This is a genomic window from Rhodoferax sp. (genome assembly GCF_018780565.1).
Lineage (GTDB): Bacteria > Pseudomonadota > Gammaproteobacteria > Burkholderiales > Burkholderiaceae_C > Rhodoferax.
On the sequence record NZ_JADMJN010000002.1, the window covers coordinates 343364 to 454520 of the forward strand.

The window sequence follows — 111157 nt, forward strand, 5'->3', positions numbered from 1 at the left end:
ACTCTTCAATCTGCAGCGCGATTTGCTTCTTCTTCTCGATCGCCGCCAGGGCCTGGGCGATGATGTCGGCCGGGGCTTTGCGAAAGCGCCCCTTGCCGGCACGGCGGAAATAGTGCGGCGCCTCGAACAGGCGCACCAGCGTACCGGCTTGCTGCTCCAGGGTGGCTTTGTCGCTGAAATACTCGCGCGCCAGATCGGCAAAACCGAACTCTTCTTCAGGCGCAAATTCCCAAGCCAGCTCCAGCTCGATCGTCTGGCTGACGGCTTGCGCCGCTGCCAGCAATTGCGCCGGCGCCGGTTTTTCGAACTTCAACAGGATATTGGCGGCCTTGACCTTGACCCGCTTGCCGCTGTCCAACTCCACCTGCGCAGAGGATTCCGCCTCTGACAGAACCCGACCGGCCATGAATTTTCCGGCTTCTTCAAACAATAAAAACATGGGGTGGATTGTCCCCGCAAACGGGCCAGAGGAAAAAAGCCGGTCAGAGAAGTCCCAAAAACGCCAGCACCGCCGCAAGATGGGCGTCAAAGTCGCTGATGGCGTGGTCGCTACCTTCAATCAGCCGGAGCTGAGCGCCCTGGTACCGTGCCTGCATTTCGCGCCAGTCCAGCACCTCATCGCCTTTGGCAATCACGGCCAGGCAGCGCTCGGGCTGAGTCAGGTCAGTCAGGGTCAGGTCACGCAACTCCTGCACAAACCCGGTCTGGAAGAAAAAGCGCTCCTGTGGGTCATGCCAGCTGGATTGTTCGCCAATGTACTTTGCCAGGTCCCGCGCCGGGTTGACCGCCGGGTTCAGCAGCACAGCCCTGCAGCCGGTATGCGCTGCCACCCAGCTGGCATAGAACCCGCCCAGCGAGGAGCCCACCACCGCCATGCTCTCGCGCGGCCAGTTTGCGATGCCTTGCATGATCTGCTGCATCGCTTGACGCGGCGACGGCGGCAACTGCGGGCACCACCAGTACACCTCGGGATGGTGTTGCGCCATGTATGCGCCCATGGTGCGGGCTTTCACAGACTGGGGCGACGAGCGAAAACCATGCAGATAAAGCAAGTGGGTGATGGGGTGATGCGTGGAAGTGCTTGGCATGCGCACGATGATAGAGGCGAAAAAAGCCCCGCGCTTGCGGGGCCTGGATTGCCAGCTACTGAATGTAGCGTGGATTACAAAGAGTACATTGCATAGAAGCTGGCAAATTCCAGCCCCTGCGGGTCGCGAGCCCAGAGGTGCAGGCCATTGAGCGCTGCACTGGCCGCGTAGGCCCCGCCGGAGCAATGGGTGTCACCACCGCCGGTGGAGGTGCACAGCACACTGCCTGTGCGCACAGCGGAGCCGACTGTTGCGGAATCGGTGAAGTTGGCCGGGGTGCCCGCATTGGAGTAGCCCCCCCAAATAGTCAGACTGGTAGGTGGCAATGCACCCGCTGCCACCAGGTAGTTGATGGGTACGGAAGTTGCGTTGCCGATCGGCAGCTGGCCCGCAGGCGGCACGCCCGCGCCATTGGCATTGGTCTGGATGGTCGCAATGTCGGCGCTGGCCAGTGTGGCCATCCCCTTGGTCTTCAGTTCCGGAATGGTCAGCGCACGGGCGCGGGTCTTGTAATACTGGGTTGCCGCAACGACGCCAGGTGCGCCCGCGAGGTAGTACTCGAACTTCCAGACGCTTTGGGCAGGAATGGTGGCAATGTAGGTATTGGTAAATACCGTGCGGTCCGCGAAAAAGAGTGCGGCGGTGTCCTTGATGGCGGGGTCGGCGGCATTGCCGGCGTCAATGTATTCGCTGCGCAGCCGCACGAAGCTGGTGCCCGAGCCCAAAGGATAGGCCCCCGTCACCAGCGTCAGGTAGGAGTAGCCGGTCTTGGGTACCAGGGTCAATGTGTTGCCCCTGGGGGTGGTCACCGTGACGTGGTCGAAAATCGAACCGCCAACGCCGGCACCGCCTGTGACATCGTCAACACCTAGGTTATAGCCCGTGCTGTAGTAGTTGAAGGCAGATTGACCCAGCGTGATGAACTGCCGGTTTTGGTGGTAGGCCGACACGCCGCCCGGGTAGTCGTACTGGTTGCCTATCTGTTTGAGCTTGCCGTCCACATCTTTGCGCAGGGCGAAGGTCTCGAAAGACTCGTTGCCGGCAGTTGTTTTGCTCTTGTAGCTCACCACGATGTCACCGTTGCCGCGGGTAAATTCGTAGGCTCCCTGGCTGAACACGACGCCTGTTCCGCCGTCAAAGAAGATGCCACGAAATGGTTTTCCGGATTTCGCGCTGATGACATTGCCGCTGGTTTTGAACAGGATGGCGCCGCCTCCATCCTGAATGAAGGCATCGCGGCACGCCGTGGCCGTGATGTTGGTCGACGAGGCGGTTGCAACGGCGCCTCCGGATGGATTTGGATTGTTCACGCGCGTAGCGGTCGGCAGCGCAAAGCATGTGTTCAATTGCGTCAGGTGCTGTGCGATCAAGGCCGAGGTGCCTGATGCAATCAGCGTTGCAGAGTTGACCGCCGGGATGGCCGGTACGCTGGCGGCAGCGGTCGCACTGGTGAACTGGATGGCGGTGGGGGCGGTGCCCTCGGTCAGTTGCTGTTTGATGGCGACTTCAATATTGCTGGCGCTGGCACTGGCGGGCGTGATGGTGACCTTGATGGAGTCCAGCAGTCGGTCATAGCCGGTACCGTCGGCTGCGAAACTGCCGGTGAGCGGGTCGCTGCCCGTGGTGCCGGTTGCCGTCAGGATGGGCCCCAAAATGGTTTGCACTTCCGCCACTTTGGCGGCGACTGTCGTGGCATTGATGGTGCTGGTGCCCGCCACCATTTCTGATGCCAGTTTGAGTGGATCGCCCGAGCTGCTCAGACGTGACGCGATCAGGCTGGTGACCGGGGTGATATTCACGGTGGCGGCGCCTGTCAAGGCGGTAGGAACGACGCTGACCAGGGACTGAACTGCGCCGTCTGCACTGGTCCGCGTTGCGGTCAGGACAAAGGGCGCGACGGCGCCGCTTGTCAGTGTGATGCTGTAGGTGCCGTCGGTACCCACCGTACCCGTGCCGACCGTTGTGCCGCGGCTATCGGTTACGGTCACGGTTGCATCTGTGAAGGCCGCGCCTGTGGCGGCCATGCCTGACAGGCTGATTGAAGATGAGCCGCTGGCGCTGCTTGCGCCACCGCCACCGCAGCCATAAATGGTTAACAGTCCAGCGCTGGCGATGCCTAATGCGAGTCGTCTAAGTGTGGTGTTCATGAATATTTCCTGGGATTGGGGTGAAATAGGCTAGGCAGGCGCAGCGATGTGCGATCCTTGCCCTGTCTCAAGGATGTTAGGAGCCGGGGGCGAATGGCGCCATCCCATAGACATGGGGTGCCGGCTTGTAGTCAGGGCATGGGGCAGCGGATATGCTCCAGTCTTTTTCCAAACAGCAGGGCAAAGCTTGTGTGGCGTGTATTGATTGTTGAAGATGATTCGCAGATGCGGGAGTTTTTCGCGGGCAGCGTCTCGCGCTGTGATGACCTGCAGGTGGCGGCGAGCGTCGGTACCGTCGCCGAGGCGAAGGCCTGGCTGGACAAGGATGACAATCTGGTCGACGTGCTGCTAACGGACCTGGGGCTGCCCGACGGCAGTGGTCTGGACGTGATCCGGTATGCCATTCGGCTGCACCCCGCTTGCGAGCCGCTGGTCATTTCGATGTTTGGCGACGAGGACAACGTGCTGGCCAGCATCGAGGCTGGCGCGCTCGGCTATATCCACAAAGACTCCACGCCGGACGATATTGCCCAGACGATTCTCGACATGCGGGAGGGAGCCTCGCCGATTTCTCCCATGATTGCGCGGCGCGTGCTCTCCAAATACCAGGCGGAGCGCCGGCAGCGAAGCAGGAGCGCAGAGGGGGAGCCCGTTGACCTGATCGTGTCAAAAAACGAAGCCCCGGAGGACGTCAGCACCGTAGGACAACGCGGCATGTTGTCACCGCGAGAGCAGGAAGTCCTGGCCTTGATCTCTCGTGGATTTTCCTATGTGGAAATCGCTCGTCTGCAAGGTCTCAGTGTGCATACTGTTCAAAGTCATATCAAGAATCTCTACGGCAAGCTGTCGGTCCATTCCAAAAGCGAGGCCGTGTTCGAGGCGACGCGAATGGGCTTGCTGTCGCAGCACAGGTGAAGCAAGCTTGATGCGGCGATCCATGGTGTTTGAATTCCCGGCTGCCAGCTTGTCTCTGCGACGGGTGATGCTGTGCATGTTGGGGCTGTGGCTTACCGGTCTGGCCCTGCAGGTGCAGGCCTTGACGCTGGAGTTGCGCCAGGCGCAAGCCACGGTGATGGTTCAGGGACATACAACACGCCAAACAGTCAGCTTGCCTTACCACTGGGACCGCCACCACGTAGGTCAGCAGGGGGAGGCGATTTTTGAGCTTCCATTTGAATTGAAGGAGCCGCCGGGCGAGCTCATGGGTCTTTATGTACCCCGCCTGGGCAATGCCTATGAAGTCTGGCTCAATGGCACCCTGCTTCAGCAAAACGGCGACTTGCAGAACTACAACGGTGCCGATTTTGCCAAGGCACCCCGCTACATTGAAATTTCACCGGGCCTGTTGAGTAACCGCAATCTGTTTCGCATCCATATTCGCTCTGACATTGGTCGCCGTGGTGGCCTTGCCCCGATGACTCTGGGGCCACACGACGAGGTCTATCGGCTCTATCTGCGTGATTACCGCTGGCGCAGCACCGGGTCCCTGGTGGTGGTCATCGGGAGCCTGTTCATCTGTCTGGTGGCCATGGCCCTGTGGGCCACCCAGGTCGATGTGGCTGCGAATGGTCGTTTCAAGCGCGACTCCTTGTATTTCACGGCCGGGATGGCCGAGCTGTGCTGGGCCGTCAGTGTCAGCAACGCCATCATCGAAAATCCGCCTCTCCCCTGGCCTCTGTGGGGCGTCGTGATTTTGCTGGCATCGACCGCATGGATTCTCAGCATGATCCTGTTTTGTGTCGAGGTGGCCGGTTGGAGCAGGCATGCCGCTACACCCTGGCTGCGCCGCTGGTTGGCCGTGTTGCTGGTGTCCAGCGCGGCCGCTGCTGCGGGCTCCTTGGTGTACGGCTACCCGGTCGCGATGACGCTTTTGTACGCCGCCGCGGGCCTCACATCCGTGGTTTTTGTGGTTCTGTTCTTTCGCAAGGCCGTGCGCGGTGGTTCGCCGCCACACACAATTGTGGCGGTCGCCTTGCTGTTGAATACTGTGGTTGGTTTTCGTGACCTGTATGAATTCAGGTTCAGCGAGAGCTATGGCGGCAATACCCTGTTGCGCTACAGTTCGGTGCTGTTCGGGCTGACGCTGGGCTACATCGTGATCACGCGCTTTCGCACTGCCAGCAGCCAGGCCCGCGACCTCATGGCCAACATGGCTGCGCGCATCGCACAAAAGCAGGAAGAGCTCGCACAGACCTACCAGCGGCTGGAGGGCCTCGCCCGCGAACAGGAACGTGCCGCCGAGCGCACCCGCATCCTGCGAGACATGCACGACGGCGTGGGCTCTCACATCAGCTCGGCCATCCGGCAGCTCGAATCGGGGCGGGCCACGCAGGACGAGGTGCTGAACACCCTGCGCGATTCGCTCGACCAGTTGAAGCTCTCCATAGACGCCATGAACTTGCCTGCGGGCGACATCACGGCCCTGATAGCCAATCTGCGTTATCGGCTGGAGCCGCGTTTCAAAGCCTCAGACATCGAGCTTCAGTGGGACGTGGACCTGGTTCCGATCTTGCCGCGAATTGATCACAAGGCCATGCGACAGCTTCAGTTCATGGTCTACGAGGCGCTGTCCAATGTGCTGCAACATGCGCATGCAAGCGTCCTGCGTATCGAATTGCGCGGCACCCCGGAAGGCGGGGCGCAATTGCAGGTCATTGACAATGGTTGTGGCTTTGATCCAGACCGGGTGAAGCGAAGCGGACTGAGTTCCTTGCAGGAGCGGGCTGCTGCTATTGGCGTGGGCTTGGTAATCCTTGGCACCCCTGGTCATACTGTTGTGAAAATCGTCCTGGGTTGAGCTGTGGCGGGATAATCCCCCGATGGTGCAAAAATTCGGAAAAATTCATCTTTGGCAGCGCATTGCGCCCTGGTTTCACGGCTTTGACGGTCCGCTGGCCCTGGCCGTGTTCATCCTGGCGTGCGCGGGCATGCTGACCATGTATTCATCGGGCTTTGACCATGGCACCCGGTTCGCGGACCACGGCCGCAACATGCTGATTGCCGGCTTCGTCATGTTCATGGTGGCGCAGGTTCCGCCGCAGCGCCTGATGTCGGTGGCCGTTCCCTTGTATGTGGTGGGCGTCAGTTTGCTGATCGCAGTGGCCATTTTTGGCATCACCAAGAAGGGGGCGAGGCGCTGGCTCAACGTGGGCATCATCATTCAGCCCAGCGAAATCCTCAAGATTGCCATGCCCTTGATGCTGGCCTGGTGGTTTCAGAAGCGTGAAGGCCAGTTGCGACCGCTCGATTTTGCGGTGGCGGGCCTGTTGCTGGCCTTGCCGATTGGCTTGATCGTTCGCCAGCCTGACCTAGGCACCGCCATATTGGTCTTGTCGGCCGGGGTGTCGGTCATTTTTTTCGCAGGGTTGCCCTGGAAGTGGATTCTGCCGCCCGTGCTGGTTGGGGTGGTTGGCATGGCATTTGTGGTGGGTTTTGAACCGCAGTTGTGTGCCGACGGCGTGCGCTGGCCGGTGTTGCACGACTATCAACAACAGCGAATCTGTACGCTGTTGGACCCTTCGCGTGATCCGCTGGGCAAGGGATTTCACATCATTCAGGGCATGATTGCCATTGGTTCCGGTGGCCTGTGGGGCAAGGGATTCATGCAGGGCACCCAGACGCATCTGGAGTTCATTCCCGAGCGCACCACCGACTTTATTTTTGCGTCTTTCTCCGAGGAGTTCGGCTTGCTTGGCAATTTGTTGCTGATTGCCGGTTTCATATTTCTGGTTTTGCGTGGCATGGCCATTGCCCTGGAAGCTCCCACGCTGTTTTCACGACTATTGGCTGGTAGTGTCACGCTGATCTTTTTTACCTATGCCTTTGTCAACATGGGCATGGTCAGCGGCATTTTGCCGGTGGTGGGCGTGCCTCTGCCGTTTATCAGTTATGGCGGTACCGCCATGGTCACGCTGGGCATGGGCTTGGGGATTCTGATGTCCATCGCCAAGGCGAAGCGCCTGGTGCAGTCGTGATGGGATCCGGGGCTGGACAGCCTGTGAAGGCTGCGCTGGATGTGACGGTCGTCGGTGTGGGCAACATGGGAGGCGCCATGGCGGCGCATCTGCTGGAGCAGGGCTGGCCGGTTCAGGTGTGTGATCTGGATCACGCCAAAACCCAAAGTCTTGAGTCTCTTGGCGCTGTGGCCCTTGTCCTGCCTTCGCAGGCTGCTATGAATTGTGAATTGCTCATTGTTTGTGTGGTGGATGCGCAGCAAACGGAAGAGGTCTTGTTTGGTGCCGGTGGCGTCACCGAAACCCTTCAGCCCGGGCGGGCTGTGATGTTGTGCCCAACCATGGCACCCGAGGACACGGAGAATTTCGCCCGGCGGTTGAGCGCAAGAGGCATCCACACCATCGATGCGCCCATGTCCGGTGGCCCGGCGCGGGCCCGCGACGGCTCCATGAGTTTGATGGTGGCTTGTCCGGATGCCGTGTTTGCGCGCTATGGCGCGCTTATCTCGGCACTGTCGAGCAAAGTGTTTCGCATCAGCGAGCGTGTGGGTGATGGAGCCCGCACCAAGCTCGTGAACAACCTCCTGGCGGGCATCAACCTGGTGGGTGCGGCCGAGGCCCTGGCGATGGCGGACCACATGGGCCTTGACCTGACGCGCACGATGGACGTGATCGAGCAGTCCAGTGGACAAAGCTGGATCGGATCGGACCGCATGCGTCGCGCCATTGAACATGACTATGCGCCCCGTGCTCACATGACACTGCTGGAGAAGGACACACGACTGGCTGTGCAAGCCGCCCGGGCGGCCGGTTTCACCGGGCCTTTGGGGGCTGCGGCGCGCGATGTCTTTGCGCAGGCCAGTGCGGCCGGTCTGGCCGGGCTGGATGATGCAGCCTTACTCCAGTGGCTGGAAGGTGATAAAGCCTAGAATCTGCCTATGATCTCACGCGAACCCACCATTGAACGCCTGGCTGTTGCCAAGTCCCTGCTGCTCGAACCCTTTGGCCTGGACGAATCCCATTTGGCCCACGCCCTGGCGGAAATCAAGGCCCACCGGGTTGATGAGGCGGACCTGTATTTCCAGTACACCCGCAGCGAAGGCTGGAGCCTGGAAGAAGGCATCGTCAAGACCGGTTCATTCAGCATTGACCAAGGCGTCGGCGTGCGCGCCGTGAGTGGCGAGAAAACCGCATTTGCCTACTCGGACGATATTTCCGAAGCGTCGCTGCTGGACGCCGCCCGTACGGTGCGCACGATTTCTGCCGCTTCCAAGGCGGCCCGCGTGAAGGCCCCGACAAAAAAAATAGCGTCCGCGCGTTCCTTGTACCAAGGCCTGGACCCGATTGCCACGCTGGACAGCACGGCCAAGGTCAAGCTGCTGGAGAAGGTGGAGCAATTGGCCCGGGCCAAAGACCCCCGCGTGGCGCAGGTCATGGCGGGTCTGGCCAGTGAATACGACGTGGTGATGGTGGCACGCGCCGACGGCACGCTGGCCGCCGATGTTCGCCCGCTGGTTCGCCTCTCTGTGACAGTCATTGCCGAGCAGAAGGGGCGCCGTGAAATGGGTTCGGCGGGCGGCGGTGGCCGTTTTGGCCTGGCTTATTTTGACGATGCCCTGATTGCGCAGTACGTGGATGAGGCGGTCAAGGCTGCATTGACCAACCTGGAGGCGCGTCCGGCGCCCGCAGGCGAGATGACTGTGGTGCTCGGCCCCGGTTGGCCCGGCATCCTGTTGCACGAAGCCATTGGTCACGGTCTGGAGGGTGATTTCAACCGCAAGGGCTCCAGTGCCTTCAGTGGGCGTATTGGGCAGCGGGTGGCCGCCAAAGGCGTCACCGTGCTGGACGACGGCACGATCACGGATCGGCGTGGCTCGCTCAATGTGGACGATGAAGGCAATGCCACACAGCGCAATGTACTGATCGAAGACGGTATTCTGAAGGGCTACATCCAGGACGCCATGAATGCGCGCCTGATGGGCGTCAAGCCCACGGGCAATGGCCGGCGCGAAAGCTATGCCCATATCCCGATGCCACGCATGACCAACACCTATATGCTGGCTGGCGACAAGTCACCTGCTGAAATCGTGGCCAGCATCAAAAAAGGCCTCTACGCTACCAACTTTGGCGGCGGACAGGTGGACATCACGTCGGGCAAGTTTGTGTTTTCCGCCAGCGAAGCCTTCTGGGTCGAAAATGGCAAGATCCTGTATCCGGTGAAGGGCGCCACTATTGTCGGCAATGGCCCCGATGCCCTGACCCGCGTCAGCATGATCGGCAACGACATGAAACTCGACAGTGGCGTGGGCACCTGCGGCAAGGAAGGCCAGAGCGTGCCGGTCGGCGTGGGGCAGCCCACCTTGCGGATCGATGGCCTGACGGTGGGCGGAACCGCCTGAGCACGGCCACCGTATTTGACTGTGCTACAGTTGGAGCCATGAAGTCGGTCCGTTTTTACTTTAGCTACTTTTGGTTCTCAAGCGCCTGCGGCGGTAGAGAGTTCTGAACGTACCCGAAAAAAACGTCCTGATCTTCCAAAAACCGCCGGCACCCCCGGCGGTTTTTTTATGCTTTTTTGACTTTATCAGACTGACTTAGGAGCCTCAACATGAATGCCAAATCCACTGCTACCGGTACCGAAGCCTGGTATCCGAACGCCGTCGCCCATCCCGCAGACCGCACCAGTCAAACCGACGACGCACGTATCAAGGACATCACCGTGTTGCCACCTCCCGAGCATTTGATCCGTTTCTTCCCCATTCGCGGCACCGCCATGGAGAAGCTCATCAGCGCCACGCGGCGCAAGATTCACGACATCATGGCGGGAAAAAACGATCGCCTGCTGGTCATCATCGGACCCTGCTCCATCCACGACCCTGCTGCCGCGCTGGATTACGCGCGCCAGCTCAAGGCGCAGCGCGAGAAATACGCTGACACGCTCGAAATCGTGATGCGCGTTTATTTCGAAAAGCCGCGCACCACGGTGGGCTGGAAAGGTCTCATCAACGACCCCTACCTGGATGAAACCTTCCGCATCGACGAAGGCCTGCGCATTGCGCGCCAGCTGCTGATTGAGATCAACCGCATGGGTCTGCCCGCCGGCAGCGAATTCCTGGACGTGATTTCCCCCCAGTACCTGGGTGATTTGATTTCCTGGGGCGCTATCGGCGCACGCACCACCGAGAGCCAGGTCCATCGCGAACTAGCCTCTGGCCTGTCCGCTCCCATCGGTTTCAAAAACGGAACCGATGGCAACATCAAGATCGCCACTGACGCCATCCAGGCAGCAGCCGGGGGCCATCATTTCCTGTCCGTTCACAAAAATGGCCAGGTCGCGATCGTGCAGACCAACGGCAACCCTGACTGCCATGTGATCCTGCGCGGTGGCAAGGCGCCCAATTACGACGCGCAAAGTGTGGCCGAAGCCTGCAAAGACCTGGAGAAGGCCAAGTTGCCCGCCACGTTGATGGTGGATTGCAGCCATGCCAACAGCAGCAAACAGCACGAAAAACAGCTGGATGTGGCGCGTGACATCGCGGCCCAGATTGCCGGCGGCTCCACCAGCGTGTTTGGTGTGATGGTGGAAAGCCATTTGAACGCCGGTGCCCAGAAGTTCACGCCCGGCAAGGACGATGCGGCCAAGCTCGAATACGGCAAGAGCATCACCGATGCCTGCCTGGGTTGGGATGACTCGCTGGAGTCCCTGGCGGTGCTGTCAGAGGCGGTCAAGGCCCGCCGCGCACGGTAAGCACAGATTGCCAGGTGTTTTCGGCACCTGGCCCTTGTGTCTATTGACTGATTTGCTACTTATTTTGTAGCAATTGAAGTAGTTTGAGGTGGATGCCACCGAAGCCGCCGTTGCTCATGCACAGGATGTGATCACCAGCGCGGACCTGGCGCAGCACTTGCGCCACCAGTTCATCAATGCTGCCGGCGACCTGCGCTTTGGCGCCCATGGGCGCCAAAGCTTCCCGGGCATCCCAGCCCAAACCACCGCTATGGCAAAACGCCAGATCGGCTTCTTCCAGACTCCAGGGTAACAAGGCTTTCATGGCGCCCAGTTTCATGGTGTTGCTGCGCGGCTCAAACACCGCCAGGATGCGTTGATTGGGCCCCAGGCGCCTTCTGAGCCCGTCGATGGTGGTTCGGATCGCCGTGGGGTGGTGGGCAAAATCGTCATAGACCGTGATGATCCCGTTGCTGCGCGTCACGCTGCCGCGCACTTCCATGCGTCGCTTCACGTTCTCAAAGCTGCCCAGAGCCTTGGCGGCCACATCGGCAGACACCCCGACATGTTGCACCGCCGCGATGGCCGCCAGCGCGTTCAGCTGGTTGTGCACGCCGGTAATTGCCCACTTCACGTGGCCAGCTTTTTGACCTTGATGCATGACATCGAATTCATGGGGCTCGCCAGTCGCAGTGAAGTCGCTGACTGCGGCGCCAAAGCTGCGCACCTCGCTCCAGCAGCCCTGGTGCAGCACGCGAGTCAGGCTCTCCTCCAGGCCGTTGACCACCACGCGTCCTGTCGACGGTACCGTGCGCACCAAATGATGAAACTGCCGCTCAATCGCCGCCAGGTTGTCAAAAATGTCGGCGTGATCGAATTCGAGGTTGTTCAGCACGGCCGTGCGGGGCCGATAGTGCACAAACTTGCTGCGTTTGTCGAAAAATGCGGTGTCGTATTCGTCGGCTTCAATGACGAACAGAGGGCGTGCAAAGGATTCCGTTGCCGGGCCTCCCAGCCGGGCCGAGACATCAAAATTCATCGGCACGCCACCAACCAGAAAGCCGGGTTTCAGGCCGGCGCATTCCAGTATCCACGCAGTCATGGCGGTGGTGGTGGTTTTGCCATGGGTGCCGGCAATGGCAATGACATGCCGACCCTGCAGCACATGCTCTGCCAGCCATTGAGGACCGCTGGTGTAGGGCAGTCCGGCATCCAGAATGGCTTCCATCAGCGGAAATTTGGGCATCCCATCGGGCAGATGCGCGCGGCTGACGACGTTGCCGACCACAAACATGTCCGGTTTCAGCGCCAGCTGGTCTGCACCAAAGCCTTCAATCAGTTCAATGCCGAGTGCTCGCAACTGGTCGCTCATGGGAGGGTAGACGCCGGTGTCGCAACCGGTCACCTTATGGCCCGCTTCGCGCGCCAGTGCCGCCAGACCACCCATGAAAGTTCCACAAATACCGAGAATATGAATGTGCATGGGGGGATTTTAGGCTGGCCTCCAATGACAAAATAGACGGGCAAAATAGAGGCTTATGGATACCCTGAAATCAGAGATCGCGGCAGTTGCGGCACGCATGGTGGTGGAGGAGGGGCTTGAGTACGGGGCCGCCAAGCGCCGGGCGGTGAAGCAGATGGGTTTGCCGGTACGCACTGCCTTGCCCGGCAATGACGAGGTCGAAGATGCAGTGATCGACTACATCGCGGTGTTCTGCGCAGAGACGCAGCCCGGCGAACTGCTGGCCTTGCGTCGTCTGGCCCTGGTCTGGATGGAGCGCATGATCGTGTTCCGACCGCATCTGGGAGGTGCCGTGTGGCATGGCACTGCGACACGGTTGTCGGATATTTACATTCAGTTGTTTTGTGATGACAGCAAATCGGCCGAGATTGCGCTCATTGATCACCATGTGGCCTATGTGCCGCGCACCGTCACTGGTTTCACTGGCGGCTCGGTGGAGGCCTTGAGCCTGCATGCACGATGCCCGGAGTTGGGGGAAGAAGTGGGCGTTCATTTGTTGATTTACGACCATGATGACTTGCGTGGTGCCTTGCGCCCCGACGCGAAAGGGCGCACGCCGCGTGGCGATGTGTCGGCGGTTCGCGCTTTGCTGCATGATTCAGGACCATGACTGAAAAACACCGTTTCCTCAATGATCCGCAAAGCCTCCATATCAGGCGACGGCGCTGGTTGACCGCTGCTTTGGGAGGTGCCGCCGCTTTGGCCGGTGCTGGCTTGGCTTGGCGCACTTACCAGCCCCAATCTACCGCACCCGGGGCGGAAGCCGCCCTGTGGGGGCAGGCGTTTGCGCGTCCCGATGGCACAATGCTGAATATGGCCTCCATGCGGGGTCGTCCGGTGTTGTTGAACTTCTGGGCGACCTGGTGTCCGCCGTGTGTGGAGGAACTTCCGTTATTGAGCGATTTTTATCAATTAAATTCGCCTAAAGGATGGCAAGTTCTGGGTTTCGCGGTAGACCAAGTGGAGCCAGTCAAGCGGTTTTTGTTGAAAACACCGGTAACTTTCCCCGTGTTGATGGCGGGCACTGCCGGAATAGAGCTGAGCAAATCCCTTGGCAATCTGGTGGGTGGGCTGCCATTCACGGTTGTGTTCGGATCGGATGGTCTGGTCGCGCATCGTAAAATGGGTAAAGTCACCCCCGAGGATTTGCTTGCGTGGGGTGCACTGACATAGCCGCTACATCGCCGGCAAATGCTCGTTGCCAGCCCGTTGCAGGCGTTGGCAACAAGATTTTGATGAGATTAGCATCGTCAATGTCTTGTAAAATAAAAGAAGAAGACCGCGTTTTTAGTGAATTTAAGGTAAATTCGCCGGTCGTTGTTTTAAATTCGTTGGAGACCTCATGGATCTAAGAAAACTGAAGACGCTGATTGACCTCGTGTCGGAATCAAATGTCTCGGAGTTGGAAATCACGGAGGCAGAAGGCAAGGTTCGCATCGTCAAGGGTGGTGGTGCGGTCGTTCATCAGTATGCGCCAGCTCCTGTCATGGTCGCAGCCCCCGTTGCCGGCCCTGCCCCCACAGCGGCGCCGGTTGTTGCGGCCGTTCCGGTCGAAACCGGCCATGTCGTCAAATCGCCTATGGTGGGTACGTTCTACCGATCATCGTCTCCGGGGGCCAAGGCGTATGTTGAAGTTGGCGATTCGGTCAAGGCGGGTGAAACGATCTGCATTATTGAGGCCATGAAAATCCTCAATGAGATCGAAGCGGACAAATCGGGAACTGTGACCCAGATCCTCAGCGAAAACGGGCAGGCCGTGGAATACGGACAGCCACTGTTCGTGATCGAGTGACGCAAACCAGCAATTCCCATGTTCAAGAAAATCCTGGTTGCCAATCGGGGCGAAATTGCCCTCAGAATTCAGCGAGCTTGTCGCGAGCTCGGTATCAAGGCCGTCATGGTCTATTCCGAGGCCGACCGCGAGGCCAAGTACGTCAAGTTGGCTGAGGAAGCCGTGTGCATCGGTCCGGCGCCATCAGCACTGAGCTATCTGAATATGCCTGCCATCATTTCGGCGGCCGAAGTGACGGATGCCGAGGCGATCCATCCCGGTTATGGCTTTTTGAGCGAAAACGCCGACTTTGCCGAGCGAGTGGAAAAAAGCGGTTTCCAGTTTATCGGCCCCACACCCGAGTCCATCCGCATCATGGGCGACAAGGTGTCGGCCAAGCAGGCCATGATCAAAGCCGGGGTTCCCTGTGTACCCGGTTCGGAAGGCGAGTTGCCCGATGATCCAGTACAAATCCGTCGCATTGCCAAGGCCGTCGGTTACCCGGTCATCATCAAGGCGGCGGGCGGTGGTGGCGGACGCGGCATGCGCGTAGTGCACACCGAGGCGGCGCTGGTCAATGCCGTGGCGATGACCAAGGCCGAAGCCGGCGCTGCGTTCGGCAATCCGGCGGTCTATATGGAGAAATTTCTCCAGAATCCCCGGCACATCGAGATCCAGATTCTGGCGGACAAGCACAAGAATGCGGTTTACTTGGGCGAGCGCGATTGCTCCATGCAGCGGCGCCATCAAAAGATTCTTGAAGAGGCGCCCGCACCGGGCATCCCGCGCAAGTTGATTGAACGGGTGGGCGAGCGCTGTGTCGCGGCCTGCAAGAAGATCGGTTACCGGGGGGCTGGAACCTTTGAGTTTCTGTACGAGGATGGCGAGTTTTATTTCATCGAGATGAATACTCGCGTGCAGGTGGAGCATCCGGTAACGGAAATGATCACTGGGGTGGATATCGTCAAGACCCAGATCATGGTGGCGGCGGGCGAGCGTTTGCCCTTTACCCAGCGCCAGATTGAAATTCGGGGCCACGCCATTGAATGCCGTGTGAATGCCGAGGACCCCTACAAGTTCATTCCTTCTCCAGGTCGTGTCACCATGTGGCATGCACCGGGCGGACCGGGGGTGCGAGTGGATTCCCACGTGTACACCAATTACTTTGTCCCTCCGAATTACGATTCGATGGTGGGCAAGATCATTGTGCATGGCGACACCCGCGAGCAGGCCATGGCCCGCATGCGCACCGCTCTGGGGGAAACTGTGGTGGAAGGCATTAACACCAACATTCCCCTGCATCGGGAGTTGATGGTGGATGCCAAATTCATGGCGGGCGGCACCAACATCCACTATCTTGAAGAGTGGCTTGACCAGCACAAGCGCTGAGTCGGGTATTGCATGTTTGAACTAAGCCTGATGTGCCCGGAGAACCGGGTCGAGACCTTGAGCGATGCCCTGGATGCGCTGGACGCTTTGAGCGTCAGCGTCGAGGATGCCGATGCCCAGACCGATGCCGAGCAGGCCCTGTTTGGTGAACCCGGCATGCCGGCACCCAAAGAGGGCTGGCAGCGCTCGCGTGTCATCGCCCTCTATGAAACCGAGGCCAAGGCCCAAGAGTCCCTCGCGTTGCTGCAAGCACAGGACTTTTTTGCCGACTGCAAAATGCTGGGTATTCACGAATTGCCTGAGCAGGACTGGGTTCGCTTGACCCAGTCGCAGTTCACCCCAGTCGACATCACCCCTGACTTCTGGATTGTGCCGACCTGGCACGAGCCGCCGGCCCAGGCTCGCATCACCATTCGACTGGACCCGGGCCTGGCTTTTGGCACGGGTACCCACCCCACTACCCGTATGTGCCTGCGCTGGATTGCGGGACAAGGTCGTTCGGACGAATCTCAAGGAGCCCGCGAACTGGGCCGGGTGCTGGACTACGGCTGTGGTTCGGGCATTCTCGCCATCGGGGCTGCCAAGCACGGGGCCGTTGATATCGATGCGGTCGACATCGACGATGCGGCGGTGAGGGCAACGATTTTGAACGCCGAGGCCAACGATGTCCGTTTGAGGGCCGGTCTGCCTGATGCCGTCAGCGGTGTTTACCAGACGGTGCTGGCCAATATTCTGGCAACACCCCTGAAGGTACTGGCGCCCCTTTTGTGGTCGCGCGTGGCGCCCGGTGGCTCACTGGTACTGGCGGGTATTTTGGAGCGACAGGCGGACGAGTTGAAAGCGGCCTACGCACCCTACTGTCAACTGACGGTCACTGACCAGGAAGACGGCTGGATACTGATGACCGCAAGGCACTGAGTCTCCCGGGGACGGCTCTACAATTCGCTACTCATGAGCCTGATCACACGTTGCCCGGCATGCGAAACCATGTTCAAGGTCGTACCCGACCAGCTTCGGATTTCCGAGGGTTGGGTTAGATGCGGCCAATGTGATGAAGTGTTCGACGCATCGCTTCATCTCGTACCGGCTGTGCCAGAAATTGTCGGGAGCGCGACTGACTACCAGGATGAGACGCCGTCCGATGTAACCGAGTCCCTGCAGCCTGAACTGCAGCCGGTCGATATTCCTTTGGATATGGATCAGGTCGACGGCGTCGATGAACAGCCTGCGGAAGATGCACTGATTGGGCCCCGTGCTTCCGACGAAGGGATCGCAGAGTCATCGCCGGACTTGATGGTTCAGGAGTCTGAGCTTGAGGCTGCCGAGGATGAGCGCGATCCGGAGCCACAAGACAGCATCCCGGCCAGCGAGGTTTCTTTTTTGCGTGACAACCACGCAGATGCTGTACCGCGTAGACCGTTGGTGCGCGCAGGCTGGGCTCTTTTGATCGGTCTGCTGTTGCTGGGACTGGTGGGGCAACTGGTGATACATGAGCGGGACCGCATTGCTGCATCGGAACCTGCTCTGCGACCATGGTTGATGGCTCTTTGCGAGCCGCTGCATTGCACACTTTCGCCGCTACGCCGCATCGAGTCCATCGTGATTGAAAGCTCTTCTTTCACCAGGATCCGCGGTACGGCCTACCGGTTGAACCTGACGGTCAAAAATACGGCCTCCATGGCGCTGGCGGTACCCGCCATTGAATTGACCTTGACGGATTCACGTGATCAGCCGCTTGTGCGACGCGTGTTTTCCCCTGTGGAGCTTGGCGCCAAATCGGATACCCTTGCAATGGGCACTGAATGGTCTATGTCCATGGCCATGGCTGTGTCTGCCGCAGGTGCCGCAGACCGGGTGGCCGGTTATCGCTTGCTTGCTTTTTATCCCTGAACCTCCTTACTTAAACACTTATGGCTTCTATCATCTGCGGCTCTCTGGCTTTCGACACCATCATGAATTTCGAGGGGCGCTTTGGAGAGCAAATTTTGCCCGACCAGTTGCACATTCTGAATGTCTCGTTTCTGGTGCCTGCGCTGCGGCGCGACTTTGGTGGCTGTGCGGGCAATATTGCCTATGGCCTCAAGCTGCTGGGCGGAACGCCCCTGCCCATGGCCACAGTGGGTCTTGATGGTGGTGGTTATCTGGATCGCTTGAAAGGACAGGGCATCTCGACCGAGTTTGTTCGTACGATGGACGACTCTTATACGGCGCAGGCCATGATCATTACCGATCGTGACAACAACCAGATCAATGGTTTTCACCCTGGCGCCATGGACTACGCCCATCTGACAAAGATTGCCGCGCGCGGTGACATCAAACTGGGCATCATCGCGCCGGATGGACGTGATGCCATGCTGCAACATGGCGAACAATTCGCAGCCGCCAAGATTCCCTTTGTCTTCGATCCCGGCCAACAACTGCCCAGATTTGACGGCACTGAGCTGAAGAAGTTTATTGATCAAGCGAGCTGGGTAGCTGTCAACGACTATGAAGGCAAGATGCTGTGTGATCGGACTGGCTGGAGCAGCGCAGAAATTTCACGGCACGTCAAGGGTCTGATTGTGACGCTGGGTGCTGAGGGCAGTGAGGTGTGGGTAGACGGTGAGAAGACGCTGGTTCCTCCCGTCAAGGCGACCGCCGTGGTTGACCCCACGGGTTGTGGCGACGCGTATCGCAGCGCTTTATTGTTTGGTCTTGAGCAGGGCTGGCCTTTGGCGCGATGTGCAGCGCTTGGAAGTCAGCTCGGCGCACTGAAAATTGCCCAGCGTGGACCGCAGAACTACACCATCGACTTGAAGTCGGTCGGTTTGTAACACCCATGAAAAAGCCCGATGTCTCGCGACACCGGGCTTCAAGTTGAATCGCTTTTGACGACTCAGGGCTTGCTGGCCGTAGGAAAAGGCCATGCCGCCTGCGGGTTCAGAGTAGTCTGAGCGGCAGGGGCTGCTGGAGCAGGCGCTGCCTTGGCAGCGGGTGCTTTCGCGGCTTTCTTCGCAGCCGGCTTTTTGGCTGCTTTCTTGGCGGCTGGCTTTTTGGCAGCGGGTTTTTTGGCAGCAGCAGCTTTCTTGGCCGGCGCTTTTTTGGCGGCAGCTTTTTTGGCTGGTGCGGCTTTCTTGGCCGCTGGTTTCTTGGCTGCTACAGCTTTCTTGGCTGGTGCTTTTTTAGCAGCGGCCTTTTTGGCTGGTGCAGCTTTCTTCGCTGGCGCAGCTTTTTTAGCGGCTACTTTTTTAGCTGGTGCAGCTTTCTTGGCTGGTGCAGCTTTTTTAGCGGCTACTTTTTTGGCTGGCGCAGCTTTTTTGGCTGGCGCAGCTTTTTTAGCAGCTACTTTTTTAGCTGGTGCAGCTTTCTTCGCGGGAGCGGCCTTTTTTGCGACCGGTTTTTTTGCAGTTGCCATCATTTTCTCCTTGATCAATTTACAAAGAGCACTTCATGCGAGTTGGAGTGCATGAAGCGATTCATGGAGTTGGGCTTGGTCCCAGCACCATGAACTCGGGTACACAAACTACTTCTGCCCTCTATGGGGCAGTCAATAGTTTGTGGAATTCTTGTTGTCATTTTTTGAATTTCAATCCCAGGACAGCGCCCCGCCAGACTGGTACTCAATGACGCGGGTCTCAAAAAAGTTTCTTTCCTTTTTGAGGTCAATCATCTCGCTCATCCATGGGAATGGATTCTCTTCGTTCGGGAACAGTGGCTCCAGGCCAATTTGCGTTGCACGACGGTTGGCGATATAGCGCAGGTAGCCCTTGAACATGGAAGCATTCATGCCCAGCACGCCGCGTGGCATGGTGTCTTCGGCATATTTGTATTCAAGTTCGACGGCTCGTTCGAACAAAGCCCGAATCTCAGCCTTGAACTCGGACGTCCATAACTGTGGATTTTCGAGTTTGAGCTGATTGATCAGGTCGATACCAAAATTGCAGTGCATGGACTCGTCGCGCAAGATGTACTGGTACTGCTCTGCCGCACCTGTCATTTTGTTCTGACGGCCCAAGGCCAGAATTTGAGTGAACCCAACGTAGAAAAATAGGCCTTCCATCAGGCAGGCAAAAACGATCAAAGATTTCAACAGGGTCTGATCGTTCTCCGGTGTACCGGTCTTGAACTCTGGGTTCATGATCGCTTCAATGAAGGGGATCAGGAACTCGTCTTTGTCGCGAATCGATTTGACCTCGTTGTAAGCGTTGAAGATTTCGCTTTCATCCAGGCCCAATGATTCCACGATGTACTGGTAGGCATGGGTATGGATAGCTTCTTCGAAAGCTTGACGCAGCAAGAATTGACGGCATTCCGGTGCCGTGATGTGACGGTAGGTTCCCAGCACAATGTTATTGGCTGCCAGAGAATCAGCGGTGACAAAAAAGCCGAGATTGCGCTTGATGATGCGGCGTTCGTCTTCTGTCAGACCATTGGGGTCTTTCCACAACGCGATATCGCGCGTCATGTTGACTTCCTGGGGCATCCAGTGATTAGCGCAGCTGGAGAGGTACTTCTCCCACGCCCATTTGTATTTGAAGGGAACGAGCTGGTTGACGTCGGTTTTGCCGTTGATGATGCGTTTGTCAGCAGCGTTGACGCGATGTGGCGCAGTCACTGTTGGTGCACTGCTTGTGTGCGTCGGCAAAGGTGCAGCGGAGAGGTTGGCGCCATCGTGAAAGGTTGGCGTTGCAGCGAACGGCAGAGGCGACTCTGTCGTACGGCTGCTGGATGAGCCGCGTGCTTGAGGCATTTGCGGTGTGGGCTTGACTTCTTCGTCCCAGGTCAACATAAATAATTCCAATCAGCGGATTATGAGAGCAGCGAAATGAAATGAAAAGTATTCATTCACATCGCTGGCATATTGTGTCGTCAAGTGTTGTGCTGCAACATCGCAGCACATGACATGCGACATCGGTTCAAACATTACTGGCACGACTCGCAGGTCGGATCGTCAACGCCGCAGAACTTGATGTCGGTTGCAGGGCCCGATGCCATTTGCATTTTTGCCGCGGCGGCCGCTGCATCGAGCGCGCTCATGCCGACGTTGCCATTGTGTGATTCCTGACCGGAGGACACCGCATTCATCCGCCCTGCGGTCACGGTAGATTTCTCAGCGTGGGTGGCTGACATGGTGCGCAGGTAGTAGGTGGTCTTCAAGCCGCGAATCCATGCCAGCTTGTAGGTGTCGTCCAGCTTTTTGCCAGAGGCGCCTGCCATGTAAATGTTCAGGGACTGGGCCTGATCGATCCACTTCTGGCGACGTGCTGCCGCTTCTACCAGCCAGCGTGTTTCAACTTCGAAGGCCGTAGCGTACAAGGCCTTGATCTCGGCGGGAACCCGGTCAATCGGATTCAGGGAACCGTCGAAGTGCTTCAAGTCCATCACCATGACGTCATCCCAAAGACCAAGGCGCTTGAGGTCGCGCACCAGGTAACCGTTGATGATGGTGAATTCGCCAGAGAGGTTGGACTTGACCGACAGGTTGCCAAAGCAGGGCTCAATGGATGCGTCCACGCCAATGATGTTGGAGATGGTGGCAGTTGGTGCGATGGCAGTGCAGTTGGAATTGCGCATGCCGTCCGTGGCAATCTTCTTGCGCAGGGCGTCCCAGTCCAGCGTGGATGAGCGATCCACTTCTACATAGCCGCCGCGCTCGCGCGCCAGCATGTCCAAGGTGTCGATGGGCAAAATGCCTTTGTCCCAGAGGGAGCCCTTGTAGCTGGAGTACTGACCGCGTTCGCGGGCCAGTTCGGTGGAGGCCCAGTAGGCGTAGTAGCAGATGGCTTCCATCGACTTGTCGGCAAATTCCACCGCAGCATCACTGGCGTAGGGTATGCGCAGCTCATACAGGCTGTCCTGGAACGCCATGACCCCCAGACCCACTGGCCGGTGGCGCATATTGGAGTCACGTGCCTTCTTGACGGCGTAGTAATTGATATCGATGACGTTATCGAGCATCCGCATGGCGGTGGTGATGGTTTTTTGCAGCTTGGCGTGATCTACAGCGCCATCCTTGATGTGCTGCAGCAGGTTGACCGAGCCGAGGTTGCATACGGCTGTCTCTGTGTCGCTGGTGTTGAGTGTGATCTCGGTACACAGGTTGCTGGAGTGAACCACGCCGGCATGTTGTTGCGGTGAGCGCACATTACAGGCGTCTTTGAACGTGATCCAGGGGTGACCGGTTTCAAACAGCATCGTGAGCATCTTGCGCCACAGGTCGGCTGCCGGCAAGGTGCGGGCTGGTTTGATTTCGCCACGTGCCGCTTTTTCTTCATAGGCCACATAGGCTTTTTCGAAGTCAGCCCCGAATTTGTCATGCAAGTCCGGCACATTGTTGGGCGAGAACAGGGTCCACTGGCCTTTTTCCATGACGCGGCGCATGAACAGATCGGGAATCCAGTTGGCGGTGTTCATGTCATGGGTGCGGCGGCGGTCATCGCCGGTGTTTTTGCGCAACTCCAGGAATTCCTCGATGTCCAGGTGCCAGGTTTCCAGGTAGGTGCAAACAGCGCCTTTGCGCTTGCCGCCCTGGTTCACCGCCACGGCAGTGTCATTGACGACTTTCAGGAATGGCACCACGCCTTGCGATTCGCCGTTGGTTCCCTTGATATGGGAGCCCAGGGCGCGTACACGGGTCCAGTCGTTGCCCAGGCCGCCGGCAAACTTGGACAGCAAGGCGTTTTCCTTGATCGACTCGTAAATGCCATCCAGATCGTCGGGGACGGTCGTCAGGTAGCAGCTGGAGAGTTGCGAGCGCAGGGTGCCGCTGTTGAACAGCGTCGGCGTGCTGGACATGAAGTCGAATGAGGAAAGAACCTCGTAGAACTCGATGGCGCGGGCTTCGCGGTCGATTTCATTGAGCGCCAGGCCCATGGCCACGCGCATGAAAAATGCCTGGGGCAGTTCAATGCGTGTCTTGCCCACGTGCAGGAAGTAGCGGTCATACAGCGTCTGCAGGCCGAGGTAATCGAACTTGAGATCCCGCTCCGCTTTGAGCGCGGCGCCCAGCCGATTCAGATCGAACTGCTGCAACTTTTCGTCCAGCAGATCATTGGCAACGCCCTTGCGGATGAATTGCGGAAAGTAATCAACATAAGCCTGCGCCATGTCGGCCTGCACCACATCGCGTCCCAGAACCTCCTTGGCAATGGTGTGGAACAGCAGGCGCGCTGTGGCATAGGTGTAATCAGGATCTTTTTCGATCAGCGTGCGCGCGGCCAGTACGGAGGCCTTGTAGACCTCGTCCATCGGCACGCCGTCGTACAGGTTGCGCATGGTTTCGGCCATGATGGGATCAGGCTTGATGTCTGCACCCAATCCGGCGCAGGCAGACTGGATCAGGTTTTTCAGCCGGTTCAGGTCCAGAACGATGCGTTCACCGTTGTCCAATGCATGCAGCAGCGGGGCTTCGGGCGTATCCTGCGTCACTTTCTTGGCGCGTTCCTGGGTGCGCTTTTCGCGATACAGGACGTAAGCGCGTGCAATTTCGTGATGACCACCGCGCATCAAGCCCAGTTCGACCTGGTCCTGCACGTCTTCAATATGAAACGTGCCGCCACCCGGGCGTGAGCGCATCAGTGCGCGAATGACGGCCTGCGTCAAGCCGTCCACCATTTCACGAACGCTGGCTGATGCCGCGCCCTGTGTGCCGTGTACCGCCAGGAAAGCCTTCATCATGGCAACCGCGATTTTGTTGGGCTCGAAAGGAACGACGGCACCGTTGCGACGGATGATTTGATAATGGTTCAGTGAGTGGGCTGCCGTGTTGCTTGTGCCATCGTTGCTTTGATGGTGTGACAGTGCGTCGGTGTGTGACGCGCTTGGGGAATTCAGTGTGGCTTGCATTTATTTCCTCGTCCGGAGCTTTGTTTTATTGAGATTCAGGGCTTCTGTGATTGGCACTTGATCCACGTGTGGATGGGCTATCTGTCAGAGCAGGACACACTATATATGGGGTCCTGATCGATTGCAAGCCACTACCGGTAGTGTTTCTTTCCTGAGCGGGCGATTCTACGGACTTCCTGCGATTCGCATCAAACGGCGGGATAAAAGTTTTCGTCATCACCGGAGGCCGCAGATGTTCTCAATCGGTCTTCTTGCCTTGATGCATCAACGAAATATATTTCTGAGCAAGCAAATACAAGGCTTGCCAAGGCTTTTGCCTGCTCATGCCGCATGCCAGCTTCTGCTCACATTTTTGATTGATTCGCAAGGCCGCAATTGCCTGGGCGAAATTTGGAGAAATAATTATTTTTGAAAAGTGTTTTTTTCAAAAATACCATCGGGAAAGTACTGAGACGTACAACCGAGGGCCTGTTGCAAAAGTGGCCAATCAAAGCCGGTTCCCGGGTCGGCTTTGCGGCCAGGCGCGATGTGCTCGTGGCCGGCAATATGAGCGATGGGGTAGTGTTGCAGGATGGCGGTGCAAAGGCTGGTGAGGGTCTCGTATTGAGATTCTTCGAACAGCCCTCCTTCGACGCCTTCAAGTTCAATGCCGATTGAATTGTCGTTGCAATTGTTCCGTCCGCGGTAGCTTGAGGCTCCGGCGTGCCAGGCGCGGTCATCGCAGCTCACGAACTGCACGAGGTCCCCGTTGCGGCGGATAAAAAAGTGCGCAGACACCTCCATGCCCTGGATGGTTTTGAAGTACGGGTGCGCATTCCAGTCGAGCTGGTTGGTAAACAGGCGGTCTACGTCATCTCCGCCGTACTGCCCGGGGGGCAGGCTGATGGAGTGCAGCACGACAAGGTCAATTTTCGTACTGCCGGGCCGGGGGCCAAAGTTGGGCGAGGCCAGCCACCCGGAAAACTGGTACCGGCCATCCCGCCAAAGTGGCGTGGGACGGGGCGGATCAGACCGGTTCATCAGAAGACTCGCTGTTGTGAGGTGTGTCGATATTGAGTCGGGCAATTCGATAGCGCATTTGACGCAGGCTCAAACCCAGGCGGGCTGCGGCGGCGGTGCGGTTGAACCCGGTTTCGCGCAGTGCCTGAATCAGGATTTCCCGCTCCTGAGTGTCGAGATGGCTTTGCAAGTCGCTGGGAATGGTTACCTGATCATCAGTCAGTGGCGCGGCGCCGGTGCTAGCTGCTGGCGGGGAGTCTGCCGCGAGCGGCTGAAAGCCCGACGGTTCAATCTGCAGGTCATCCTGCTCGCTCAGGGCCACGGCGCGATGCAGCATATTCTCAAGCTCCCTGACATTGCCAGGAAGCGGATCACGCGCGAGCTGGTCCAATACAGTGGACGACAGGGCGGGAACAGGTATGCCCGACTCCCTGGCGATCCGGTGCAGCAGCACGGTGCACAGCGCCGGAAGGTCTTCGCGTCGCTCCCGCAGGGGCGGGATCAGAATTTCAATGACGTTCAGGCGGTAGTACAGGTCTTGCCGAAAACGTCCCGCCTGGACCTCCGCAGCGAGATCCTTGTGCGTCGCGCTGATGATCCGGACATCCACCGGCTCCTCCTGAGGAGATCCGACCGGGCGGATACAGCGTTCCTGAATGGCCCGCAGCAGTTTGGATTGCATGGCGAGTGGCAAATCACCAATCTCGTCCAGAAAAAGCGTACCGCCACCGGCGGCCTGAAAAAACCCACCGCGGTCCTGGGTAGAGCCTGTGTAGGCGCCCTTCTTGGCGCCGAAAAATTCGGCTTCCAGCAAACTCTCGGGTATTGCGCTGCAGTTCACGGCAATGAATGCGTTGGCGGACCGGTGACTGCTGGCATGGATGGCGTTGGCCACGAGTTCCTTGCCGGTGCCGGACTCTCCCCGCACCAGAACGGGCGCCATGCTGCGAGCCACTTTGACGATGCGTTCCTTGACCAGCCGCATGCATTGGGATTCGCCCACGATGCGCCGCAGGGCCGCGTTTCCGCTGGACGGTGGCTTGGTTGCGTCCTCCGCCCGTCGCTGCAGTGCATTTGCCCGGCCAGCTACAGCCATGCGCGGGAGGGGATCCTGGACGGCAGATGCGATGACGGCCCGAAATTGTTTGAGATCGACCGGCTTGGTCAAGTAATCAAAAGCGCCCGCCTTGAGCGATTCCACAGCGTTTTCTGCCGAACCGTAGGCCGTGATGACGACGCAGCGCTCTGCGCGCTGCTGGGCCTTGACCTGTCGAATGAGTTCCATGCCAAGGCCATCGGGTAATCGCATGTCAGTGATGATCACATCGAAGCGCCGTTCACTGAGATGCTGCATTGCCTGCGCCAGGCTCTCTGCTGTCTCCACGCGGTAGCCTTCGCGCAGCAGCGTCAACTCATACAGCGTTCTCAGGTCTGGTTCGTCGTCGACAACCAGGATCTGTACGGTGTTGGGAAGGGTGTTCGAAGTCATGTTGTTACGGGTGTGCTCCGGCCAGCCGGGACGCTTTGATGTTGTCCATGCCGGAGCGGAAAGTCACAATGAATTCGTTTCCTTCCATGGAAACTCCCCTGACGTTTCGCTGCGTTCGGAAATAGGCAATTGATGCGCCATGTCCTTCACACAATTCACGACAGATATAGAGCCCCAGTCCGCTGGAGCGACTCTCTGAAGAAAAGAAGGGTTCAAAAAGGTGTCTCTCAACAGTTTGATCCATCGGTTGGCCGTCGCTCCAGACGCTCAAGCTGCTTTGCCCCATGGAAGAGACTTCGGCCGAGACCTGAATGGCATCAAGTTGGCGGCTTGCATAGCGGCGTGCGTTATCAAGCAGGTTGACCAGAATACGGCGCAAGTGCTCTGCTTCGAACCTTACTTCGGCCGCCTGAGGCGTCAGCTTGATGCGCAAATGGTGTGCCATTCCTGTCTGCTCCTGCCAGTCGTGACAGATTCTCTCCAGGGCATCGTTCAAATCCAGCGTACTTGACATCATGATGCTGTCGCCGTGCTGAACGCGGGAGATGTTGAGTACATCGTCCACAATTTTTTCCAACCGTTTGGCATTTTGCTTGACCATCTGGGTAAGTTGCTTGTGCCTGGGGTCGGAAAGGTCTTCGTCCAGCAGGGCGTTGGCTTGGGCAATCGCGGCCAGCGGGTTTCGAATTTCGTGGGCGACGGCAGCAGACATCCGGCCCATGCTCGCCAGCTTGTCGGTTCGCATTCGAGCCTCCATTTCGCGCTGATCCTGAAGGAACATGACGCAAAGACTTTCCGATCCCGTGCCCTGTGCGGCGGTGAGCTGGGTCCGAACCCGCACGCGCCTGGGGCCCTGTCCTGCATGGTGAATCGTGACGTCCGCCTGCTTGGCGGCATTTTCCGCAAAACTGAGTTTCATCAGGTCGATCAGACCTTGCCATCCCACCTGAGAAGCAAGGTCAAAAGAGCTGGCACGAACGCTGCGCTCCGCACCTAACAGCATGCGCGCCGCAGGATTTGCTGCGCGCACGGTGTTGTCGTGATCCACCACCAGAATCCCGTCGGTCAGCGACTCAATCACGAGTTCGTTAACCAGGCGTTGTACCCTTACGGCCAACTGGTTGCGTTCCGCCCGCAACTCTTCGTTTGCCAGTCGGGTCGCAATCTGGTTGGCCAGAAATGAGATGACGAAGCAACCGGCGCCCGTGAGTGCCGCCTGCAAAAAATACGCTGTCGTATCGCCGGGTACTTGAATCGACATCCATGCGGCGTACATGAACAGCAGCAGGGTAACGCCCGCGGCTGCACCCATGGCCAGCAGCAGTGAGCCCAGAACCGAGGCCATCAGGACCGGCAGGGCGAACAAGGGGGCGTAATTGATGCTGTTGCCTTGCGCTACCTGGAGGGCTGCAAAAGCCAGGATATCGACGCCGAGGGTGTTCAACCATTGAGAGTCAAAAGCCTTGCCCAGTTGGCGCGGTTTGGCCATCAAGCGCACAGACAGTGCCGCTGCAAAGTAGCCACTGCAAATCAGGATCAGGGTGGCATTGGGTGAAGAGCCAAGCGCAAAAATGACACTCTGCAGCAGAAGCAGAACCAGCCCGAGGGTGACCCGCGCGGTCATGAAGCCACGCCATAGACGCTCGAATTCCTGGGGGTTGTCTGTCTGCTCGATGCCGGGTTCAAGCAAGGACGGGGCAAACCAGGTCTGGGGGTCTGGTTGCTGGCTCATTCAGTGCTCCGCGCGCTGGAGATGTTCGGCGCTGCAGTAGACGCCGCGTTGGCCTTGAATGGCATCCACAGATGGAACATGAACCGAACACAAGGTGCAACTCACAATCTCCAGCGGCCCTGGCTTGCCCTTGGCTTGCTGCTTGTTGTGTTGGGGCACATCCCGCCGGTTGGAGCGCCAGAGCCAGATGCCCGCCACCACCACAGTCAATATCAGAAGAAACTTCATGCGGCCCGTCCGAGAATGATTTCCATCACGAAGCGCGAACCGACGTAGGCCAGCAGCAGCAAACCGGACCCTATGTACAGGACCCGTACCGCCCGTCTTCCGCGCCATCCGAACCGCGCGCGCCCGATCAGCAGGACGGCAAATGCCAGCCAGGATAGGACGGAAAACACCGTTTTGTGATCCCATTTCAAGGGCGTTGTAGCGCCGTAGAGGTGATTGCCGAACAGGAAGCCGATGAGCAGCGTGGCCGATAGCAGCAGGAAACCGGCGCCTACAAAGCGGAAGGTCAGGCGTTCCATGGTCAGAAGGGGCATGCCGCTGTGTGGATCATTGGCCAGACGGATACGTCCCTCCGCCCGGGTCATGAACCAGGCATGCACCACGGCAATGCCAAACAGGCCATAGGAAGCGATGCCCAATGCCCAGTGCAGCGGCAGCCACGGCGAGGCATTGGCATGAAGGGGGCTTCCGGGAAATGCCACGGCCAGCAGCACGGCGGCAGCACCCAGTGACGACAGGGTCCAGCGTGTTTGCAACAGCGGAAACACATGGGTTTCAACCGCGTAGACAGCCGCAACCAGCCAAGCCGTTACCGATAGTGCTGGCGCAAAGCCAAAGCGGGGTGCTTCGCCAAAGAGACTCCAAGCCAGCAAGACGCCATGCACCAGCCATGCCAGCCATAGGGCGATCCGTGCATTCCGTGCACCCAGACGGGCGGCACCGGCAGCCGATACCAGATAGGCCACAGCCGCGCCAATTGCCAAAGTCAGACTGGGGGTGGAAGCACTGGCTAAAATCATGGCTACAGTTTAGCGTTTTGCATCTTGCCAATCCCGTTTGGCACCCAACTTTGGTTCCGTTGACCGGAATACCCCCTATGGCCTCCGCACTTACCGACAAACTCTCCCGCCTCGTCAAGGAAATGCGAGGCCAGGCCCGCATTTCAGAATCCAACGTGGCGGACATGCTGCGTGAGGTGCGCATGGCCTTGCTGGAGGCCGATGTGGCCTTGCCCGTGGTGCGCGACTTTATTGCCCGGGTCAAGGAAAAGGCGCTGGGTCAGGATGTGCTGGGTTCCTTGTCTCCGGGGCAAGCCCTGGTAGGGATTGTCAGCAAGGAGCTGGCCGCAACCATGGGCGAGGGCGTCAGCGACATCAATCTGGCAGCCCAGCCCCCGGCCGTGATCCTGATGGCTGGTTTGCAAGGCGCGGGCAAAACCACCACCACCGCCAAACTAGCCAAACACCTGATTGAAAAGCGCAAGAAGAAAGTGCTGACCGTATCGGGTGACGTGTACCGCCCGGCGGCGATTGAACAGCTGAAAACAGTGACGGCGCAGGCGGGTGCCGAGTGGTTTCCCAGCACGCCGGACCAGAAGCCGGTGGATATTGCGCTGGCGGCGCTGGACTATGCCCGCAAGCATTTCTTCGACGTACTGCTGGTAGACACTGCGGGCCGACTGGCGATTGACGAAGCGCTGATGCGCGAGATCAAGGACCTGCATGCCATTTTGAACCCGGTGGAAACCCTGTTTGTGGTCGATGCCATGCAGGGCCAGGACGCCGTGAACACGGCCAAGGCTTTCAAGGAAGCGCTGCCCCTGACCGGCATCATCCTGACCAAGACCGATGGCGATTCACGCGGCGGTGCGGCACTGTCGGTGCGACAGGTTACCGGTGCGCCCATCAAGTTCGCTGGCACCAGTGAAAAAATTGACGGCCTTGAAGTGTTTGATGCGGAGCGCCATGCCGGACGCATTCTTGGCATGGGTGACATCCTGGCGCTGGTGGAGCAGGTGACTTCCGGCGTGGACATGGCGGCGGCACAAAAGCTGGCAGCCAAGGTCAAAAGTGGCGCTGGTTTTGATCTGAATGATTTCCTGGCCCAGATTCAGCAAATGAAGCAGATGGGCGGACTGTCCAGCCTGATGGACAAGCTGCCAGCCGCGATGAGTGCCAAAGCGGGCCAGGTCGACATGGACAAGGCCGAAAAAGACATTAAGCGCAAGGAAGGCATCATTCAGAGCATGACGCCGCTGGAGCGCCGCAAGCCCGACATCATCAAGGCCACGCGCAAGCGGCGCATTGCCGCAGGCGCCGGGGTGCAGGTTCAGGAGGTGAATCGCATGCTCAAGGAGTTTGAGCAGATGCAGGACATGATGAAAAAGATGAAGGGCGGCGGCATGATGAAAATGATGAAGCGCATGGGGGGCATGAAGGGCATGCCCAAGATGCCGTTTTAAACCTGATCAGACCCTGTCGTGCACCAGAACTTCGCCTCGAAGCGAATAGGTCCGCGTTTCGGTGATGCGTGTATCAACCAGTTGCCCAATCAGGCGTGCTGGACCTACAAAGTTCACCACCCGGTTGCACTCGGTGCGACCCATCAGCTCGGCACCATCGCGCTTGGATGGACCTTCCACCAAGATGCGCTGCACCGTATTCAGGCGGCTCTCGCTGATGCGTTTGATGCTGTCGTTGATGACGGACTGCAGATGCTGAAGGCGACGTAACTTGACCTCGTGTGGCGTGTCGTCACGCAGGTTGGCGGCCGGGGTGCCTGGACGGGGGCTGAAAATGAAGCTGAAGGAGTTGTCAAAACCTACGTCGTCAATCAGCTTCATCATCTTGTTGAAATCGTCCTCGGTCTCGCCGGGAAAGCCAACGATGAAGTCGCTGCTCATGGCCATGTCGGGGCGTATCGCCCGCAGCTTGCGCACGGTGGATTTGTATTCCATGGCGGTGTAGCCGCGCTTCATGGCCATCAGGATGCGGTCTGAACCGTGTTGCACCGGCAAATGCAGGTGGCTGACCAGCTTGGGGATTTTTTCGTAAGCCGCAATCAGCGAAGGCGTGAACTCATTGGGGTGGCTGGTGGTGTAGCGAATGCGCTCAATGCCAGGGATATCGGCCACATATTCCAGCAAGGTGGCAAAGTCAGCCATCTCGGTTGAGACTGCGTCTGGGGTGCTGATCATTCGGGCACGGTAGGCGTTCACATTCTGTCCGAGCAGGGTGACTTCTTTGACGCCCTGGTCGGCCAGACCCGCCACTTCCACCAGCACATCCTCAAACGGCCGCGATACTTCTTCGCCGCGGGTGTAGGGCACCACGCAGTAGCTGCAGTATTTGGAACAGCCTTCCATGATGCTGACAAAGGCCGTTGCACCCTCTACGCGGGCGGGTGGCAGGTGGTCGAATTTTTCAATTTCGGGGAAACTGATGTCCACTTGCGAGCGGTTCTGCAGATCGCGTGCGGCCAGCATTTGCGGCAGGCGGTGCAGGGTCTGCGGGCCGAACACCACATCCACGTAGGGAGCGCGTTCAATGATGGCGGCCCCTTCCTGGCTGGCCACACAGCCCCCCACGCCAATCAGCACTCCTTTTTTCTTGAGATGCTTGACCCGTCCGAGATCGGAGAAGACCTTTTCCTGGGCTTTCTCCCGCACCGAACAAGTGTTGAAAAGAATCAGATCGGCTTCGTCCACGTTGTCAGTGGGCTCGTAGCCCTGTGCGGCATTCAGCACGTCGGCCATCTTGTCCGAGTCGTACTCGTTCATCTGGCAGCCAAAGGTTTTGATAAAGACTTTTTTGGTCATGCTGACCCCTTCAATGGATTGCTATATTTTAAATAGCAAAATAACTATATCTGACGAGGGAGAAGGCCCTGTTGGCCACTAAAATTCAGGCGGGCGCCTTATTGCTTGGGGTACTTGGGCAGCTGATTGAACGGAGTTTTTCCGTCGTCTGTTTTGGGCTTGTCCGCATCGAAGCCCGATGTGTAGTTGGTCACAGGCTCCATGCCGGAGCGTTTCTCCTGTGCTTCTTCCGCGCTGAGAATCCACACCTCATGAATCATGCCCTGGCCATCGCGCACATAGTTGACCAGCACACTGGTGCCCACCAGCGATGCCGACATCACCAGCAGATTGTTGGGTCCCTTGATGCGGGCGCCTGGTGACAGCCGTTCATTGACGCCATTGATCTGAATGACGGGCGGTGCAGTCACCACCAGCATGCCACGCTTGGCAGTCAGTGGAAACTGGCGCGTGTTCTGGGCCTGTGCGGTGTTGGGGCCGTAGACGGCTGTCCAGAGCAAGGCAAGCACAAACAGTGCGAAATAGCGGGCGATGGGCAATGGCAGGCAGCGGTTCATGGTATTTGTCCAGAGGCTGTAAGTTGTAGGTGGTTCGGGATTCTCGTCAGATCCGACGATTTCCGGGCAGAACCTGACGCTGTGGCGCAGCGCTGGTACCGGTAGATTGTGCCAGAAGCGATCATCCTGGCAGGTGAACAAGGGCTAAGGGTGGGCATTCCAAGGCGCAATGGCCGCTACACCAAGTAACAAAAAACCAGGATTGATTACCCCTTTCCAGCCTTGTTGCGCCCTAAGTCGCTTCGGATGCTGGTGTCGGACGCCCATGCATCCCTGCGCAGAATCGAAGCCTCCCTGAGCGACTACCTGGTTGCATTCAGCCCGGGTCTTGACGGCGATCGTCGGCGTCTGGGCTTGCCTTTGGCATCTGTTGCCAACAGGGGCTTCAAAGTGGCGTATGACCTTTCTGGGAAAGGCGTGATGGCGCAATGGACCTATTCACAGGTCAGCGCGAAAGGCAACAGCTGGAATTTCCACACCTACCTGGGGCAATCTGGCGGACTCAGCTTCGTCCTGCGTGCAGATTTTTGAGACATAAAAAAACCTGCTATCAGTTAGGTAGCAGGTTTTTCATACCCGGTAAGGGGTGTTTGGTGGTGATAGGTGGATTTGAACCACCGACATCAGCATTATGAATGCTGCGCTCTAACCAACTGAGCTATATCACCAGTAGGGCAAGATTATAGCAACTTGAAACGCGATCCCATCAGGTGTTCGTGAAATTTGCTTTTCGCTTGCTCACAAACGCGTCCATGCCTTCTTTTTGATCGGCGGTGGCAAACAGCGCATGGAACAGGCGGCGTTCAAAAATAATGCCGTCGCTCAGCGTGCCCTCATAGGCCCGGTTCACGGATTCCTTGGCCGCCATCGTGGCGATTTGTGAGTATTCGCTGATGATCAGTGCCGCACCCAGGGCTTCTTCCATCAATTTGTCCAGTGCCACGACGCGGCTGACCAAGCCGGCGCGCTCAGCTTCGGTGGCGTCCATCATGCGACCGGTCAGGGCCATGTCCATGGCCTTGGCTTTGCCAACCGCTCGGGGCAGGCGTTGCGTGCCGCCGGCGCCGGGAATCACGCCCAATTTGATTTCGGGTTGGCCGAACCGGGCGTTGTCAGCTGCGATGATGAAGTCGCACATCATGGCCAATTCACAGCCGCCACCGAGCGCAAAACCACTCACGGCGGCAATCACAGGCTTGCGGATGCTGCGAATGGTTTCCCAATTGCGGGTGATGTAGTCGCCCTTGTAGACATCGGCGAAGGTGTAGCTGGCCATGGCGCCAATGTCGGCCCCGGCAGCAAATGCTTTTTCACTGCCGGTGATGATCATGCAGCCAATGGCCGGGTCTGCATCAAAGGCTTTGAGAGCAGCACCCAGTTCGTCCATCAGCTGGTTGTTCAGGGCATTGAGTTGCTTGGGGCGGTTCAGGGTGATAACCCCCACCTTGTCGGCTTCGGTACGGACGTTGATCAGTTCAAAATTCATGGGAGTCTCCGGATTGCTATCGGTCGTTGACTATACCCAAGGCCAGTGTGCCATCGAGGGTGTGGCATGGAAATGGTAAATTCAATGACTTATTGAGGGCTCCCCCATGTCTGAACTTGCAGTTTTGTACGCCGAGCAAGGCGGTGTTGCGACGGTTACCTTGAACCGTCCGCAGGCCTTGAACAGTTTCACGCGCCAGATGCACCGCGACTTGTGGCTTGCACTGGATCAGGCGGAAGCCAATCCAGCCATCCGGGCGATGGTCATCACGGGTGCCGGGCGCGGTTTCTGCGCTGGCGCGGACCTGGCCGAGTTTGATTTCACTCCCGGCCCGGATATGATGGCCCGCGCTGACCCTGGCCCCGTGATCGAGCAGGCTTTCAACCCGACGGTGCGGCGCCTTCAAAATCTGCGCATGCCCACCATTGCAGCCGTCAATGGCGTGGCGGCAGGTGCGGGTGCTTCATTGGCCATGACCTGCGACATTGCCATTGCGGCACCTGCTGCCAGTTTCATTCAGGCGTTCAGCAAAATTGGCTTGATTCCAGATGCTGGCGGCACTTGGTTTCTGACAGAGCGGCTGGGCCTGGCACGTGCCATGGCGCTGGCCATGACCGGTGACAAGCTCGGGGCGGTGCAAGCCAAGGAGTGGGGGATGATTTGGGATGTGGCGGACGACTGCTTGGCCGCAGCGATGACCCTTGCCGAGCGCTTGGCGGGCATGCCCACCAAGGCGCTGGTCGCCACGCGCCACATTTTGCGGGACAGTGGCAGCCGAACCCTGACCCAGCAACTGGATGTGGAGCGCGATACGCAATCCGCCATGGGCAAGACCGCGGACTACATCGAAGGCGTCATGGCGTTTCGTGAAAAGCGCCCTGCCCAGTTCAAGGGGCAGTGAGCCATTGATCGACCAGCTTGCTGTCACGGGCAGCCAGGCGCCATGTCGTGACAGTTTTGGGCAGGGTCAGTGTCAGCCGCAGCAGCCGCTTGTCGCGTGCAACCAGTACGCCAATCCTGCTGGCGGTTCCCGCGTAGAGCGCGATCTCATCCAGTTTGGTCAAACGCCAACTGCTGGCCGATTTGCCTGAGCCAGTTTCAATCCCTATCCATTCGTCTCCAGCGGCCAGGCCGGCCCGCTCTGCGGCGCCGCCTCGCAAGACCGCTTTGACATGAATCCCGCCACTCTCCGAGACGCGCAGACCCAGGCGTTGCGCCACTTGGGCGGGGTCCTCCAGGATGGCGACGCCCCGGTTCTCCAGCAGGGTCTTGAGCGGCAGGTCTGCGGTCGAGTGCACCCACCGCGCTATCTCCCTGGCGAAAGACCGTCCCGACAAGTCAGCCAGTACGCTGGCCAGGTCAGCCTCCGACATGGGCCCACCCTTGCAACGCAGCCACAGGGCGCGCATGACCGCGTCGAGTGTGGTCTTGCCTTCCTGGCGCAGAGTCAGGTCAAGGCACAGGGCGACCAATGCGCCTTTGGTGTAGTAGCTGACGGTGGCGTTGGGGGTGTTCTCGTCCTGCCGGTAGTACTTGACCCAGGCGTCAAAGCTGGCCTGTGCAACGCTTTGCACCTCACGCCCCGGGGTCTGATGCACCTGATTGATCGTTTTGTTGAGCAGCTTCAGGTAGACGGTATCGTCTATCAGACCTGCGCGGCGCAGAATCAGATCGTCGTAGTAACTGGTAAAGCCCTCGAAAAACCACAGCAGCTGCGTGTAGTTTTCGTTGGCATAGTCGTAGCTGGTGAACTCGACCGGTCGCAGTTGCTTCACATTCCAGGTATGGAAATACTCATGGCTGATGAGGCCCAGCAACGTTGTATAGCCCTCCGAGAGTTTCACCCGCTTGTCAGTTGACTTGGCTGGCGCAGGCGCTCCCCGCGTATGGTCCAGTCGTGGCAGGTCTTTGCGGGTGCAGATCAGCGCGGTGGAGTTGCGGTGTTCCAGTCCGCCGTAGCCATCATCAACAGCGTTGAGCATGAAGAGGTAACTCTGGCAGGGGGCTTTGGCACCCACGCGTGCGCCGGCCTTGGTGCCATGCCAAAAATGGATTTCCGCTTCGCAGATCCGCTTTGTGTCGTCGATCAGCCTGCTGCCGTCAAAGCTGGGGGGCGCACCTGCGACAACAAATCGGTGCGGTATGCCACATGCGACAAATGAGCCGCTCCAGAAGGGGCCCATCTCCACCGGGCAGTCCACCAGTTCGTCGTAGTTGGCGGCCAGATACCTGCCGAAACCGTTTGCCGTGACTTTATCGGGGCCAAGACCGGTGGCAAGTTGCCAGCCGGGCATGGCCTTGGGGGCGGCCACTTCGAGACTGACGGGCAGCGAGGTCTGACCCTCGACCCGCAGAAACATGCTGGTGCCGTTGAAAAAGCCCCGGCAGGTGTCCAGCCAGGCGGTTCGCACCGAATTGTCAAACGCATAGATTTCGTAGCTCAGAATCAAGGGCTTGCCCGCTGCGCAATGCACTTGCCAACTGCATTTGTCGGTTTGCGTCAGCGCTACGTTTTTACTGCCTTGTTGAGCGGCAAGATTCTGCAGGTTTTTTGAAAACTCGCGCACGAGATAGCTGCCCGGAATCCACACGGGCAGACTCACCTTCTGAGATGCCTCGGGCTTGGCAATGGTTAGCGTGACCTGAAAAAGGTGCGCGTGCAGGTCCTTGATCCGGACCTCGTAATTCAGGGGCGCCGATGCCATCAGTTTTTGGCGTCGTTCAGGTGTTTTTCAATTTGTGCCGTGCCAATCGCACCGGGCACCCGGGAGCCGTCGGCAAACAGCAGGGTGGGCGTACCGGTGATCTTGTACTTATGGCCAATTTCCACGTTGCGTGCAATGGCCGCGGTGTCGCAATTTGCGGTGGCCGGCGCCTGATCGCGCACCATCCAGTCCTGCCAGGCTTTGACCCGATCCTTGGCGCACCAGATATTCTTTGATTTTTCGTTGGAATCGGGACTGAGGATGGGGTAGAGGAACATGTGAATCGTCACGTTGTCCACTTTCTGAAGATCCCGCTCAAAGCGTTTGCAATAACCGCAGTTCGGGTCCTCGAAGACTGCCAGTTTGCGTTTCCCGTTACCCCGCACGATGGTGAAGGCGTCCTTGAGTGGCAAGGTGTCAAAACTGATGGCTGTCAATTTTTCAATACGTTCTTCTGTCAGATTGCGCCGCTGCCGGGTATCGATCAGGTTACCTTGCACCAGAAAATTTCCTTCGGCATCGGTGTAGAAGATTTCGGTGCCGTTGACGCGGAGTTCAAAAAGCCCCGGCATGGGGCTTTTGGTGACCTCATCGATTTTTGGCAGTTGGGGAAGCCGCTCGCCGAGGTTTTTGCGGATGACAGCTTCCTGAGCCGACGCGCCCAGGCAGGCCAGTAGCGTGGCGGCGATCAACGTGGTTTTCATCAATTTCATCATCATCCGTTCAGTCAAAAATTAAAATCCCATGGCCTGACGAGCAACCCATTGCTTGATCAGGCCGCTGCGCTCAAAACTGTTCATGCCCCAGTTGCGCATGTTTTGCCAAGGTGTGGCTGTCTGTGCAAACAACTGCTGCAAACCATCCATTGCAGCACTCATGGCCGCTACTTCTGCTTTACGCGATCTTTCGTAGCGGCGCAGCAGCTTTTCATCGCTCACGCTGCGCCAGTATTCACGATCGCGCAGTGTCGTTGCCAGAACTGCCACGTCGGCCAGCCCCAGATTCAGGCCTTGCCCGGCAAGCGGGTGCACGTTATGTGCTGCGTCGCCTGCCAAAACCCATGCCTTGCCCTCCCATGTGCCTGCCCAGTGCTCTGTGCGCGCCATTTGCAGGGGCCAGGCGCTGCGTTCACTGATCAGACTCAGTTTGCCCAGTCTGCCTTCGCTGACTTTCTCCAGCTTTTCACAGAAATCGGCGGGGCTTTCGTCCAGCAATGCCTGCGTATGATCTTCATTGACTGACCAGACAATCGCGACAGAGTTCCCCTGCTCGCCCCCCATGGGCAAAAAAGCCAGGATCTCGCCCTGAGAAAACCATTGGTAAGCGGTTTGCTCATGGGGAAGCTCGCAGCTCAAGCGGGCCGCGATGGCTTTCTGGGCATAGGGGGTTACATCAAAGTCAATGCCGAACTCGGCGCGCGTGCTGCTGGTTTTGCCCTCGCAGATGACCGTCAACTGGGCTGGCTGGGGGGTATCCAGAATTTCAATCAGCGGCTGAAACCGCACAGCATCCGCCAACAGGGCTTCCAGCACCGGTACGTCCACAATCCAGGTCAGGCCCGGAACCTTGAGCTCGGCAGCGCTGAAGTTCACCTCTCCACCGGCATCACCCTTGACCTGCATGGCGAGCACTTCCGTTGCGTCCCGCGCATCAGGCCAGCACCGCAGGGATTCCAGCAGCGCTCTGGATTTCGCATTCAAGGCGTAGGACCGAATGTCGCCCTTTGGCGGTGAACCCGCCTTGGCTGCCGACGGGTTGGCGGACACCAGGCCCACACGCAGACGCTCGCGTGCCAGCATCAGGGCCAGCGTGCGACCCACAATGCCGTTGCCGCGGATGCAAATATCAAAGGGTTGAGTCATAGCCGGGATTGTAGAAGGCAGGGCAGAATCGAGGATTGCCCCTCATTCTGTCTGGAGAACTCTCTGTGAACACAAGGATGCAGCCCTGCGGTGACGCAAGCGCCCGGCTTGCTCGCCTCTTCATCTACCCCGTCAAGTCGTGTGCGGGCGTTGAGTTGCAGGAGGCTGTCTTGACCGAAACCGGTCTGGACCTGGACCGCGCCTGGATGGTGGTCGATGCGCAGGGTGTATTTGTGACACAGCGCGAGCAACCTCAGCTTGCCTTGGTACGCCCCCAGTTCATAGGCGGTGAACTGGTGCTGAGGGCGCCCGGCATGTTGGCTCTGCATGTTTCTCTGAACTCGGTGGAGCAGTCGGCCACCGTCACGGTTTGGGATGATGCCGTGCCCGCTTACGACATGGGGCCGCTGGCAGCTCAGTGGTTCACGGATTTCCTGTCGCTTTCCGCCAGCGGCGCCCCTGTGGCGGGTGCTGCGAATTATCGATTGGTCCGGTTCGATCCGGCGCACAAGCGTTTGTCGAGCCTGAAGTGGACCGGCGGCCTTGAGGCGCTGAACCAGTTCAATGATGGTTTTCCGTTGCTGGTTTTGAGTGAGGCTTCATTGCTTGATCTGAATGAGCGCCTGGTTGCAGCCGGCCACAGCCCGGTTGGCATTGAGCGCTTCCGTCCCAACATCGTCTTGTCCGGCTTGCAGGCGCATGACGAAGATCGTCTTGGCTTGATGCAGATCGACGCAGGGCGCATCCAGGTTGTACTCAAACCCGTCAAGCCCTGTCCGCGTTGTCCTATTCCCAATATCGACCCTGCAACGGCTGCCAGCAGTCCCGAGGTGGGCGACACCTTGCAGGCCTACCGGCAGGATGCGCGTCTGAATGGGGCGGTGACCTTCGGCATGGATGTTATTGTGATGCAGGGTGTGGGTGCTGTTTTGCAGCTTGGTCAAACACTTTTTGCGGATATTGATTTTGGGTAAATTGATGGCACCACGCGCAACCTAAAATGCGTTCATTGAAAGTGGATTCCGGGGGACGCTTGGCGTTTCGAACCTGAAAGATGAAGTGGAAGTTCAACTTATGCAATATGAAGAGCGATATACCGATGCTGAACTGGCGCAGATCATTGAGCAGGGCTTGATCTACATGTGCGCCTGTCCGGCTCAGGTGGCTGATGCCATGCGAAAACTGCGGGAGTTGTATCGGTACCAGCAGAATTGCCTCGCGGGTCTGGACAACAATCCGATGGTTCACGCTGCCATCCTGCAAAGCACGGTCCAGTCGCACGCCATCATGCAGGACTGCCTGGACACCGTGATTGAGCTTGAAAAGTGGGACCGGGCCACACTCGAAATGCCGGCGAACTTGCGTCAGAGGCAACTGCAGGAGTTGCTGTCCAAAGACGATTGACGGCATGAGGGGCGGTGGCATTTTTACAAAATGCGGCCTGGTCTGGTGCGTGTGTGATAGGTCCGATGTGTTGATCCTGTGTAGCGGGAATTCGCCAATCATTACAATCTGTACCAGTTTCCCAGGATAAAACGAGGACAAAACCAGCGAACTTGCTGGTTTCTCGCTGGATCGCTTCACCCCACCCGACCACTGGATGCTGGCGTGTAGCGAGCACTTCCACGATGCCCCCACGGGGTGTGATGTGCGGTTGATCTTTTGATTTTTAAGGATATTTCCATGAGTTTGAAATGCGGCATCGTTGGCCTGCCCAATGTCGGTAAATCCACCCTGTTCAATGCCCTGACCAAGGCGGGCATTGCGGCTGAGAACTACCCCTTTTGCACCATTGAGCCCAATGTAGGCATCGTGGAAGTGCCCGATCCGCGACTCGATGCACTGTCGGCCATCGTCAATCCGCAAAAGGTTCAGCGGGCCATCGTTGAGTTTGTGGACATCGCCGGCCTCGTGGCTGGCGCCAGCACCGGTGAAGGTTTGGGCAACAAGTTCCTGGCGCACATCCGCGAAACCGACGCCACCATCAATGTGGTGCGCTGTTTTGAAGACGACAACGTCATCCACGTGGCTGGCAAGGTGGACCCGATCTCCGATATCGAAGTGATCCAGACCGAGTTGTGCCTGGCCGATCTGGCCGCAGTCGAGAAGGCCCTGCACCGGGTTACCAAGACCGCGCGCTCCGGCGACAAAGAGTCGATCAAGCTGGTAGCAATCCTGGAGAAGTGCCAAGCCGCGCTCAACGAAGCCAAGCCGGTGCGAACCCTGGACTTCAGCAAGGAAGAGCTACCCCTGTTGAAGCAGTTTTTCCTGATCACGGCCAAGCCGGCCATGTTCGTGGCCAACGTGTCCGAAGATGGTTTCGAGAACAACCCCTTCCTCGATCGCCTGAAGGCTTATGCTGCCTTGCAGAATGCGCCGGTGGTGGCCATCTGCGCCAAGATGGAGGCCGAAATGGCCGACATGGAAGAAGAAGACAAAAAGATGTTTCTCGCCGAAATTGGTCAGGACGAGCCGGGACTGAACCGCCTGATCGTCGCTGCCTACAAGCTGCTGGGTCTGCAAACCTACTTCACTGCGGGTGTGAAGGAAGTGCGCGCCTGGACCATCCATGTGGGTGATACCGGCCCGCAGGCGGCAGGGGTAATCCACACCGATTTCGAGAAGGGCTATATCCGGGCCCAGACCATCGCCTATGAAGATTTCATTGCCTACAAGGGCGAGCAGGGCGCGAAAGACGCTGGCAAGATGCGCAGCGAAGGCAAGGAGTATGTCGTCAAGGACGGCGATGTGATGAATTTCCTGTTCAGTCCTTGATATTTGGAGGCTGAAGTACTTTTAGCCAGCGTAGGATATGTTGATATTGCTATTAATAATATAGCAATAAGTGGACTGACAGCTGGGCGGATTCAGTTCCCGAAGACGCCAATGAGGGCCGCAGTCATCGTCAGATAGCGCCCAAACTTGCCGATTGCCATGTAGAACACGCATGGCCAGAAGGGAAGTTTGAGCCAGCCCGCCACCGCACACAAGGGGTCGCCGATACCCGGCAGCCAGGACAACAGGCAGGCTTTGGGGCCGATGCGCTGCAGCCAGTCCAATGCCCGGATGTGATTTTTGCTTTGCTGGTAGCGGTCAATGACCTTATGCGAGGCCAGCCCCATGCCCCAAGTCACCGCACCGCCCAGCGTATTGCCGGCCGTGGCGACGAAGATGGCTGGCCAGAACATTTCGGGGTTGAGCTTCACCAGCCCAAAAACGGCAGGCTCGGATCCCAGCGGCACCAGCGTGGCCGAAATAAAAGACACGACAAAAACAGTGCTCAACCCGTATTGGGGTAGTGCCAGTATTGCGAGCAAAGGTTCAAGCCAGGTTTCCATCAGTCGGCGAGTATGGCAGACCCGGGGTTGTGCCGGCAGGGGCATTTCAATTGCTGAAATTTTGAGCAGGTAGAATCCTGTTGCAGCGAGCAAGCTTCGCCAATCCCCAATTTCCCGACATCACGTTTCATCCATTCCTTTCGATTCGTTCGCATGAACATCGGCCCGTTCAATCTGGAAAACCCATTCTTTGTTGCCCCCATGGCGGGGGTGACCGATCGGCCTTTCCGTCAGCTGTGCAAAAAGCTGGGGGCGGGTTATGCGGTCAGCGAGATGGTGACCTCGCGCCCCGATTTGTGGAACACCCTCAAGACGTCCCGCCGTGCCAACCATGAGGGTGAGCCGGGTCCGATTGCAGTGCAGATTGCCGGAACGGATGCGCACATGATGGGCGAGGCTGCCGCCTACAACATCGACCGGGGTGCGCAGATCATCGATATCAACATGGGTTGCCCGGCAAAAAAGGTCTGCAACAAGTGGGCGGGTTCGGCACTCATGCAGGATGAGGCGCTGGCCCTGTCCATCATTGAAGCGGTGGTGGCGGTGAGCGCGCCGCGGGGCGTGCCGGTCACGCTCAAAATGCGCACGGGCTGGTGTCAGTCGGAAAAAAATGCGGTGGTGCTGGCACGGGCGGCCGTGCAAGCCGGTGTCCAGATGATTGCGGTGCATGGGCGCACCCGCGAGCAGGGTTACGGCGGGCAGGCCGAGTACGACACCATTGCCGCCGTCAAGGCGGCGGTGGGTGTACCGGTGGTGGCCAATGGCGATATTGATACGCCCGAAAAAGCCCGTCATGTGCTGGCGGTGACGCGCGCCGATGCGGTCATGATTGGTCGCGCGGCGCAGGGTCGCCCCTGGATCTTTCGTGAGATGGCGCACTACTTGGCGACGGGCACGCACCTGGCGCCGCCTTTGGTCGCCGAGGTCAAGCACTTGCTGCTGGACCATCTGCAAGACCATTACGGGCTGTACGGCGAGTTCTCGGGGGTCAGGACCGCGCGCAAGCACATTGGCTGGTACGTCAAGGCATTGCCCGGTGGCCCGGAATTTCGTGCCCGCATGAATTCGCTGGAAGACTGTGGTCAACAGGCCGGGGCCGTGGCAGAATTTTTTGATGAACTGAACGATCGCATGGACAGGATTCCCGACGTCGTTCCGAATTGCGTTGGAAGCGAGAAAGAGAAATATATGGAGACACAGGCATGAGCAAGAAGCATATTGAGGAGTGTGTGCGCACCAGTCTGGAGGGTTACCTCCGGGATTTGAGGGGTACCGAGCCTGACGGCATGTACAACATGATGGTCAATGTGGTGGAAAAGCCCCTGCTTGAGGTCGTCATGCACCACGCCGACAACAATCAGTCCAAAGCGGCCCAGTGGCTGGGGCTGAACCGCAACACGCTGCGAAAAAAGCTGCTGGAACACAAGCTGATCAAGTAGCCAGAACCGGGCCGCTCAAGGCCCTCACGACATTCACTGAACCTTTAGATTAAATCCATGAACGCACTCTTATCTGTCTCCGACAAAACCGGCATCGTCGAATTGGCGCAAGCCCTGCACGCCCAGGGCATCAAGCTTCTTTCCACCGGCGGCACCGCCAAGCTGCTTTCGGAAGCAGGCCTGCCAGTGACCGAAGTAGCCGAGATGACCGGTTTCCCCGAAATGCTGGATGGCCGCGTCAAGACCCTGCACCCCCGCGTGCACGGCGGCTTGCTGGCCCGCCGCGATGTGCCGGCGCACATGGCCGCGCTGGCCGAGCACCAGATCGACACTATCGACGTGCTGGTGGTCAATCTCTACCCGTTTGAAGCCACCGTGGCCAAGCCCGGTTGCACGCTGGAAGACGCCATCGAGAACATCGACATTGGCGGCCCGGCCATGGTGCGTAGCGCCGCCAAGAACTGGAAAGATGTGGCGGTGCTGACCGACGCCTCCCAATACGCCACCGTGATTGCCGAACTGAAAGCCGCAGGCAAGGTCAGTGACAAAACCAAGCTGGGCCTGTCGATTGCCGCGTTCAACCGCATCAGCCAGTACGACGGCGCGATCAGCGATTACCTGTCGGCCATCCAGATTGGCGAAGCGGTTCCCGCTGGTGACAAGGCCCCCACGCTGGACCTGTTCCCCGGCCAGAGCAATGGCCGCTTTGTCAAAGTGCAAGACCTGCGCTACGGCGAGAACTCGCACCAGAGCGCCGCGCTGTACCGGGACCTGTACCCCGCGCCCGGCTCCTTGGTCACCGCCAAGCAACTGCAAGGCAAAGAATTGAGCTACAACAACATCGCCGATGCCGATGCCGCGTGGGAATGTGTCAAAAGCTTCAACACCCCCGCGTGTGTCATCGTCAAGCACGCCAACCCCTGCGGCGTGGCCGTGGGCGCCAACGCGCTGGAGGCCTACAGCAAGGCCTTCCAGACCGACCCTACGTCGGCTTTCGGCGGCATCATCGCCCTGAACACCGAACTGGACGAGGCCGGTGCGCAGCAAATCTCCAAACAGTTTGTCGAAGTGCTGATGGCCCCCAGCTTCACCCCGGCCGCGCTGGAGGTGTTCAAGAGCAAGGTGAATGTGCGCATTCTGCAAATTGACCTGCCCAAGGGCGGCAAGACCGATTGGGAGCAGGGCCGCAACGCCGTCGACATGAAGCGCATCGGCTCCGGCATCCTGCTGCAAACCGCCGACAACCACGAACTCACCTTAGCGGACCTTAAAGTGGTCACCCAAAAGCAACCAACACCCGAGCAACTGCAAGATCTGCTGTTCGCCTGGACCGTGGCCAAGTACGTCAAGAGCAACGCCATCGTATTCTGCAAAGGCGGCATGACCATGGGCGTGGGTGCCGGCCAGATGAGTCGCCTGGACTCGGCCCGCATTGCCAGCATCAAGGCCCAGCACGCCAGCCTGTCATTGGCGGGCACGGCGGTCGCAAGCGATGCCTTTTTCCCGTTCCGCGATGGTCTGGATGTGGTGGTGGATGCAGGTGCTACCTGCGTCATCCAGCCCGGCGGCTCCATGCGCGATCAGGAAGTGATTGATGCGGCCGACGAGCGTGGCGTCGCCATGGTGTTCAGCGGAGTGCGTCATTTCCGCCACTAGGCCCTGGTTTGTGTAGATGACAGAAAGGCCACCGGAAGGTGGCCTTTTTTCTTGGAAAATAGCCTCCTGGCCCTCGTCCAGTAAGGATAAAAGGCTCTTATTTTTATATCATTTTGAATACTTCGGCCGCTGCAGCCACCGTCTCGGCAATGTCCGCATCGGTATGTGCCGCGCTCATGAAGCCTGCCTCGTACAACGCCGGTGCGATGTACACACCGCGGTCCAGCAGACCGTGGAACAGGATGTTGAAGCGCTTGTTGTCGGTGGTCATGACGGTGGCATAGTTTTGCGGCAGTTCCTTGAACAGGAAGAAGCCGAACATGCCACCTTCGCTGTCAGTGCAGAACGGTACGCCTGCCTTGTCAGCCGCGGTTTGCAGACCGCCCATCAGCAACTGGGCCTTGCGGCTCAGCTCCTCATAGAAGCCGGGTTTCGCAATTTCGCGCAGGGTGGCCAGGCCGCAGGCGGTGGCGACCGGGTTGCCGGACAGGGTGCCCGCCTGATACACCGAGCCCAGTGGCGCCAAGTGCTCCATCACAGCGCGCCTGGCGCCAAAAGCCGCCAGAGGCATGCCGCCGCCAATCACCTTGCCCATGACGGTGATGTCGGGTTCAAAGCCAGGGAGGTGACGGGCATAAACGCTTTGTGCGCTGCCCAGCGCCACCCTGAAGCCGGTCATGACTTCATCAAAGACCAGCAAGGCGCCGTGCTGCGTGCACAGTTCGCGGCAGCGCTTCATGAAGGGCACCGACGCGCGCACAAAATTCATGTTGCCGGCAATCGGTTCAATCATCAGGCAGGCCAGTTCGGGGCCGTGCAAGGCAAAAGCCTCTTCCAGTTGTTCGATGTTGTTGTATTCCAGCACCAGCGTGTGCTGCACCACTTCAGGCGGTACACCGGCACTGGTGGGGTTGCCAAAGGTCGCCAGCCCCGAGCCCGCCTTGACCAGCAGCGCATCCGCATGGCCGTGGTAGCAGCCTTCGAACTTGATCAGTTTGCTGCGCCCGGTGGCGCCGCGTGCCAGACGGATGGCGCTCATGGCCGCTTCGGTGCCTGAGCTGACCAGGCGCACCATGTCCATGGAGGGGACGAGCCGCAGAATCTCTTCGGCCAATTCCACCTCGCGCTCGGTTGGCGCCCCGTAAGAAAACCCTTCGAGCACCGCTTGCTGCACCGCTTGCACGACCGCCGGGTGGCCATGACCCAGAATCATCGGGCCCCAGGAGCCGATGTAGTCTATGTAGCGCTGGTCATTGGCATCCCAGAAGTACGCCCCCTGAGCGCGCTTCACAAAGCGGGGTGTGCCGCCGACAGCCTTGAAAGCCCGGACCGGCGAATTGACGCCTCCAGGAATCACGCGCTTGGCGCGCTCAAAGAGTGCGATGTTGAGATCAGTGTTGTGTGTCATGGGGAGGGATTTTTATATCGGGAATGGTTGGGTCCGGGGCGCTCTCGGCATCGGGGTCAGCGTCGGGTTGCGCCCAGAACAGGCGGTCGGGCACAACATGCCCCATGCCTGGACGAAAGCCACCATCCAGACAGCGGTCAAGGTAGCTCAGTGCCTCGGAAAATGCTTCAGACAAATCACTGCCGCTGGCCAGCAAGGCGGCCAGTGCGGCCGAAAGGGTGTCGCCTGCGCCTGAGAAGACGGCTTCAAAGCGTTCGAACTTCTCGCTTGCGAGCACGGCTTGAGGTGATGCGAGCACGTTGTCAATAAACTGGTCCGGCAACGCAAGACCGGTGACCAGCACATAGGACACGCCCAGTTCCTGGGCAGCGCGGGCAATGTCCCGGGCGCCGGGGCTGCGTGCTGTGCTCCAGTCAGGAAGCAGCCAGCGCCATAACGTACTGTGGTTTCCAACCAACACGGTAGCCTGGGGCAGTATGAGTTCTTTGTAAGCGTCCAGATACAAATCGATCTGCACTTCATCCCACCACGACAGGTCGGGCATGTAGGCCACCAGCGGCACGTCTGCGTAGTCAGAGGCGATGCCGGCCACAGCGCTCAGGTTCTCCGGCGAGCCGGCAAATCCCACTTTGATGACTTGCACCGGAATGTCCTCCAGCGTGGCCCGGGCCTGCTCGGTGATGGCCTCTTCGCCAAGTGGGAAAAAGTCAAAAATCTCGGCGGTGTCACGGGCATAGGCACCTGTGATGATCGGCAATGCATGAGCCCCAACCGAAGCAATGGTTGTGATGTCTGCCGCCAGGCCTGCAGCACCGCTGGGATCGCTGGCGTTAAACACCATGACACACGCGGGACGCGCCGTGGCATGCAGGTCGTGCTGTATTAGGGAAACCGTGGGGGGAAGCATGATCAGGCCGTGGTCTTGTTCAGGCAGAATAGCGCACGTTGTGGCGAGCGACGCGGAAATCGCGGATGACGTCCTTAATCAATGATTGCATTCTATTCGAAGGCCCTTTAAGCTGTGAATCAGACTAATACGTGGATGTGTTTAATTTGTGGCTGGATCTACGACGAAGCGACAGGCGATCCTGAGCATTGCATTGCGCCTGGGACAGTGTGGGATGCAGTTCCCATGAACTGGACCTGTCCTGAATGTGGCGCCCGCAAGGAAGACTTCGAAATGGTGCAAATTTGAACACCATCCGTTCAATCTGATGAAGATGCGTACTATCGTTATGACTAACCGTCAGTTCAGGAGCAGTTTCTTGTGAATACGACTGGATCGACTTTTAAAGTGCTGGTGATCGACGACAGCAATACCATCAGGCGCAGTGCCGAAATTTTCCTGAAGCAAGGCGGGCATGAAGTCATGCTTGCCGAAGACGGATTTGATGCTCTGGCCAAGGTCAACGACTATCAACCGCATCTCATCTTTTGCGACATCCTGATGCCCAGGCTGGACGGCTACCAGACTTGCGCCATCATCAAACGCAACGCCAAGTTCTCAGGTGTCCCGGTTGTCATGCTGTCGTCGAAAGACGGTGTGTTTGACAAGGCTCGCGGGCGAATGGTTGGCGCGCAGGACTATTTGACAAAACCGTTTACCAAAGACCAACTGCTGCAGGCTGTGCAGCAATTTGGCGCAGTGATCCAAGGAGTTAATTGATGGCTATCCAAAAAGTATTGATCGTGGACGACTCGAAGACCGAGTTGATGTTCATGACGAATCTGTTGCAGAAAAACGGTATGTCGGTTCGCACGGCGGAAGGCGCGGATGAGGCGTTCAAACGTTTGACAGAAGAAAAGCCTGACTTGATTCTCATGGATGTGGTGATGCCCGGACAGAACGGCTTTCAGTTGACGCGGGCCATTAACCGCACCCCTGAATATTCGGACATCCCGATCATCATGTGCACCAGCAAGAACCTCGAAACCGATCGCGTGTGGGGTATGCGCCAAGGTGCACGCGACTACATCACCAAGCCGGTCGATGCGGCCGAGTTGATGGTCAAGATCAAGGCTTTGGGCTGAAATCCCCGGTACAGCATGGCAAACCGCGAAGCTCTCAGAGAACTCCAGATCCGTCTTGCAAGCCGACTCAAGGCTGCCAGCTCCGAGGGCGTGGCAATTTCGTGGCTGGCGGTTACCGTTGGGGACGAAAACTACCTGTTCCCGCTCGCACAATCTGGTGAAATCTTTCCTTTGGCCAACCTTCAGGTTGTGCCCTATTCCCGGCCGTGGTTCATGGGTGTGGTCAATCTTCGCGGCGGACTGTTTGGCGTGGTTGACCTGGCAAGCTTCATGGGTGACGGAGCGCTGCGGGTCAGAACCGAGCAATCGCTTGCCGAGTCCAGTGTCATCACTTTCAATTCTGCGCTGGAACTCAACTGCGCCTTGATGGTGGATGGATTGGCTGGCCTTCGCAAGCACGATGCCTTCACCAGTGCAGTGGCCCCACCAGAAGGCTCGCCAGCTTATTTTGGTAGCCGATTCACCGATTTCAATGGTGTGAGCTGGCAGGAAGTCAACCTGCGTGCCTTGTCCCAATTTCCCGAATTTTTGAGCATAAGTGCTTAAGTTTCAACTGAAGGTTTCACAATGTCCGTCGTTACCCAACTGAAAAATCTGTTTGCGAAAAAAGTGCCGGAATCCCAGCTGGAGTCCGGTTTGAGTCTTGGCATGCCCGATGGCACCGTGGACCCGATGGTGACCGAGCAAGCCATTGCCGAAGTTGACAATGAGGTTGCGGCCCCGGTCATGCAGGCCAAGTCCGAGCCAGACACAGTCGAAGTGATAGAGCACGATTCTGCGGATCTGATTACGCTTCCCATTCTCGGAAGAAAAACGGTTGCGCAGCATCAGCGTGTGCTTTCCATCGCGTTGGGCGCGGCTTTGCTTTTGCTCGCGGTTGTAACGGTCGTTGCGCTCAGGCAGGCGGACCGCGTGGCGCAACAGCTGGGTGCAACCGGTCAGTCCTTGATGCAGTCGCAGCGCCTTGCCAAATCGGTTTCACAGGCGCTTGTGGGTGGTGCCCAGGCCTTTCCAGACGTGGCAGAGAGCTCCGGCGTGCTGGCCAAATCGGTGCGTGGTCTGAAGAGCGGCGACGATCAACTGGGTTTGTCGGCACTGAGCGATGATTACCAGGCGGAACTGGACAAGATCCGGCCGTTGGTGGATCGGGCGGAAAAAAATACCGCAGCGGTGATGTCCCAGCAAAAAATCCTGACTCAAGTGAGTGCGGCGTTGCGGCTTATCAACCGGCAGTCATCCGATCTGCTGGAAATTGCCGAGACGGTGTCCTCCCTCAAATTGCAGCAAAATGCGCCAGCCTCTGAAATTTCAGCAGCAGGCCAACTGGTGATGTTGACGCAGCGGATCGGCAAATCATCCAACGAATTCCTGACGGTGGAGGGTGTGAGTCCCGAGGCGGTGTTCCTGCTGGGCAAGGACTTGAACTTGTTCAAGGAAATTGCACAAGGTCTGCTGGATGGCAGTTCCGAACTGCGTTTAAAGGAAGCCAAAGATGCCCAAACCCGTGAACAGCTTGAGGCACTGATCAAGCTTTACGAGGAAACCCGTACGCAGGCTGGTGCCATTCTGGGTAACCTGCAGGGCCTGGTTTCGGCGCGTGAGGCACAAGCCTCCATCATTGGCGACAGTGAACCCTTACGCCGTGGCCTGGAAGAGTTGCAAGGCAAATTGTCATCGCGAGCTGGTTTGGGTGGCGGCTCGTTGAGTCTGCTGGTTGTGGCTGCGGCCCTGGCATTGCTGAGTGCGATCGGCTTGTCCCGCGTGCAACTGCTGGACAGTCGTCAGCGTCAAATTGTGGCCGAGGCCCAGCGTGTGGATGCGGAGCGCCAGGAACAGGAAGCCAAACGTGTGAACGATGCCAATCAGGCCGCCATTTTGCGTTTGATGAACGAATTGCAGATGGTCGCTGAAGGGGACTTGACGCAGGAAGCGACGGTGACTGAGGACATCACGGGTGCTATCGCGGATTCCGTCAACTACACGGTGGAAGAGCTGCGTTCACTGGTGGGCAACGTGCAAAACACTGCGACGCGCGTGGCACAGACGACGGCTGACGTGGACACGACTTCAACCGAACTGCTGGCGGCTTCCAATGAGCAACTGCATGAAATTCGCGAGACCGGTCGCTCGGTCGTGGAAATGGCGACCCGAATCAACGAGGTGTCCGTGCAAGCGCAAGAGTCTGCTTCGGTGGCTCGTCAGTCGCTGCAAGCTGCCGAGGTTGGCCTGCAGGCTGTGCAAAACGCCATCGGCGGTATGAACTCGATTCGTGACCAGATTCAGGAAACCTCCAAGCGCATCAAGCGCCTGGGTGAGTCGTCCCAGGAGATTGGCGAGATTACCGAACTGATCTCGGACATTACCGAACAGACCAACGTGCTGGCGCTGAACGCTGCTATTCAGGCAGCGTCTGCTGGTGAGGCAGGCCGAGGCTTCTCGGTGGTGGCGGAGGAGGTGCAGCGTCTTGCGGAGCGTTCTGCCGATGCGACGCGTCAGATTTCTGCGCTGGTGAAGGCAATTCAGACCGATACGCACGATGCCATTGGCGCGATGGAGCGCTCTACCCAGGGTGTGGTGGATGGAGCCAAGCTTTCCGACAATGCGGGTACTGCCCTGACCGAGATTGATCAGGTGTCGCGCCGACTGGCTGAGCTGATTGAGCAAATTTCGAATTCAACGTCGCGTGAAGCGAATCTTGCGAATGTGGTGGCGGACAACATCCAGCACATTTTCGCGGTGACCGAGCAGACGGGCGAGGGTACGCGCTCGACGGCCGCGCAGGTTCGCGAACTTTCGAAAATGGCTGAAGAACTGCGTCAGTCAGTGTCCCGGTTCAAGATTGCCTGAGCCCCCTCAATTTGAATTTGTTACCCCCAGGAGTGCACGAACCCATGCAACCGAACGCTGCCCTGACTGGCGACAATGAACTTGCAACCAATGACCTCGGGCCTTTGGCCTGGGTGCTCGACGAGTTGCGCAAATCGCTGGATGGTGCGACCAAAGCGCTTCGGCGTTTTGTGCGGGACGCGGAGTTGGCACGTGGTTCGGATCTCTCCGCTCTGGACGCCAGCCAGCTGCGTATTGCCCGGCAACAGTTGCACCAGGCGGTTGGCGCCCTGGAGATGGTTGGCATGGCCGCACCGGCCAAAGTTTTGCGCGCCATGGAAGCGTTGGCCCAGAGATTTGTCCAGCGACCGGAGCTTTGCAGCGACGAGGCTGCCAACAAGGTTGAGCGCGCCAGTTTTGCGTTGACTGAATACCTTGAGGGTGTTCTCAAAGGTAAAAACGCCTCCTCTGTCGCCCTCTTTCCGCAGTACCGCGATGTGCTGGAACTGGTCGGTGATGATCGTGTGCACCCAGCGGATTTGTGGCCCATCGAGTGGCGCTGGATTGATATGGACTTGCCTCAGCAGGCTGATCCATTGGCCTATGACTCAGCGGTCCGGGCACGTATTGACCGGTACGTTCTGAAGGTCGTCAAGTCCGGTGATGTGGCCGCAGCGCGGGCCATGCGGGCCATCAGCCTTAGCTTTGCTGCCGGACAAAATGAACTGGAACCCCGTGTGTTCTGGAAAATTTGTGCCGCCTACTTCGAAGCGGTATCCCAGGGGCTTTGCCCTACCGATGTCTACGGGAAGCGCGCAGCCTCCAGAATCCTTCTGCAATACAGAACCCTGGCACGGGGTGAACCCGGTATTTCGGATCGCCTGGCTCAGGATCTGCTTTTCTTCTGTGCGCAGGCTATTCCCGTCCAGGTTGCGGATGCGCCGGTACTTGCAGCCGTTCGGTTGGCCTATGGGCTGAATCGAACCAAACCATTTGACTACGACACGCCTCAGTTCGGACGTTTTGATCCGGCCTTGCTGGTACAGGCCCGCAAGCGGATTGCTGCGGCAACCGAGACCTGGTCTGCCCTCGCAGGGGGCGACACCAACCGGCTGAAGGTCGCTCTCGATCAATTCAGTCTGGTGGCAGACTCGGTTTTGAAACTTCACCCGGAAAGTGGCGATCTGGCACGTTCTTTGATGCGGGCCATCGAGACTACGGCGCGCTCCGGCGAGGCTCCGACGCCTACTTTGGCCATGGAAGTCGCGACGGCTGTGCTTTACCTCGAAGCCGCCTACGAAGATCTGGACCCAACCGAGTCGAATATGGCCGAACGCAGTGCCAGTCTGGCCAGGCGATTGGACCATGTGAATGCGGGTGGGCAGTCCGAAGCGCTGGAGGGCTGGATGGAGGAGCTGTACCGCAGGGTCAGTGATCGCCAGACCATGGGTAGCGTCGTCGATGAGCTTCGTTCCACGCTGGCTGAGGTTGAAAAATCCCTGGATGCATTCTTTCGCAATCCTCAGGATAAAGTGCCACTGCATGAGGTGCCCAGTCAGCTGGCGCAAATGCGGGGGGTGTTCTCTGTTCTGGGGCTGGATCAGGCAGCACTCGCATCCTTGCGGATGCGTGACAGCGTTGAGAAATTTTTGGTTGATCACATCGACGCCGAGTCCGCGCGCACCGGGATTTTCGAGAAGTTGGGCAACAGCCTGGGGGCGCTCGGATTTTTGATTGACATGCTGAGCTATCAGCGTGCACTGGCCAAGAAGCTTTTTGTCTATGACGAAGACCTTGGCGAATTCAAACCTCTTATGGGACGTGAGAAAGCGGCGGTGGCCGAGGTGCCAGTTGCGAGCACGGCACTAACAAGCCCCGTTGCGGAAATTGTCCCGTCCGAAGAAGTTTCGGTTGTCACGCCAGAGGCAACGGCCCAAGCGCCAGTGCAGCCCCCGATCGTGGTGCCGGTCCAGGCCGCAGCAACGCCGGTGTCGGAAGAACCTCTAGATGATGACGAACGCGAGTTGCAGGAGATCTTCCTGGAGGAAGCTCGTGAAGTGGTTCAAACCGGTTTGGAGGCGGTCCGTGAGTTGACCGTTGATCCTGCGGATTTGGGGCCGCAAACCACGCTACGCCGGGCGTTTCACACGCTCAAAGGAAGCTCCCGCATGGTGGGCCTCAATGAGTTTGGGGAAGCTGCCTGGTCGCTGGAGCAATTGCTCAACACATGGCTGGCGGAGCAGAAGCCGGCAAGCGCTGAGTTGATCGCGCTTGCTGAGAAAGCCATTCAGGGATTTGGACGTTGGGTCGAAGACATTGCACAAGGCAATCACGCCCACTGGAACGCCCAGGCGTTCCGCACGGCTGCAGATGGCTTGCGCATGGACAATCGTGTTGTCGGGTTGCTGTTGCCGGGCGAAGAGGTGCTGGAGTCGGCGCCTGAGCTTGCATCAGCCCCGCCGGAAGTTGCGGAAGAATTCGATCATCCGGAGTTCAGTTCAACGCAAATGCTGGATTTCGCTACGGAGCCACCCGCAGCCGCACCGCAGGTTGCCGAATCACTTGACCTGGTTGATTTCGATTTCGGCGATATTGAACCAGACGCTGGATCATTCGTTGAGTCGGCCTCCTTTTCCGATGAAAAGGAGACTTTGTCGCCCGAGCTTCCCGATGCGGACGCAACTGAGATCGTTGCGCCGGAGTTGATCGATCTTTCCGATGAAAACACCGTATCCCCGTTGCAAGAGTTTGCCGTCGAAGAAGCCGGGTCGAGTCTGCTGGAAGCAGCCGCAGAGCAAGCACCGGTTGCTCCTTCCGATCTGGAGGAGTCATATAGCGGTTTGACGGAGCCGGACCTGGAAGACCAGGTGAAGGTCATTGGCAGCTTGCGAATCGGCATCTCGTTGTACAACGTTTACTTGAACGAAGCCGATGAATGGTCGCGCCGCTTGCTCACTGAACTGACTGAGTGGGCTTTGGAATTGCATCGACCACTGCCTGACGCAGCAGTTGCCTTGGCGCACTCCTTGTCCGGCAGTTCCGCCACCGTTGGCTTCTTTGCCCTTTCGGAAATTGCGCGTGCGCTGGAGCAGGCCTTGCAGCACGTGAAGCTGCATGCGCAAGGCGTTCCAGAGCACGCCGAAGTCTTCATTGGGGCTGCGGAAGATATTCGCCGCTTGTTGCACCAATTTGCTGCTGGTTTCCTGAAGGACCCCGATCGCGATCTTTTGGAGGCTCTCAAGGCCATTCTGGAAATTGAGTTTCCGGCAGTGGCAGGCAGTGCTGAGGAGAATGAGTACATCGAGCCCTCGCTTGAGTCGGAAATCGCAGTGGAGTCCGATGTGGATGAGGCCCCGGAGTCGGCTGAGGTGCCCGTGCAGGAAGTGGCCGAAGCGACTGCCCCGCCTGCCACTGACCGCGTTGTACCGCTGGCAACATGGTCCGACAGCAGTGTCAGCACAGTCAGCGCGCTCGTTGACGACGAACACGATGATATCGACGCCGTAGACGCCTTGGATGTGGACCTGTTTCCGATTTTTGAAGAAGAGGCGCTGGAGTTGTTGCCGCAACTTGGCAGTGCCCTGCGGCAGTGGACGGCCCGACCCGAAAATCTAAGCGCCCGCAATGAAGTCTTGCGTGTGTTGCATACACTCAAAGGCAGTGCCCGTCTGGCCGGCGCCATGCGCATGGGTGAAATGACCCACCGTATGGAATCGGCCATTGAACATTTGGGTACGGAGTCTTTGCAGGCGTCTCAGCTCGAGCCCTTGCTGACCCGGTTCGATGCGATCCAGAGCAATCTGGATCAACTGCGCGCAATGCCAGAGCAGGCTTTGAGTCTGCCTGAAGCAGGCCCAGCTTCCGCCGAACCGGCTGTTGCCGCGACTGAGTTCGAGCCAGCCGCTTTGAACGTCGAGCCACTTGCGGCAATGCCTGCCACTGTTCTGCCGAAGGTTGCGCCTCTGGCGCCTGTGCGCAGCATTTCGAATCAAACCGTGCGGGTGCGTTCGCAGTTGCTCGACCGGATGGTTAACCAGGCCGGCGAGGTGATGATCACGCGTTCAAGGCTGGAGGCTCGCCTGGGTCAGTTGCGCGGATCGTTGGGCGAGTTGTCGGGAAATCTGGATCGCTTGCGTAATCAGTTGCGTGATATCGAGTTGCAGTCCGAGTCTCAGATGCAGTCCCGACTTGCGCAGGCCAAAGACTCGGCACAGGGCTTTGATCCGCTGGAATTTGACCGGTTCACCCGTGTGCAGGAACTGACCCGAATGATGGCTGAGTCGGTGCACGACGTTGCCACGGTGCAGCGCAGTCTGCAGCGCACGGTGGAAGGAACCGAGGATGACCTGATCGCCCAGGCCCGTCAGGCCCGTGAACTGCAGCGCGATTTGCTGCGTACCCGGATGGTGGAATTTGAAGGAATTTCAGAGCGTCTGTATGGCGTGGTTCGTCAGGCATCCAAGGACTCCGGCAAGCAGGTCAAGCTCGACATCAACGGGGGCTCGCTTGATATGGACCGCGGCGTGCTGGACCGCATGGCGCCGGCATTTGAGCATTTGTTGCGAAATGCAGTGGCCCATGGTGTTGAAGACCCTGCGGTTCGTGTGGAGGCTGGAAAGCCGGCCACGGGCACTATCACTATCAGCCTTCACCAGCAAAGCAACGATGTGACAGTGGAGTTCAGCGATGATGGTGCTGGTTTGGACCTGGAGCGGATTCGTCAGAAAGCACGTGCCAATGGTCAGATCTCGGGCGATGAAGTCCTGACCGATTCGGAGGCCGCCAACCTGATTTTCACGCCTGGTTTTTCAACGGCGTCGCAGGTCACTGAACTGTCCGGCCGGGGCATTGGCATGGACGTGGTTCGCGCTGAAATCACCGCCCTGGGCGGCCGGATCGAAACATCCACAGAACGCGGACGTGGAACCAAGTTCAAATTGGTGTTGCCGCTGACCACGGCGGTGACGCAGGTTGTCATGCTGCGCATGGGCGACCTGATGATTGGTGTACCGGCCAATCTGGTTGAGATGGTGCGTCGTGTCCCGGCTGCAGAGCTGGACAAGGCTTATGCGAACCAGGTGCTTGAATTCAATGGGGAGCAAGTCCCTTTTTATTGGGCGGGCTCGCTTCTGGAGGCCTCCGCAGGCAGCAATGAAACGCGGACCAAGACTTTGCCGGTTGCGATATTCCGTAGCGCGGGGCAAAGGGTGGCCACCCATGTGGATGAAGTGCTGGGCAATCAGGAGGTGGTGGTTAAAAACCTCGGGCCTCAGTTGGCCCGTCTGCCTGGTCTTGCCGGCATGTCGGTGTTGGCCTCGGGCGCTGTGATTCTGATATACAACCCCGTGGCTTTGGCTTCTGTTTACGGTGAGCAGGTACGACGGCGTCAGGTGGAGGCTGAGCGACCGATGGCGGAAAAGTCGGCTGTATCTGACAGTGCCCAGCCATATTCACTGATGAGCAGCGTTGCACAGGCGCCTCTGGTGCTGGTGGTAGACGACTCCATCACTGTGCGGCGTGTGACCCAGCGCTTGCTCAAGCGTGAAGGTTTCCGGGTGTCGCTTGCCGCAGACGGTTTGCAGGCCTTGGAGCGCTTGCAGGAAGAGAAGCCCGCTGTGGTGTTGTCAGACATCGAAATGCCGCGCATGGATGGCTTTGATCTGGCTCGCAATATTCGTGGCGACGAAAGACTGCGCGACCTCCCGATCATCATGATTACGTCACGTATTGCCGAGAAACACCGTGAGCATGCCCGTACGCTGGGCGTGGATCATTATTTGGGCAAACCGTATTCGGAAGATGAGCTGATTGGTCTGGTGCGGCAATACTGCGTTGCCTCTGCAGACGCGCTTTAATCCGTGCCTGATTTCTTGACGATGGCGTAGCGTTGCAGTGTCAGTGCCCGCGCTTCGTCGTGGGCCACGATGGGCAAAGGGTAGTTGTCACCCAGTTTCACGCCAGCCATTTGCAGTTCCAGAGGTTTGGCCTTCCATGGTGCGTGCCGGGCAGCCTTGGGCAACTTGGCGAGTTGGGGTAGATAGCGGCAAATGAACTTGCCATCACTGTCAAACTTTTCGCTTTGACTGACTGGATTGAAGATCCTGAAATACGGCTGCGCATCGCAGCCACTGGAGCTGACCCATTGCCAGCCTCCATTGTTGGCTGACAGGTCAAAGTCGTTCAGGTGTTCGGCGAAGTATCTTTCGCCCCAGCGCCAGTCAATGCCCAGATCCTTCACCAGAAAGCTGCCTGCCACCATGCGCAAGCGGTTGTGCATATAGCCCGTCTGGTTGATCTGGGCCATGGCTGCATCTACCAGCGGATAGCCGGTTCGCCCTTCACACCAGGCCCTGAAAAGGGCTTGTGCCTGCGGCCCCTGTTCCCACGAAATCGCATCGTATTCGCGTTTGTAGGCGCCATGAGCAACGTGTGGAAAGTTGGACAGAATCTGGAAGTAGAAGTCACGCCATATCAATTCCCCCAGCCATACCTCTGCCCCACGGCTGCCCTGAATCTGGCGTTGCAAGGCGGTGGCGGCAAGCTGGCGAATGGACACGGTACCGAAACGCAGGTGCACCCCCAAATAGCTGGGGCCTTTGACGTGGGGGAAGTCGCGGGTCGCATGGTAGTCGTCCATACGCTCGAAAAATGCCTCGAACAATGTGCGTCCACCCGCTGCACCGGTAGGTATCTTGAGTGTGCTCAGGTTGCTGGCTTCAAAACCGATCTCTTTGAGTGCCGGCACGGCGCGCTGGAACGCCTGGGGCCGGGGTGCCAGCGCACCAGCGAATGGAGCCGAATCGTGGCTGCGCAAATCATCGGAGCTCACGGTTGCCAGCCAGTTGTTCTTGTAGGGTGTGAAAACACCATAGGGCGTTCCTGTTTTGGTCAGGATCTCCCGGCGCTCGAAAATTACATGGTCTTTGCATGTGTGCAGGGCGATACCCATGCAGTTCAACTTGTTTTGCACATGTGCGTCGCGTTCCAGGGCTCTCGGCTCGTAGTCATGGGCGGCAAACACGGCATCAACGCGCAGCGTCTTGGCCAGCAGCACTATTTCCTCATCGGCAACGCCAATTTGCACGATCAGTCCCGCCGTCTCCAGGCCACTCAGCTTGCGCAAGTCCTGGTCCAGAGCATGCACAGATTGCCGGATGAACTCCACCCGCCGGTCAACGCGCGGCAATGTGTCCAGGATGTTTTGGTCGAACACGAAAACACAGTGCACTTGCCGGCAGGATTTCAAGGCCAGGCAAAGGGCGGCGTTGTCATTCACGCGCAGATCCCGCCGGAACCACATCAAACCTGTTTCGAACTGATTGCCCATGATCACCGTTAAAATTGCCCTATGCCCGGAGATTTTGCCCTAACCAACCTGACGAATCATTTCTTGATCGCCATGCCCGGTTTGCAAGATGAGGTTTTCTCCCGAAGTGTGGTGTATGTGTGTGAACACAGTTCGCGTGGTGCTTTGGGGCTTGTCATCAACAAGCCAGCCGACATTGATCTGAAGCGCTTGTTTGAAAAAGTCGAACTGCCACTGCGCCGGGAAGATCTCTCGGACGCCCCCGTGTTTCAGGGAGGGCCAGTCCAGACCGAGCGCGGTTTTGTTTTGCATGAACCCATCTTTGCCCTGGCCGACAAACCGGCTGAGTCCGTCTACGCGTCCACCATGACCATCCCGGGCGGTTTGGAGATGACCACCTCCAAAGACGTGCTGGAAGCCCTGTCAACGGGTGCTGGGCCTCGCAAGGTATTGGTCACGCTGGGCTATGCCGCCTGGGGTGAAGGGCAACTGGAGTCCGAGCTGTCGGAAAACAGCTGGTTGACCGTGGCCGCAAGCAATAGTGTGATTTTTGATACGCCGGTGGCGCAGCGCTATGACCAGGCCCTGTTGCTGCTGGGTCTGGAGTCCTGGATGCTGTCGCCTGATGCGGGGCATGCATGAGTGCATTGGACGCCACAAGCTCCCTGGTCATTCCGCCTGGCCTGCAGACTTTTTTGGCGCTTGATTTCGGTATCAAGCGAACCGGCTTTGCGGTGGGCAACCGGCTGATGCGGACTGCCCAGCCGCAAGGCACGATTGCTGCTGAGGGTGATGCGCGTTTTGTCAAAATCGCGCAGCACATCAAAGAGTGGCAGCCCGACGCATTGGTGGTGGGCGTGCCGTACCACCCGGATGGCGCAGCGCACGAGAACACGGCGCGCGCCAAAAAATTTGTCCGCCAGCTGCAGGGGCGTTTCAAGCTGCCAGTGTTTGAGGTGGACGAACGCTACACCACCACCGAGGCGCTGGCGATGGGCGCAAAAGATGCGGATGCCGCTGCAGCCTGCATTATTCTGGAACAGTTTTTGAGGAGTATTCCATGAGCACACTCGTGCTGGACGCCGAGGCGCTTTACCTTGAATTGCTCGCTGGCGTGCGGGCCCTCTACCGCCCCGGCATGCACCTGGTGGGCGTCACCTCGGGTGGCGTGTGGCTGGCCGAACGCCTGCAGCGGGACATGAAGCTGATCGAGCGCCCCGGTGTCATCTCGTCGAGCATGCACCGTGATGATTTTTCCCGGCGCGGCATGACCGCAGGCGCGCAGACACAGATTGCGTTTGACGTCAATGAAGCGCACATCATTTTGCTGGATGACGTGCTGTACACCGGCCGCACCATCCGTGCCGTGGTCAACGAGTTGTTTGACTTCGGACGTCCGGCCAGCGTCAAACTTGCCGTGCTGGTAGACCGTGGCGGACGCGAACTGCCCATTCAGGCGGACTACTGCGCGGCGCGTGTTGCCCTGTCCGCCAGCCAGTCCCTGGCCTTGGCTCGCAGTGAGTCCGGTGCTTTCAGTTTCAACGTGGAGACCCGTTAGCCATGCTCTACAAGCGTAACCCCCAGCTCAACAAGAATGGTGAGCTCATTCACCTGCTTTCGATCGAGGGTCTGCCCAAAAGCATCCTGACTCAGGTGCTGGATACGGCGGCCAATTTTGTCAGCGTCAGTGATCGCGAAGTGAAAAAGGTGCCGCTCCTGCGTGGCAAAAGCGTGTTCAATCTCTTCTTCGAGAATTCAACGCGCACCCGCACTACTTTCGAGATCGCAGCCACGCGCCTGAGCGCCGATGTCATCAACCTCGATATCGCCCGCTCGTCGGCTTCCAAAGGTGAATCCTTGCTCGACACCATCGCCAACCTGAGCGCCATGGCGGCGGATCTGTTCGTGGTGCGGCATGGTGAATCCGGGGCGCCCTACCTGATTGCGCAGCATGTAGCACCACATGTGCATGTGATCAATGCCGGTGATGGACGCCACGCGCACCCCACGCAGGGTTTGCTGGACATGTACACCATCCGGCATTTCAAGAAGGATTTTTCCAACCTCACGGTGGCCATCGTGGGCGATGTGCTGCACTCGCGTGTGGCCCGTTCCGATATCCATGCCCTCACGACGCTCGGATGCGCCGAGGTGCGGGTGGTGGGGCCCAAAACCCTGGTGCCGTCTGATATGGCTCAAATGGGTGTGCGCGTGTGTCACACCCTGGAGGAGGGCATTCGCGGGTGCGATGTCATCATCATGCTGCGTTTGCAGAGCGAGCGCATGAGTGGTGCGCTGCTGCCCTCCAGTCAGGAGTTTTTCAAGAGCTATGGCCTGACCCCGGAGAAGCTCCAGTTGGCCAAGCCGGATGCCATCGTGATGCATCCGGGGCCGATCAATCGGGGTGTCGAAATTGACTCTGCGGTGGTGGATGGAAAGCAGAGCGTGATCCTGCCGCAGGTGACCTTTGGCATTGCCGTGCGCATGGCGGTGATGAGTATCGTTGCCGGAAACGAGGCCTGAAATGAAAACACAGACCAACATTCTGATCAAGGGTGGCCGGGTTATCGATCCTGTCAGCGGTTTTGATGAAATTGCAGACGTGGCCCTCGCCAATGGCGTGGTTCTAGCTATTAAAAATATAGCAAATGATTTTCAACCAAGTCAGACCATTGATGCCAGGGGCTGCATTGTTGCGCCGGGACTGCTGGACCTGGCGGTGCGGCTGCGCGAACCTGGCTATGAACACGCCCGCATGCTGGAGTCCGAAATGGCGGCCGCTGTCGCCGGTGGCGTGACCAGTCTGGTGTGCCCGCCCGATACCGAGCCGGTGCTGGACGAGCCGGGTCTGGTGGAGATGCTGCGCTTTCGCGCCGAAAAACTGAACCAGGCCCGCGTTCATCCGCTGGGCGCTTTGACGCGCAACCTCGCGGGTGAAACGCTCACCGAGATGGTGGAGTTGACTGAGGCCGGTTGTGTGGCCTTCAGCCAGGCCGAAGTGCCGCTGGCCAGCACCCAGGTCATGCAGCGTGCGTTTCAATACGCCAGCACCTTTGACTATGGTGTCTGGCTGCGTCCGCAGGAACTCTACCTTGGCAAAGGCGTGGCCGCCAGCGGTGCACTGGCCACCCGTCTTGGCTTGAGCGGTGTGCCGGTGGTGGCCGAGACCATCGCCTTGCACACCATATTCGAATTGATGAAGGTCACGGGTGCACGGGTGCATTTGTGCCGGCTCAGCAGCGCCGCCGGCGTGGCCCTGGTGCGCCAGGCCAAGCTCGACGGCTTGAAAGTCACATGTGACATCAGCATCAATTCCCTGCATCTGACCGATGCCGACATTGGTTACTTTGACAGCCGGGCCCGGCTCAACCCACCCTTGCGCCAGCAACGTGATCGGGATGCCTTGCGCGCAGCCCTGGCGGACGGCACCATCGATGCGCTGGTGTCTGATCACACCCCGGTGGATGAAGACGCCAAGGCCCTGCCGTTTGCTGAAAGCGAGCCTGGGGCTACGGGGGTTGAGCTGCTCCTGAGCCTGGCGCTCAAATGGAGTGTGGACAGTGGTGTTGGCCTGGCGCGAGCTCTGCAGGTGGTGACCAGCGGTCCCGCTGCTGTACTGGGTGCGTCATTGGGCAAACGCCAGGGACGGGTGGGTTGTCTGGTCGTGGGAGGTATCGCCGACCTGTGTGTCTTTGATCCCAAGGCTGCCTGGACGGTTGAGCCCGGCGCTTTGCTCAGCCAGGGCAAACACACGCCGTTTTCGGGCTACGAGCTGCCGGGTCGGGTGCGGTGCACCATCGTGGGCGGGCAGGTGGCGTTTCAGGCGCGATGAAACGCATCAAGGCCTGCTGGAAGCTTGGGCGTGCAGTCCTGCATATCCTTGGCGGCCTGCTCACCATTCTGTGGCGGTTTCCGCGCCTGTCCCAGGAACAAAAGGAAATACGCATACAGGTCTGGTCCCTGGAAATGTTGGCCTGCCTGGGGATCAAGCTGGTCGTCACAGGCCAGCCCGCCCGCACCGGTCCCATGTTGCTGGTGGCCAATCACATATCGTGGCTGGACATCACCTCCTTGCATGCTGCGCGTTACTGCCGCTTCGTGTCCAAAGCCGATGTGCGGCAGTGGCCGGTGATCGGTGCCCTGGCCGCCGGCGTTGGTACCCTGTTCATTGAGCGCGAATCCCGGCGGGACGCCATGCGCGTTGTGAATCACATGGCCGACAGCCTGCGTAATGGCGATGTGCTGGCGGTTTTTCCGGAAGGCACCACCAGTGATGGGGTGAGTCTGCTTCCTTTTCATGCCAACTTGTTCCAGGCTGCGATTTCGGCCAACGTACCGGTCCAGCCGGTCGCCATGCAGTTCATCGATCGGGCCAGTGGTCAACGCAGCCTCGCGCCTTGCTACATCAACGATGACACCCTGATGGGCTCCATCTGGCGCACCCTGACCGCGCCTGCCTTGTGTGCTGTCGTGACCTTTGGCGAGCCGCAGAGTGCACAAGGCCGAGACCGGCGCACGTGGGCCGCGGATGTGCGAAATTCCATCGCAGCGATGCGAGCCTAGTTCTGAGGGTTTGCTAGCTGGGCTTGGTGGTGTGTTCGCACGGCATGCGGCACATCTTCCCATCGCTGACCGGGCAATCCCGGTTGAATGTGACCACGTGGTCCACCTGGGGGCGAATGCCAATCCATTCACCAATCTTGTGGTCATGGTGGCTGGGCACATGCGCCATGACCGTGTCGCCGCTGGCCAGACGCAGGGTGTACAAGAACTCCGAGCCACGAAAGGCCTTGCGAAGGATTTCCGCTTTCACGGGGGCATCGTCATCGTGCACGATGTCATCGGCGCGCAACAGCACATCGCATGCGCCGCCAGAAAACGCGCAGGGCAGAGGGCATTCGGCTACATCCGTCAGATCGCCCAGGGGCGTCTGCACCACCACCTGATGATCAATCTCGCGGATCACGGCCGGTGCAAACACGCCATGCCCGATGAATTCAGCCACAAAGCGCGATGCCGGGCGATGGTAAAGCGTGTAGGCATCGTCCCACTGGTGTAGCTGTCCTTCGTGCATGACACCGATGGTGTCACCAATGGCAAAGGCCTCCAGTTGATCGTGCGTCACAAACAGCGCCGTGGTCTGTGCGGCCTTAAGAATGTTACGCACCTCATGGGCCAGACGTTCGCGCAGGTCCACATCCAGATTGGAAAAAGGTTCATCCAGCAGCAGCAGGCGCGGCTTGGGTGCCAGTGCCCGTGCCAGTGCCACCCGTTGCTGCTGACCACCTGAGAGTTCATGGGGGTAGTTCCCCTCCTGGCCCGTCAGGCCGACCAGATCCAGCACCTCGGCGACCCGCTCTGCGCGTGCGCTACGGGACAGGTGATGCAGGCCGAAGGCGATGTTGCGTTGCACGTTCAGATGCGGAAACAAGGCGTAATCTTGAAACACCATGCCAATCTGGCGCGCCTCGGGCGCCAGATGAAGTCCGGCACTGCTGACAATTTGGCCTGACAGCTTGACTGTGCCGGATGTCACCGGCTCCAGACCGGCTACCGCCCGCAACAGGGTGGTTTTGCCACAGCCGGACGGTCCGATCAGAACGCCGATGTCGCCCGCATGGAGGCCAAACGAGACGTCCCGCACGGCAGGCTGGCTGCGCCCGGGATAGGCGACACGGAGTTGGGATACCTCTAAGAACATGAAAATCATTGTAGATGCTTACAATTCTCATTTGCATAAAGTCGGATTCGCTCTTTTCATGTTTTTTCGCCGGCTTCGCCAATTTTTACTGTTGATCCTGACCGGGGCATTCATGCTGCCGGTGGTTGCGGTGTTTGCTTCGTGGCTGCCATGGGGTGAATCGGGTGCGGCTGCCGGCCAGATCCTGCGCGAGATGAGCGACACGGTGCTGCCTGATTACCTGGGAACAACGGTGCGCTTGTGCCTGATGGTGGCGGCCGGGGTGATGCTGGTGGGTTTGTCAGCGGCAGCCGCTGTCACGATGTTTGAGTTCCCGGGGCGGCGCGTCTTTGAGTGGGCCTTGTTGTTGCCTCTGGCCATGCCCGCCTATGTGGTGGCCTACGCGTACACCGACTTTCTCCAGTTCAGCGGGCCGCTTCAGACCTTTGTACGTTCCGTGTTGGGCGTCGAGGGCAGGGTGTTTCCCGAAATCCGCAGTCTGGGCGGTGCGGCCTGGGTCTTCACGTTCTCACTGTACCCCTACGTGTACTTGCTGGCACGCACTGCACTGGGCGAGCGAGCTGCGCACCTGATGGAAGCTGCGCGTTTGCTTGGTGCGCCGATGCGCCGGCGCATTCGCGAAGTGGCCTTGCCCCTGGCGCGCCCGGCTGTGGCCGCCGGGACGGCCTTGGCACTGATGGAGACACTGGCGGATTTCGGGGTGTCCAGCTATTTTGGAATCCAGACTTTCACAGCAGGTATTTACAAGGCCTGGCTTTCCATGGACAACCGCATTGCGGCGGCGCAGTTGGCCACCATGCTGTTGCTGCTGGTGGTTCTTTTGCTGGGTCTGGAGCACCACGCCCAAAAACGCATGCGCTTCTCCGTGACGCGTGGCGGACGTGCCGGCTCCCTTGATGCGCGACCTCATGCCTTGCAGGGACGCGCCAAATGGCTGGCTTGGTTGATATGTGGCTTGCCTGTGCTCATCGGTTTTGTGCTGCCGGTGTTGTTCATGCTTCGGCCCTTGGTGGCGGACTGGTCTGTTTTGTCCTGGGGGCAGTTTTTCATGTGGTCCCTGAACAGCCTGCGCCTGGGCGCCATCAGCGCAGCCCTTGCCGTGGGGCTGGCCCTGATGCTGGCGTTCAACCGACGCCGTCGCCCTGATCTGCCCACTCGACTGGCCGTACAGCTGGTCGCCCTGGGGTATGCCGTGCCAGGTGCGGTGATTGTTGTTGGACTGTTGCTGCCCGTTGGCTGGCTGCAGGCAGCGGCGCCTCAAAGTGGTGCGGGTTATGTGGTGACAGCAACCTCACTTGGGCTGGTCTGGGCCTACCTGGTTCGCTTTTGCGCAGTGGCTTTGCAGTCGGTGCAAAGCGGTTACGCACGTATTCCGGCGAGTTTTGATGACTCGGCCCGCATGCTGGGCATGGGAGATTTCGGCCTATTGCGGCATGTGCACTGGCCTCTGCTTCGGCGCTCGACGGCTGCCGCGGCCTTGCTGGTGTTTGTTGATGTGATGAAGGAGCTGCCTGCAACGCTGGTGCTGCGCCCCTTCAACAGCGATACCCTGGCGGTAGTGGCTTACCAGTTGGCACGCGACGAGCGTCTGGGCGAGGCAGCGCTGCCATCGCTTGCGCTGGTGTTGGTCGGACTGATCCCCGTGGTTCTGCTCAGCCGCACCTTGCGAGCCCCCTTGCGCTGATCGAATTGGCAATAAGCGTTTATATTCACACCCATGAAACCAACCCCCCAGCGCTGTCAAACCGGAGGTCCAGCATGGTGACTCGTGCGGAAAACGCATCTGCCAACGCGGTGACAGAACCCGATCAGGTGTTTGAATTGGCCGCTGAACTCTTTCGGGTGATGTCGGCGCCTATGCGGCTGAAAATCATCAGCAGCCTGTGTGACACCGAGAAAAATGTGGGCGAATTGTTGAGCGAAATCAGCACCACGCAGCCCAATATGTCCCAGCATCTCAACACGCTGTATCAGGCTGGCGTGCTTGGCAAACGACGCGATGGGGTACAGATTTTCTACCGAATCGTGGACGATCGGGTCGCAAGTTTGTGCCGTGCGGTTTGCCTGCAGATTGCCGTCGATGGCGAGCGCCGCAAGGATTGACGCCGTCTTCACTGCGGGTTTGTACCGTATCTGATTTTGATGGGCGCGACTTACGATTCATGTATATAAGACTCGACGAATAAATATCCATCGATCGATTCTGGACTCTGGTCGTCCCGGCTTTTGAATATTGCAAGGAGATAGCATGAACAAGTGGATCAAGGTAACCGTAGGTGCGGCGCTGGCCGTCGCGTCGGTATGGGCCAGTGCTGACGCATTGCAGGTGCGCAGCATGGCAGCGTCTTGTGCCAGCTGCCATGGCACCAACGGTGTCGCCCAGCAAGGCATGGAGTCGCTGGCAGGCCAGGCCAAGGAGGATTTGTTGAAGAAAATGCTGGACTTCAAGACGGGAAAGAAGCCCGCCACCATCATGCATCAGCTCTCCAAAGGTTATTCGGATGAGCAGCTCGCACAACTGGCCGCGTATTTTGCGGCCCTGAAAAAATAAGGGAGTACACCATGAAACGTCGTCAACTTGTACAAACCGTGGGTGCTGGTTCAGTGCTTAGTGCTTTGGGTACGCTGGGGCTGGTGTCAGGGTGTGCCAGTACCGGGACTGGCAGTGGGCCCAAAGTGGTGGTGGTTGGAGGCGGCTATGGTGGCGCCACCGCCGCGAAATACGTGCGCATGTGGTCAGACTACGGCATCAATGTCACGCTGGTGGAGCCCAATGCGTCGTTCGTTTCCTGCCCCATCTCCAATCTGGTTCTGGGTGGCAGCAAGACCATGGCGGATATCACAACACCCTATGACAACCTGGTTCGCCGCCATGGCGTCAATCTGGTGCGTGACATGGTCATAGCCATTGATGCAGAGAAGCGGCTGGTCAAGCTGGCCGGTGGCGGTGAACTGCCTTACGACCGGTTGATCGTATCGCCCGGCGTCGACTTCATGTGGGACACCTTGCCCGGCATGGCCAAGCCCGGTGCGCAGGACAAGGTGCTGCATTCATGGAAAGCCGGTGCTCAAACGGCCGCATTGCGCAAACAGCTTGAAGCCATGCCCGATGGTGGTGTGTATGCGCTCTCGATCCCGCTGGCGCCCTACCGTTGCCCGCCCGGCCCTTATGAACGTGCGTGCCAGGTAGCCCATTACTTCAGCAAGGCCAAACCCAAAAGCAAGGTACTGATTCTGGACGCGAACGATGACGTTACCTCCAAAGGTCCCTTGTTCAAAAAGGCCTGGGCCGAGCGCTACAAAGGCATCATCGAGTACCGCCCCAAGCACACCACGGTTGATGTGGATGCCGCTACCAACACCTTGAAGTTCGAGTTCAATGACGATGTGAAGGCTTCGGTGCTGAACGTGATTCCGGCCATGCGCGCGGGCGATATTGCGGTGAAAACCGGTTTGGCTACTGCCAACAAGCGCTGGTGCGAGGTGGATTTTCTGACCTTCGAGTCCAAGGCAGCGAAGAATATTCACGTGCTCGGCGATGCCATACAAATTGCGCCTGCCATGCCCAAATCGGGCCACATGGCCAACCAGCACGGGAAAACCTGCGCTGCGGCGGTGGTGGCCTTGCTGACAGGTCAAACACCTAACGACATGCCGATTTACAACAACACCTGCTACAGCTTTGTCAGCGATGAAGATGTGGTTCATGTGGCCAGCGTGCACCGCTACGATGCGGAAAAGAAAACCATGCTGACGGTGGCAGGGGCTGGTGGCGTTTCCAGCGCTGCGAATGAACTGGAAGGACGCTACGCCATGGCTTGGGCGCGCAACATCTGGGCTGACACGCTCGCCTGACGCCATGCTGGCTCTGGCTCAATGCGTCGCCGTCGTCATGTGCCTGGGCGCAGGCAGTGTTTGGGCGCAGGCCGATGAGGCCCGCGCCAAAAAAATTGTATCGGGGGTCTGCTTTGTGTGCCATGGGGCCGAAGGCGAATCCTCCAGTGAGGTATTTCCAAGACTGGCCGGCCAGCACTGGGAGTACATCGCCAAGCAGTTGGAAAACTTCAAATCGGGCAAGCGCAAAAGCACCGCCATGGCCGACATGGCGGCCAAACTCAAGCCGGATGAAATGGTGGCCCTGGGTAAGTACTTCGAGAAGAAGTCGTTACCCGCTGAACCTCCCAAGGATGCAGATCTGGCCGCTGTGGGCAAGTATGTTTTTCAGGTGGGCAACAAGTTCAGTGGCCTGGCTGCATGTGCCAGCTGTCATGGCAAGGACGCCCTGGGAACTGCGGCGTTGCCGCGTCTGGCCGGGCAGTACGCGCCCTATATCGAGGCGCAACTTCGGCAGTTTGACAAACGTGAACGGACCAATGACAACGCAGTGATGCACTCTATTGCGAGCAAGATGACGCCTTTGGAAATGGCAGCAGTGGCCGAATATCTGAGCGGCAAATAGCGCCAGCCTTCAGGGTGCGAGTGCGCCTCGCGTTGGCCCCTGGTTGGCGGGCAGCTCGCCGGCATCCGGGTCCAGCAGGCGATCTGTCAGGCCCGCCCCGGCCCACATGCCCAGCAGTGTGATCCATGCTGTTAGCGCAAAGATGGCGCCACCGGTCATGCCTGCACCCACCGCGCAACCGCCAGCCAGCATGGAACCAAAACCCATCAGAACGGCGCCCGCAATGTAGCGACGCATGCTGTAGCCGTCCTTGAACCCTTCAAGCTTGAGATCCTTGCCGATCCAGGCCCCTATGAAAGAACCTGCAAAGACGCCTGGAAGCAAGCCAAAATCGAAGCCGATGGCGGGTGATGGAAGGGACAAGACCCGCATCAACCATTCTGCCGAGGGGCCGCTGAAAGTCAGGCCCTGCACAGGCACAACCTGGAATGAATTGGCCGACACCTGGAAGCTGAACCACCATGCGGCGCCCACCATGAGGCCCACGCCGATACCACCGAGCCATTTCCACAAGCCCCAGCCACTTCGTATAGAAAAATACAGGGCTGCAGCAAACCAGATTAGGCCAAAGACCAGTCCGCCCCACGGGCCCGCACCGGTCAGGGCAAGCAGGTCGCGGGATGCCCCCCCTTCCACCGTCCACCAGGTGCTGATGGTGTTGCGCAAGGGGGAGAGGGCGCCAGACAGGGATGCCTGCGCCGTCACGGCAAAGATGAGACCGCTTAAAAGCGCACGCAGGTTGCCGTTGGCCGACAGTACCAACAGGCGACTGGCGCAGCCCCGCGTCATGATCATGCCGGCGCCAAACAGCAGTCCGCCAATCAGGGCGCCCGAGATGCTGCCCCGAGTCGCAATTTGGCGGGCCGAACTGATGTCCAGCGAATGTGTCAGCAGCAGCACTTGAACTGCCACCACAGCCGTTGAAAACGCCAACAACCAGACGGCGATCTTTTCACCCGGTTTTCCATGCCAGAACTCGATCACGGCGGCTCGAAGGCAAAACCTGGAGCGCTGGGCGAAGAAGCCAAAGCCGAGACCGATCACAAGGCCACCCAATGCCAGGATGAGGCCGTCACCATGCTTTTCGAGAAGGGTTGCTAAATTCAAAACAGCACCTGATAATTCAGTACTCGCTTATATTACTCCAAATGCAGATACACCAATCCATCTTCCGACGCCTGCGCATGCTTGCACTGGCAGGGGCCTGGGTGTTGATCACACCGTGGGCGAATGCAGAGGACATTCCGGTCATGACCGCACGGCAGGTGTCGCCTTCAGCCTGGTACGTCGAGGGGTTGCTGGCCGCCGGGTCTCCCGCCAATCAGAACTTCATCTCCAATGCAGGCTTCGTGGTCACGCCCCAGGGCGTGGTTGTGATCGACGCTTTGGGGTCGCCCGCTTTGGCGACACGGTTGATGGCTGCGATTCGAAAAGTCACTGCGGTGCCGATCACGCATTTGATCGTGACGCACTACCATGCTGACCATATTTATGGCCTCCAGAGTTTCAAGGCCGCCGGTGTGCGCATCGTGGCGCATCGTGCTGCGCTGGCCTATCTGAACTCGGATGCCGCCCGATTGCGCCTGAACGCGTCGCGCCAGGAACTCGCGCCATGGGTGGATGCGCAGACTCAGCTTGTGGAGGCAGACGAATGGCTTGATGGCGCCAGGGAACTCGTCGTGGGAGGCACAAGTTTTCAGATCAAGCCCATGGGGCCCTCGCATACGCCCGAAGACCTGGCAGTTTTCCTGCCCCATGAGAAGGTCCTTTTTGCCGGTGATCTGGTGTTTCGAAACCGGTTGCCATTTGTGGGGCAGGCTGACAGCGGCCACTGGGTCAGGGCTCTGGACGACTTGCTTGCCCTCCATGCAACGGTGATCGTGCCTGGACACGGCCCAGTGTCGAAAGATGTGCTTGAGGACATGCAGTTGACCCGCGCCTATCTGGCACACCTTCGTGCCACCATGGGCCAGGCTGCGAAGAACATGGAACCTTTTGAAGAGGCCTACCAGGCGGCCGACTGGACGCGCTTTGAGCAGTTGCCGATGTTCCGCTTCATCAACCGCATGAATGCCTACAACACCTATTTGCTCATGGAAAGAGACGGCAACTGATGCTGTCCAGGACTGGCATGGAGCGGCGCTGGGTCACCATGGCCGGCCTGGCGGTGGGAATGGGGTGTGTTGTCGAACCTGCCGGGGCCGCTCCGGTTGTGTTGCCCGCTTCGGTGTCGCTTCCAGATGAGCTGGCCCGTGCGCTGAAGAGCGGGCGTCCGCTCGTTGTGATGGTGAGCCTGGATGGTTGTGTATTTTGCAGGCTCACCCGGGAAAATTATCTGGGACCGATGCAGGTACAGCAGGGCTTGCCTGTTGTGCAGGTCGATATGCGGAGCACTCAGCCGGTCAGAAATTTTGCGGGTGCAGTGGTGACGCATGATGAACTGGTTCGGTCCTGGGGTATCAAGATTGCCCCTACGGTGCTCTTCTTTGGTTCGGGTGGCCTGGAGCTTGCTGAGCGTCTGGTGGGTGGCATGCTGCCCGATTTTTATGGGGCCTACCTTGACGATCGTCTTGAGCTTGCGAAAAAGAAGATTGCCCAGCCTTCAAGGCCGTAGACACAAGACAACTTTTTCTGCCAGACTCGGGTTTTTGGCTGGCAAGGAATGACGATGAAAACCCATGCTTTGGTGATGGCTCTGTCAGTGTTGAGTAGCGCAAGCATCGCATGGAGCCAAACGCCGGTCGAGTTTCAGGGGGCTGACCTTGCTCTGGGCGAAAAACTTATCGCCGAGAACAAGTGCGTGGCCTGTCACCAGGGTAAGGTGGGGGGGGATGGCAGCAGTATTTACAAACCTGCCGGGCGCATCACCACACCAGGGTTTCTGCGCGGTATGGTGGAGCAATGCAACACCGAGCTGAAGCTCAGTCTGTTTCCCGATGAAGTAACGGCGATCTCTGCGGTATTGAACCGGGATTACTATCGTTTTAAGTGAAAGTGATCAACCCGAAGGAATGGGGTAATCCCTAAGGTTGGTCGGGCAAAGATCATATATATTCGTAATTGCTGATGGAATGATTCATTCGATTTTTCCGGGGCAATGAACGAACGAATCTCAACAGGAGATGGTGTGAATCACGAAAATATACGCTCGGGAGCCATTCAAAAAGCGCCAGAGAATTTTTTGAGCAGGGACGGCATTCAAACGGTTGCGTCAGAAGCCCGACAGGGGCGGCGTGATTTCATGCGTACGGCATTTGCGGCGGCGGCAGCCAGCGCAGGTGCCTCTGCGGCGCTGGCGCAAGGCAATCCGGTGCCCTCTGCTGGCGGTGATCCGAATATTCTGAATTTACCTGAACACAGCAAGGGGCTGGGCCAGGGTGTGGCCACCGATGGCTACGGCAAGCCTTCCAGGTTTGAGGCCAACGTGCAGCGGCGCCAGAGCCCGGGCTTGACCCAAACGACGCAATCGTCCGTGTCTTTTGCGCCATTGCAGTCGCTGTTTGGCATCGTTACGCCCAGTGGCTTGCACTTCGAGAGACATCATCAGGGCTGGTGGGATGTGGATCCGTCCAAACATCGTTTGATGGTCAACGGCTCAGAGCCGGGCATGGTGAAAACGCCCAAAGTGTTCACGCTGGACGAGATCATGCGTTTGCCCGCCGTATCCCGTTTCCATTTCATCGAGTGTGGTGCCAACACCGGTATGGAGTGGGGCAATGTGGCTGTGCCCACGGCCCAGTATTCGCATGGCATGTTGTCGTGTAGCGAGTTCACGGGTGTACCCCTGATCACCTTGCTGGAGATGGCCGGTGCTGACCTGAAGCGTGGCAAGTTCGTGCTGGCCGAAGGGGCCGATGGTTCATCCATGACGCGCACCATTCCCATGAGTCAGATTCTCTCCGGTGAAGTGCTGATTGCTTATGGTCAAAATGGCGAAATGCTGCGTCCCGAAAATGGCTATCCGCTGCGGCTGATCGTGCCCGGTGTGCAGGGTGTGAGTTGGGTCAAGTACCTGCGCCGCATTGAAGTGGGTGACCAGCCCTATGCGACCAAAGACGAGGCCATCCATTACATTGATTTGATGCCTGATGGACTACACCGGCAGTACACCAGCATTCAGGAATGCAAAAGCGTGGTGACCACACCCTCCGGTGGTCAGGTGCTGTTGGACAAGGGCTTCTACAACATCACGGGGCTTGCGTGGTCGGGGCGCGGCAAAGTAAAAAAGGTGGATGTGTCCGTGGATGGTGGACGCAATTGGCGTTCAGCCCGGCTTGAGACGCCTGTGCTCAGCAAATGCCTCACGCGTTTCAATATCGACTGGGTGTGGGATGGCAAACCCACCATTATTCAGAGTCGCGCCAGCGATGACACCGGTTACGTACAGCCCAGTTACAAGCAGTCGCGTGCTGTGCGGGGTACGCGTTCGATTTACCACAATAACTCCATTCAGTCCTGGCTGGTGCAGGAAAACGGGGAGGTAAAAAATGTCCAGATTTCTTGAAGCCATTGCCGCCCTGGCTTTGCTCTGTGCGGCCGATTTGAGTGTGGCGCAGGGTGCTGCCAAATACCCAGGCGTGGGCCGTGCCGCCACAGCCAGCGAAGTCGCTGCCTGGGACATTGATGTGCGCCCTGATTTCAAGGGCTTGCCTGCGGGTTCTGGCTCGGTAGCCAAAGGGCAGGATGTATGGGAAAGCAAATGCGCCGCTTGCCATGGCGTGTTTGGTGAGTCGAATGAGGTGTTCAGCCCCTTGGTGGGTGGCACGACGGCCGACGATGTGAAGACCGGCCGTGTCGCCCGGTTGCTCGATGCTTCTTTCCCGGGACGAACAACCCTGATGAAAGTCGCCACCGTATCGACGCTGTGGGATTACATCAACCGCGCAATGCCCTGGTCGCAGCCCAAATCACTGACGCCCGATGAGGTGTACGCGGTAACGGCATTTTTGCTGAACCTGGGTGGCGTTGTGCCGGATGATTTTGTTTTGTCTGACAAGACCATGTCCCAGGCGCAGGCTCGGTTGCCCAACCGCAATGGCATGACCACTGCGCATGCGCTGTGGCCAGGCCAGGCCTTGGGCGGCAAGCGCGTACCGGATATCAAGGCGACCGCCTGCATGTCCAACTGCATTTCCGAGCCGAAAATTGCTTCATTCTTACCTGACTTTGCCCGCAACGCGCATGGCAATCTGGCGGAGCAGAACCGCGTGGTCGGCGCCCAGCATGGCGCGGACACCAACCGCCCTGAAGTCAAAGGCAAGGCTGCAATCGGTACGCCTGTTGTGGGTGCTGCCCCGCCTGTTGCCAAGCCGGTCACATCCGGCGCTGATGCCAGCAAGGCTGCGTTGAACCTGGCGGGGCAGAATGGCTGTACCGCCTGTCATGGTGTCAGCCAGAAGATTGTGGGGCCGTCGTTCGCTGATATTGGGAAAAAACATGCAGGTAAAGTGGACTATCTGGTCGGGAAAATCAGGGCCGGGGGCTCAGGTGTGTGGGGACCGATACCCATGCCGGCGCAGACTTTGAGCGAGGCGGATGCCAGGACCATTGCGACCTGGCTCTCCGCGGGGGCATCGAAATAGTGAAAAAATTGGTGGAACCGGTGGCTTCAATTGAAGTCCCACAAGGGGTATTCCCTGAATCGGCAAGAATCACGTTCAATTGGCATTGACTTAAACCAGAAGGAGCTCTTCATGCAAACCCGTCGCAAGACACTTAAACAAAGCGCGTTGGTCGCAGGCCTGCTCGCTGGCACCGGCCTGTTTCCACAATATGCCCTGGCTTTCAATGCGCCAGCATTTGAAGCCAAGAGCCTTGCCGAAGTACTCAAGGCCATTGGTGCGGGTGCCCCGCAAGCCAGCAAGGATGTGACCATTACCGCGCCTGACATCGCCGAGAACGGCGCCGTCGTTCCGCTGGGTGCTTCAACCACGCTGGCAGGTGTCAAGCAACTGCTGTTGCTCGTTGAAAAAAATCCGTCCGCGTTGATCGCCATGTTCAACCTGAGCGACAGCGTGGATGCCAATCTATCGACCCGCGCAAAGATGGGTCAGTCATCGGATGTGTATGCCGTGGCCATCATGAACGACGGCAAAGCCCTTTTTGCCAAGAAGGAAGTCAAGGTCACGCTTGGTGGCTGCGGCGGCTGATTGCCCCGATTTCATCGACATATTTTTTCAGAATCAGGAGTTCAAAATGGCAGATCCGATGCGCATTCGCGCTCAAGTAGCAGGCAGCAATGCCACCGTTCGTGTGCTCATGGGCCACGAGATGGAAACTGGTCAGCGCAAAGATTCCGCGGGCAAGATCATCCCGGCCTGGCACATCACCGATGTGACGGCCACGCTCAACGGCAAAACCGTTTTGACGGCAGAGTGGGGCCCGGCTGTGTCAAAAAACCCGTTCCTGCAGTTCACCATCAAGGGTGCCAAGGCGGGCGACAAGGTAGGCGTGTCCTGGAAAGACAACCGTGGTGACACACGTACTGACGAGGCCACAGTGTCCTGAGTGTCGCCACTGGCTTTGACAATGGTCCATAAATAGTAGATGGAGACAAGACCATGAAACAGACGAAACTGATCCTTGTGGCGGCACTGACCGGCGCACTGGCTCCGGGTGCCTGGGCACAGAAGTCGGCTGCCGACGGCATTGCCGAATACCGCGCCATGCTGGCTGATGGCAATCCCTCCGAGCTGTTTGAAGCCAAGGGGGAGGATCTCTGGAAGCAAAAGCGGGGCCCTAAAAAGGAGTCTCTTGAACGATGTGATTTGGGCAAGGGTCCGGGCATCGTCAAAGGTGCCTTCGTGGAGTTGCCCCGTTTTTTTGCCGACACCAGGAAGGTGCAGGATCTTGAATCGCGTCTCGTCACCTGCATGGAAACTCTTCAGGGTTTCAATGCGGCTGATATCGCAAAAACCCCCTTTGGTCGAGGCGAACAAAACAACGTGACCGCATTGGCCACCTGGATCTCGGGCGAGTCCAGGGGCATGAAATTCAATTTACCTCAAACAGAAGTCGCCGAAAAGACGATGTACGAAGTGGGCAAGCGCCTTTTTTTTGCACGTGGCGGCCCGCACGACTTTTCCTGTGCGTCCTGTCATGGTGAAGACGGCAAACGTATTCGTTTGCAGGACTTGCCCAACTTGACGCAGAACCCCGGCGCTGGCAGTGGCTTTGGCGCCTGGCCTGCGTACCGCGTCTCCAATGGTCAGATGTGGGGCATGCAGTTGCGCTTGAATGATTGCTATCGCCAGCAACGATTTCCCTATCCGCTGTTTGGCAGCGATGCGACCATTGCGCTGGGCGTGTACTTGGGTGTCAATGGCAAGGGCGGTGAGTCGATTGCACCCGCGATCAAGCGCTAAGGAGACTGAAGCATGAAAAAGATAACCCCCTATTTGACCTCGGTTGCCGTGCTGTTGATCGCTGGTTGTGCGGCCATGCCATCCGGGCCCGAACTGGACAAACTCACCGCCGACATTGTTCGTGCGTCTTTTCGTGACGAAGGGTTGGTCAAGATCGATCGCCTGGTTCAGGACGAGACCAATCGCGAGTGCAGTGCCGCCGATGTGGCTGGCAAACCCATTGATGAGAAGTTGGCCAAAACGATTGAAGCAGCCAACCTGAAGACCATCAAGTGGCCCTCTGACGGCAAGTTTCTCGGTGACTGGAAAGAGGGTGAGAAGATTGCCCAAAGCGGTCGCGGCCTGACCTGGACCGACGCACCTGGCCAGGCCAATGGCGGCAATTGCTACAACTGCCATCAGATTGACAAAAAGGAAATTTCCTTCGGCACCATTGGCCCGAGTCTTTACAACTACGGCAAGCTTCGCGGTGTGAGCGACCCCAACAGTGCAGCATCGAAAGCCATTGTGGAATACACCTGGGGCAAGATCTGGAATTCAAAAGCCTACAACGCCTGCTCCAACATGCCACGGGCTGGCCACTCTGGAATTTTGAATGAGGCCCAGGTGCGTCATGTGGTCGGTTTGCTGCTGGACCCGAAGTCGCCGGTCAATCAGTAGCCCGGTACCCGTACTTGCCCGGTTGTAAGCCGGGCTTTTTCGCTTCTCAAATATCAGTGATTGCAGAACCATGAATTTAAGCAAACGCGAGTTTTTTCAGGTGCTGGGTGCAGGCACCATGGCCGGTATGGGCTTGGGCACCTTTGCTGAAGCCGATGCCGCCACAGCGGCCAATGGCTTGTATGACATTCCGAAGTTTGGCAATGTTTCGTTTTTGCACATGACTGATTGCCATGCGCAACTCAAACCCATCTACTTTCGCGAACCCAACGTGAACCTCGGGTTTGGCAGCATGAAAGGCCAGTTGCCCCATCTGGTCGGGGAGCACCTGTTGAAAGTGGCCAAGGTTCGCCCTGGTACGGCGCAGGCCCATGCGCTGACGCACCTCGACTTTGAAAAAGCCGCCCGGCGCTATGGCAAGGTGGGTGGATTTGCCCATTTGGCCACGCTGGTCAAGCGCATGAAAGCCAGTCGGCCCGGGGCTGTTTTTCTGGACGGGGGTGATACCTGGCAGGGTTCAGGCACTGCGCTTTGGACCCAAGGCCAGGACATGGTGGAGGCCAGCAAGTTGCTGGGTGTTGACATCATGACCGGGCATTGGGAGTTCACCCTGGGTCAGGACCGGGTCAAGGAAATCGTCGACAAGGATTTTGCCGGCAAGATTGAGTTCATCGCGCAAAACATCAAGACCAATGACTTTGGTGATCAGGTCTTCAAACCTTATGTGATGCGTGAAATCAATGGTGTGCCTTGTGCCATCATCGGCCAGGCCTTTCCCTACACCCCGATTGCGAACCCGCGTTACATGGTGGCTGACTGGGGCTTCGGCATCCAGGAAGAGAGTATGCAAAAGACGGTTGACGAGGCGCGTGCCAAAGGTGCGCAAGTCGTCCTGGTGCTGTCGCACAACGGCATGGATGTTGATTTGAAGATGGCCAGTCGCGTGACCGGCATTGACGCCATCATGGGCGGCCATACGCACGATGGTATGCCGGTGGCCAGCATCGTGACCAACAAAAGCGGCAAGACCATCGTGACCAATTCAGGCTCGAACAGCAAATTTTTGGGTGTACTGGATTTCGAGGTTAAGGACGGCGCGGTCAAGGATTTCCGCTACAAGCTGTTGCCGGTGTTTGCCAACATGCTGCCGGCTGACAAGGCGATGGATGAGCTCATCACACGGGTTCGCGCACCTTACGAGGCTAAGCTGAATGAAAAGCTGGCGATCAACGACGGGTTTCTTTACCGCCGCGGTAACTTCAGCGGCACCGGTGACCAGCTCCTGCTGGATGCCTTGATGGAAGTGCAGGGCGCAGACATTGCTTTTTCGCCTGGCTTTCGCTGGGGCACCACGTTGCTGCCGGGGCAGGCCATTACCCGCGAATGGCTGATGGACATGACCGCCATTACTTACCCCTACACCACCGTGTCGGAGATGACGGGGACCACCATCAAAACGATTCTGGAAGACGTGGGCGATAACCTCTTCAATCCCGACCCTTATTACCAGCAGGGCGGCGATATGGTGCGTGTGGGCGGGCTTCAATACAGCTGCAATCCCACAGCGCCCATGGGCAAGCGTATTGATGACATGCGCCTGAATGGCAAGCCCGTTGAAGCCGACCGCAAATACAAGGTGGCGGGCTGGGCCCCTGTGTCTGAAGAGGCCAGGAATGCTGGCGGCAAGCCGATTTGGGACCTGGTCGAGCCTTGGCTCAAGGCCAAGGGCACGGTGTCGGCACGCAAGCTCAATGTGCCCAAGCTGGTGGGTGTGCAGGACAACCCGGGTTTTGTCGCATGACCGCCTGAAACAGTCTGCGTATGTCGGAAAAATTTACACAGGGAACGCTTCCCGACTGAATCCATCAAGAGTTGTCTGCATAAGCTCCTGTTTTCAAAGGATTTTCTTGATTTGGCTCAAGAATTGCGTGCTTGTTGGTAGCTGATCGTCCAGGGAGGATGTCTCGGCTAGCAACATCAACAATTACCTGAGACTCAAGATGCAATTCAAACGCCTTCGTTCCATTTTCTTGCCCCTTGTGGTGAGCTTGCCGCTGACTGCGCTGGCCGGCCCGTTTACCAGCATGTTCGTGTTTGGCGACAGTTTGTCCGATACCGGCAATCTGGCTGTTCTGGGAGGCGGGGTTTTGCCACCGCAGCCTCCGTCGTTCGGCTTCAATGGCCCCTACTATCAAAACGCCCAGCTGTCGAATGGTCCTGTGTGGATCGAGGGCTTGGCCGCTGGCTTGGGGTTAAGCAGCAACAATGCTGCGCCAGCGCTGATGGGTGGCAACAACTATGCTTTTGCGGGTGCTCGCACTGACACTGCGTTGACGCCTCCGGGGGTGTTGGCCCAGGCCGTCGGCCTGTGGGGAACGGGCTATGCCCCTTGGGGCTTGACCGGCCACGCCGCTGCCGATCCAAATGCCCTGTACGTGGTGGTTGGCGGTGGCAATGACATGCGTGATGCACGCTCAGCTGCGGGGGGTGACGCCAATTCTCGTCAGGCGGCTGCGGTGGCCGCGGTCTTCAACCTTCAGCAAACCATTGGATTCCTGTACGGGTTGGGTGCGAGGAATGTACTGGTTTCCACTTTGCCAGACTTGGGCTACACGCCGGAGGCGATCCATGCCAATCTGGTGGCGGAGTCGACAGATGCCACCCATCGTTTCAATGCACTGATTGGAACGGGCCTGATGGGGCTGGGTGCTTTCATGCCGGGCCTTCACATGAATCTGCTGGACATGGCGGGTCTGACCGATGACATCGTGGCCAATCCGGGTAGCTATGGCATCACCAACACCAATCAGCCGTGCCTCGGCTTTGGTTACCCCGGTCAAGAGGGCACGGTGAGCTGTGAGCAATCGGCGTTTGCGGATGTGCTGCATCCCTCTGCTCTGGTACATGGTCTGATTGCCCGCGCGGCGCTGGATGTGCTGGGTGTGCCCGAGCCGGACATGCTGGCATTGTTCGGGCTGGCAGTGCTGGCGCTGGTCGCGGCTCGTCGTCGGCGCATGGTTTGACCGTTCAGGGGCCTGATTCCCCGGACCCCTGAAAAATAGACGCGTCTTTGTTGGCGAGCGCACAGATGATTCTTTGACGAATGAATAAGCTGCAGTTGCAGGTCATTGTTTGACCTGCAATTTTTGTAATTCATTCCAAATTTTCGAGGAAAAGCATCATGAACAAAGACCAGGCCAAGGGCAGCGTCAAAAGTGTTGTCGGTAAAGTGCAAGCTGAAGCGGGCAAGCTGGTGGGCAACCGGGAGCTGCAAGCAGAAGGATTGAAAAATCAGCTCCTGGGCAAGGCGCAAACTCATTTGGGCGATGCCAAAGAGGCGGTTCAAGACATCAAAAAGGCTGTCAAATCCGTCCTTTGACAAACCCCAATTAACTCTTACTGGAGATTCACATCATGTACATCCGCACCGCACTCGCTGCCACCATTACCGCAGTTGTTCTGCTGACCGCTACAGGTTGCGCGGTCACCCGCGGTCAGGAAACTGTCGGCGCCTACATTGATGACGCTGGCATCACCACCCTGATCAAGTCACGCTTTGTTGAAAACACGTTGGTCGATGCTGCAGCCATCAAAGTGGAAACCCTCAACGGCACCGTCATGCTGTCTGGCTTTGCCAAGAATGCCACAGAGCGCAACACGGCCGAAGGCATCGCGCGTGGTGTCAGCGGCGTGAAGGCTGTCCGCAACGAGATCGCCATTCGTCCCTGAACGAGTCCGCCGCAGCAACGCCCCGGATTCGGTAACGACTCCCGGGGCGATTCAGTAGTAGTAGGATTCCCATGAAGGATCGGCATCTCTCCATGAAGTTGTTGGCTGGGACGTCGGGGCTCCCTCTGCTCATGGCCCTGGGACTCCTGTCTGCATCAGGCTGTGCAGCCATCCTCGCCGAGCTGAAGCGAAAATCCGGTGACATCGATGTGCTTGACAAGCATATTGCGCTTGAGCAGGCGATTGTTGGCCGTCCGCTGGTTCTGGGAAACAAGGTGACTTTGTTACAGGATGGCGCAGCCACTTATGCGGCGATGTTCGATGCCATTCGCACAGCCAGGGACCATATCAATATTGAGTCCTATATCTTTGAAGATGATGAGATCGGGCGGCAGTTTGCCAACCTGCTGTTGGAGCAACAAACCCGCGGTGTTCAGGTCAACTTGATTGACGACAGCGTGGGTGGGCTCAATACGCCCAAGGCGTTCTACGAGCGCCTTGCCTAGGCCGGTGTGGCGGTATTGGAATTCAATCCGCTCAATCCTTTGTTGGCCAAGAAATCATGGTTGATCTACAACCGCGACCATCGAAAACTGCTGGTGGTGGACGGCCGCATAGCGTTCCTTGGCGGCGTGAATCTGGACTGGCGCAGTTTTCTAGACAACGACGAGGTCAATGCGGTGGTGATCGGGCGTGAATTCAGCGCGAAGATGAAGACCATGTTTGACCAAGACCTGGCGGCATCTGAAGCGATTGACCAGGACCGCTGGGAAAAGAGACCCTTGACGATGCGCCTCAAGGAATGGATGGCGCGTCTTATCTGCGGCTAACAACCAGCAGCAGCCCACCAACCACGATGGCGCCAATGCTAACGAGAAGTGGAATATTGACAGTTTCCCGCTCCTGAACCTTGACCTCCAGCGGGCCTAGTTTCAATCCGGTGGTTTCCTTGGTGTAGCTGAAGCTGCCGTAGGCGAGACCGAAGCAGCCTGCCGCGATGAGGATGATGCCGATAAGTTTGGTGGGATTCATGGGGTGGTTTCTCCGTTAAAAATGGAATGGGTGGGGCACTGTTTGCACGGCGTTTCGGATGTTGAACTGGATCGGATTCATTGACAAGGCAACGATAGTTGAAATGCTTGTGCAGGTATGTGCGCAAGCGAACGGAAATACCCCGGCAAAGCCGAGGATGCCACTGGCACGGCGCCACCGAGTATCACGATTGGAACCGAATTGACCATCAAGAAGTAACTGAACTGCGCGGGCCTTATCGGCTTGGTCGGGCGGAGGCGGTCTCTTGCCGGTAACGCACATCCGACAGCAGGCGATCCAGTTCCTTCTTGACCACGGCATAGCATTCGCAGGCACGGACTTCCAGGCCGCAGCGGTCCAGCACACCGATGTGTCCCCGGCGGTAGCGAATGTAGCCGGCATTTTGCAGATTGCCAGCAGCTTCAGTCACGCTCTCCCGGCGGACACCGAGCATGCCCGCCACCAGTTCCTGCGTCATGATCAGGTCAGCCGACGGCAGCCGATCCAGCGTGAGCAATAACCACCTACAAAGTTGCTGCTCTATCGAGTGGTGCCGGTTGCAGACCGCCGTTTGGGCCATCTGGGTCATCAAGGCCTGCGTGTAGCGCAGCAGCAAACCTTGCATGAGCCCCGCGCGGTTGAATGCTTCCATCAGAATCCGACGCTCCAACCGGTAGGCATGGCCTGCGGTTTGAACCACGGCGGAGCTGGAGGTGGTGTCTCCGCCCATGAACAGGGAGGTGCCCACCACACCTTCATTGCCCACACCCGCGGTCTCTGCCGAAGCGCCGGACTCGGTGACGTAGTGCAGCGAGACGATCGAGGTGGTCGGAAAATAGGCATGGCGCAGTTGCGTGCCGGGTTCATAGAGCATTTGTCCAATCGCCATGGGAACCAGTTCCAGATGGATAGACAGGGGCGCGAACTCGGCCTCCGGCAGGGCTGCCAGCAGGTGATTTTGATTGGGGTCGTGGGGCGTGGACATGGCGATGTGTGCAAGCATTGCTGCTACTGATGGGCCGTGATTTCCACACCGATACCGCGGTATCCGAGGAATCGACATGCCTGGTTGAACATAGGCTCTCCGCTGACCCGAAACCTTTGTTCCGTACCGTCGGAATTGACGCGGCTGAAGTTGAAATCCAGAAAAGGCTGGCGTGCCGCGATGGTGCTCTGAAGCGCTCCGCGTTCCAGTTCATTCCAGCCTGTGCCGGGCCCGCTGCCGGTCGCGTCAGGCTGGCTCTCATCCTTGATGCCCAGCATTTGGAGGACGGGGCCGGAAACCTTGGTAAAACGGCCGTTCTCATCCTGCTCCCAATACCAGTCGGAGGCGAGTTCTGTCAGGCTGCGATAGCGCGCCTCGCTTTCGCGCAACTCTGCGGTTCGCTGCAGCACGGTCTGCTCCAGTATTTTGTTGAAGTCGTCGAGCTTTTTGTACAGCAAACGTACTTCCAGCATGTTGTGGATTCGGGTTTTGACTTCGACCAGATCAAACGGCTTGCTGACAAAGTCCTTGGCCCCTGACTGCAAGGCCCGCAGCTTGTGGCCTGGCTGGGCGGTCAGCACGATCACTGGCAGGTAGTCGTCAGCAGCATCGGCTTTCAGGGCCTCCATGACCTGGAATCCATCCAGAACAGGCATATTCAGGTCAAGCAAAATCAGGTCGTAGTGATGGGTGCGATGCAGCGCACAAACCTCCTGCGGGTTCATCGTTGATGTCACCCTGGTGTAGGCGGCATCTTGCAGCAGTTGTGTGAGCAATTGCACGTTGGATGCCTGATCGTCAACGATCAGGATGCTGGCGTTCAGAATATCGATGGTATTGAGCATGGTCTTTTTTCCTTTGTTGGTGGATGCGACCGAGCCTCAGCTCGCGCCATTTGAAGAGTTGTCCGACAGTTTCAGTTCGATCCAGAATACGCTGCCAACGCCAACGCCAACGCCAACGGTGCTTTGCACGCCGATGGCGCCACCCATCAAGCTCACCAGCTGTTTGCTCAGAACCAAACCAATGCCCGTGCCATCGGCACGATCAACAAGCATGCAACTCCCAGCCAAGTCAGTGATTTGTGGATGGATTTCAAGAAAAATGTGCCTCAGGGTTAACGCAACGCTTTTTGGGCTTTCGGCGAGACTCGATGCAAGTTGAAATGCTTATCCTGACTCGCACAGTCAGTTGTGCGGGAGGCTGCTCCATACCCTTATACGCGCTTCCCCTGCAATGCCACCAGCTCTTTTCACGGGTCGACGAATGGAGATGTGGGCAGGGAACAGTCCGGCCGCCTCGTTACACATAGCGTAGCGAGGCGGGCATGCGCGATCTGTGCGCTGTCGCACATAAGAATTTTTTGGGTTAAATGGGTCTCTAGCCCTCTGTTTTATTGGGTTTTAAGCTACTTTTACGATAGCAATCGAGGTGTTCTTCGGCAGGTGCACTGACAGATAGGTTGTTCGCACTTCACCTATTTGACGTTGGGTACGCCGGCGCACAGACCGGCCGCAGCAAGGCGGTAAGAATTGGCATTCGCCCGTGCTTGTGCCTGATGCGCAGTACGACTTGATTTTTATTTTTTGGAGAAGTTTGCCATGAACCTAGTTAAACGCATTTCATTGAGCTGGTCGACAGTGGTGTTGGTTTCGGTCATCGGCCTGGCGGGTTGCGCCGGCATGACGAGCCAGGAAAAGGGCACCGCCACGGGCGCTGTCATTGGTGGTGTTGCAGGCAATGTGCTGTGCGGTGGTCTACTCTGTACCGGTGCTGGCGCGGCTGTCGGTGGTGTTATTGGTCACGAGGTGAGCAAGCCTCGGTAAGAACGACGGCCCTGGCGTGCGGCGCCATCTATGCACAATGCCGGCTTTTGCCGGCATTGTTTTGTCTACCTCCCTTCCTTCTATTGCATTCCTGCCGCAGTGACCTGTGCCGGTACCGTGTCGGGCTCGGCACCTGGTGTGTTCACCAGCAGGCGTCCCGCTTGATGGTGGACCGGCGCTGACGCAGTGGCTGCAACCAATAGGATCAGCACCACGGCTGCGAGGATGAGCAAGAGGTTGAATGCGAAGAACATAGGTAATCCTGTTACGGGGAAGGTGGCGGCTCAGGCAGCGACGCGAATGTTGCCCGTCCACTGGCAGGAAAACCGGCTACAGCGGTAGCGTTGCGTCGGCATCAGAAAATTCAACAGACGGTCAGTCGGTCGTCGGGGAGTTCGAATCAGCTTTCCGCTGCATTCCGGACAGCTGTGTTTGCTGACGCTGACAAAGTCAGTGATCTCAGCACTCAGTTCCCTACGCTTCATGTCCAACTCCTTGTGATCTACGGTGAGAATTCATGACGGGACGATACGGAAAAAGTGGATGGGACTCTGTGCGCTGGGTCACGTAACGAAGAATGTGGAACTGCGATTTGAAATAGTGGAAAGAGTGGGCGAGCCGGCGTCATGTCCACAGCGCACGATTTTCTCGCCAGTGCAATGGCGCTCGCTTGGTTTGAATGGATAGCTTGCGATTTCTCAAATAGACAGATCAACAGCCACAGAGGCAGACTTGTCCTGTCAGATGGCCTGGCATATCCTGACCCGGGTGATTGGAACATCACCGTCAGATCAAAACCTGCTAGCTTTCAATGTCATTGGAGTTCATGATGCTTATCCGAACGCTGCTTGCGGCCACTATGACGGCCGTTGTCTTTATTGTTGCCACGGGTTGCGCGGTCACGCGCGGCCAGGAGAGTGTTGGTGCCTACATCGACGATGCCACCATCACCACGCAAATCAAGAGTCGTTATGTTGAGAACAAACAGGTTGATGCCGGGGCAATCAGCGTCGAGACGCTGAACGGCACTGTCATGTTGTCTGGCTTTGCCAAGAGTGCCACTGAAAGGAGCACTGCGGAGAGTATCGCGCGTGGTGTGAATGGCGTAAAGGCAGTCAGGAACGAGATCACGGTCCGTCCGTGAGTCTGTGCGGTGTCAGATCCGCTGCCATAGCCCTTGATCCGGACTTTTCAGCCCGCGAGGACGCGGGCTGTTTGAGCTTAGCGTGAACCTGTCACTGTCTTGGTGCCCTGCATCTCCACATCGACGCGGCGATCCGGTTGCAGGCATGCAATGACCTTGGTGCTTTGTCCGCCTTTGCAATCACCAGCCTTGGTAACCGGCTGTGTTTCGCCGTGCCCTGTTGCCTCGATACGGGTGGCAGCAACATTCTTGCTCACCAGATAATCCTTGACGCCAGTTGCGCGGCGCTCAGACAGCTTCTGGTTGTAAGCCGAGCCACCCAGTCGGTCTGCGTGGCCGGTGACCAGAATGACGTCATAGGAAGTGCCATTGAGCTGACGCACCAGATCGTCCAGCATTGTTTTGCCTTCAGGCTTGATCTCCGACTTGTCGAAGGCAAAGAGTGCGTCAGCAGAGAAACTCATTTTTTGCAGCGGCAATGCGGCTGCTACAGGTGCTGCGGCTGCCGGCGCGGGTGTGTACTCAGCGGCTTTGGGGGCGGGTGGTGAGAGCACGGCCACGGGTTTGATGCTTGGGTCGCAGGGCTCAACTGCTCGCGCAGGCGTCCAATCGCTGGTGTGCCAGCACAGGCCGCTTGCACTCGTGATGATGTTACCTGAGGCATCCATGACATAGCCCTGGTTCCTGGCGTCCTGGGCCATGGCGGTGGCGGGAATCATGGTGGCGGCAACAATGGCGGCCAATGCAAATTTCGTAATGGGTTTCATGGTGGTATCTCTCGGTTTTACTTTTTAACTGGCGCTTGATCTGCGAGGCATGACAACATGGAAAGCAGTGATCGCCGCCGGCTGTGGTGCTGTGCTTATCGCTGCCTCCACAGGTCAACAGCTTGAGGTTACGGCGCAAGGGCAGTGGCGTCTGTGTGCTGGCGAACGGATTGCAATGATTCGAAAACCTATGCTCCACAAATCCGAGCTACGGCGCGGAGAAGAACTTACCCCATCAAGGAAATTAAATGAAAAAACTCACGTTCAGTACCATCGCATTTGCTGTCTCTCTTGCCTTCGGCTCCGGCGCCATGGCGCAAGGCATATCCAAGAGCGAATACAAAACCGGCAAGGATACGATCTCGGCTGATTACAAAGCCGCCAAGACCGGGTGCGCAACGCTGTCCGGCAATACCAAAGATGTCTGCGTGCTTGAAGCCAAGGGCAAAGAGAAGATCGCCAAGGCGGAGTTGCAAGCCAGCTATAAGCCAAGTGTGAAAAACGCCTACGAGGTGCGCGTGGCCAAGGCCGACGCAACCTACGCAGTTGCCAAGGAAAAATGCGATGACCTGGCCGGCAACGCAAAGGATGTGTGTGTCAAGGAAGCCAAAGCCACTCAGGTTGCTGCCAAGGCTGATGCCAAGGCGCAGATGAAAGTGACGGATGCAAACAAGGCTGCCGACGAAAAATCTTCCGACGCGCGCGCCAAGGCGAGTAGTGAAACTCTTGACGCCCGCAACCAGGCGGCCACTGACAAACTGGATGCCCAATATAAAGTGGAAAAGGAAAAGTGCGACACCTTCTCCGGGAACGCCAAGGATAACTGCCTTGCCCAGGCCAAGGTGCGTTTCGGCAAATCCTGATTTTCTTGCGTCGGCAATCGAGGGGCGATAGCGTTGCTATGCAACAATTCCATCTATGTCCCGCCGCCTGATCCTTGCTTTGTCCCTGCTAGCCGTTTTGGCAGCAGGGATTTTTGCATGGTGGTCATTACGGTCTGTTGTGGTGCCGGCGGTGACGTTGCGTGCAGCGCCACTTGTGCGCACACTGCAATTCTCTGCCCGGGTGGCGACCCTGTCCCGCGTGGAAGTGGGCAGCACAGTAACAGGGCGCGTGCTCCAGGTCATGGTCGCTGAGGGCGCGCAGGTTGCCATGGGTGATGTATTGGTTCGCATGGAAAGCGACGAGCTGCGTGCGGCCCTGGCTCAAGCGCAAGCCGGTGAGCGCCAGGCTGCTGCGCGCCTGGAGGGCTTGCGCAGCACCGGACGCCGCGTGACCCTGGCCGCCGTGGTTCAAGCGGAGTCGGTGCTGGCCGCCGCTCAGGCGGATTTGCAGCGGACGCAGGACCTGATGGTCAAGGGATTTGTCAGCGATGCGCGACTGGATGAAAGCAAGCGTACTGCCGCTGTCGCCCAGGCACAACTCGCCAGCGCGCGCGCTCAAAGCGCGGCCAATGCCGAACAGGGCACAGATCTGGTACAAGCCCAGGCGCAGCTGACGCTAGCAAGCGCTGCTACTGCGGCGGCGCGGGCGCGCCTGGCTCAGACAGCGGTGGCCGCACCGGCTGATGCCAAGGTGTTGTCTCGCCTGGTGGAGCCCGGCCAGATCGTTCAGCCAGGACGGTCGATGTTCAGCCTGGCGCTGGCAGGTCCGTTTCAACTGGTGGCGCAAGTTGATGAGCGCTATCTCGAACAACTCAAAGTCGGGCAGTCTGCCAGCGTGTTGGCCGATGCCTTTGCTGACCAGCGCTTCGTTGCACGTATTCAGTCGATTGCCCCGGTGGTCGATGCACAGCGTGGCGCGATCGAAGTCAAGTTTGCTTTGCAGCAGCCCGTGCCTGTTTTTTTGCGCGAGGACATGACCCTGTCGCTTGAGGTGGAGACCGCTCGCCGCGAGAGTGCGCTGACAGTTCCCTTGGACGCCTTGCATCCTGATCCATCCAGAGCTGGCACCACCGTATTGATTGAACGCGACGGGCGGGTGGTCGAGCGCAAGGTGCGTTTGGGTCTGCGAACGATCGAGGCCGCAGAGGTTCTGGACGGGCTTGCAGCTGGCGATGTGGTTCTCCGAGGGATCGCACCCAAACCCGGAGCGCGGGTTCGTGTCGATATGGCGAGTCGGGCGCTTGTGCTGCCACACAAAGGCGGGCAGGCAGATGCTGGCGCTGCCATGACCAACGCCATGGGCCGCTGAGGGCTTGTTCGATGCTGAGCTGGCTCGGATTCGAACGCCAAGTGGCTATTCGCTTTCTGCGCGAAGGGCGCATGCAGACCTTGCTTATCATCGTGGGTGTCGCGGCCGGTGTGGCTGTCATTGCTTACATTTCGGCGCTTATTACGGGCTTGCAGAAAAATACGCTGGAAAAAACACTGGGAGCCCAGGCACATGTCACCCTGAGTGCTCGCGATGATGTGGTGATCCCGGCGCGGGCTGTGGCTCTTGGAACGACGGGTTTGGTGCAGACGCAGCCGCGCGCGCAGCGACCTCGCTCCATTGCGAACTGGCAGCAACTGGTGCCTGTGATGCAGGCCATGCCCGGCGTGGCTGCTGTATCTCCCATGGTCTCCGCCGCCGGACTGGCCGTGCGTGGCGAAGCGTCGAAGTCGATTGCACTGATGGGGGTGGATCTTGACCACTATGACCGCATCGTGCATCTGCGCTCCAAGGTGGTTGAGGGTGTTGCCCGTTTGAATCCGGGAGAAGGCATTCTGGGCAAGGAGCTTGCTGACGACCTTGGGGTGCGGGTGGGCGACCGCGTGGGGCTGGTGGTTGGTAGCACTACCGATTCGCTGCGTGTGACCGCATTGGTGGACTTGGGGGTGCGCGAGTTGAATCGGCGTACTGTGATTGTTCCGCTGCGCGCCGCGCAAAGCCTCGCGAGCCTGCCGGGTGGCGCCACCAGTCTGGATATCGGGTTGACCGATGTCTGGGCCGCGCCTGGGCTGGCCACTGATCTCGGGCAGCGCTGGCCGTACAAGGTGGAGAGCTGGCAGGAGGCGAACGCACAGCTTTTGTCGGCATTGAATGCGCAGTCGATCAGCACGGCAGTGATCCGTGGCGTGGTCATGGTGGTGGTGGTGCTGGGTATCGCCAGCGTGCTGGTGGTGTCAGTGGTGCAAAAGCGCCGCGAGATCGGAATTCTGCGTGCCATGGGTGCCACGCAGGCGCAGGTGCTGCGGGTATTCCTGCTGCAGGGTGCGATCGTCGGCGCGTTGGGCTCGGTGCTTGGCATCCTGTTTGCCGTTGCATTGATCTGGGCATTCACCACTTTTGTGCTGGGTTCCGATGGACTTCCGCTGTTCGCTATTTCGCTAGCGCCCGATTTGGCGCTGCGCATAGCGGGCGCCGCAACGGTTTGCGGTGTGCTGGCTGCCGTGGCTCCGGCCCGGCGCGCAGCGGCACTTGACCCGGCGCAGGCCATCCGAATGTGAGCCGCCGGCATGAAAGCTGCAACATCCCTGATTGAACTGAGCGACATCCGAAAGAGCTACAACCTGGGCCTGGCCAATGAAGCAGAAGTTCTGCATGGCATTTCATTCGCCATTGACCCGGGAGAATTTGTCGCCTTGATTGGACCGTCGGGCTCGGGAAAGAGTACTTTGCTCAACATCGTGGGTTTGCTTGAACGCATGACTGCGGGAAGCTACCGCATACAAGGCGAAGAGAGCAGCAGCCTGGATGACGCGGCCCTCACGCTGCGTCGGCGTGCGGTACTGGGCTTTGTGTTCCAGTTCCATCACCTGCTGCCCGCCTTCAGTGCGCTTGAGAATGTGACCCTTCCCGCATTGATGCGCGAGGGGTTTGTGACGCCGGCCCAGCGCGAGCGTGCACGCGCGGTGCTGACAGCAGTCGGCCTGAAGGACGCCATGGACAAACGACCCGGCGAGCTCTCGGGTGGCATGCAGCAGCGCGTGGCAATTGCGCGCGCATTGGTTTTGGAGCCACCTTTGGTGCTGGCTGACGAGCCCACAGGCAACCTGGACCGTGCCTCATCCGACGAGGTATTCACTTTGATGCGGCGCATGCATGCCGAGTTCAATACCTCCTTTCTTGTGGTGACGCACGACCCGCGTCTGGCAGCACGTTGCGACCGGGTCATCGAACTGGTAGATGGCCATATCGAGCGTGACGAGCGGACTCCTGTCAGAGAGGTCCTACGCTAGTGCAGGCGGTCACCTGACGGCAGCACGGGAGACTGACCTATCGCATTGGTTTGTCGCGGGGAACACACTCAGACCAGCGCATCGAAAGATGCGTGAACTTGTGTATATACCCCGGGCCGCTGACGCGGTTCACCTCAGGAGTCTTGCGATGCTGCACTATGCCGTTGTGTTTTTTATCATTGCTCTTGTCGCCGCGCTGTTCGGTTTTGGTGGCATCGCTGCCAGCGCCGTTGGCATCGGAAAAATTCTTTTCATTGTCTTTGCCGTTCTGGCAATCGCCAGCTTCCTGTTCGGCCTCATCCGCAAGCGCTGAGTTCGATCGCATGATCTACCCATTCATACGCCTGATGGCTGCACGCCCCGAATTGTTGGCTGATCATGCGTTGGCCTACGCTGACCTGGTGGCCGAAGAGGTTGATGAAGTATCCGCAGACTGGAAACGCCGCATGATGCTGAGTGCCGTCGCCGTGTGTTTCTTGGGGGTGGCGGTGGTTCTTGCGGGTGTGGCGGTGATGCTGTGGGCGCTTGCGCCACAACTCAGTAACCAGGCTTCGTGGATTCTGGTGGCCACGCCCATGTTGCCTGCGGCACTGGCAGTGTGGTGCTGGTTCGCGGCCCGTGCCCGGCAGGACGGTAGCCCTTTTGGCCGGGTATGGCAGCACGTACAGGCTGACATCGCGGCACTGCGCGAAGTGCGTGCAACATGAGCACTCCTTTGACAAGCGCCTTTTCAGTGGCAACGCCTTCCGAGCGACTGTTGCTGTCGCGCGAGCGCTTGCGTCTGGCCCTGCGCGAGACTGCCGCAACTGCAGGGCAGCCCGAGAGCCAGCCGGGGTCATGGTCAAGGCCGAAGTGGCTTGACGGCTTGAATGATCTTCCTGGTGTGTCGGCTGTCATGGATGCCTTGCGCGTCATGGTGCTGCCGATGGCTCAGCGCAACCCGCTGGGCCTGGTGATGGGCGCAGTGCTGTTGGGTGGTTTGTTGGCATGGAGTCGTCCATGGCGATGGATTTCCACGCCTGCATTGCTCGCAGGCCTGCTGCCACCGTTGCTGGCCACGGCAATGGCGAGCCTGAAACCCATCAACTGGCTAGACATTCTCGCGGCGTTGGTCAAACAGAGTGGCGAACAGAACCCACCATCGGGTTCGTAGCTGTTAGTCCGCCCCAACGGCGCGCCGGCTATAGCCGACCGGTTAACAGCAGTATGACAATGACAAGCACTACCAAACCCAGTCCGCCGCTCGGACCGTAGCCCCAAGCTTTGCTGTGTGGCCAGGCTGGAATGGCGCCCAGCAATATCAGTATCAAGAGGATCAACAGGATGGTTCCTAGATTCATGAATATCTCCTTGAAAAAGTGGTCTCGAATAGGGGCTGTACGCCTCTTCGGAATTACCGCTACGTGCGGCGTAATCGGTACATGGCCAGCTTATGGGTTTGCATGCCCAATTTCTGTGCGCTGACGAACACATTGCCGTGCCGCTTTGGGTGCAGTTTCGATTTATGACACAGGAGTCGGTCAGGAACGCTAAACTGCAATCAAATCTGTCTGCAGCGGACAGTTGTCACGTCACGGCTAATGCAGTGGCAATACAGGGGTGGAGAACTCGAAATGAAGACGTACACAAACCTGACAACCCGCGCGGAGAGTCGCACGCTCCAGGTACTGCTGATTGTGGTTTCTATCGCCCTCGGATGGATTCTTCTCCCGTTCTACGAGACGATCATGTGGGGCGCGATCATTGCATTGATGTTCAAGCCCTTGCACCGTCGTTTGTTGGTGGCACTTTCACATCGGCGCACGCTGGCTGCGCTGTTGACGCTTTTGATCGTTGTGACGGTTGTCATTCTTCCGTTTGTACTGCTTACCGCAGCGCTGGCACGCGAGGTGACCGTCATCTATGCCCAACTGCAATCGGGAGAGTTGAACCCGAGCGTCTATTTCCGGGGCATCTTCAACGCGTTACCCGACTGGATCAGCGCGCTGCTTGCCCGCTTTGGTCTGGGTAACTTTGATGTTCTGCAGTATCGATTGGGTACTGCGCTGACGCAGGGTAGTCAGTTCATCGCGACCAAGGCGCTCAGCATTGGCCAGAATGCCTTCGAATTCATTGCCAGCCTGTTCGTTACTTTGTACCTTGCGTTTTTCCTGATCCGGGACGGCGATTTCATGGCGCATGCCATTCGTCGCATGATCCCTTTGGCCCCAGCCCACAAGCTGGAGTTGTTTGGGAAATTTGCCACGGTGATCCGCGCGACGGTCAAGGGCAATCTGTTGGTGGCGGCGGTTCAGGGTGCGCTGGGAGGTCTCGCGTTCTGGTTTCTCGGTATCAGCGGGGCCTTGCTATGGGCGGTGTTCATGGCGTTCTGCTCGCTGGTGCCAGCGGTGGGCGCCGGGCTGATTTGGTTGCCGGTGGCAATTTATTTCTTTGTGACGGGCGTTGTCTGGAAGGGCGTGGCCCTGACCGCCTTCGGATTGCTGGTGATCGGTTTGATTGACAACCTGCTGCGTCCGCTGCTTGTGGGTAAGGACACGCGCATGCCGGACTATCTGGTGATGCTTACAACGCTGGGTGGCATGGTGGTATTCGGCATCAATGGCTTTGTCCTGGGGCCAATGATTGCTGCCATGTTTCTTGCGGTATGGCACATTCATGGCTCGACCCGCACCGAACTGGCGCCCCCGACGGGAATCGAACCCATATCTAGCGCTTAGGAGGCGCTCGTTCTATCCATTGAACTACGGCGGCAAGGAGCTGTATTCTATTTGGTCAGAAGCCGCATGGCTTCTTCCAGCCCCTTGATGGTGAGCGGAAACATGCGCTGGTTCATGATCTGCTGCACCACACTGATGCTTTGGCGGTACTGCCACACACCCTGAGGCTCGGGGTTGATCCAGGCAAACTTGGGGAATGCGCTGGTCAGACGCTGCAGCCACTCCACGCCGGCCTCTTCATTGTTGTACTCCACACTGCCGCCGGGTTGCAGGATTTCATACGGGCTCATGGTGGCATCGCCAATGAACAGCAGTTTGTAGTCCTTGTTGTATTTGCGGATGATGTCCCAGGTGGCAAATTTTTCGCTGAAACGGCGACGGTTGTTCTTCCACATGTAGTCATAGACACAGTTGTGGAAATAATAGAACTCCAGGTGTTTGAACTCGGTCTTGGTGGCCGAGAACAGTTCCTCGACCCGCGCAATGTGCTCGTCCATGGTGCCGCCGACGTCCATCAGCAGCAGCACTTTCACGTTGTTGTGGCGCTCGGGCACCATTTTGATATCCAGGTAGCCCGCATTGGCGGCGGTGGACTTGATGGTGTCGTCCAGGTCCAGCTCTTCCTCATGGCCTTCGCGGGCGAATTTGCGCAGGCGGCGCAGTGCCACCTTGATGTTGCGCGTGCCCAGTTCCTGGGTATCGTCGTAGTCCTTGTAGGCGCGCTGGTCCCAGACCTTGACCGCGCTCTTGTTGCGGCTCTTGTCCTGCCCGATGCGCACACCCTGCGGGTTCTGGCCGTAGGCGCCAAAGGGAGAGGTGCCGCCGGTGCCAATCCATTTGCTGCCGCCTTCGTGTCGTTCCTTTTGTTCTTCAAAACGCTTTTTCAACGTTTCCATGAGCTCGTCCCAGCCCATCTTCTCTATCTTGGCGCGTTCTTCCGGGCTCAATTCGAGTTCCAGGTTCTTGCGCAGCCACTCCAGCGGAATATCCTTGGTGAAGTCGGCAATCGTCTCTACGCCTTTGAAATAGGCGGCAAAGGCGCGGTCGAACTTGTCGTAGTGCTTCTCGTCCTTCACCAGCGTGGTGCGGCTCAGGTAGTAAAAGTCGTCAATCTTGTAGCCAGTGGGCTCGGTGTCATTGTCCGGCTCTGGCGTGTTGGGGCCAACCACGCCTTCTTTGAGGGCTTCCATCAGGGTCAGGTATTCCTTGACCGAAACGGGCAGTTTGGCCGAGCGCAGTGTGTAGAAAAAATCGATCAACATGATGTTTGTCCTAGCTACGGGGCTTGTTCAGAAGGTACAGCAACTGGGCCTTGGCTTCGGGCCATTCCCCGCTGCGCATGCTGTACATCACGGTATCGCGAATCGTGCCATCGCGTCGCAAGGCGTGGCCACGTATCACGCCGTCTTTTTTGGCGCCCAGCCGTTCAATGGCAGCCTGTGACGCAAAGTTGAAGTTGTCGGTACGCCAGCCCACCACATGGCAGCCCAGGGTCTCGAATGCATGCGTCAACAACAGCAGCTTGGCGGTGGTGTTGACGTGCGTGCGCTGGCAGCGTTTGGCGTACCAGGTGTAACCGATCTCCACACGTTTTACGGCAGGCAGGATGTCGTGGTAACTGGTGCTGCCCAGTACCGCGCCGGAGGCCTGGTCGAGCACCGCAAAGGCGAATCGGTTGCCCGCTTCGCGCATGGCCAGGGCATCGGCGATGTACTGATGGGTTTGGTCAGGCTCGGGTACGCTGGTAACGCGCAGCTTCCACAACTCGCCATCCGCGGCGGCAGCGCGCAGGCCGACTTCATGGTTCAAGGCCAGCGGCACCAGCTCAATGCCGCTGGCGGCCAAGGTGATGGGGGCAACGTAGGCCATGCTTACTTCTTGTCGGTGCTGGACTTGCTGCTGTGCTTGCGCCAGCGTCGAGCCAACTGCAGCCCTATGCCGCCACCCGCGCCCACCAGTACGATGCCCACGATGTTGGCATTGCCGTAACCCTGGCTGAAGATGTCCAGGCCAAAAAAGCGGCCAATCCAGAACCCCAGCAAGGCGCCGCCGACAAAGCCGACCGCATCTGACAAGCCTTCGATCAACAGCGATTTGTCCATGGTCTGATATTCCGTTGGGCTCAGCGGTTGTGGCGTTGCATGAACACCAGCTTTTCAAACAGGGTCACATCCTGCTCGTTCTTGAGCAAGGCGCCCACCAGGGGGGGTACAGCCACCTTGTCTTCCTTGCTTTGCAGTGCTTCCAGCGGAATGTCTTCTGCCACCAGCAGCTTGAGCCAATCCAGCAGTTCGCTGGTGGAGGGTTTCTTTTTCAGACCCGGCAGGTTGCGTACATCGTAGAAAGTCTTCATGGCTGCTGACAGCAACTCTTTCTTGAGGCCAGGGAAGTGCACATCCACAATGCTTTGCATGGTGACGGCGTCCGGGAACTTGATGTAGTGGAAGAAGCAGCGGCGCAAAAAGGCGTCAGGCAGTTCTTTTTCGTTGTTCGAGGTGATGAACACGAGGGGGCGGTTTTTGGCCTTGATCAGCTGGCGGGTTTCATAGCAATAAAACTCCATGCGGTCGATCTCGCGCAGCAAGTCATTGGGGAACTCGATGTCGGCCTTGTCGATTTCGTCGATCAACAGTGCCACGGGCTCCTCAGCCGTGAAGGCTTGCCACAACACGCCCTTGACAATGTAGTTGTTGATGTCCTTGACGCGCTGGCCACCATCCACATCGGCCAGTTGCGAGTCGCGCAGGCGGCTGACCGCATCGTATTCATACAGCCCTTGCTGGGCCTTGGTGGTGGACTTGATATGCCATTGCAGCAGGGGCATGCCTAGCGCCTGCGCCACTTCCTCGGCCAGCATGGTCTTGCCGGTGCCGGGCTCGCCCTTGACCAGCAGTGGACGCTTGAGAGTGATGGCCGCGTTCACGGACAACATCAAATCCTGGGTGGCGACGTAGTTCTTTGTTCCTTGGAATTTCATGGTTCTGGCTCGGTAAGGGGAAACAGCGGTTGGAGGTAGGATTGGTGACCGATATAATGCGTCGTTGATTTATCTCAAACACTGGTTGATTGTCCTCTCAAAATGAACAAATTCCTGTCATCGCTGTCTATCCTGGTTGTCGCTTGTGCGACCGCCTTCTCCGCCAATGCCCAGGAGGTCAAGGGTGACGCCAAAGCCGGTGAGAAAAAAGTCGCCATGTGCATTGGTTGCCACGGTATCAAAGGCTACCAGGCCAGCTTTCCTGAAGTCCACAAGGTTCCCATGATTTCAGGTCAGGGTGCCAAGTACATTGTGGCGGCGCTCGCAGCTTACAAGAAGGGCGATCGCAAACATCCCACCATGCGCGGTATTGCCGATAACCTGAGCGATCAGGATATGGCTGACCTGGGTGCCTATTACGAAAACCATGGCAAGGTTGAAGGCGCTGCCGCTGCGGGCAAGGCTGCTGAAGCCAGCCCCAAGGTCGCTGCCTTGCTCAGCAAAGGCACTTGCGTCGCCTGCCATGGCGACAATTTCAGCAAGCCGATTGACCCCAGCTACCCCAAGATTGCGGGCCAGCACAGTGATTACCTGTTTGTTGCGCTCAAGTCCTACAAAGACGAAGGCAAAGCAACCTGGGGTCGCAGCAATGGCGTGATGGGTGGCATTGCCAAACAGTTTTCCAATGCGGAACTGAAGGAACTCGCCGGCTACGTGGGCTCATTGCCGGGTGAACTCAAGACGGTGCCGCAAGCCAAGTTCCGTTGATCGGATCCTGCCTGAATCGAAAAAGCCGCTCATTGAGCGGCTTTTTTATTTTTTGTGGGGCGGTTTTTGCTGCTCAGGCAAAGACGTTGAGTCGGGCGGCGGCCTGCTGCAGGTGTTTGAATTTTTCCGAGAACGCTTCGGCGACTTTGGCGCCCTTGTCCGTCGGATTGCCCTTCAAGAGCGCAATACCCTCTTCAAAATCTCTCATGGTGGTGACTGCGGATGCCACAAATTCGGGTGCGTTGGCGTGTGGTGCTGGATCCGGTTTGGCGATCAGGACACCATCCTTGTTGAGCGCGATTTTGGTGAAAACGCCCCTGTCCCGTCCGTAGGCCAGCTGCTTTTCCAGCGACATATTGGCGAGATCGGTCAAGCTGGCATCGGTCACGGCCGGGCTGGAGGGCGTGTAGATGACACCGCTGGTTTTCGGTGCTTCGACTTCGACCGGGGCCTTGACTTTGACTTCTGCTTTGACTGGTGCAAGCGCAAGCGCAGCGGATTTGCCGGCGTTCGCCTGAGCGTGGGCGTTGGCGTTGGGCGATGGGAAAATCAGGATGTTGGCGAGGCTGGTTTGCATGGCAATCCCCTTTGGGCAGGTGGTTGCCGAAAGTATGGATCGGGACGCATGCAGCCAACCCGAAAAATAAAGGAGGAATAACCCGGTATTTCCCCGACTTTGTTACCTGATGGACGGCGGCAGGGCCTCAGCGCTCAATCCTGGGTTGCATGGCGCTGCACGCAAGCGATATAGGCGTCGCCGTCGGGTGGACGCCCGGCACGCTGGCTTTCCCAGATCATCTGGCCCAGGCAGTCCATGGCCTCGTGGTGCGCGAGATGCAGCGAATTTCGCCGGTGCGTCAACAGCTCCACCGCTTGCCGGATACCCCGTGGCTGGTCGATGCTGCACTGCTCGCTGATCGACAAGTGCATCGACAAATGCAGGAACGGATTGGTTTTGCCTTCGTCTGCCAGGTGCATGGTTGCGAGGGCGGCGTCGACATCTGCCAGGGCCGCGTGGTATTCAGGATGCTCGTCAATCCATAAGCTTGCTATTGTTTCAATAGCATCAAGCGGTTGACCGGCAAGGGCCTTGGCATGAATTGAGCAGAAAAATCGGCGAACATCGGCTTGGGAAGGGGAAAACATGATGCTGCCTATTGTCGCCCCCTGTCGCCGACGCTTCACGCCGCCGCTCCTGCATCAAGCGAAAATACCCATTTTTACTCAGGACGAATGCCATGACCCAAGCCTTCATCTGCGATGCCATTCGCACCCCCTTCGGCCGCTACGGCGGCGCATTGAGCAGCGTGCGCACGGATGACCTGGGCGCGATCCCGCTCAAGGCCCTGATGGCACGCAACCCCAACGTGGATTGGCAGGCCGTCACCGACGTGATCTATGGCTGTGCGAACCAGGCCGGTGAAGACAACCGCAATGTGGCTCACATGGCCTCGCTGCTGGCGGGCCTGCCGATGGATGTCCCGGGCGCCACCATCAACCGTCTGTGCGGTTCGGGTCTGGACGCCGTGGGCACGGCCGCCCGCGCCATCAAGGCCGGTGAAGCGAGCTTGATGATTGCCGGCGGCGTGGAAAGCATGAGCCGCGCGCCTTTCGTCAGCCCGAAGGCCGAGAGCGCCTTCAGCCGCGTCAATGCGGTCTATGACACCACCATTGGCTGGCGTTTCATCAATAAATTGATGAAAGAAAAATATGGCGTCGATGCCATGCCCGAAACCGCCGAAAACGTCGCCACCGAATTCAAAATCGAGCGCGACGCCCAGGACCGGATGGCGCTGGCCAGCCAGATGAAGGCCGTGGCCGCGCAAAAAGCCGGACATCTGGCGCGTGAAATTACGGCCGTGACGATTGCCCAGAAAAAAGGCGACCCCATCATCGTCGACAAGGACGAGCACCCGCGCGAAACCAGCCTGGAAGCGCTGGCCAAGCTCAAGGGCGTGGTACGTCCCGACGGCACGGTGACCGCCGGCAATGCCAGCGGCGTGAACGATGGCGCCTGTGCCCTCTTGCTGGCCGACGAAGCCAGTGCTGCCAAAAATGGCTTGACGCCGCGCGCCCGCGTGGTCGGCATGGCCACCGCCGGCGTAGCGCCACGCATCATGGGCATTGGCCCGGCGCCCGCCACGCAAAAGGTACTTGCACTCACCGGCCTCACGATTGCGCAGATGGATGTGATTGAGCTCAACGAAGCGTTTGCCGCCCAGGGTCTGGCCGTGTTGCGCATGCTGGGCTTGCAGGACGACGACGAGCGCGTCAATGCCTGGGGTGGTGCGATTGCCCTGGGCCACCCACTGGGCGCCTCGGGCGCGCGGCTGGCCACCACGGCCGTCAACCGCCTGCACGCCACCGGTGGCCGTTATGCGCTTTGCACCATGTGCATTGGCGTGGGGCAGGGTATTGCGCTGATCCTGGAACGTGTGTGAGCTTTCCGCTCATCACTGACCCTTACTTTTACGCCGTCACCATTCCTGCCGTGCTCTTGCTGGGTGTCAGCAAGAGCGGCTTTGGCGCCGGTTTTGGTTCGCTGGCGGTGCCGATGATGGCGCTGGCGGTCAGCGTGCCGCAGGCGGCTGCGATTCTGATGCCGGTATTGCTGGTGATGGATATTCTGGGTATGGCGGCGTTTCGCAAGGACTTCGACCTGAAACTGCTGAAATTCCTGATTCCCTTCGGGCTGGTGGGCATTGTGATCGGGGCGCTGCTTTTCAAGCTGCTGGACCCTCATACCGTGGCCGGCATTGTGGGCGTTTTCACCCTGGTGTTTCTGGCGCAGCGCCTGTTGTTTCCGCCCAAGGCTGACAGTGCCCCACCTCCCAAATGGCTGGGCGCCATCCTGACCGCCACCTCGGGCTTCACCAGCTTCATCGCTCATGCAGGGGGGCCACCAATCAACGCCTACATAATCCCCCTGCGCCTGTCCCCGGTGAAGTTCACCGCCACCATGGCGTTTTTCTTCTTTGTCATCAACCTGTCCAAGTGGATTCCCTATGCCTGGCTGGGCTTGCTGGACATGCGCAATATGGCGACCTCGCTGGTGCTGCTGCCGATTGCGCCGATCGGCGTGCTGGTAGGGGTGCGCATGGCCCGGCGTATCAATCAGGTACTTTTTTACCGGTTGGTGTACCTGGGCATGTTTCTCACCGGGATCAAGCTGGTGTGGGATGCCGTGCGCTGATTGCTATATAAATAGTAGCTGTTTGATGATTGAAATCAAGGGTTATAGCTTGGTTTACTTATAGATACGGACTTACTTATCCCAGTCCTGCGGCCGCCGCTGCGCTCGTTGCGCCCGCTCTTGCGCCATTTGTTCTTCCAGCTGTTGGCGGCCCTGTTTGACCACGGCAATCAGTTTGGCCTGGTCCTTGTAGTGCGGATGCAGCTTCTCAAACAGTTCCAGGTTGTGCTGGCGAAAGCGCATGGTGGTCTGGCGTGCAGCGTGGGGCTCGTGTCCCAGCAGTTCCAGCACACTGCGCGCACTGCGCAGGCTGGACTCGAACATCTCACGCTCCACATGCATCACGCCCCGCTCGCGGAGTTTGTTCCAATGGGTCACGTCGCGGGCACGTGCCACGATTTGCAATTGGGGAAAATGCTCCTGGGCCAGGTCCACGATGTCCAGCGATTGTTCGACGCCGTCCACGGCCACCACCAAAATCCTGGCGTGGGCGGCTCCGGCTGTGCGCAGCAAGTCGAGACGCGATGCATCGCCGTAGAACACCCGGTAGCCGAAGTTGCGGGCGACTTCAATCATGTCGGCATCGTGGTCCAGTACCGTGCAGGGAATGTCTTGCGCCAGCAGCAGGCGCGCGATGATCTGCCCGTAGCGGCCGTAGCCGGCAATCACAATTGGCGCGTCCTGTTGCTCGGAAATTTCCGCCATGGGTGTCACGCCACAGTTGGCATAACGCGGCAGCAGCAGCTTGTCTATCGCCACCAGCAGCAAGGGGCTCACCAGCATGGATACCGCCACAGCGCCAATCAGCAGTGAGGCGGTTTCGGCTGGAAACACCTTGGCCCCCGAGGCCGCCTGAAACACGACAAACGCGAATTCTCCGCCCTGGGCCAGCAGCAGGGTGAAGACGGGCCGCTCCTGAAACGGCAGCTTCATCAGCCGGGCCAGCAGGTAGATGGTGACGCCCTTGACGCCGAGAAAGCCGACCACAATCAAGGCCATCAGGCCTGGCGACTGGCGCAGCACGCCAAAGTCAATGCTCATGCCGACAGCGATGAAAAACAGGCCCAGCAGCAAACCCTTGAAGGGCTCGATATTGGTTTCCAGTTCGCGCCGGTATTCGCTTTCGGCCAGCAGCACGCCGGCCAGAAAGGCTCCCAGCGCCATGGACAGGCCGACCAGTTGCATCAAGCCGGCAATGCCCACCACCAGCAGCAGGGAAGCCGCCGTGAAGATTTCGGGTGTCTTGGAGCGCGCAATCCAGCGAAACAAGGGGCGCATGAGCAAACGCCCACCCAGAATGATGCTGGCAATGACTGCTATTATTTTTATAGCTTCAAGCGCATGATTGGCAGGGGCCAAGGCTTCACTTTGTCCCGCAATTCCGCCCAGAAGCGGTAGCAGTGCCAGGATCGGGATGGCGGCCACGTCCTGGAACAGCAGGATCGAAAACGAGGCTTGTCCGCTTCCGGTGGGCATCAGGTTACGCTCGCCCATCACTTGCAGCGCAATTGCTGTGCTGGACAGCGCCAGCCCCAAGCCCGCCACCAGGGCTACCCGCCAGCTTACGCCAAACGCCAGGGCCACGAGGCTCAGGAGCAGGGCGCAGCCCAGCACCTGCGCGCTACCCCAGCCAAAGATCGGCCGGCGCAGGCTCCACAGACGCCTGGGCTCCAGTTCCAGCCCGACCAGGAACAGCATCAGGACCACGCCAAATTCCGCAAAATGCAGAATATCTTCCACATTGGTGACCAGGCCCAGCCCCCAGGGGCCAATCACAATGCCGGCCGCCAGGTAGCCAATGATCGAGCCCAGACCCAGGGCCTTGCTCAAGGGTACGGCAATCACGGCGGCGCTGAGGTAGATGAAGCTGTTGACCAGCCAGGTGGGGGCGTGTTCCATGTTGGTCCTTGGTCAGTCCCTAGTCGGTTTCAGGGCGATCCACTGCCGGCACTTCGCAGGCTGGGCAGCTGTCGAGGTCTTCAAGCTCGGGCCAGTGCGGATAGCTTTGCAGGCGCTGCTGAAATACCTCCCGATGCCGGGTGAGCTCGGCCTCGGGGGCCGTGCGGGCGCCATGCAGCATCAAGGGTGGCAAGAAGCGCATGCCGCACAGGGCTGCGGTCTGCTCGTAGGGTGGCAAAAACGCGTCGAATAAATAGCGGTTATAGCCTTGCGGATGGTAGGAATTCTCCGGACCTCCGGTGGTGCCCACCAGCCACAGGTCTTTGCCCTGCAGTGCATGTCCGCCCATGCCATAAGCCCAGCCGTAGCCAAGCACCTCGTCGAGCCAGAGCTTTTGCAGGGCGGGCATCGAATACCAGTGAATGGGGTGCATCAACACAATCAGCTGTGCCGCCTCCACCCGGGTCCGTTCGCGGGTCACGTCAATGCAATAGTCCGGGTAGCGGCCGTACAGGTCGCAAATATCGACCCGCGAAACACTGCGCGCGCTGGCCAGCAACTGCCGGTTCACCCGGGATTCGCGCCAGTTGGGGTGAGCTGCCAGGAGGTAAATGTCCTGTGCCGCAGGGTTGGCGGCGGGTGGGGGCAGGGTTTGGCTTTGTGGGTCCATGCCGTTACCATAGCGCACAAATCTCATTTCCGAGGAGTGCGTGATGCCAGTGGTCGTCGTTGCGAATCCAAAAGGCGGTGTGGGCAAGTCCACCCTGTCCACCAATATTGCGGGTTATTACGCTCGACAAGGCCATGCCGTGATGCTCGGTGATGCGGATAGCCAGCAGTCTTCGCGCCTGTGGCTGGGGCTGCGCCCGTCAGTGGCTCGTGCCATCAGTTCATGGGATGTGGACGCTGACCAGATTGCCAAGCCGCCCAAAGGCACTACCCATGTGGTGCTGGACACGCCCGCCGGCCTGCGCGGGCGACGCTTGAATGACGTGATCAAGATGGCTGACAAGGTGATCGTGCCCCTGCAGCCCAGTATTTTTGATATTTTTGCGACGCGGGCGTTTCTGGATGAGCTGCTGAAGAACAAGCACCGTGACAAATTGCAGATTGGCCTGGTGGGCATGCGGGTGGACGGCCGCACCATCGCTGCCGACAAGCTCCACGAATTTGTGGACACGCTGGGCTTGCCGGTTTTGGGCTATCTGCGTGATACGCAGAACTACATTCATTTGGCAGCGCGCGGCCTGACCCTGTTTGACGTCGCCCCGGGCCGGGTGGAGAAGGATTTGACCCAATGGCAAGCCATTTGCCAGTGGCTGGATGCCTGAGCGGGCCGATTTGTCGCTCAGCTGACAAGTGAGCCTTTGCCAAGTTGCTACAGTCGTGCCATGAAAACATTCCAAACCATCTCCGAAGTGGCCGCTCTTGTCGGTCAGGAAGTCGCCGTCAGCGACTGGCTCACCATCACCCAGGAACAGGTCAACCAGTTTGCGCAGGCCACCGGCGACCACCAGTGGATCCATGTAGACGTCGAGAAAGCCAAAGCCGGTCCGTTTGGCGGGCCCATTGCGCACGGGTTTTTGACGCTGTCGCTGATTCCAAGGTTTTTCGAGTCTTCGATGGAGATCGTGGAAACCCGCATGGGCGTGAATTACGGCCTGAACAAGGTGCGTTTCACCTCGCCAGTGCCTGTGGGCAGCCGTCTGCGCGCCCGCATGAAGCTGCTCAAGAGCGAGCCGATCGACAACAACGGTGCCCAGATGACATGGGAAGTTGCCGTTGAACGCGAAGGTTCCGCCAAACCGGTGTGCGTGGCAGAGTCCCTGTCACGGCGCTACCCTTGATCACCAGTTGTTTCTGACGCCCATAAAAAAACCCGCCATGGCGGCGGGTTTTCAGACAAGCGCAAAGGCTTGGCTTACACACTGCGTCCAGACATGAATGCAACCGCCGCTGTCGCGCTTTGCATGGGCAGGGTGCCATTCTTCTTGGCGATCAGGAACTCGTTTCGCACCGCTTCGCGGGTTGTCGTGCTTGGAATGGCCGAGAAGTCAGTAACCTGTGCATCGCTGTTCTGGGGCAAGGCGCCTGCATTTTTGGCTGCCAGGTAGTTGGCCTTCACGGCCTCGCGGGTGGTTGTGCTGGCCATTGCAGCGTAGTCAATGACCTGTGCATCGGCGTTTGGAGAGATTGCGGCGAAGCTGGTGCCTGCGATCAGACCGGTGGCGAGGATCAATGCGGATGCGACAAATTTGGTTTTCATGATGGTTTCCTTCAAAAGTTGATAGACATTCCAGGCAGGGCGGAAATCATTTTTTTCCGATCTGTCTGGCCTCGGTGAGTCGTCTATTTGGTTTCGGCTCATCGATGGGATGAACTTTAGGCCTGTTCCTCACTTTTAAAAACCATACGGTCAGTAATTTACCATTGCTAAAAATGCAATAATTAAAAATACCAATGTAAATTCTTGCGAATATGGATCGACTTTTATCAATGCGGGTGTTCCAGCGGGTGGTCGACGAAGGTGGCTTTGCCGCTGCTGCCCGGGCGATGGACATGTCACCGGCTGGCGTGACCCGCTTGTTTGGTGATCTGGAGCAGCATCTCGGTGCGCGCCTCATGAATCGCACAACCCGCAAACTGGCCCTGACGGATGCGGGGGAGACCTATCTGGTGCGGGTGCGAGGCATCCTGAGCGAAATCGACGATGCCGAGGCGGCGGTGGTCTCCAGCAATCAGGAGATCCAGGGTACGGTTCATGTGCTGACCTCGCCGGTGTTGGCCAGTTATTACCTGGCGCCCCGCATCGCGGCATGGCATGAGCGCTACCCCAAGGTGGCGCTGGAGATTGCGATCGATCCCTTTCCTCAATCCCGGGTGGACGAGTTTGACGTCACTTTCATGGTGGTGGACGAGGGCTACGATGCCAACGTCGTGGCACGGCCCTTGGCCACCAGCGAATGGATTGTGTGTGCCTCGCCGAAATACCTGCAGCGCACTGGAACGCCGCTTGTTCCTCAGGATCTGGCGCAGCGGGAGTATCTGAAGTACCCACGCCAGCAAGTTGGGGGCACCAGCAGCCGGCGTCTTGGCTTGCGCCCCCTGCAGGGGGATGGTGCGTCGGTTGAGGTGGAAATGCGGGAGGTTTTGCAATCCATTAGTTTCGATGTTTTGTGTCGTGCGACGCTCGATGGTGTTGGCATCTCGATCCTGTCGCGGATGCTGGTGTCGCGTTACCTGGCGAGCGGGGAATTGGTGCATCTATTGCCAGACTGGATTTTTGGCCGATTGACGGTCTATGGCGCCGTGCCTTCGCGCAAGCTGATACCGGCTCGCACCCGCGCTTTTCTTGCGTTTGCCAGCGAGCATCTGACGGCCTAGGACGCGTCGGCCGGGTCCCTGCAGCGCAGTGCCGATCCAAAGCCGTTTTGTCGCCATGCTTCAAAAACTGTCACCGCCACGGCGTTGGACAGATTGAGGCTGCGTTGTCCTGCAATCATCGGCAGTTTGATGCCCTGTGCGGGTGCAAACGATTGGCGAACCGCCTCGGAAAGCCCCCTTGTTTCAGAGCCAAAAACCAGCCAGTCCCCTGGTGCAAACTGCACTTCATGCACCCCTCGGGTGGCGCGGGTGGTCAGGGCAAACATGCGATCACGTACCGGTTGTTCAGTATCGAGAAACACCTGCCAGCTGGCATGGCGTTTGAGTTCGGCGTACTCGTGGTAATCCAGTCCCGCACGGCGCATGTGCTTGTCGTCCATTGAAAAACCCAGCGGCTCAATCAAGTGAAGTGTGCAGCCGGTATTGGCCGAGAGACGAATGACGTTGCCGGTGTTGGGCGGAATTTCCGGTTCGACGAGGACGATATGAAACATGGGGTGCTATTGTCCCAGTTTGGTGCCGCGCCTAACTTTCGAAGTCCGTACGAGCAATCACGACACCGGTGATATGCGCCGCGCCGGCCGCCCGCAGTACCCCCGCGGCTGCAAAAAGGGAGGCGCCGCTGGTCATCACATCGTCCACCAGAACCACCCGGGAGCCCTTGACCCGTCCATGACGCAGCGGGTCCAGCGCAAACGCATCCTTGACACTGGTCAGCCGGTCTGCCCTATTGAGTGCACTCTGCGGCGGCGTGTCCTTGATGCGCAGCAACAGGTTTGGGGCGGTCTTGCCGGGTGCGAGTTGCCTGGCCAGCAACAGCGCCTGGTTGAAGCCACGGGTGCGCAACCGGGTCTTTGACAGGGGGATGGGCAGAACCAGATCGGCGGCGTCCAGCGCAGGTTCCACCCATGGGCTACTTCGCAGCAACAAGGCGAAGGCATTGGCATGTCCGGGGTGCTGGTGGAACTTGTAATCAATGATCAGGTCGGCCCAGGGGTAGTCGTACGACACCGCAGTCAGGCAGGCGTCCAGCGCGAGCGGATTCTTGACGCAGGCGCCGCACTGTTTGACGGCCGCAGGCAGTGGCAGCGCACAGGTCTGGCAGCGGGCTTGGGGCTGGGCGAAGCGACTCACACAGGCCTCGCAGAACGGTTGTGCCGGCCAGCGATGGCATACCAGGCACTGGCTGGGCAGCGCATCCAACATCCCTTTGATCCATCCGGCAAACATGGAGTCAATATACTCTGCCGACCAATCCTGCTCGCCATGCCAACCCAGCGTCCCCCAACCATCGACCCATCCGCCGCCAGCCGCTGGCACCATCTGTCTGCGCCGGCCTCACCGTGGCTGCATGAGGAAGTGGCGCGTCGCATGGAAGAGCGACTGGAGTGGATCAAGCTCAAGCCAAAAAGCTGGGCGCACTGGGAACCCTCGCGCGGAGGACTGCAGGCGCATGCCTTGCTGGCCCGACGGTACCCGGAGGCAGACTGCTTTGTGGCCGAGGTGAACGAGGCCAGGATGCAATCCGTTGCGCAGCAGATGCGCAAGCCCTGGTGGCATAAGTCCCGCTGGGTAGATCGACTACCGCGATTCGAGCTTCCGCCTGCCGGCGCGGTTCAAATGCTGTGGGCCAACATGGCCTTGCACATGGCAGCCGATCCTCAAGAGGTGTTGGCACAGTGGCATCGCTCATTGGCGGTGGATGGATTTGTCATGTTTTCCTGCCTGGGTCCGGATACCTTGAAAGAGCTGCGCGGGATTTACCAGGGCCTGGGCTGGCCGTCACCTTCTCATGAATTCACTGACATGCACGACTGGGGAGACATGCTGGTTGCCGCCGGCTTTGCGGAGCCGGTGATGGACATGGAGCGCATCACCTTGACCTTTGACACGCCGCAGCGCCTGCTGGAAGAGTTGCGTGGCTTGGGGCGTAACCTGCATACCCAGCGTTTTCCCGCCCTTCGAGGACGGCTCTGGCGTGATCAATTGCACCAGTCGCTGCAAAGTGCGCCGTTACAGGTGACCTTCGAGGTCATTTATGGGCATGCTTTCAAGCCTTCGCCCCGTCTCAGCATGCGCCCCGAAATGGTTCTTTCATTGGAAGAAATGCGCCAAACCTTGAATCAGCGCAAAACCTATCGCCCCAATCCTTGAGAAAAGGGCTTGACAACGCCAGAACCACCGCAGAGCGTGGGCTACAATCCCCGGCTACAGTTTAGGTGAACGGTTGTTGGTTGAGGTGTGGGCGCTTGCGTGTCCAGTCATCGCGGGTCATTTGGCCAAACCGGAATGGGCGCCCTGTACTGGCAATAGAAATTCGGATGGCACTGCGGGGTGCGTGAGCGCACGCCCGGTTGTCGGGTCAAATTGGGTTAATTTGAGGCAATGAAGAAGTGAACATGATGAAGAGCATTCTCAACAAATTGGCGGCCTCGCTGCTGGCAGCAAGCGCTTGGGCTGGCAGCGTCGCTTTTACAGCGGCGCACGCAGTCAGTGATCTACCCGGTGGACCAGCCGTCAACCAGCTGAATCTGCACCCACCGGTCACCAAGATCGCCGAAGAGCAGGCCTGGCTTCACTGGATGATGCTGATTCTTTGCTCGGTGATCTTCGTGGCGGTTTTCGCCGTGATGTTCTATTCCATCTGGAAACACCGCAAGTCGGCTGGCCACAAGGCAGCTAACTTCCATGAGTCGGTGCTGGTGGAAATCATCTGGACCATCGTCCCCTTCATCATCGTGATTCTGATGGCGTTGCCAGCGACCAAGGTTGTTGTTGCAATGAAGGACACCACCAATGCGGACCTCACCATCAAGGCGACCGGCATGCAGTGGAAGTGGGGTTACGACTACATCAAGGGCGAAGGCGAAGGCATTGGCTTCATTGCTTCCCTGGATAGCACCCAACGGGCCATGTCCGACAACGGCGGTCCCAAAAAGGGAGAGGACGTCAAGGACTACCTGCTCAAGGTGGATAACGCTTTGGTAGTTCCCGTGAACAAGAAAGTCCGCATCATCACAACCGCTACGGACGTGATTCATGCCTGGATGGTGCCTTCCTTTGGCGTCAAACAGGATGCGATTCCCGGTTTTGTGCGTGACACCTGGTTCCGCGCTGAAAAAATCGGCGATTACTATGGTCAATGTGCCGAGTTGTGCGGCAAAGAGCATGCTTACATGCCGATCCACGTGAAGGTGGTTTCCGCTGAGGACTACTCTCAGTGGGTTGCTGGTGAAAAGAAGAAGCTGGCTGCCAAGGCGGATGATCCAACCAAGGTCTGGACGGCAGAGGACATCATCAAGCGTGGTGAGAAAGTCTACGCTGCCAACTGCGCCGCTTGCCACCAGGCCAGCGGCAAGGGCGCTGGCCCGATCAAGCCGCTGGACGGTGCCGCTGTTGTTCTGGATGCTGACAAAGGCAAACAGATCGCGGTGCTGCTGAACGGTCAGAACAATGGTGCCATGCCCGCCTGGAAGCAGCTCAGCGACACTGAAATCGCCGCTGTGATCACGTATACCAAGAACAGCTGGTCCAACAAGACCGGTCAATTGGTTCAGCCGGCTGACATTACTGCAGCGCGCAAATAAGCGTCGCTACCCCGAATACAAGTATTGAGAAGGAAATCCGGATGAGTGCCGTTCTAGACCATCACGATCATGCCCACGACGATCACCACGATCATCATGCGCCCACAGGTTGGCGCCGTTGGGTGTTTGCAACCAATCACAAGGACATTGGTACCTTGTATTTGTTGTTTGCCTTCACGATGTTGATGCTGGGCGGTGTGCTGGCCCTGATTATTCGTGCCGAGCTGTTTCAGCCGGGCCTGCAGATCGTCAATCCTGAGCTGTTCAACCAGCTCACGACCATGCATGGCGTGATCATGGTGTTCGGCGCCATCATGCCGGCCTTCGTCGGTTTTGCGAACTGGATGATCCCCTTGCAAATCGGCGCTGCCGACATGGCCTTTGCCCGCATGAACAACTTCAGCTTCTGGCTGCTGATTCCTGCCGGTTTGATGGTGGCGGGTTCTTTCTTCATGCCAGGCGGTGCCCCCGCAGCTGGCTGGACCTTTTATGCACCATTGACCCTGCAGATGGGTCCCAGCATGGACGCCGGTATTTTTGCGCTGCACATCATGGGTGCAAGTTCCATCATGGGCTCGATCAACATCATCGTGACGATTCTGAACATGCGCGCACCTGGCATGACGCTGATGAAAATGCCCATGTTCTGCTGGACTTGGCTCATTACCGCTTACCTGCTGATCGCCGTGATGCCCGTCTTGGCTGGCGCTATCACCATGACGCTGACAGATCGTCATTTTGGTACCAGCTTCTTCAATCCGGCCGGTGGCGGTGACCCGGTCATGTTTCAGCACATTTTCTGGTTCTTCGGTCACCCTGAGGTGTACATCATGATTTTGCCGGCCTTCGGCATCATCAGCCAGGTAGTTCCCGCCTTTGCCCGCAAGAAGCTGTTCGGCTACGCCTCCATGGTGTATGCGACATCTTCGATTGCGATTTTGAGCTTCATCGTTTGGGCGCACCACATGTTCACCACCGGTATGCCGGTGACAGGGCAGCTGTTCTTCATGTATGCAACGATGCTGATCGCCGTGCCCACGGCTGTGAAGATCTTCAACTGGATCGCCACCATGTGGCAGGGGTCCATGACCTTCGAAACCCCCATGCTGTTTGCTGTGGGTTTCATCTTCGTGTTCACCATCGGTGGATTTACCGGCCTGATTCCTGCCATGGCTCCCATTGACATCCAGTTGCAGGATACCTACTACATCGTGGCGCACTTCCACTATGTGCTGGTGGCGGGTTCGCTGTTTGCCATGTTCTCGGGCTACTACTACTGGGCACCCAAGTGGACCGGTGTGATGTTCAGCGAGACACGGGGCCAGATTCACTTCTGGTGGTCGATGATTGCGTTCAATGTCACCTTCTTCCCCATGCATTTCCTGGGATTGGCCGGCATGCCACGTCGCTACGCTGACTATCCGATGCAGTTCGCCGACTTCAACCTGGTGGCCTCTGTTGGTGCCTTCTTCTTCGGTTTTGCTCAGGTCTACTTCTTCCTGTTCATTGTGTTGCCTGCCATGCGCGGCAAGGGTGAGAAGGCTCCTCAGCGTCCTTGGAACGATGCCGATGGCGCCGGTGCTGAAGGCCTGGAGTGGGAAGTTGCGTCCCCCGCGCCGTTCCATACCTTTGAAACACCGCCCAAGCTGGATGCGACCGCGACCAAGGTCATTGGCTGATTGTTGAACATGACACCTGAACAAAAGAAATCCAACCTGAAAACCGGACTGATCCTGGCATCGGTGGTTTTGGTATTTTTTGTTGGATTTATGGTCAAAATGGCAGTGCTGAGCAGGTAGAGCATGGATCTGCGGCGCGAAAATATCCGAATGGTGGGCAAACTGGTCGTTGTAGCGGCGGGGATGTTCGCGTTCGGGTATGCACTGGTGCCGATTTACAAGGCGATCTGCGAGATGACGGGTATCAATGTGCTGGCATTGGGGGATCGCAATATCCCCGGTGCCACGGCCACCTTGCCTGCCAATACCCAGGTTGACACCAGTCGGACCATCACTGTGGAGTTTGACGCCAACTCGCGCGGACCCTGGGAATTCAAGCCAGCCCAACGATCGCTTCAGGTTCATCCTGGCGAGCTGGCGACGGTGATGTATGAGTTTCAAAACGTACAGAACCGGCGGATGTCTGCACAGGCGATCCCGAGCTATGCGCCACAGCAGGCGAGTACACACTTCAACAAGCTGGAGTGTTTTTGCTTTAACCAGTACACGCTGGAGGCCGGCGAGAAAAAGTCCTGGCCGGTGGTTTTTGTGATCGATCCCAAGTTGTCCAAGGATGTGAAGACGATCACGCTGTCGTACACATTCTTTGAAGTGGGTGGCAAGACGCCGCCCGCACCTGTGGCCAATGTCCAGGGGCGTGGTGTGACGGGAGCAGGTGCTTGAATAAAGATGACGCCAAGGGTCCTGAGCACGTGGGATCTTCGTTCCTGCGTAGCATCCAGATGGTGGGCTGGTCGTTTTTTGGAATCAGAAAAGGCAGTGAATCCCAGGCTGACATGGCCCGGGTCAACCCATTTCATATCATTGCAGTGGGCATTGCCGGAGCCGTTATTTTTGTAGTTGGTTTGATAGTGCTGGTGAACTGGGTTGTGGCCAAATAAGGCCCCTTTGTGCACCTGAAATAGATTGATGAGAACTGGAAGGAATGAAGCTGAAATGAGTTCAACAACACACGGTACAACCCCGCACTACTTTGTGCCCA

At 58.4% G+C, this 111157-nt stretch carries 119 protein-coding genes and 2 tRNA genes (2 of these 121 cut by a window edge); 77 read left to right on the top strand and 44 right to left on the bottom strand.

Annotated features, from left to right (window positions below; genetic code table 11):
- The 3 genes from IV109_RS02000 to IV109_RS02010 form a co-directional block, all read right to left on the bottom strand.
- Window positions 1-439, bottom strand: the 5' end (the start) of a protein-coding gene (locus tag IV109_RS02000; protein WP_296691439.1) for an RNB domain-containing ribonuclease. 1637 nt of this gene lie to the left of the window's left edge; the window shows 439 of its 2076 coding nt (coding positions 1-439); it begins with the start codon at window positions 437-439; its stop codon lies off the left edge, out of view.
- A 43-nt stretch (window positions 440-482) separates the two neighbouring features.
- Window positions 483-1088: a YqiA/YcfP family alpha/beta fold hydrolase gene (locus IV109_RS02005; protein ID WP_296691440.1), complete on the bottom strand. Its 606-nt coding sequence runs from the start codon at window positions 1086-1088 to the stop codon at window positions 483-485.
- Between the two features lie 74 nt (window positions 1089-1162).
- Window positions 1163-3235, bottom strand: a complete 2073-nt coding sequence (locus IV109_RS02010) for an Ig-like domain-containing protein (protein ID WP_296691443.1) — start codon at window positions 3233-3235, stop codon at window positions 1163-1165.
- A gap of 138 nt (window positions 3236-3373) precedes the next feature.
- On the opposite strand from IV109_RS02010, the gene IV109_RS02015 reads away from it, so the two are divergent.
- The 6 genes from IV109_RS02015 (at window position 3374) to IV109_RS02040 (ending at window position 10936) form a co-directional block, all read left to right on the top strand.
- A complete protein-coding gene (locus tag IV109_RS02015) occupies window positions 3374-4150 on the top strand; it encodes a response regulator transcription factor (protein WP_296692487.1) in 777 nt (258 codons plus the stop codon).
- A 10-nt stretch (window positions 4151-4160) separates the two neighbouring features.
- The gene (locus IV109_RS02020) at window positions 4161-6032 is read left to right on the top strand and encodes an ATP-binding protein (protein ID WP_296691444.1); all 1872 of its coding nucleotides are present in this window, start codon (window positions 4161-4163) and stop codon (window positions 6030-6032) included.
- A gap of 22 nt (window positions 6033-6054) precedes the next feature.
- Window positions 6055-7209 carry a rod shape-determining protein RodA gene (gene rodA, locus IV109_RS02025; protein WP_296691445.1) on the top strand — a complete coding sequence of 385 codons (1155 nt, stop codon included), beginning with the start codon at window positions 6055-6057 and terminating at the stop codon, window positions 7207-7209.
- A 23-nt stretch (window positions 7210-7232) separates the two neighbouring features.
- Entirely contained in the window at window positions 7233-8117 is an 885-nt protein-coding gene (locus tag IV109_RS02030; RefSeq protein ID WP_296691446.1) for an NAD(P)-dependent oxidoreductase, read from the top strand.
- A gap of 9 nt (window positions 8118-8126) precedes the next feature.
- Window positions 8127-9587: a metalloprotease TldD gene (gene tldD, locus IV109_RS02035; RefSeq protein WP_296691448.1), complete on the top strand. Its 1461-nt coding sequence runs from the start codon at window positions 8127-8129 to the stop codon at window positions 9585-9587.
- 209 nt (window positions 9588-9796) lie between these two features.
- Window positions 9797-10936 (top strand): 3-deoxy-7-phosphoheptulonate synthase, encoded by a 1140-nt coding sequence (locus IV109_RS02040; RefSeq protein WP_296691450.1) that lies wholly within the window; start codon window positions 9797-9799, stop codon window positions 10934-10936.
- A 55-nt stretch (window positions 10937-10991) separates the two neighbouring features.
- Here IV109_RS02040 and mpl read toward each other — a convergent pair whose 3' ends face one another.
- Window positions 10992-12398, bottom strand: a complete 1407-nt coding sequence (gene mpl, locus IV109_RS02045; RefSeq protein WP_296691452.1) for a UDP-N-acetylmuramate:L-alanyl-gamma-D-glutamyl-meso-diaminopimelate ligase — start codon at window positions 12396-12398, stop codon at window positions 10992-10994.
- A 55-nt stretch (window positions 12399-12453) separates the two neighbouring features.
- Between mpl and IV109_RS02050 the strand changes: the two genes are divergently transcribed.
- The 7 genes from IV109_RS02050 (at window position 12454) to IV109_RS02080 (ending at window position 18410) form a co-directional block, all read left to right on the top strand.
- Complete coding sequence (locus tag IV109_RS02050; RefSeq protein WP_296691453.1) at window positions 12454-13047, top strand: hypothetical protein; 594 nt, start codon at window positions 12454-12456, stop codon at window positions 13045-13047.
- Window positions 13044-13610, top strand: a complete 567-nt coding sequence (locus tag IV109_RS02055) for a TlpA disulfide reductase family protein (protein ID WP_296691456.1) — start codon at window positions 13044-13046, stop codon at window positions 13608-13610. The genes IV109_RS02050 and IV109_RS02055 overlap by 4 nt, the downstream gene beginning before the upstream one ends.
- A gap of 169 nt (window positions 13611-13779) precedes the next feature.
- Window positions 13780-14229, top strand: coding sequence for an acetyl-CoA carboxylase biotin carboxyl carrier protein (gene accB / locus IV109_RS02060; protein WP_296691459.1), 450 nt, complete (start codon window positions 13780-13782; stop codon window positions 14227-14229).
- A gap of 18 nt (window positions 14230-14247) precedes the next feature.
- The gene (accC, locus tag IV109_RS02065; protein ID WP_296691460.1) at window positions 14248-15597 is read left to right on the top strand and encodes an acetyl-CoA carboxylase biotin carboxylase subunit; all 1350 of its coding nucleotides are present in this window, start codon (window positions 14248-14250) and stop codon (window positions 15595-15597) included.
- Window positions 15598-15609: 12 nt separating this feature from the next.
- Complete coding sequence (gene prmA / locus IV109_RS02070; protein WP_296691462.1) at window positions 15610-16515, top strand: 50S ribosomal protein L11 methyltransferase; 906 nt, start codon at window positions 15610-15612, stop codon at window positions 16513-16515.
- Between the two features lie 33 nt (window positions 16516-16548).
- Window positions 16549-17487: a DUF3426 domain-containing protein gene (locus IV109_RS02075; RefSeq protein WP_296691465.1), complete on the top strand. Its 939-nt coding sequence runs from the start codon at window positions 16549-16551 to the stop codon at window positions 17485-17487.
- Window positions 17488-17507: 20 nt separating this feature from the next.
- Window positions 17508-18410, top strand: coding sequence for a carbohydrate kinase family protein (locus IV109_RS02080; protein WP_296691467.1), 903 nt, complete (start codon window positions 17508-17510; stop codon window positions 18408-18410).
- Between the two features lie 62 nt (window positions 18411-18472).
- Here IV109_RS02080 and IV109_RS02085 read toward each other — a convergent pair whose 3' ends face one another.
- The 8 genes from IV109_RS02085 to ccsA all read right to left on the bottom strand — a co-directional run bounded on the left by IV109_RS02085 (window position 18473) and on the right by ccsA (window position 28669).
- Entirely contained in the window at window positions 18473-18991 is a 519-nt protein-coding gene (locus tag IV109_RS02085) for a histone H1-like DNA-binding protein (protein WP_296691470.1), read from the bottom strand.
- A 171-nt stretch (window positions 18992-19162) separates the two neighbouring features.
- Window positions 19163-20365 carry a ribonucleotide-diphosphate reductase subunit beta gene (locus IV109_RS02090; RefSeq protein WP_296691473.1) on the bottom strand — a complete coding sequence of 401 codons (1203 nt, stop codon included), beginning with the start codon at window positions 20363-20365 and terminating at the stop codon, window positions 19163-19165.
- Window positions 20366-20499: 134 nt separating this feature from the next.
- Window positions 20500-23421, bottom strand: a complete 2922-nt coding sequence (locus tag IV109_RS02095) for a ribonucleoside-diphosphate reductase subunit alpha (RefSeq protein WP_296691475.1) — start codon at window positions 23419-23421, stop codon at window positions 20500-20502.
- Window positions 23422-23823: 402 nt separating this feature from the next.
- Window positions 23824-24441 carry a 1,6-anhydro-N-acetylmuramyl-L-alanine amidase AmpD gene (gene ampD / locus IV109_RS02100; protein WP_296691478.1) on the bottom strand — a complete coding sequence of 206 codons (618 nt, stop codon included), beginning with the start codon at window positions 24439-24441 and terminating at the stop codon, window positions 23824-23826.
- Window positions 24428-25909: a sigma-54 dependent transcriptional regulator gene (locus IV109_RS02105; protein WP_296691479.1), complete on the bottom strand. Its 1482-nt coding sequence runs from the start codon at window positions 25907-25909 to the stop codon at window positions 24428-24430. The genes ampD and IV109_RS02105 overlap by 14 nt, the downstream gene beginning before the upstream one ends.
- A 4-nt stretch (window positions 25910-25913) precedes the next feature.
- Entirely contained in the window at window positions 25914-27641 is a 1728-nt protein-coding gene (locus tag IV109_RS02110) for a nitrogen regulation protein NR(II) (RefSeq protein ID WP_296691482.1), read from the bottom strand.
- Entirely contained in the window at window positions 27642-27869 is a 228-nt protein-coding gene (locus IV109_RS02115) for a PP0621 family protein (protein WP_296691485.1), read from the bottom strand.
- Window positions 27866-28669, bottom strand: coding sequence for a cytochrome c biogenesis protein CcsA (gene ccsA, locus IV109_RS02120; RefSeq protein WP_296691486.1), 804 nt, complete (start codon window positions 28667-28669; stop codon window positions 27866-27868). The genes IV109_RS02115 and ccsA overlap by 4 nt, the downstream gene beginning before the upstream one ends.
- A gap of 77 nt (window positions 28670-28746) precedes the next feature.
- Between ccsA and ffh the strand changes: the two genes are divergently transcribed.
- Window positions 28747-30111, top strand: coding sequence for a signal recognition particle protein (gene ffh, locus IV109_RS02125; RefSeq protein WP_296691487.1), 1365 nt, complete (start codon window positions 28747-28749; stop codon window positions 30109-30111).
- 6 nt (window positions 30112-30117) lie between these two features.
- Here ffh and miaB read toward each other — a convergent pair whose 3' ends face one another.
- Both miaB and IV109_RS02135 read right to left on the bottom strand, forming a co-directional pair.
- Entirely contained in the window at window positions 30118-31467 is a 1350-nt protein-coding gene (gene miaB / locus IV109_RS02130) for a tRNA (N6-isopentenyl adenosine(37)-C2)-methylthiotransferase MiaB (RefSeq protein WP_296691489.1), read from the bottom strand.
- Window positions 31468-31565: 98 nt separating this feature from the next.
- A complete protein-coding gene (locus IV109_RS02135) occupies window positions 31566-32024 on the bottom strand; it encodes a hypothetical protein (protein ID WP_296691491.1) in 459 nt (152 codons plus the stop codon).
- 222 nt (window positions 32025-32246) lie between these two features.
- Here IV109_RS02135 and IV109_RS02140 point away from each other — a divergent pair, with 222 nt between their 5' ends.
- On the top strand, window positions 32247-32555 hold the full coding sequence (locus tag IV109_RS02140) for a hypothetical protein (RefSeq protein ID WP_296691493.1): 309 nt from the start codon (window positions 32247-32249) through the stop codon (window positions 32553-32555).
- A 60-nt stretch (window positions 32556-32615) separates the two neighbouring features.
- Here IV109_RS02140 and IV109_RS02145 read toward each other — a convergent pair.
- Both IV109_RS02145 and IV109_RS02150 read right to left on the bottom strand, forming a co-directional pair.
- Window positions 32616-32692 (bottom strand) — tRNA-Met (locus IV109_RS02145).
- Window positions 32693-32730: 38 nt separating this feature from the next.
- A complete protein-coding gene (locus tag IV109_RS02150; RefSeq protein ID WP_296691494.1) occupies window positions 32731-33510 on the bottom strand; it encodes an enoyl-CoA hydratase in 780 nt (259 codons plus the stop codon).
- A 106-nt stretch (window positions 33511-33616) separates the two neighbouring features.
- On the opposite strand from IV109_RS02150, the gene IV109_RS02155 reads away from it, so the two are divergent.
- Complete coding sequence (locus tag IV109_RS02155; RefSeq protein ID WP_296691496.1) at window positions 33617-34411, top strand: enoyl-CoA hydratase-related protein; 795 nt, start codon at window positions 33617-33619, stop codon at window positions 34409-34411.
- Here the strand turns inward: IV109_RS02155 and IV109_RS02160 are convergent.
- From IV109_RS02160 to IV109_RS02170, 3 genes are read right to left on the bottom strand one after another with little or no spacing between them, the layout of a single operon-like run.
- Window positions 34398-36215, bottom strand: coding sequence for a peptidase M61 (locus IV109_RS02160; protein ID WP_296691498.1), 1818 nt, complete (start codon window positions 36213-36215; stop codon window positions 34398-34400). The genes IV109_RS02155 and IV109_RS02160 overlap by 14 nt on opposite strands.
- Window positions 36215-36928: a DsbC family protein gene (locus tag IV109_RS02165; protein WP_296691500.1), complete on the bottom strand. Its 714-nt coding sequence runs from the start codon at window positions 36926-36928 to the stop codon at window positions 36215-36217. Before IV109_RS02165 ends, IV109_RS02160 begins: the two co-directional genes overlap by 1 nt.
- Before the next feature lie 21 nt (window positions 36929-36949).
- Window positions 36950-38077 carry an FAD-dependent monooxygenase gene (locus IV109_RS02170; protein ID WP_296691502.1) on the bottom strand — a complete coding sequence of 376 codons (1128 nt, stop codon included), beginning with the start codon at window positions 38075-38077 and terminating at the stop codon, window positions 36950-36952.
- Between the two features lie 77 nt (window positions 38078-38154).
- On the opposite strand from IV109_RS02170, the gene IV109_RS02175 reads away from it, so the two are divergent.
- The 3 genes from IV109_RS02175 to ychF all read left to right on the top strand — a co-directional run bounded on the left by IV109_RS02175 (window position 38155) and on the right by ychF (window position 40852).
- Window positions 38155-39051, top strand: a complete 897-nt coding sequence (locus IV109_RS02175; RefSeq protein WP_296692490.1) for an MOSC N-terminal beta barrel domain-containing protein — start codon at window positions 38155-38157, stop codon at window positions 39049-39051.
- A gap of 85 nt (window positions 39052-39136) precedes the next feature.
- On the top strand, window positions 39137-39481 hold the full coding sequence (locus IV109_RS02180) for a hypothetical protein (protein WP_296691505.1): 345 nt from the start codon (window positions 39137-39139) through the stop codon (window positions 39479-39481).
- Window positions 39482-39760: 279 nt separating this feature from the next.
- Window positions 39761-40852, top strand: a complete 1092-nt coding sequence (gene ychF, locus IV109_RS02185; protein WP_296691507.1) for a redox-regulated ATPase YchF — start codon at window positions 39761-39763, stop codon at window positions 40850-40852.
- 92 nt (window positions 40853-40944) lie between these two features.
- Here ychF and IV109_RS02190 read toward each other — a convergent pair whose 3' ends face one another.
- Window positions 40945-41415 carry a YqaA family protein gene (locus IV109_RS02190; protein WP_296691509.1) on the bottom strand — a complete coding sequence of 157 codons (471 nt, stop codon included), beginning with the start codon at window positions 41413-41415 and terminating at the stop codon, window positions 40945-40947.
- 153 nt (window positions 41416-41568) lie between these two features.
- Between IV109_RS02190 and dusB the strand changes: the two genes are divergently transcribed.
- Genes dusB through purH form a run of 3 tightly spaced genes read left to right on the top strand, consistent with a single transcriptional unit; the run spans window position 41569 to window position 44510 of the window.
- Window positions 41569-42621, top strand: a complete 1053-nt coding sequence (gene dusB / locus IV109_RS02195; protein ID WP_296691510.1) for a tRNA dihydrouridine synthase DusB — start codon at window positions 41569-41571, stop codon at window positions 42619-42621.
- On the top strand, window positions 42618-42854 hold the full coding sequence (locus IV109_RS02200; RefSeq protein ID WP_296691511.1) for a helix-turn-helix domain-containing protein: 237 nt from the start codon (window positions 42618-42620) through the stop codon (window positions 42852-42854). The genes dusB and IV109_RS02200 overlap by 4 nt, the downstream gene beginning before the upstream one ends.
- Window positions 42855-42911: 57 nt before the next feature.
- Window positions 42912-44510 (top strand): bifunctional phosphoribosylaminoimidazolecarboxamide formyltransferase/IMP cyclohydrolase, encoded by a 1599-nt coding sequence (purH, locus tag IV109_RS02205; RefSeq protein ID WP_296691514.1) that lies wholly within the window; start codon window positions 42912-42914, stop codon window positions 44508-44510.
- 103 nt (window positions 44511-44613) lie between these two features.
- On the opposite strand, the gene hemL is transcribed toward purH, so the two are convergent.
- Window positions 44614-45918 carry a glutamate-1-semialdehyde 2,1-aminomutase gene (hemL, locus tag IV109_RS02210; RefSeq protein WP_296691517.1) on the bottom strand — a complete coding sequence of 435 codons (1305 nt, stop codon included), beginning with the start codon at window positions 45916-45918 and terminating at the stop codon, window positions 44614-44616.
- A complete protein-coding gene (locus IV109_RS02215) occupies window positions 45902-46825 on the bottom strand; it encodes a bifunctional hydroxymethylpyrimidine kinase/phosphomethylpyrimidine kinase (protein WP_296691520.1) in 924 nt (307 codons plus the stop codon). The genes hemL and IV109_RS02215 overlap by 17 nt, the downstream gene beginning before the upstream one ends.
- A 114-nt stretch (window positions 46826-46939) precedes the next feature.
- Between IV109_RS02215 and IV109_RS02220 the strand changes: the two genes are divergently transcribed.
- From IV109_RS02220 to IV109_RS02245, 6 genes are all read left to right on the top strand, one after another.
- A complete protein-coding gene (locus tag IV109_RS02220) occupies window positions 46940-47113 on the top strand; it encodes a rubredoxin (RefSeq protein WP_296691522.1) in 174 nt (57 codons plus the stop codon).
- A 72-nt stretch (window positions 47114-47185) separates the two neighbouring features.
- Window positions 47186-47584: a response regulator gene (locus IV109_RS02225; protein WP_296691525.1), complete on the top strand. Its 399-nt coding sequence runs from the start codon at window positions 47186-47188 to the stop codon at window positions 47582-47584.
- Window positions 47584-47949, top strand: coding sequence for a response regulator (locus IV109_RS02230; protein WP_296691528.1), 366 nt, complete (start codon window positions 47584-47586; stop codon window positions 47947-47949). Before IV109_RS02225 ends, IV109_RS02230 begins: the two co-directional genes overlap by 1 nt.
- A 15-nt stretch (window positions 47950-47964) precedes the next feature.
- Window positions 47965-48495, top strand: a complete 531-nt coding sequence (locus IV109_RS02235) for a chemotaxis protein CheW (protein WP_296691529.1) — start codon at window positions 47965-47967, stop codon at window positions 48493-48495.
- Window positions 48496-48516: 21 nt separating this feature from the next.
- Window positions 48517-50796 (top strand): methyl-accepting chemotaxis protein, encoded by a 2280-nt coding sequence (locus IV109_RS02240; protein WP_296691530.1) that lies wholly within the window; start codon window positions 48517-48519, stop codon window positions 50794-50796.
- A gap of 44 nt (window positions 50797-50840) precedes the next feature.
- Window positions 50841-56630 (top strand): Hpt domain-containing protein, encoded by a 5790-nt coding sequence (locus IV109_RS02245; RefSeq protein WP_296691533.1) that lies wholly within the window; start codon window positions 50841-50843, stop codon window positions 56628-56630.
- Here the strand turns inward: IV109_RS02245 and IV109_RS02250 are convergent.
- Window positions 56627-58102: a deoxyribodipyrimidine photo-lyase gene (locus IV109_RS02250; RefSeq protein ID WP_296691534.1), complete on the bottom strand. Its 1476-nt coding sequence runs from the start codon at window positions 58100-58102 to the stop codon at window positions 56627-56629. The two genes, IV109_RS02245 and IV109_RS02250, sit on opposite strands and share 4 nt — an antisense overlap.
- 21 nt (window positions 58103-58123) lie before the next feature.
- Here IV109_RS02250 and IV109_RS02255 point away from each other — a divergent pair, with 21 nt between their 5' ends.
- The 6 genes from IV109_RS02255 to IV109_RS02280 are packed head-to-tail and all read left to right on the top strand — an operon-like array spanning window position 58124 to window position 62644.
- On the top strand, window positions 58124-58723 hold the full coding sequence (locus IV109_RS02255; protein WP_296691535.1) for a YqgE/AlgH family protein: 600 nt from the start codon (window positions 58124-58126) through the stop codon (window positions 58721-58723).
- Window positions 58720-59145 (top strand): Holliday junction resolvase RuvX, encoded by a 426-nt coding sequence (gene ruvX / locus IV109_RS02260; RefSeq protein ID WP_296691537.1) that lies wholly within the window; start codon window positions 58720-58722, stop codon window positions 59143-59145. Before IV109_RS02255 ends, ruvX begins: the two co-directional genes overlap by 4 nt.
- A complete protein-coding gene (pyrR, locus tag IV109_RS02265) occupies window positions 59142-59639 on the top strand; it encodes a bifunctional pyr operon transcriptional regulator/uracil phosphoribosyltransferase PyrR (protein WP_296691540.1) in 498 nt (165 codons plus the stop codon). Before ruvX ends, pyrR begins: the two co-directional genes overlap by 4 nt.
- A gap of 2 nt (window positions 59640-59641) precedes the next feature.
- Entirely contained in the window at window positions 59642-60604 is a 963-nt protein-coding gene (locus IV109_RS02270) for an aspartate carbamoyltransferase catalytic subunit (RefSeq protein WP_296691543.1), read from the top strand.
- A 1-nt stretch (window position 60605) separates the two neighbouring features.
- On the top strand, window positions 60606-61913 hold the full coding sequence (locus tag IV109_RS02275) for a dihydroorotase (RefSeq protein WP_296691544.1): 1308 nt from the start codon (window positions 60606-60608) through the stop codon (window positions 61911-61913).
- Entirely contained in the window at window positions 61910-62644 is a 735-nt protein-coding gene (locus IV109_RS02280; protein WP_296691546.1) for a lysophospholipid acyltransferase family protein, read from the top strand. The genes IV109_RS02275 and IV109_RS02280 overlap by 4 nt, the downstream gene beginning before the upstream one ends.
- Window positions 62645-62657: 13 nt before the next feature.
- On the opposite strand, the gene IV109_RS02285 is transcribed toward IV109_RS02280, so the two are convergent.
- The gene (locus IV109_RS02285) at window positions 62658-63782 is read right to left on the bottom strand and encodes an ABC transporter ATP-binding protein (RefSeq protein ID WP_296691548.1); all 1125 of its coding nucleotides are present in this window, start codon (window positions 63780-63782) and stop codon (window positions 62658-62660) included.
- Between the two features lie 112 nt (window positions 63783-63894).
- Here IV109_RS02285 and IV109_RS02290 point away from each other — a divergent pair, with 112 nt between their 5' ends.
- The 5 genes from IV109_RS02290 to IV109_RS02310 all read left to right on the top strand — a co-directional run bounded on the left by IV109_RS02290 (window position 63895) and on the right by IV109_RS02310 (window position 68241).
- A complete protein-coding gene (locus IV109_RS02290) occupies window positions 63895-65466 on the top strand; it encodes an iron ABC transporter permease (protein WP_296691550.1) in 1572 nt (523 codons plus the stop codon).
- A 74-nt stretch (window positions 65467-65540) separates the two neighbouring features.
- Entirely contained in the window at window positions 65541-65885 is a 345-nt protein-coding gene (locus IV109_RS02295; RefSeq protein WP_296691551.1) for a metalloregulator ArsR/SmtB family transcription factor, read from the top strand.
- A 145-nt stretch (window positions 65886-66030) separates the two neighbouring features.
- Complete coding sequence (locus tag IV109_RS02300) at window positions 66031-66333, top strand: c-type cytochrome (protein ID WP_296691552.1); 303 nt, start codon at window positions 66031-66033, stop codon at window positions 66331-66333.
- An 11-nt stretch (window positions 66334-66344) separates the two neighbouring features.
- The gene (locus IV109_RS02305; protein ID WP_296691554.1) at window positions 66345-67637 is read left to right on the top strand and encodes an NAD(P)/FAD-dependent oxidoreductase; all 1293 of its coding nucleotides are present in this window, start codon (window positions 66345-66347) and stop codon (window positions 67635-67637) included.
- 4 nt (window positions 67638-67641) lie between these two features.
- Window positions 67642-68241 (top strand): c-type cytochrome, encoded by a 600-nt coding sequence (locus tag IV109_RS02310; protein WP_296691557.1) that lies wholly within the window; start codon window positions 67642-67644, stop codon window positions 68239-68241.
- Between the two features lie 9 nt (window positions 68242-68250).
- On the opposite strand, the gene IV109_RS02315 is transcribed toward IV109_RS02310, so the two are convergent.
- Window positions 68251-69348, bottom strand: a complete 1098-nt coding sequence (locus IV109_RS02315; protein ID WP_296691558.1) for a YeeE/YedE family protein — start codon at window positions 69346-69348, stop codon at window positions 68251-68253.
- A gap of 41 nt (window positions 69349-69389) precedes the next feature.
- Between IV109_RS02315 and IV109_RS02320 the strand changes: the two genes are divergently transcribed.
- The 15 genes from IV109_RS02320 (at window position 69390) to IV109_RS19090 (ending at window position 80824) form a co-directional block, all read left to right on the top strand.
- Window positions 69390-70355, top strand: a complete 966-nt coding sequence (locus tag IV109_RS02320; RefSeq protein WP_366834217.1) for an MBL fold metallo-hydrolase — start codon at window positions 69390-69392, stop codon at window positions 70353-70355.
- Complete coding sequence (locus tag IV109_RS02325; RefSeq protein ID WP_296691560.1) at window positions 70355-70855, top strand: thioredoxin fold domain-containing protein; 501 nt, start codon at window positions 70355-70357, stop codon at window positions 70853-70855. Before IV109_RS02320 ends, IV109_RS02325 begins: the two co-directional genes overlap by 1 nt.
- Window positions 70856-70909: 54 nt before the next feature.
- Complete coding sequence (locus IV109_RS02330; RefSeq protein WP_296691562.1) at window positions 70910-71233, top strand: hypothetical protein; 324 nt, start codon at window positions 70910-70912, stop codon at window positions 71231-71233.
- A 105-nt stretch (window positions 71234-71338) separates the two neighbouring features.
- Window positions 71339-72745: a sulfite dehydrogenase gene (soxC, locus tag IV109_RS02335; protein ID WP_296691564.1), complete on the top strand. Its 1407-nt coding sequence runs from the start codon at window positions 71339-71341 to the stop codon at window positions 72743-72745.
- Window positions 72729-73823: a c-type cytochrome gene (locus IV109_RS02340; protein ID WP_296691567.1), complete on the top strand. Its 1095-nt coding sequence runs from the start codon at window positions 72729-72731 to the stop codon at window positions 73821-73823. The genes soxC and IV109_RS02340 overlap by 17 nt, the downstream gene beginning before the upstream one ends.
- A gap of 111 nt (window positions 73824-73934) precedes the next feature.
- Window positions 73935-74390 (top strand): thiosulfate oxidation carrier protein SoxY, encoded by a 456-nt coding sequence (gene soxY, locus IV109_RS02345; RefSeq protein ID WP_296691570.1) that lies wholly within the window; start codon window positions 73935-73937, stop codon window positions 74388-74390.
- 46 nt (window positions 74391-74436) lie between these two features.
- Window positions 74437-74748, top strand: a complete 312-nt coding sequence (gene soxZ, locus IV109_RS02350) for a thiosulfate oxidation carrier complex protein SoxZ (protein ID WP_296691571.1) — start codon at window positions 74437-74439, stop codon at window positions 74746-74748.
- Between the two features lie 53 nt (window positions 74749-74801).
- On the top strand, window positions 74802-75605 hold the full coding sequence (gene soxA / locus IV109_RS02355) for a sulfur oxidation c-type cytochrome SoxA (protein WP_296691573.1): 804 nt from the start codon (window positions 74802-74804) through the stop codon (window positions 75603-75605).
- Window positions 75606-75617: 12 nt separating this feature from the next.
- Window positions 75618-76265 (top strand): sulfur oxidation c-type cytochrome SoxX, encoded by a 648-nt coding sequence (soxX, locus tag IV109_RS02360; protein ID WP_296691574.1) that lies wholly within the window; start codon window positions 75618-75620, stop codon window positions 76263-76265.
- Window positions 76266-76335: 70 nt separating this feature from the next.
- The gene (gene soxB, locus IV109_RS02365) at window positions 76336-78066 is read left to right on the top strand and encodes a thiosulfohydrolase SoxB (protein ID WP_296691576.1); all 1731 of its coding nucleotides are present in this window, start codon (window positions 76336-76338) and stop codon (window positions 78064-78066) included.
- 199 nt (window positions 78067-78265) lie between these two features.
- Window positions 78266-79288, top strand: coding sequence for an SGNH/GDSL hydrolase family protein (locus IV109_RS02370; protein ID WP_296691579.1), 1023 nt, complete (start codon window positions 78266-78268; stop codon window positions 79286-79288).
- Between the two features lie 158 nt (window positions 79289-79446).
- Window positions 79447-79644, top strand: coding sequence for a CsbD family protein (locus IV109_RS02375; protein ID WP_296691582.1), 198 nt, complete (start codon window positions 79447-79449; stop codon window positions 79642-79644).
- 35 nt (window positions 79645-79679) lie between these two features.
- Window positions 79680-79994, top strand: a complete 315-nt coding sequence (locus IV109_RS02380) for a BON domain-containing protein (protein ID WP_296691585.1) — start codon at window positions 79680-79682, stop codon at window positions 79992-79994.
- A gap of 92 nt (window positions 79995-80086) precedes the next feature.
- Window positions 80087-80500, top strand: coding sequence for a hypothetical protein (locus tag IV109_RS19085; protein ID WP_366834218.1), 414 nt, complete (start codon window positions 80087-80089; stop codon window positions 80498-80500).
- Between the two features lie 6 nt (window positions 80501-80506).
- Entirely contained in the window at window positions 80507-80824 is a 318-nt protein-coding gene (locus IV109_RS19090) for a phospholipase D-like domain-containing protein (protein ID WP_366834219.1), read from the top strand.
- Here the strand turns inward: IV109_RS19090 and IV109_RS02390 are convergent.
- From IV109_RS02390 to IV109_RS02405, 4 genes are all read right to left on the bottom strand, one after another.
- On the bottom strand, window positions 80811-81026 hold the full coding sequence (locus IV109_RS02390) for a hypothetical protein (RefSeq protein WP_296691587.1): 216 nt from the start codon (window positions 81024-81026) through the stop codon (window positions 80811-80813). The two genes, IV109_RS19090 and IV109_RS02390, sit on opposite strands and share 14 nt — an antisense overlap.
- Window positions 81027-81261: 235 nt before the next feature.
- A complete protein-coding gene (locus IV109_RS02395) occupies window positions 81262-82011 on the bottom strand; it encodes a Crp/Fnr family transcriptional regulator (protein WP_296691590.1) in 750 nt (249 codons plus the stop codon).
- Window positions 82012-82034: 23 nt separating this feature from the next.
- Window positions 82035-82856 (bottom strand): response regulator, encoded by an 822-nt coding sequence (locus IV109_RS02400; protein WP_296691592.1) that lies wholly within the window; start codon window positions 82854-82856, stop codon window positions 82035-82037.
- 36 nt (window positions 82857-82892) lie between these two features.
- Complete coding sequence (locus IV109_RS02405; RefSeq protein WP_296691594.1) at window positions 82893-83069, bottom strand: ATP-binding protein; 177 nt, start codon at window positions 83067-83069, stop codon at window positions 82893-82895.
- A 543-nt stretch (window positions 83070-83612) separates the two neighbouring features.
- Here IV109_RS02405 and IV109_RS02410 point away from each other — a divergent pair.
- Complete coding sequence (locus IV109_RS02410) at window positions 83613-83837, top strand: glycine zipper 2TM domain-containing protein (protein WP_296691597.1); 225 nt, start codon at window positions 83613-83615, stop codon at window positions 83835-83837.
- A gap of 80 nt (window positions 83838-83917) precedes the next feature.
- Here IV109_RS02410 and IV109_RS02415 read toward each other — a convergent pair whose 3' ends face one another.
- Complete coding sequence (locus IV109_RS02415; protein WP_296691598.1) at window positions 83918-84091, bottom strand: hypothetical protein; 174 nt, start codon at window positions 84089-84091, stop codon at window positions 83918-83920.
- A gap of 575 nt (window positions 84092-84666) precedes the next feature.
- Between IV109_RS02415 and IV109_RS02420 the strand changes: the two genes are divergently transcribed.
- Complete coding sequence (locus tag IV109_RS02420; protein ID WP_296691600.1) at window positions 84667-84981, top strand: BON domain-containing protein; 315 nt, start codon at window positions 84667-84669, stop codon at window positions 84979-84981.
- A gap of 77 nt (window positions 84982-85058) precedes the next feature.
- Here IV109_RS02420 and IV109_RS02425 read toward each other — a convergent pair whose 3' ends face one another.
- A complete protein-coding gene (locus IV109_RS02425) occupies window positions 85059-85748 on the bottom strand; it encodes an OmpA family protein (protein WP_296691602.1) in 690 nt (229 codons plus the stop codon).
- Window positions 85749-85996: 248 nt separating this feature from the next.
- On the opposite strand from IV109_RS02425, the gene IV109_RS02430 reads away from it, so the two are divergent.
- The 7 genes from IV109_RS02430 to IV109_RS02460 all read left to right on the top strand — a co-directional run bounded on the left by IV109_RS02430 (window position 85997) and on the right by IV109_RS02460 (window position 91064).
- On the top strand, window positions 85997-86611 hold the full coding sequence (locus tag IV109_RS02430) for a hypothetical protein (protein ID WP_296691604.1): 615 nt from the start codon (window positions 85997-85999) through the stop codon (window positions 86609-86611).
- Window positions 86612-86666: 55 nt separating this feature from the next.
- Window positions 86667-87941, top strand: a complete 1275-nt coding sequence (locus IV109_RS02435; RefSeq protein ID WP_296691606.1) for an efflux RND transporter periplasmic adaptor subunit — start codon at window positions 86667-86669, stop codon at window positions 87939-87941.
- Between the two features lie 11 nt (window positions 87942-87952).
- Window positions 87953-89179 carry an FtsX-like permease family protein gene (locus IV109_RS02440; RefSeq protein WP_296691608.1) on the top strand — a complete coding sequence of 409 codons (1227 nt, stop codon included), beginning with the start codon at window positions 87953-87955 and terminating at the stop codon, window positions 89177-89179.
- A 9-nt stretch (window positions 89180-89188) separates the two neighbouring features.
- Entirely contained in the window at window positions 89189-89911 is a 723-nt protein-coding gene (locus tag IV109_RS02445) for an ABC transporter ATP-binding protein (RefSeq protein ID WP_296691611.1), read from the top strand.
- Window positions 89912-90059: 148 nt separating this feature from the next.
- Window positions 90060-90224 (top strand): DUF1328 domain-containing protein, encoded by a 165-nt coding sequence (locus IV109_RS02450; protein WP_296691614.1) that lies wholly within the window; start codon window positions 90060-90062, stop codon window positions 90222-90224.
- 10 nt (window positions 90225-90234) lie between these two features.
- Entirely contained in the window at window positions 90235-90618 is a 384-nt protein-coding gene (locus IV109_RS02455) for a hypothetical protein (protein ID WP_296691617.1), read from the top strand.
- The gene (locus IV109_RS02460) at window positions 90615-91064 is read left to right on the top strand and encodes a hypothetical protein (RefSeq protein ID WP_296691620.1); all 450 of its coding nucleotides are present in this window, start codon (window positions 90615-90617) and stop codon (window positions 91062-91064) included. The genes IV109_RS02455 and IV109_RS02460 overlap by 4 nt, the downstream gene beginning before the upstream one ends.
- Window positions 91065-91092: 28 nt before the next feature.
- Here IV109_RS02460 and IV109_RS02465 read toward each other — a convergent pair whose 3' ends face one another.
- Window positions 91093-91251 (bottom strand): DUF3309 family protein, encoded by a 159-nt coding sequence (locus IV109_RS02465; RefSeq protein ID WP_296691623.1) that lies wholly within the window; start codon window positions 91249-91251, stop codon window positions 91093-91095.
- 273 nt (window positions 91252-91524) lie between these two features.
- Here IV109_RS02465 and IV109_RS02470 point away from each other — a divergent pair, with 273 nt between their 5' ends.
- Window positions 91525-92628 (top strand): AI-2E family transporter, encoded by a 1104-nt coding sequence (locus IV109_RS02470; protein ID WP_366834222.1) that lies wholly within the window; start codon window positions 91525-91527, stop codon window positions 92626-92628.
- Here IV109_RS02470 and IV109_RS02475 read toward each other — a convergent pair.
- The 5 genes from IV109_RS02475 to IV109_RS02495 form a co-directional block, all read right to left on the bottom strand.
- Window positions 92588-92662 (bottom strand) — tRNA-Arg (locus IV109_RS02475). The genes IV109_RS02470 and IV109_RS02475 overlap by 41 nt on opposite strands.
- Window positions 92663-92675: 13 nt before the next feature.
- Window positions 92676-93890, bottom strand: coding sequence for a VWA domain-containing protein (locus IV109_RS02480; RefSeq protein WP_296691626.1), 1215 nt, complete (start codon window positions 93888-93890; stop codon window positions 92676-92678).
- 10 nt (window positions 93891-93900) lie between these two features.
- Window positions 93901-94497, bottom strand: a complete 597-nt coding sequence (locus tag IV109_RS02485) for a GNAT family protein (protein ID WP_296691629.1) — start codon at window positions 94495-94497, stop codon at window positions 93901-93903.
- 2 nt (window positions 94498-94499) lie between these two features.
- Complete coding sequence (locus IV109_RS02490) at window positions 94500-94730, bottom strand: hypothetical protein (RefSeq protein ID WP_296691630.1); 231 nt, start codon at window positions 94728-94730, stop codon at window positions 94500-94502.
- Between the two features lie 20 nt (window positions 94731-94750).
- Window positions 94751-95605, bottom strand: a complete 855-nt coding sequence (locus tag IV109_RS02495) for a MoxR family ATPase (RefSeq protein WP_296691631.1) — start codon at window positions 95603-95605, stop codon at window positions 94751-94753.
- Between the two features lie 102 nt (window positions 95606-95707).
- Here IV109_RS02495 and IV109_RS02500 point away from each other — a divergent pair, with 102 nt between their 5' ends.
- Complete coding sequence (locus IV109_RS02500; RefSeq protein WP_296691634.1) at window positions 95708-96373, top strand: c-type cytochrome; 666 nt, start codon at window positions 95708-95710, stop codon at window positions 96371-96373.
- 73 nt (window positions 96374-96446) lie between these two features.
- On the opposite strand, the gene IV109_RS02505 is transcribed toward IV109_RS02500, so the two are convergent.
- Together IV109_RS02505 and IV109_RS02510 are read right to left on the bottom strand one after the other, a co-directional pair.
- Complete coding sequence (locus tag IV109_RS02505) at window positions 96447-96950, bottom strand: hypothetical protein (RefSeq protein ID WP_296691635.1); 504 nt, start codon at window positions 96948-96950, stop codon at window positions 96447-96449.
- A 134-nt stretch (window positions 96951-97084) separates the two neighbouring features.
- Complete coding sequence (locus tag IV109_RS02510; protein ID WP_296691639.1) at window positions 97085-97519, bottom strand: DUF1841 family protein; 435 nt, start codon at window positions 97517-97519, stop codon at window positions 97085-97087.
- A gap of 92 nt (window positions 97520-97611) precedes the next feature.
- On the opposite strand from IV109_RS02510, the gene pcaF reads away from it, so the two are divergent.
- Window positions 97612-98814 (top strand): 3-oxoadipyl-CoA thiolase, encoded by a 1203-nt coding sequence (gene pcaF, locus IV109_RS02515; protein WP_296691640.1) that lies wholly within the window; start codon window positions 97612-97614, stop codon window positions 98812-98814.
- The gene (locus IV109_RS02520) at window positions 98811-99566 is read left to right on the top strand and encodes a sulfite exporter TauE/SafE family protein (RefSeq protein ID WP_296691642.1); all 756 of its coding nucleotides are present in this window, start codon (window positions 98811-98813) and stop codon (window positions 99564-99566) included. Before pcaF ends, IV109_RS02520 begins: the two co-directional genes overlap by 4 nt.
- Window positions 99567-99638: 72 nt before the next feature.
- Here the strand turns inward: IV109_RS02520 and kefC are convergent, their stop codons facing one another.
- Together kefC and IV109_RS02530 are read right to left on the bottom strand one after the other, a co-directional pair.
- Window positions 99639-101465 carry a glutathione-regulated potassium-efflux system protein KefC gene (gene kefC, locus IV109_RS02525; protein ID WP_296691644.1) on the bottom strand — a complete coding sequence of 609 codons (1827 nt, stop codon included), beginning with the start codon at window positions 101463-101465 and terminating at the stop codon, window positions 99639-99641.
- A 19-nt stretch (window positions 101466-101484) separates the two neighbouring features.
- A complete protein-coding gene (locus IV109_RS02530) occupies window positions 101485-102135 on the bottom strand; it encodes an NAD(P)H-dependent oxidoreductase (RefSeq protein WP_296692496.1) in 651 nt (216 codons plus the stop codon).
- A gap of 43 nt (window positions 102136-102178) precedes the next feature.
- Here IV109_RS02530 and IV109_RS02535 point away from each other — a divergent pair, with 43 nt between their 5' ends.
- A complete protein-coding gene (locus IV109_RS02535) occupies window positions 102179-102796 on the top strand; it encodes a ParA family protein (RefSeq protein WP_296691646.1) in 618 nt (205 codons plus the stop codon).
- Window positions 102797-102856: 60 nt separating this feature from the next.
- A complete protein-coding gene (locus IV109_RS02540; RefSeq protein ID WP_296691648.1) occupies window positions 102857-103312 on the top strand; it encodes a MaoC family dehydratase in 456 nt (151 codons plus the stop codon).
- 74 nt (window positions 103313-103386) lie between these two features.
- On the opposite strand, the gene IV109_RS02545 is transcribed toward IV109_RS02540, so the two are convergent.
- Complete coding sequence (locus IV109_RS02545; protein WP_296691650.1) at window positions 103387-103731, bottom strand: DUF4148 domain-containing protein; 345 nt, start codon at window positions 103729-103731, stop codon at window positions 103387-103389.
- A gap of 212 nt (window positions 103732-103943) precedes the next feature.
- On the opposite strand from IV109_RS02545, the gene IV109_RS02550 reads away from it, so the two are divergent.
- Entirely contained in the window at window positions 103944-104849 is a 906-nt protein-coding gene (locus IV109_RS02550; protein WP_296691651.1) for a LysR family transcriptional regulator, read from the top strand.
- On the opposite strand, the gene IV109_RS02555 is transcribed toward IV109_RS02550, so the two are convergent.
- Together IV109_RS02555 and IV109_RS02560 are read right to left on the bottom strand one after the other, a co-directional pair.
- Window positions 104846-105343: a tRNA (cytidine(34)-2'-O)-methyltransferase gene (locus IV109_RS02555; protein WP_296691653.1), complete on the bottom strand. Its 498-nt coding sequence runs from the start codon at window positions 105341-105343 to the stop codon at window positions 104846-104848. The genes IV109_RS02550 and IV109_RS02555 overlap by 4 nt on opposite strands.
- Window positions 105344-105374: 31 nt before the next feature.
- Entirely contained in the window at window positions 105375-106079 is a 705-nt protein-coding gene (locus tag IV109_RS02560; RefSeq protein ID WP_296691655.1) for a ComF family protein, read from the bottom strand.
- Between the two features lie 36 nt (window positions 106080-106115).
- Here IV109_RS02560 and IV109_RS02565 point away from each other — a divergent pair, with 36 nt between their 5' ends.
- The 7 genes from IV109_RS02565 to IV109_RS02595 all read left to right on the top strand — a co-directional run.
- Window positions 106116-107003: a biotin synthase gene (locus IV109_RS02565; RefSeq protein ID WP_296691658.1), complete on the top strand. Its 888-nt coding sequence runs from the start codon at window positions 106116-106118 to the stop codon at window positions 107001-107003.
- A gap of 248 nt (window positions 107004-107251) precedes the next feature.
- The gene (gene coxB / locus IV109_RS02570; protein WP_296692499.1) at window positions 107252-108436 is read left to right on the top strand and encodes a cytochrome c oxidase subunit II; all 1185 of its coding nucleotides are present in this window, start codon (window positions 107252-107254) and stop codon (window positions 108434-108436) included.
- Window positions 108437-108477: 41 nt separating this feature from the next.
- Entirely contained in the window at window positions 108478-110115 is a 1638-nt protein-coding gene (gene ctaD, locus IV109_RS02575; protein WP_296691661.1) for a cytochrome c oxidase subunit I, read from the top strand.
- 9 nt (window positions 110116-110124) lie between these two features.
- The gene (locus IV109_RS02580; protein WP_296691664.1) at window positions 110125-110235 is read left to right on the top strand and encodes a cytochrome oxidase small assembly protein; all 111 of its coding nucleotides are present in this window, start codon (window positions 110125-110127) and stop codon (window positions 110233-110235) included.
- A gap of 3 nt (window positions 110236-110238) precedes the next feature.
- Window positions 110239-110838, top strand: coding sequence for a cytochrome c oxidase assembly protein (locus IV109_RS02585; protein ID WP_296691666.1), 600 nt, complete (start codon window positions 110239-110241; stop codon window positions 110836-110838).
- Window positions 110835-111056, top strand: coding sequence for a DUF2970 domain-containing protein (locus tag IV109_RS02590; protein ID WP_296691667.1), 222 nt, complete (start codon window positions 110835-110837; stop codon window positions 111054-111056). The genes IV109_RS02585 and IV109_RS02590 overlap by 4 nt, the downstream gene beginning before the upstream one ends.
- Window positions 111057-111111: 55 nt before the next feature.
- Window positions 111112-111157, top strand: the beginning of a protein-coding gene (locus IV109_RS02595) for a cytochrome c oxidase subunit 3 (protein ID WP_296691669.1). It continues 836 nt past the right edge of the window; the window shows 46 of its 882 coding nt (coding positions 1-46); it begins with the start codon at window positions 111112-111114; its stop codon lies beyond the right edge, outside the window.

Bases quoted from the DNA above. Each gene is read 5' to 3' on its own strand.
- IV109_RS02005 (WP_296691440.1), bottom strand. From the start codon at position 1,088: ATGCCAAGCACTTCCACGCATCACCCCATCACCCACTTGCTTTATCTG.
- IV109_RS02010 (WP_296691443.1), bottom strand. From the start codon at position 3,235: ATGAACACCACACTTAGACGACTCGCATTAGGCATCGCCAGCGCTGGA.
- IV109_RS02015 (WP_296692487.1), top strand. From the start codon at position 3,374: ATGGGGCAGCGGATATGCTCCAGTCTTTTTCCAAACAGCAGGGCAAAG.
- IV109_RS02020 (WP_296691444.1), top strand. From the start codon at position 4,161: ATGCGGCGATCCATGGTGTTTGAATTCCCGGCTGCCAGCTTGTCTCTG.
- rodA (WP_296691445.1), top strand. From the start codon at position 6,055: ATGGTGCAAAAATTCGGAAAAATTCATCTTTGGCAGCGCATTGCGCCC.
- tldD (WP_296691448.1), top strand. From the start codon at position 8,127: ATGATCTCACGCGAACCCACCATTGAACGCCTGGCTGTTGCCAAGTCC.
- IV109_RS02040 (WP_296691450.1), top strand. From the start codon at position 9,797: ATGAATGCCAAATCCACTGCTACCGGTACCGAAGCCTGGTATCCGAAC.
- mpl (WP_296691452.1), bottom strand. From the start codon at position 12,398: ATGCACATTCATATTCTCGGTATTTGTGGAACTTTCATGGGTGGTCTG.
- IV109_RS02050 (WP_296691453.1), top strand. From the start codon at position 12,454: ATGGATACCCTGAAATCAGAGATCGCGGCAGTTGCGGCACGCATGGTG.
- IV109_RS02055 (WP_296691456.1), top strand. From the start codon at position 13,044: ATGACTGAAAAACACCGTTTCCTCAATGATCCGCAAAGCCTCCATATC.
- accB (WP_296691459.1), top strand. From the start codon at position 13,780: ATGGATCTAAGAAAACTGAAGACGCTGATTGACCTCGTGTCGGAATCA.
- accC (WP_296691460.1), top strand. From the start codon at position 14,248: ATGTTCAAGAAAATCCTGGTTGCCAATCGGGGCGAAATTGCCCTCAGA.
- prmA (WP_296691462.1), top strand. From the start codon at position 15,610: ATGTTTGAACTAAGCCTGATGTGCCCGGAGAACCGGGTCGAGACCTTG.
- IV109_RS02075 (WP_296691465.1), top strand. From the start codon at position 16,549: ATGAGCCTGATCACACGTTGCCCGGCATGCGAAACCATGTTCAAGGTC.
- IV109_RS02080 (WP_296691467.1), top strand. From the start codon at position 17,508: ATGGCTTCTATCATCTGCGGCTCTCTGGCTTTCGACACCATCATGAAT.
- IV109_RS02085 (WP_296691470.1), bottom strand. From the start codon at position 18,991: ATGGCAACTGCAAAAAAACCGGTCGCAAAAAAGGCCGCTCCCGCGAAG.
- IV109_RS02090 (WP_296691473.1), bottom strand. From the start codon at position 20,365: ATGTTGACCTGGGACGAAGAAGTCAAGCCCACACCGCAAATGCCTCAA.
- IV109_RS02095 (WP_296691475.1), bottom strand. From the start codon at position 23,421: ATGCAAGCCACACTGAATTCCCCAAGCGCGTCACACACCGACGCACTG.
- ampD (WP_296691478.1), bottom strand. From the start codon at position 24,441: ATGAACCGGTCTGATCCGCCCCGTCCCACGCCACTTTGGCGGGATGGC.
- IV109_RS02105 (WP_296691479.1), bottom strand. From the start codon at position 25,909: ATGACTTCGAACACCCTTCCCAACACCGTACAGATCCTGGTTGTCGAC.
- IV109_RS02110 (WP_296691482.1), bottom strand. From the start codon at position 27,641: ATGAGCCAGCAACCAGACCCCCAGACCTGGTTTGCCCCGTCCTTGCTT.
- IV109_RS02115 (WP_296691485.1), bottom strand. From the start codon at position 27,869: ATGAAGTTTCTTCTGATATTGACTGTGGTGGTGGCGGGCATCTGGCTC.
- ccsA (WP_296691486.1), bottom strand. From the start codon at position 28,669: ATGATTTTAGCCAGTGCTTCCACCCCCAGTCTGACTTTGGCAATTGGC.
- ffh (WP_296691487.1), top strand. From the start codon at position 28,747: ATGGCCTCCGCACTTACCGACAAACTCTCCCGCCTCGTCAAGGAAATG.
- miaB (WP_296691489.1), bottom strand. From the start codon at position 31,467: ATGACCAAAAAAGTCTTTATCAAAACCTTTGGCTGCCAGATGAACGAG.
- IV109_RS02135 (WP_296691491.1), bottom strand. From the start codon at position 32,024: ATGAACCGCTGCCTGCCATTGCCCATCGCCCGCTATTTCGCACTGTTT.
- IV109_RS02150 (WP_296691494.1), bottom strand. From the start codon at position 33,510: ATGAATTTTGAACTGATCAACGTCCGTACCGAAGCCGACAAGGTGGGG.
- IV109_RS02155 (WP_296691496.1), top strand. From the start codon at position 33,617: ATGTCTGAACTTGCAGTTTTGTACGCCGAGCAAGGCGGTGTTGCGACG.
- IV109_RS02160 (WP_296691498.1), bottom strand. From the start codon at position 36,215: ATGGCATCGGCGCCCCTGAATTACGAGGTCCGGATCAAGGACCTGCAC.
- IV109_RS02165 (WP_296691500.1), bottom strand. From the start codon at position 36,928: ATGAAATTGATGAAAACCACGTTGATCGCCGCCACGCTACTGGCCTGC.
- IV109_RS02170 (WP_296691502.1), bottom strand. From the start codon at position 38,077: ATGACTCAACCCTTTGATATTTGCATCCGCGGCAACGGCATTGTGGGT.
- IV109_RS02175 (WP_296692490.1), top strand. From the start codon at position 38,155: ATGCAGCCCTGCGGTGACGCAAGCGCCCGGCTTGCTCGCCTCTTCATC.
- ychF (WP_296691507.1), top strand. From the start codon at position 39,761: ATGAGTTTGAAATGCGGCATCGTTGGCCTGCCCAATGTCGGTAAATCC.
- IV109_RS02190 (WP_296691509.1), bottom strand. From the start codon at position 41,415: ATGGAAACCTGGCTTGAACCTTTGCTCGCAATACTGGCACTACCCCAA.
- dusB (WP_296691510.1), top strand. From the start codon at position 41,569: ATGAACATCGGCCCGTTCAATCTGGAAAACCCATTCTTTGTTGCCCCC.
- IV109_RS02200 (WP_296691511.1), top strand. From the start codon at position 42,618: ATGAGCAAGAAGCATATTGAGGAGTGTGTGCGCACCAGTCTGGAGGGT.
- purH (WP_296691514.1), top strand. From the start codon at position 42,912: ATGAACGCACTCTTATCTGTCTCCGACAAAACCGGCATCGTCGAATTG.
- hemL (WP_296691517.1), bottom strand. From the start codon at position 45,918: ATGACACACAACACTGATCTCAACATCGCACTCTTTGAGCGCGCCAAG.
- IV109_RS02215 (WP_296691520.1), bottom strand. From the start codon at position 46,825: ATGCTTCCCCCCACGGTTTCCCTAATACAGCACGACCTGCATGCCACG.
- IV109_RS02230 (WP_296691528.1), top strand. From the start codon at position 47,584: ATGGCTATCCAAAAAGTATTGATCGTGGACGACTCGAAGACCGAGTTG.
- IV109_RS02235 (WP_296691529.1), top strand. From the start codon at position 47,965: ATGGCAAACCGCGAAGCTCTCAGAGAACTCCAGATCCGTCTTGCAAGC.
- IV109_RS02240 (WP_296691530.1), top strand. From the start codon at position 48,517: ATGTCCGTCGTTACCCAACTGAAAAATCTGTTTGCGAAAAAAGTGCCG.
- IV109_RS02245 (WP_296691533.1), top strand. From the start codon at position 50,841: ATGCAACCGAACGCTGCCCTGACTGGCGACAATGAACTTGCAACCAAT.
- IV109_RS02250 (WP_296691534.1), bottom strand. From the start codon at position 58,102: ATGGGCAATCAGTTCGAAACAGGTTTGATGTGGTTCCGGCGGGATCTG.
- IV109_RS02255 (WP_296691535.1), top strand. From the start codon at position 58,124: ATGCCCGGAGATTTTGCCCTAACCAACCTGACGAATCATTTCTTGATC.
- ruvX (WP_296691537.1), top strand. From the start codon at position 58,720: ATGAGTGCATTGGACGCCACAAGCTCCCTGGTCATTCCGCCTGGCCTG.
- pyrR (WP_296691540.1), top strand. From the start codon at position 59,142: ATGAGCACACTCGTGCTGGACGCCGAGGCGCTTTACCTTGAATTGCTC.
- IV109_RS02270 (WP_296691543.1), top strand. From the start codon at position 59,642: ATGCTCTACAAGCGTAACCCCCAGCTCAACAAGAATGGTGAGCTCATT.
- IV109_RS02275 (WP_296691544.1), top strand. From the start codon at position 60,606: ATGAAAACACAGACCAACATTCTGATCAAGGGTGGCCGGGTTATCGAT.
- IV109_RS02280 (WP_296691546.1), top strand. From the start codon at position 61,910: ATGAAACGCATCAAGGCCTGCTGGAAGCTTGGGCGTGCAGTCCTGCAT.
- IV109_RS02285 (WP_296691548.1), bottom strand. From the start codon at position 63,782: ATGTTCTTAGAGGTATCCCAACTCCGTGTCGCCTATCCCGGGCGCAGC.
- IV109_RS02290 (WP_296691550.1), top strand. From the start codon at position 63,895: ATGCTGCCGGTGGTTGCGGTGTTTGCTTCGTGGCTGCCATGGGGTGAA.
- IV109_RS02295 (WP_296691551.1), top strand. From the start codon at position 65,541: ATGGTGACTCGTGCGGAAAACGCATCTGCCAACGCGGTGACAGAACCC.
- IV109_RS02300 (WP_296691552.1), top strand. From the start codon at position 66,031: ATGAACAAGTGGATCAAGGTAACCGTAGGTGCGGCGCTGGCCGTCGCG.
- IV109_RS02305 (WP_296691554.1), top strand. From the start codon at position 66,345: ATGAAACGTCGTCAACTTGTACAAACCGTGGGTGCTGGTTCAGTGCTT.
- IV109_RS02310 (WP_296691557.1), top strand. From the start codon at position 67,642: ATGCTGGCTCTGGCTCAATGCGTCGCCGTCGTCATGTGCCTGGGCGCA.
- IV109_RS02320 (WP_366834217.1), top strand. From the start codon at position 69,390: ATGCAGATACACCAATCCATCTTCCGACGCCTGCGCATGCTTGCACTG.
- IV109_RS02325 (WP_296691560.1), top strand. From the start codon at position 70,355: ATGCTGTCCAGGACTGGCATGGAGCGGCGCTGGGTCACCATGGCCGGC.
- IV109_RS02330 (WP_296691562.1), top strand. From the start codon at position 70,910: ATGAAAACCCATGCTTTGGTGATGGCTCTGTCAGTGTTGAGTAGCGCA.
- soxC (WP_296691564.1), top strand. From the start codon at position 71,339: ATGAACGAACGAATCTCAACAGGAGATGGTGTGAATCACGAAAATATA.
- IV109_RS02340 (WP_296691567.1), top strand. From the start codon at position 72,729: ATGTCCAGATTTCTTGAAGCCATTGCCGCCCTGGCTTTGCTCTGTGCG.
- soxY (WP_296691570.1), top strand. From the start codon at position 73,935: ATGCAAACCCGTCGCAAGACACTTAAACAAAGCGCGTTGGTCGCAGGC.
- soxZ (WP_296691571.1), top strand. From the start codon at position 74,437: ATGGCAGATCCGATGCGCATTCGCGCTCAAGTAGCAGGCAGCAATGCC.
- soxA (WP_296691573.1), top strand. From the start codon at position 74,802: ATGAAACAGACGAAACTGATCCTTGTGGCGGCACTGACCGGCGCACTG.
- soxX (WP_296691574.1), top strand. From the start codon at position 75,618: ATGAAAAAGATAACCCCCTATTTGACCTCGGTTGCCGTGCTGTTGATC.
- soxB (WP_296691576.1), top strand. From the start codon at position 76,336: ATGAATTTAAGCAAACGCGAGTTTTTTCAGGTGCTGGGTGCAGGCACC.
- IV109_RS02370 (WP_296691579.1), top strand. From the start codon at position 78,266: ATGCAATTCAAACGCCTTCGTTCCATTTTCTTGCCCCTTGTGGTGAGC.
- IV109_RS02375 (WP_296691582.1), top strand. From the start codon at position 79,447: ATGAACAAAGACCAGGCCAAGGGCAGCGTCAAAAGTGTTGTCGGTAAA.
- IV109_RS02380 (WP_296691585.1), top strand. From the start codon at position 79,680: ATGTACATCCGCACCGCACTCGCTGCCACCATTACCGCAGTTGTTCTG.
- IV109_RS19085 (WP_366834218.1), top strand. From the start codon at position 80,087: ATGAAGTTGTTGGCTGGGACGTCGGGGCTCCCTCTGCTCATGGCCCTG.
- IV109_RS02390 (WP_296691587.1), bottom strand. From the start codon at position 81,026: ATGAATCCCACCAAACTTATCGGCATCATCCTCATCGCGGCAGGCTGC.
- IV109_RS02395 (WP_296691590.1), bottom strand. From the start codon at position 82,011: ATGTCCACGCCCCACGACCCCAATCAAAATCACCTGCTGGCAGCCCTG.
- IV109_RS02400 (WP_296691592.1), bottom strand. From the start codon at position 82,856: ATGCTCAATACCATCGATATTCTGAACGCCAGCATCCTGATCGTTGAC.
- IV109_RS02405 (WP_296691594.1), bottom strand. From the start codon at position 83,069: ATGCTTGTTGATCGTGCCGATGGCACGGGCATTGGTTTGGTTCTGAGC.
- IV109_RS02410 (WP_296691597.1), top strand. From the start codon at position 83,613: ATGAACCTAGTTAAACGCATTTCATTGAGCTGGTCGACAGTGGTGTTG.
- IV109_RS02415 (WP_296691598.1), bottom strand. From the start codon at position 84,091: ATGTTCTTCGCATTCAACCTCTTGCTCATCCTCGCAGCCGTGGTGCTG.
- IV109_RS02420 (WP_296691600.1), top strand. From the start codon at position 84,667: ATGCTTATCCGAACGCTGCTTGCGGCCACTATGACGGCCGTTGTCTTT.
- IV109_RS02425 (WP_296691602.1), bottom strand. From the start codon at position 85,748: ATGAAACCCATTACGAAATTTGCATTGGCCGCCATTGTTGCCGCCACC.
- IV109_RS02430 (WP_296691604.1), top strand. From the start codon at position 85,997: ATGAAAAAACTCACGTTCAGTACCATCGCATTTGCTGTCTCTCTTGCC.
- IV109_RS02435 (WP_296691606.1), top strand. From the start codon at position 86,667: ATGTCCCGCCGCCTGATCCTTGCTTTGTCCCTGCTAGCCGTTTTGGCA.
- IV109_RS02440 (WP_296691608.1), top strand. From the start codon at position 87,953: ATGCTGAGCTGGCTCGGATTCGAACGCCAAGTGGCTATTCGCTTTCTG.
- IV109_RS02445 (WP_296691611.1), top strand. From the start codon at position 89,189: ATGAAAGCTGCAACATCCCTGATTGAACTGAGCGACATCCGAAAGAGC.
- IV109_RS02450 (WP_296691614.1), top strand. From the start codon at position 90,060: ATGCTGCACTATGCCGTTGTGTTTTTTATCATTGCTCTTGTCGCCGCG.
- IV109_RS02455 (WP_296691617.1), top strand. From the start codon at position 90,235: ATGATCTACCCATTCATACGCCTGATGGCTGCACGCCCCGAATTGTTG.
- IV109_RS02460 (WP_296691620.1), top strand. From the start codon at position 90,615: ATGAGCACTCCTTTGACAAGCGCCTTTTCAGTGGCAACGCCTTCCGAG.
- IV109_RS02465 (WP_296691623.1), bottom strand. From the start codon at position 91,251: ATGAATCTAGGAACCATCCTGTTGATCCTCTTGATACTGATATTGCTG.
- IV109_RS02470 (WP_366834222.1), top strand. From the start codon at position 91,525: ATGAAGACGTACACAAACCTGACAACCCGCGCGGAGAGTCGCACGCTC.
- IV109_RS02480 (WP_296691626.1), bottom strand. From the start codon at position 93,890: ATGTTGATCGATTTTTTCTACACACTGCGCTCGGCCAAACTGCCCGTT.
- IV109_RS02485 (WP_296691629.1), bottom strand. From the start codon at position 94,497: ATGGCCTACGTTGCCCCCATCACCTTGGCCGCCAGCGGCATTGAGCTG.
- IV109_RS02490 (WP_296691630.1), bottom strand. From the start codon at position 94,730: ATGGACAAATCGCTGTTGATCGAAGGCTTGTCAGATGCGGTCGGCTTT.
- IV109_RS02495 (WP_296691631.1), bottom strand. From the start codon at position 95,605: ATGAAATTCCAAGGAACAAAGAACTACGTCGCCACCCAGGATTTGATG.
- IV109_RS02500 (WP_296691634.1), top strand. From the start codon at position 95,708: ATGAACAAATTCCTGTCATCGCTGTCTATCCTGGTTGTCGCTTGTGCG.
- IV109_RS02505 (WP_296691635.1), bottom strand. From the start codon at position 96,950: ATGCAAACCAGCCTCGCCAACATCCTGATTTTCCCATCGCCCAACGCC.
- IV109_RS02510 (WP_296691639.1), bottom strand. From the start codon at position 97,519: ATGTTTTCCCCTTCCCAAGCCGATGTTCGCCGATTTTTCTGCTCAATT.
- pcaF (WP_296691640.1), top strand. From the start codon at position 97,612: ATGACCCAAGCCTTCATCTGCGATGCCATTCGCACCCCCTTCGGCCGC.
- kefC (WP_296691644.1), bottom strand. From the start codon at position 101,465: ATGGAACACGCCCCCACCTGGCTGGTCAACAGCTTCATCTACCTCAGC.
- IV109_RS02530 (WP_296692496.1), bottom strand. From the start codon at position 102,135: ATGGACCCACAAAGCCAAACCCTGCCCCCACCCGCCGCCAACCCTGCG.
- IV109_RS02535 (WP_296691646.1), top strand. From the start codon at position 102,179: ATGCCAGTGGTCGTCGTTGCGAATCCAAAAGGCGGTGTGGGCAAGTCC.
- IV109_RS02540 (WP_296691648.1), top strand. From the start codon at position 102,857: ATGAAAACATTCCAAACCATCTCCGAAGTGGCCGCTCTTGTCGGTCAG.
- IV109_RS02545 (WP_296691650.1), bottom strand. From the start codon at position 103,731: ATGAAAACCAAATTTGTCGCATCCGCATTGATCCTCGCCACCGGTCTG.
- IV109_RS02550 (WP_296691651.1), top strand. From the start codon at position 103,944: ATGGATCGACTTTTATCAATGCGGGTGTTCCAGCGGGTGGTCGACGAA.
- IV109_RS02555 (WP_296691653.1), bottom strand. From the start codon at position 105,343: ATGTTTCATATCGTCCTCGTCGAACCGGAAATTCCGCCCAACACCGGC.
- IV109_RS02560 (WP_296691655.1), bottom strand. From the start codon at position 106,079: ATGTTTGCCGGATGGATCAAAGGGATGTTGGATGCGCTGCCCAGCCAG.
- IV109_RS02565 (WP_296691658.1), top strand. From the start codon at position 106,116: ATGCCAACCCAGCGTCCCCCAACCATCGACCCATCCGCCGCCAGCCGC.
- coxB (WP_296692499.1), top strand. From the start codon at position 107,252: ATGAAGAGCATTCTCAACAAATTGGCGGCCTCGCTGCTGGCAGCAAGC.
- ctaD (WP_296691661.1), top strand. From the start codon at position 108,478: ATGAGTGCCGTTCTAGACCATCACGATCATGCCCACGACGATCACCAC.
- IV109_RS02580 (WP_296691664.1), top strand. From the start codon at position 110,125: ATGACACCTGAACAAAAGAAATCCAACCTGAAAACCGGACTGATCCTG.
- IV109_RS02585 (WP_296691666.1), top strand. From the start codon at position 110,239: ATGGATCTGCGGCGCGAAAATATCCGAATGGTGGGCAAACTGGTCGTT.